Origin of the sequence: Myxococcus sp. MISCRS1, from assembly GCF_026626605.1 — a bacterium.
Taxonomy (GTDB): Bacteria; Myxococcota; Myxococcia; order Myxococcales; family Myxococcaceae; genus Myxococcus; species Myxococcus fulvus.
Map to the genome: position 1 here is coordinate 1 of NZ_JAPNKB010000002.1, position 83,134 is coordinate 83,134.

An 83,134-nucleotide genomic window follows, 5' to 3' on the forward strand; every position below is an offset into this window, starting at 1 on the left:
CCCGCCAGCAGCCCAGTAGATGCCGAAGAGTGCTAGCTCGATGCCCGAGAGCGTCGCCGCGACGTTGAAGATGAACGGCCTGATGCGCTCATGCGCGGAACCGAAGATGTCGACGAAACCGTTGAGGGTTTGCGTCAGAGCATTGAACTCCATGGTGGCTTACCTCATCCGCACTTCGGGCAGGCCCTTCCGGACCTCGGGCCGCGGCCCTCTTTCCTGGTAGCCGTCAAGCCGCCGCCGGCGCGTCTCCTCCGCCATCTGCTTCTCGGCCGCAGCATTCGCCGCCATCGTGCTCGTCACCCGCCCCGAGGCATCCAGGTGCTGAATGAGGGAACCGAGTTGGCTCTGCATCACAGCGAGCATCTGGAGAATCGACTGCAACTGGCGCACCTCGCCATCTGCGCTCGAGGAGCGCGCGAGAATTGACTGAGCAGACTGGCTGTTGGCCTGCTGAACATTCGTCACCTGCATCTGGAGCTGGCGCGCCGTGGTGACGGTCGAGTTAATCTGCTGCAACCACCCACCGTAGTGCGCTGCAAACTCGGAGAAGCGCACCTGCGACAGGTCGCGGTTGGCGGTGAGCGCCTCGAACTGTCGGTCGACGGACCCAACCGTGGTCTGAATCGCCTGGAGACTCTGGTTCGTCTGAAGCAGGAGCTGCTGCACCTGGCCGAAGTCAGCCTCCGAGAGCATCTTCGCTGAGTTGAGCGTTGCCTCCAGCTGCGCCTTCGTCGCCAGGAGCTGCTGCGTCAACGTGTAACCCTGCGTCAGCGATTCGAAGAGGATGCCGCTGAGCACCACCACGTCGCCGCCGAAGAGGTCCGCGCGAGCGCGCCAAGGGCTGACGAGGCTCAGGATGAGAACAACGGTCGTGACACGGCTGCGGAGAGAGGAGGGGGCGAAGCTCATGCCACGCTTCTTTCTTTGGAGGTGTGGTTGCGGAGCAGGTCCGCAGCCCAGTCGAGGTTTCGGTGGCGCAGCATCAGCTCGGCGCGCTCGGTCGACCGCGCCGGTTTATGAGCTGTGACGGTGTCGAGGAACTTCTGGTCACCCGCGCCCGACATGGCTGCAAACGTCAGGGCGACAGGCCCGAGGTCGAGCTGGAACAGCCGGCGGTTGTTCCCGCTCGTGGCGAAGTAGTCGCGCTTGGGCACAGCGCTCGCGAGCGTCTGGAGGTCCCGCTGCGCCAGGCCGCATTCGCGGTAGGTCTCCGAGCGCATCGGGTCGAGCGCCCGCGGGTCTGGGAGAAAGACCTTGGTGGCGCAGTTCGAGAGGATGGTGTTGACCAGGTCCGGGTTCTTCATCATGTCGTCGACCTCCTGCGTCGCGAACACGACGAAGACGTTCTTCTTGCGGAGCGTCTTCAGCCAGTCCTCGAGCTTCCGCGCCCAGTAGGGATGCCGGAACATGAGCCACGCCTCATCCAGCTCCACGAGCGTCGCTCGCCCGTCGAAGCGGGCCTCGATTCGATGAAACAGGTACTGGAGCGCCGGCACGACAACGGCATCTCCGAGCTTCATCAACTCGCCCATCTCGAACATCGTCCACGAGGTCTGCTGCAGGTCGTCGCGGTTCCCATCGAAGATTTGGCCGTAGTTCCCCTCACTGGTGTACGGCCGCAGAGCGGCTCTGAGGTCCTTGCGGTGCGTTCCCAGGGTGTCAGCAAACTGCGACAGCGTGCGGAGGCTCACCGGCAGCGTGGCGAGGCTGGTGAGTGTTGCGTCAACAGCGGCCTTCACCTCGGAGTTGACCGTCACGCCCTGGAGCTCGAGCATGGTCGCCATGAAGTCGGCCGCGAAGACTCGGTCCCCTCGGCTCTCCAGCGCGGCGAGCGGCTGCCACGCCATTGGCGCGTTGGGGTTGCCCGGCTCGTAGATGGATCCCCCCATCGCGAGGGTCGCCGCCCGTGCCGAACGGTCCTTGTCGAAGATGAAGACCTGGGCGCCAGGGTATTTCGTCCACTCCATCGCCAGCGTGGCGAGTAGGGTCGACTTGCCTGCGCCACTTGGCCCGATGACGCTCGAATGGCCCAAGTCCCGCGCGTTCAGGTTGAAGGAGAACGGGCTGGTGCCACCCGAGCAGAACACGTGGGGAGCCCCCACGCCGGTGACAGCGCGGAGATGCTCATTCACGACGGCACCAGTCCAGGGTGCGGAGAGCGGGATGAGGTGAGCAACGTTGAGCGTGTGCAGCAGCGGCCGGCGCACGTTGCGATAGACCTCGCCCGGGAGGCTGCCCAGCCAGGCGTCACGCGAGTTCAAGGCAGTCTCGTCGATGAGACTGAATCCAAGGGCCTGGACCACCTGGCGAAGAGTGGCGAGCTTCTCGCGCGCGACGGCGAGGTCCTTGTCCCAGCAGGTGATGGTTGCCGTGAAGAATCCGTATGCCACGGCACCGGAGCCGTGCAGACGTTGTGCCATTTTCGCATCATCGGCCGTATCAACGGCCGCATCATTCTGATGAGGCGATTCTTCCTTCGTGATGGCGCCCAGCGCGAGCGAGCGCAACCCCTGCCGCTTCTTGAACCAGCTCTTTTTGTAGCTGTCGAGTTCGGCATCAGCTGCTTCCTTATCGAGGCAGATGAACCGTGTGGCCCATCGGTACTCAATCTGGGCTGCATTGAGCGACTCCAGGAGCAGCGGCAACCCTTCCAGCGGAAACCCCACAAACGTTGCAGTTGGAATCCAGTGGTCACCGAGCATCGGGACATCCCCACTCGTGAACGAGGAGTCCGGCAACAGGGCATCCAGATACATCGGCGTCTCAGGAACCGCGACAGGGTGCCGATGCATCGAAATGGTGCTCTTGAGGTACGTCAGGGTCTTCGCGTCGTCGAGCTCCTCAATGTGCGCGACCGCAGTCGACAGAAGCCCAGCAATCTCACGAACGGTGTCGGTGAAGAACGCCAGGTCCTCATCGATGGAGAGGCCCGTTGCCGCCTCGTTGGCAGGGTCGTCGTAGAGGAGAGCCTCCAGCCACTTGGAGTGGCTCGCGGGCAGCTGGTAGGTGAACGTCAAGTAGTACCGGGAATCGAAGTGGGCGAAGTTCCGGTACGTCTCGCGCCGCTCGAAATCGAGGAGCACGCCGACAGGGCTGCTCCACCGCGGGGACGGCGGGACGCTGAGCTTCAGACGCTGGGCCTCGATGTGGTAGGCCCAGCCGGAGCCGAGACGCTTCAACGCGTTGTTGACCCGCGCGGCCGCCGTGATGCGGTCCGGGTGTCCGGCAGACTCCAGATCATTCCCACGGAAAGCGAATGTCTTCTGGAGCAAGCCGTCCTTCTGCAACACGACGCCGGGCGCGATGAGCGCAGCCCACGGCAGCATGTCCGGAAGTCGGTCGGTCGGCTGACGAAACTCGCGCAGATTGAACATGGACTGTCTCAGGGGTCGAGGCGGCGACGGCCGCGGAGGGCGCGCAGAGCGACGTCGAAGAAGTAGGGGTCGCGCCTCGCCAGCCAGGCGCATCCCGCATGCAGGAGGGTGCTGAGAATCAGCATCCACCAGACCCGAGCACCCAAGACAAAGGCCGCCGTCAACACCCACAGAGCCTTCGCGAAGTTCTCCGGAAGCCCAGCGAGAGTCCGCGGCAGGAGCAGGGACTGGTGGATGGGCGCTCGCCCATCGCTCTCTGCCGAGCTCACACCAAGGCCCCGCCCGAGTAGCCGAGCAACGGGAGGCCCCACGAGGCCCCAGTGAACGCAATCGACAAGCCAAAGCCGATCTGCGCCGCTCGCTTCATCCAGCTGCCGCCTTCGGACATCGCCATCGAGATTCCGAAGAAGGCGATGATTATCAGTCCGGCGACCTTCGCGACGGGGCCCGTGAGGGACCGTGACACCTGCTCGAGGGGCCCCTCCCACGGCATGCCTGCTGAGGCAGCGAATGCGACGGACGGAAGGAGCAAACCAGCCGCCAGCGCGACGGCGAACAGAAGATGCTTCGAATTCATGGCTGTCATTCTATAGAACCACAACACTGGACACACGTCCGCCTTGAGACATTCAAGTGGGGCGCCAGTTGTGCCGCTATAGCATGACAGCCAGAGACCTACAACCGCTCGAGGCCGGCTCGTTCTCAGAGGGCCGAGGACAGCGACCGGCCCATCACGAAGCAAGCCTCAGGCTTCAGGTCGCGCCAGCGGTGCCGTAGCAGATACACCAGGAGTGGACCTTCGGAGGTCCAGTCGGCGCCGGCGGAAAGCTCACCTTCCTCGAGCACTTCCCCATCATCGAGGACTCGGTAGAGCCCTCCCTCCACTGTGCGTGAAATCTCGGCCGTCAGCATTCGGGCCTCCTGTCTGCAATTCCATAGCATCGCAGACAGAAAACGACAAGGAGAACAGGCGGACTGAGTCAAGAAATTTCGGAACTTTTTTCCTACTGCCCCTTCCTCCGACGCGCCGCCTCCGCCAACTTCGGCCCGAAAACAGCAAGGGCTTCGCCCTTGGTCCGAGGAATGCCGCTTCGACCCATGCAGCTACAGCCCTCCTTCGGGCAGGGCGCGACTTCGCCCGGAGGCCGGGCCGCCTCCCACGCCGCGTAAAGGCTGCGGACTCGAGGACCGATGAAGAGTTCGAAGTTGGCTTCGATCTCCCTCCGGAGCTCGGGGCGAGCCACCTTCCACTCGTTCAAGTACGCCTCGGACGCCACAAGAGCCGGGCTCCACTTCTCCACTCGTCCTGGAAGGATGACTTCCACGAAGTCCCCGAGACTGTTCGGGGCGAAGAAGCGGCGGGGCTTGCCTCCCTCGAGAATGGCGTGCCGTTTCCAGCACCGCTCAACTTCTTTCTCCAGGGCGGTAGGGGGACGTGTTGACACCGGGGTGGGTGGTGTCTTGGCAGGGGGTGGCGAAAAGGCGCCCTTCCCGGATAGCCCTGCGTGCTGCGTGGTGCTGCGTTTCGTATCGCCGAGTGGAGGGGGAGGGGTGGTGCCTCTCGTGGGAAGGGCGGTGCTGAATTGGACTTTCGGTGCTGCCGAGGGTTTGGTGCTGCCTGAAGTGGAGGCTGCGGCCGGAGGCCGCTCCACTGGGCTGTTCGCCCGTGGGTTATCCACAGCTCCCGCAACTACAAAAGAAAACGTCCTTTGGGGATGAGGTTCCTCATCTGGTGTCGGGTGGCTTGGAATGAGCCGCTTGGCGGTGTTCCGGCAGACCTTCTTCGTCAGGTCGAACACCTCGCCGAGGATGCCGGTCAGCACCCGGGCTCGTGTCCCCCTGAGGCGTGCCTTCCGGCGTCCCAGGTCGTCCCAGGTGATGCCGCGGCCATCGAGCCAGGCCGCACCAGCTGGGGTGAGGTACGTGACGCCGTGCGTGTTGACCCGGACCCGCTCAATGCCGTCCCGCGTGACGACGGACGAGCAGCGTTGGTCTGCAGGCCTGTTGGCGGTGACGTCTGCGACCCGGCGGAGTGGCGCGTGGTGGCGGAGGAGCCCCAGCTTGTCGCCAAGCGCGAGCGCGTCACAGATGGTGGACTTGTCGCGGCCGATGGCCGCCGCCTTGAAGCGCAGGGGCGTTTGCACGCCCACCCCGCACTGCGCTCTGCGATCACCCACGGCGTAGCGCCGAGTCGCAGGGAGCCCGTGAAAAGGCCGCAGGAGGGCCAGCAGCGCGCCAAGAGTCGGGGTCACCCCCTCAGCTGCCTCCCATTGGTCCAGCTCGGCCACGTGGCGCTCCGCCAGGCCGTTCAGCCGGGAAAGGACCTTCGCGAAGTCCGCCTCGACGACGTAGCTGGAGGGGCTACAGAGTTCCTCGGGACGGAGTCCCGTCAGTCCTCCCTGTTCAGCGTGAGCCCGTGCCCTTGCCCTTCGGGCAGCCTCGGCGTCCGCCTTGGCCCGCGCGCTGTCGTCCGCTGTCCACGTCGCCGTGGAGGCGTCCCCGCCGAGCTCGAGCAACCTCGCGTACCGCTTGGCCACGGACACGCCCGTGTCCTGCGATGAGAGTTCGCCCTCTCTGACCTCCCCGCGGCGCCGCAGGCCGACCAGGTCCAGGTCGAGCTGGCGCGCCAGGTCACCGATGCTGCGCATCCCACCGTGCGTCGCCCCACCTCGACCGGCGGAGACGGCAGGGAAGGAAGCGCGACGTTGGTCAGAAGACGTTGGAAAATCAGGTGGTTGGCGAGTGTGCATGCGGCATGAGCGCGCAACTCGACAACCCGGGCCAACCACGCTAGCTTCAGCGTCGGTCGTCCAGGTTGTTGGGCGCACCAGTAGCGGCCGGGTTCAAACGGCGGCTACGACAAGGATGGCGAGGCCCCCCGGCGCGAAACCGATAGAGGGGCTTCTTAGGTTCGAGGGCTGTCAGCGTTGGCGCGCTGGCAGCCCTTCCTCTTTCTGCTGATCCAGTTCGAGCTACATGGCCTGCCTCATTCGAGAGGTTTGGAGTGTTGATCCACAGCAGGGGTGATCGGAAGTCCCATCAGCACCCCCTTGTCGGATTAGCCGAAGATGATCCCGACGGAGAGAGGCAGGCGGAACTCCACCTGGCCTAGATCCGCAGGGTTGGTGGTGATTCCCACCCCCACAGAGGTCGTCCACCAGTTTCGGAACCGGTACTCGAGCCCGAGTTGCAGTCCGGCAGCCGGGCTCACCTCGGAGACGTCCGGAAACGCGGCGCCCAGTGTCGTGTTGGCGACCCTGTGCAGTAGGTGCTGGTGGCGGCGGTACTGTCCTCCCAGCTCGAGCTGGGCGAACGGAGCCCACGCGGCGCCCGTGTCGTAGCGGTAGTGCGCCACCAGGGCGAAGGACAGGCCGAGCAGGTCCTGCTCGAGGTCGCCCAGGGGGCGACTTCCGCTGGGGAGCGTCACCCGCGTGTCCCCGTACGTCACGTTGCTCGCGCCCAGGATGCCGAAGGAGGCCCCGAGGTGGAGCTCGTCGGTGAGGCCGTAGTAGGCCGTGAGGCTGACGCCTCCTCCGATTTTCGATGCCGAGGATTCGCCCTCCAGCGGGTCCTCGAGCCGCATGAGGCCTGGCCCCCCACTGATGAGCAGGTAGAGCTCGCGGCTGTCAGCGCTGCTCGTAGCTGGGGCCAGGGCCATCAGCAGTAGGAAGGAACGGGGAAGGCGCATCGGAACATCTCCAGGTGAGGATCTACGGCAAGGAAGGGGTGAGGATTAGGGGGGCGGGGATTGCCAGCGGGTAGAGCTTCGGCGTGGACCCCGTCGGCTCAGCGTGGATGTAGTTCTGGGCCACGCGCGTGACGCGGAAGGGTTCCGTGCCCGTATAGGGCTCGCATTCGCCCGTCGTCCGAAGGACTGCGGCCGGCAGGAACCCGTCTACGTGCTCACCCCCAACGCGATAGGCAGTGTCGCCACCCGCGACGAGCCATCCGTCGGTGAACTCCCCCTCGCGAATGTACGAGCCCCTGCCCGTGCAGGGCGGCGTTGAGTCGAAGAAAACCTCGACGAGGGGAACGACTCGTCCCGAGCGAAGGTTCCGCGTCACCCAGAGCGCCTCGGACCGCGTTCCATCCTCGCTGACAGGGTACGTCTCCAACAGGGTGACGTTTCCTGCAGTGAGTCCGTAGGACGGCCCTAGAGCGTTCTCGCCGGGCCCTGTGACGGTGACGAGCGGACCGCCAGCCGGCCCTTGGGGGCCTGCGGCCCCCGGTGCTCCTGCAGGTCCCTGCGGGCCCTTCAGCCCCTGGGGACCTTGGGGCCCAGTCATCCCGGGCGAGCCTCTGTCGCCTGAGCATGCCAGGAGCGAGGAAATTGATGCAGTGACGAGGAGGGCCTGACGGATGCTCATTGAAATCACCTTTCGTATGACTCGGCTCTTCAGTTAGCCGAGAGGTCGACAACCTTCGTGATGACGCCCGTCGAGACAACCCGAGGGGCGCCTACAGCCGGAAACGAGCCGCCACCAGCTGCATGCGTGGCAACGGCATTGACGAAGAACGGCAGCGCAACATCCAGCTGCGAGCCGATGAGCTTGCGAACGATGAGCGTCCGGTCATGGGTGGCCATGTACTGGGTCACACCGTCGTAGCGGCAGGTGCTCGTCTTCTTCGTGGTGTAGCCAATCCCGTAGACGTACTCGTAGTGGTCCCCGACGGCCGTGAGCGTCGGAAGCGGCGCTGAGCGGCCACGCGGGACGACGACGTAGAGAACAATCTCGCCGGGGGTTGTCCCAACGGCAGCAGGTACACGCCACGCAGTCCTGCCGCTCAACGTGTACCCAGTCGGAGCGCGAGAGGATTCGTACTCTCCGCCCAAGGGCAGGGGTGAGCTATAGCCGACGCTGTCCCAGTGGCCGTAGTGGCCGACAATCGAGGCGTTTACAGGGACGTTGGCAACACAGGTCCACTGCGCCGTGGAACCCAGAGGATGGATTGGAAAGTCGTCCGGCTGCCCCTCCTGGGCCGAGCACGGGTAGCGCGGCCGAGCACCACCACCAGTCGCGGCGCAGAGATGGTAGCTCCCCGAGAGGTCCCAATCGTAAGTCCCCGCAAAGTTGAACCCATCGTAGGTGCGCGTACCGGAGGAGTCTGGCCGCGATTCCGTCGCCCACGTCTCGATGACCTTCCAGTCGCCCGGCTGCGTCTGCGTGATGTTGACCACCATCGGCACCTCGTACGGGTTTCGCACGTGGAACCGAGCGATGCGCATCACGTTCGTTCCCTCGAACGCAAGCGTCTCAGGAGCCCACAAGTCCGCGTACGGGAAGTGCCCCGACACCCGATACCCGTAGGGACTCTTCAAGTCGCGAGCTGAGGGGTAAGCCGTCTGCTCGACAACCGAGACGGTTGGCGTCACCAGGTGGAGCGTGAGGCTCACGGGCAGGGCGCTCCCGACATTGCCGGCTGCATCACGCGCGGTCACCTGAACGTTCAACGTGACGGGGGACGTCACTGCATTGCGAAGCCCCGGCACAGTGTCCGTGGTGATGGGAAGCGCGTACGTGCGGTCACCCTGGGACGCACGAGTCTTCCAAGGCAGGACGGCACCTGAGCTCGTCGAGGGCGCCCCGCAGCCCGTGCAGGTGATGAAGTAGGTCACGGAGGTGATGGCCGCCTCCGTTGCGGTTTCCAGCACCGAGAATCCAAGCCAGGGAGTGTTGCCTACGCGCGCTTCCAGACTGGCCGCCGTGAGTGGTCCGGGCGAGAGTCGGGTCACCGACTTGTAGAGGACGCTCCCGCTGCCAATCGCGTCCACACCGCTGCTGATGCCCGTGTACTGCACTGGCATGACGGGCGTACCCACGGAGGACTCGGCATGAGCGATGTTCTGCTCCGAGCTGTACCGGCCTCCCTCGGCACCAGTGAGGAGCTGCACGACAGGAGGCTTCGTGTCCCGCACAACCGTCGGCGTGAGGACGTAGGGGTTCACGCCCCGCGTTGCACCAGAGTTCCGCGGGAACGCCATGTCCTCGCCCCACAAGACGTAGCTCACCTTGCCCTCGCCCTCGGCAGGAAGGGTGACGCGGAAGGCGCCTGCGGCCCCGTCCCAGTACGCGGGAACACGCTCTGACGGCTTCGTGGCCAGGCGGCCATAGACACCGTCAACACCCGCGGCAACATCCACGGCCGTCACGAGGAATGAGACGGTGTTGGCGTTCGTCGCCCCGGGCGAGCCGTTGGGGAAGCTGAGCACCGGGGGCGTGCGGTCGACGTTGACGCTGACCTCCTGAGTCACGCAGTGGCCCACCAGGTCACAGGCGCGGAAGACGGCCTCGACAGCCCCATCGCCCCGCGCGGCGGGAGGGGACCACGAGCCCATGAGCTCGCTCAGTCCTGAGTAGGTCGCTCCGTCGAGCCCCTCCACCACGTGCAGGCCAACGCCCGAGCCTTCATCCGCGGCGTACGAGGCCAGCGGAAGGGCGGCGCTGTAGCAGGCGCTCTCAACAGGCGCGTCCACGACGATGGACGGGGCAGTGTTGTCCACCATCACGGTGTACTCGTACTCGGCCGTGTTGCCCGAGAAGTCCGTTGCCTTCGCGACGAACACCAAGGGGCCATCCTCCTCGGACTTCCACGTGCCCTCGTAGCGGTACGCCGAGTTGCCTTGCGCAACAGGAGGGAGTGGGGCGTTTGCAATCGTGACCTCGAGCGACTTCATTCCAGAGGAGTCGTTCGCCAGGGCCTGAATCTGCAGCACGCCGCCGACGAAGGTCTTTTCCCCTACTGCCACTGCAGGGACGGGGCCTTCACGTCCCTGGAGGGTGTAGCCGACACTCCAGGTCACGTTGGGGGGAGTGTTGTCGAAACCCGACTGGCCCGGCGTCCGGAAGATTCGAGGGTTGCTCCCGCGCGACAGGTCGTCCTGCAGCTGGCGAGCATCGGCGGGGGCGAAGGTGGCGGTGTTGCGGTCAGAGGTCAGCCACTCCTCAATCGCTCGTGCAAGGCGGACGCGCGGGATGCTGCTGTCCAACCGGGTTGCCGTCGTCCCTGCAGAGCGAATCTCCATTCCCAGCGGGAGCACGAGGGGATGTGCCTCGTCCCCGTCGAAATAGCCGTCGTACGACAGGTCATCGTAGAGAGCGGAGAGAAGGGTGAGCGACTGCACCCGAGCCGCAGGAGTCAGCCCGGCAGCGTCCGAGATTCCCCGGGCCTGAAGGGAGAGAGCCGACGTCATGAGGCCGGCCTTCGCTGCATCATCGAGCACCGGGACAGGCGTGCTGGTGAGGTCGGTCGGAACGACACGTGACCAGTCGAGCGCGCCGAAGTGGTTGTTGAGGTGACCTGCCGCTTCGCGGTGGGCCTGCACCAGGTCTTGCTGCTCGACGCGCGCGTAGTAGAGCGCCAAGCCTGCCGTGAGGTGGGTGACGATGTTCACGGAGACGTCGGTGAGCTGCGTCCCCGCGGTGAACGACGGCACCAGCGCTGTGAGTTCGCTGGCCCCGAGCGACACCGGGGTGCCCGAAGCCTCATCGACGAACGTGCCACCGGCGACCACCACGAGGAATGGCCCCTCCTCGATGCCGACGTCCACGAGATAGGCCCCGCGCTCATCAGTCGAGCCACTGCCCACCACTGTCCCGCGCTCCGTGCCGCGGAGGCGGAAGACCCTCACGCTGGCATTCGCCACGGGGCCTTTGACGACGACGCCGGAGAGCGTTCCGCCGGAACCGGAAGGGAGTTCAGTGCCCGTGCATGCGGCGGCCAGCGCCGCGCCCAGGAGAAGAAGTGAAACCCGCTGCAGCAGACTCATCGCGAACACCCCCGGGGGCCAAGACCTGTGATGTCATAGCATGACAACCAGGGGCCTCAACAGTGAAGTGCGAAGATGAGGCTGGGCACCCGCTCCTGACGTCTTGAGCAATCAAGGTGCCACAGCGACTACAACTTTCAGTCGTAGTAGAAATCACTCGGGAGCTTGATCGCTTGGAGCTCCCGGTTCTTCTTATCGATTTGCTGTCGCCTCGCGATGAACCGCATGGTGCTGCCGACGAGGAACAGCACGAGTGGCACTGGAGTCCCGTCCGCCATCTTCACGGACTTCGCGGCCTGCTGAATGGTGCGGAGGTACAGCGGGTGAATCGAAACCGTGGTGGTTCCGTGAAGGCTTCCACTGTCCCTCGAGCGCTCAGGGACGTAGGGCCACACCTTGGTCGCGCGAATGGTCTGGTCCGCCTTGAAGGTTGAGGGCGAGAACCCCAGTTCCATCGCCTGTTCCATTGCCGCCACGTACACCAGCTGGCTCACGTCGACCTTCAGCATCTTGTCGTCAGGTGAGCCAGCCACCTCATGCCCGAGGGCCGCCGCCGCAGCCTTCATTACGTCGAGCTCGACCTTGCGAATCCGCATGGACAAGCCCTTGTAGTTGCGCGGCGGCTGCTTGCTGTCCTTAGTCTCGCTCAAGCGACGTCTCCGTCTCCGGTCATGGACGCTCCGGGCGTGAGATAGCGCGAATCACCCTCAGAACGCCACGCGGACATGCGCAAGAAAGCAGCTTCCCTTAGGGATCCGCACAAGCGCGTCGGGCAAGGGGCCCTTGATACCGGGCCGACGGTCCTTCCGGTCGACGGCGAATCCATCAAAGCTCTTCGGCCCCGCAGCCAGGGCGAGCGTTCCGCACTTGGCCACGACGCGCATCGCCTCCCCCCCCGTGACGGAACACGTCAACTCAGTCCCCCGCGGAATCACCACGGCACCAGCGACTGCGACGGGCTCGGACACTTCAGCTGTGAAGTCACCCGGTGCGTTCGGGTCCGCATGGCTCGTAGTGCAGGCAGGGATGAGCGTCCCACTCGCCACGCCCATGCCACTCGGCACCGGCTGAGGAGGCTCAACAACCTTCGACGGAGGAGGCGGCTCTGCTGCCGGTGGTGCAGCACCTTCCGCAACTTGGACTGCTGGTTTCTCCGCCGGCCGAGACTTCCCGTCCGCCGGCTGGGACCTCGTTGTCGACTTCGGAGCCACCGCCGGCCGGTCCCCAGCGGCAACAGCATCTCGTCGTTCAGGTGCACTTTGGGGCGTTGTCTCCTTCACCGGAGCCACGACCTCATCTCCAACGGTGCTTACCACCGCGGCGCTCCCCTCAGGCAGAGTTGGAACGGCCGAAGGTTGGGTGTCACGTACAGGGACGCCGGCCGCAGGGTCTGCAGCCTTCACGGCCACGGGTGCTGGCACCACGGGCGCGGACTCCTCTAGCCTCCCAACTGCGTCACCACTCGGCAGCGCTGCGACCGGGGCTTGTCCTCCACCCGCCGACTTGCTCGACAGGAAGAGTCCCGCCAGCCCCATCACGGCTACCGCGAGCACAGCTGCGGCCACGAGCACGAGCGGCCGACGCCGCGGCGGGGCCTCTGCTTGAGGCGCGGCTGCTGGCTCGATTGCGAGACCCTCACTCGTGGGGGGGAGCTCCAGTGGCGGTAGGGAGAAGGAGGGGGCCGACTTCGAGGCACGCCCGACCTTCGTCGCCTCTCGCGCCTTGCTCGTGCCCTCCGTGCTCGGGGGAGGAGTCTCGGACTCAACCGCCTCGAGCTCGGCGGCAGCTTCATTCGCCCCGAAGACAGTTCCTGTCGCCGCGACGAAGCGCCGGAGAGCGTTACCGAACTCGGCACACGACGCGAATCGTCCGTCGACTTCGTGTGAGAGCGCCTTCAGGAGGATTTCGACGAGCGTGGGATGGACGCTCGCCAACCGGGTCCGCAGGAAGGGAGGGGTCGCCCGCGTGACGTTCTGGATGGTCTCGTAGTCGTTGGAGCCTTCGAAGATGCGACTTCCCGTCAGCATCTCCGCGAGGACAACGGCGAGGGCCCACTGGTCGACTCGTCCGTCGACTCTTTTCCCGCCGCCTATCAGCTGCTCGGGCGCGATGTACGCCAGCTTCCCCTTGACCATGCCCACGGAAGTGTTCTCGCGGTCATCGAAGTTGGTCTTCGCAATTCCGAAGTCGAGCAGCTTCACATCACCGCTTCGGGTGATCATCACGTTGCTTGCGCTGACGTCCCGGTGAACGAGCTCAATAAGCCGATTCTCCACCTTGAGCCGGTGAGCGTAGTGCAGCGCATCCGCCACCTCGGCCGCGCAGTAGCAGGCGAACGGCACAGAGAGGCGCGTGCCCTTCAGCTCAGCAAGCCGCACGAGACTCCGCAGCTCGACTCCGTCGACGTAGTCCATCACCAACGTGAGGGACTCGTCGTCGCCCTGGTGGAGCTGGAACGCGCTGACGATGTTCCGGTGCCGGAGGAGGGTGGACACCCGAGCCTCCTCCAAGAACATCTTCCGCCACTCAGCGTCCTCAGCGCCCTTCGGAAGGATGCGCTTGATGGCGACCAGGCGCTTGACGCCCAATGCCCCCTCAAGCTCCGCCTTGTAGACCTCGGCCATGCCACCCTGTCCGAGGCGGCAGATGATGTTGTACCGCGCCGCTCCCGCGGCCAACGTGGTGAGGGGCGGAGAGACGACAGCGGGGCCAATCGAGGGGATGGGGGGCGGTGGCCCGGCGGCCATAATCTCCTCATCCGACACGAGGTCCTCGTCGCCATGGAGGTCGAGGTCCACGACATCCGAGTCAACATCCTCGGCGGCAACTTCATCGGCGCCCGCTTTGCTCATCAGAAGCTCACGTCAGGAACAACGAGTGCGCGGTTCGCACCGCGGATTTCGTTCCATCTCACTTCGAAGTGACGCGACTTCTCTTCGTCGTCGACCTCGAAAGAGACCACGCCGCGGACGCTCTCCTTGTGGAGGAGGCCCGACTCTTCCGCGCCCTCCTTCGCGAAGAAGGGAAGGCTGAGGTAGTCGACGGGCATGGCGCTGCGCCCAGTGCCGAGGGTCACGAGGACGGTGCCAGGAAACAACGTGGAGCTGCCGCGGTTCGTGAGCGAGAACGTCAGGAAGTGCTTCCGTCCGAAGTGGCAGATTTCCTCCACTTCGAAGATGGCGTCGGCCTCGCGCTTGCGGGCTCCCACCCGGCTGCACTGGTGGGGCTGGAGTACCTGCTCATGCAGGGCACGCTCGGAAGCGGCCTTGAGCCGCTTCTCGAACTCATTGGCATCAGCGCCCCTGAGCTCGGCCACGCGCTTTTCGATTTGGACTTCAGCCGGGACAGCATCCGCGGAGCTGAATGACACCTGGGTGTCCGCGTCCTCGGGGCGAACGAGGCGCAGCTCGATGGACAGTGGCTGTCGCCCAGCAACGGGAACGGACAACAGGGCGGTAGCGCGCTCGACGGTGGGCCCGCTCCATCCCACCACCACCGTCGCCACGCCAGGGGTGACCACGCTCCGGAAGCGGAAGCGGCCTCCCTTCGTCGACGTGGACTTCGACTCCTCAGTGCAGGTGTCCGTGCAAAGAGGCTCGCCGGCGAGTCCTCCTGAGCCAGGGAACAGCAGGTGTACGGCGCTGCCAGGAGCCACATGCACCCTGTAGATGTCCCCGGACGATTGGGCGTAGGTGTACCACCTGACACCAGCACTCAACGGTCGCTGCGCAGCCTCCACGGAGGCGCCCACCAAACACGCGACGACAAACAGCACGAATCTCACGAGATGCCTCTCGGGGAGGGGAGGGGAATTAGGCAAAACCGCCTACCACGAATTGTAACGCGATACCATCACAGCTCCAGAACACACCCTTCCACACAGACACCCGGCAACTAGCAACGGGCTGCGGGGGTTGGCTGCACCGTAGTTGCTGCAAGGCGCTCAACCTCCGCGCGCGCCAGCTGCAACCGGTGGCGGGCGCTCTGGCTGGAAGGCGCCAGGTGGACAGCATGCTCCGCGCGCCGCAGCTCGTCGCGCGCCACAATCAGCTCTGCACGGTGCCCACTCACCTGAATCGTCGCGTAGGCCCCTTCAAAAGCACTCTTCATCGCGAACCCTCCTGCAGCAGCGTTGTCATCCCTTCGAGCACCTGGAGGACAGCCTGAAGCCTCCGTGTGCGCTCCTGCGCCGCCTCAATCCCCCTGCCGCGGCGGTGGCCTACCAGGGCTTTCTGCAGGCCCTGGAGCACATCCTCGACCTTCCACTGCCGCACCACCTCGTCGACAGCCACGACCCGCATGTCCGCGTGCCATTCCGCGGCCACCTCCCCAGCCTTGGACCAGGTCCCCCGGTACTGGAGGATGCAGTACCTCCCGTCCTCGAGGAGATACGCTCCTCGGCCCACGTACTCACCGTCGGGAGCACCTGGCAGCAGCTGACGTGGGGTGGAATCCCCTGCGAGCAGCACCCCTCGGACAGGAGCACCTTGGTGGGTTGGGACATCCCATCGCTCATCGGTGCCGTCGAGCGCATCAGCAGCACGGCGCCGAGTCAGTCCGACCTTGAGGTCCATTACGAGTGCAGGGAGGGCCGGTTTCGCTATCTCGACCACCTGCTCGAGGACTCGTCGCTTGGCCGCTACTTCCTCGGCTCGCACTGCCTCGTGCCTCTGGTACTCGGTGATGACCCCTGCGACAAGCTGCTTCCAATCGACCTCGACGTGGCGGTCACCCCTCATTGGCGGCCGCCTTTCGCTTCGACTTCGGCCCGAGGCCGAATGCCTCCTCTACAGTGGAGGCGATGAGTTCACTCTCGGAGATGCCCCTCTCCTTGGCGATGGCCGTAACCGCCATGGCGGCCTTCTTCGAGGTCCACACCAGCCCATGGGCCCGGAAGCTGTTCGCCGGCATCTCTGCCCGCGGCCGAGGCGCGGTGAGGTCTCCCTGCCACCGAGCCTGGCTGTAGTGGGTCGGGCAGAGCCCTTTCGCCACCAGGTTCAAATTCCCGCAGCGCGGCGTCTGGAGGCCCGGTGCATAGCAGCCCTCCTCCGGCTTGAACCACGCCGGAGGCTTGGGGATAGGGTGACTCTTCTTCTCCGCCATCACACCCTCAACCGAATAGTCGTGGAATGAGGAGGCAGACGCCTCCAAGCGCAACTGCATCTTGCACCTCGTACTGGGAGTCGCCCCAGCAGAACCCCTGGGAGTCGCCCCAGCGGGACCTCCGCGACGGAACGCGCGGAAGCCAGGAAAACATAGAGGCCATTCCACTCCATGTCAACTTCGGATAGGACAAATCCCCGTTCCTGAACCGGACGGGCGACCGAAGGCCCACGAGCCTGTTGTGAGTCTCTGTGGACCTGCCGCCAGCCCGGAACAGCCCCCTGTCACCTCACCCTACAGCCCCATCCGTCAGGTGCTGCAGCACCCGCAGCACGAGCTCCTCGGTTGCGGCGTACTCAGCTCGCGCCGCACAGATGCGGCGGCGAGCCTTCTCACTGCCGTCAGAGACGCGCTGAGCTTCGCAGAGCTCGACCTCCACTTGCGCAAGGCGCGTTGCAAGGGCAATTCGCTCCTCGAGCGTCATGACGCTCAACCTCCTGCAGCGGCTAGAAACCGCACGTGTGGTAGTTCCCGGCGCTGCTGTACCGACAGTCCGAGGGGCGAGAGCAGAGCGAGCTGCACGTTCCGGTTTGCCAGGGGAAGCTGCACTGGGAACAGAAGCAGGTCGTCTGATGGCCGAACGCCGTGACGAGGGTTGAGCAGAAGCCCGCGGCGCTGCCCGTCGCCTCCGCGCAGTTGTTCGCCACGAGGATTCCGAGTGAGGGGGCGCAGAAGAAGTGGGTGCGCGGCATGGTCGTGCTCGTGCCGTTGGGTGCGGCGCAGACTCCGTTCTCGTCAATGGAGCCACAGGAACAGGCACCAGTCCCCTGAGCGTCGACCGTCCGGCATTGGCCGCTTCCGCAGGGGACAGTGGCAACACGCCCAGCATCACAACGAACCCACGTGTCGCCCGCGCAGTGGCCGAACTTCGAGACGCCAGCACATGCTCCACCGATGGCGACGCAGGCAGTCCGCGCCTGGTTTGGCACCGTGCCCGGATTGCACTCACACGCGCTGCCGGATGTGCTGCAGGTGGAGTTCGCAGGACACGTCCCGCAGCTGCCGCCGCATCCATCCGGGCCGCAGCTCTTGCCCGAGCAGCTCGGCGTACAGGTGGGCGCGCTGCAGGTGCCTGAGCTCGAGCACGTGCTCCCACCGGGGCACGTCCCGCAGTTGCCGCCGCATCCATCCGGGCCGCAGCTTCTGCCCGAGCAGCTCGGCGTGCAGGTGGGCGCGCTGCAGGTGCCTGAGCTCGAGCACGTGCTCCCACCGGGGCACGTCCCGCAGCTGCCGCCGCATCCATCCGGGCCGCAGCTTCTGCCCGAGCAGCTCAACGTGCAGGTGGGCGCGCTGCAGGTGCCTGAGCTCGAGCACGTGCTCCCACCGGGGCACGTCCCGCAGCTGCCGCCGCATCCATCCGGGCCGCAGCTCTTGCCCGAGCAGCTCAACGTGCAGGTGGGCGTGGTGCAGGTACCTGAGGTCGAGCACGTGCTGCCGCCAGGGCACGTCCCACAGGTGCCGCCGCATCCATCCGGGCCGCAGCTCTTGCCCGAGCAGCTCGGCGTACAGGTGGGCGCGCTGCAGGTGCCTGAGCTCGAGCACGTGCTCCCACCAGGGCACGTCCCGCAGCTGCCGCCGCACCTGTCCGGACCGCAGGTTCGACCCGAGCAGCGGGGGGTGCACGTTGGCGGCCCCTGGCCGGCGTCGGGCGACGTAACACCAGGTTCGTTTCCCTCATGGTCGTCCTCGACACCACAGGCCGAGACGACGAGCGAAAGGACGAACATGACGGGGACGAGAGAACGCAACACGTGGAGAGTCATGCTCAGCGCTTGAGCATGGGCCGTGCCGCACCAGGTGGAGGGGATGGCCCTCGGCTGCCGTCTCGCCCGTAGACGACGCGTCCGTCAGATGGACGGGAGGGGGCTCTCCACTTCGAGCGACCAGCGCAAGAAAAACGAAGGGGCTACAACCTCCAGCGAAGGAGGTGTAGCCCCGCGTACGTCATGAGGAGCAACTCGTCGGTCTATGCGCCGACTTCGCGACCCTTGTAGTTGTTGCAGGACGCGCACGCGCGGTGGGGCATCACCGGCTCCTTGCAGTTGGAGCACTTGGTCACCTGCACCGCAGAGCGCAGGTTGTTGTTCGCCGCGCGCCGACGGTCACGACGCATCTTGGAAGTACGCTTCTTGGGAACACCCATAATCCACCTCAGACGAAAATGGCGGCGGACGATGCCGGAGATCACGGGTCGGGTCAACCTTGTGTGCGGGCGCGGATCACCCTCCAGAACGGCGGCGGCGCAGACGATGCCGTTGGGCTGTCCTTCGCTCCGCACCTCAAGGCGAGCCTGGGTGCTTCAGGTCAACTAATATACACAGCGCGTCGTCCTCATAGGTCCCGACCTCAAGGTAGGTGTCGGCGGGGGAGGGGGCGCAGCCTGCAGCGAGCCGCCACTCCCCCAGCGTCACCTCCTTCTCAACGACCATCCGGGCGGAGGGGGTCGTTGCAGGAGTCGCCACGACAAGCAGGACTCCTGCGTTGGTGCGCTCCACGACACGTCCGGGAAACCACTCGCGGAGCCCAAAGCCCTTGAGGTTCGTGGGAGGGAGTAGGCGTGGAGCGACCCAGCGCTGGGCGAGTGGCACTGCCTGCGGATAGACGGACTCCCCGAGCAGCATCGCCTCTTCAGCGTCGCCGAGCCGATGAGCGAACATCCGTGCCGCGTGGCCCAGTTCGCTCGTTCCATCAGGCGGCGGCAGCTCAGAGAAGACGCTGCGGGCCCGTGCCACTTCGCTTCGTGCAAGCCATGCCTCAGCTACTGCCAAGCACATCGCCGCGTCGTGGTGCCCGAGAGCGCGTGCTCGACGAATCCGGGCGAGAGCCGCTCTCCACTCGGCGTCGGCAGCTCGATAGCGGCTGGAGGCAATTAGGTGGACCACCAAGGCTGTATTCGCCTCCTCGTCCGCCGGCACTGCTGCGATACGAAGGCGCAGAGCCTCTTCCACGTCACGAGACATGTGCCGACATTAGCAGCACCTGTTCCTCAGAGCGTCTCCCACTGGAGTCCAGCCCACGAGGCTGGTCCGCTGGTGGAACACCGTGAGCGTGTTCCTATCGAACGTGGTGCGTTGACATCCCTGGCGCTGTCCCATCGTCCGGACCGCGCCAGTAGGGCTGCACCCAGATTTTCTTCCGCTCGCCGCGCCCGGGACCGTGAGGTTGGCGCCGCCAATGACCAGACACTCGCACGCGGACGAGGAGGGGGGCGGCCGTGCTCGTGGGAGCACCAGGCGTGTCGAGTAGCGGGACGCTGCGGCCGAGGATGACTCGCCGCTGAGGATCCATCTCGCGCAGCTTCCCCCGAAGCTTGTCCCGCTTCTCTCCCTTGGGCAGCTTCTCCAAGCGGTCGCGGAGTTGCCGTGCTTCCCGATTGCCCCACACCTCCTCGCGCAAGCCATCGTTGGTCGAGTAGAGGACGACGTTCATCGCCCAGTCCCAGAGGGAACGCCATTCACCACGTGTGCTTTCACCCGTCTTAGCAGTGTGCTCGGAGAGGGCTTCCTCCAGAGTTCGTCCCTCGGCAAGCCCGACGGAGAACAGGTTGAGCGTCCGAATGCCGTCGGGTCGGCGCGCCTCGACGCAGATGCGCCAGCATCGCGCAGGCTCAGGTTCTTCCGCGAGCAGCATCCCGGTCACAGGCAGCAACGAGCCGTCGCCATCGGGCAGCGTCAGCTCAGCCTCCAGGGGAACCCGAAGCAGCAAGCACAGGTGCGGCAAGTGCAGGTCGTCGGTGGTGAGGCCGCGCAGTTCCGTGTGCCGAAGGCGCTGGGCGAGGCCGGGAGCCACCTCGTAGTCGTGCCGACCGGCGCGCTCGTACGAGAGCCGAAACCACAGCTCCTGGGCGTGGACCTTGTACCTGAGTCGCGCCTCGGTGCCTGCGGCCACCCTGTCGAGAGTCGCGATAAATCGCGGGTTGGTCAGCGCATCGTTGAGGCGGGGCGTCTCCAATGGGCCGAACGCATCTTCGAATGCCAGGAAGGGGAGCGAGCCAAAAGCGAGGTCGTAGAGAGGGGCTGAAAGGCGCCCGGCGGCGAAGTCCTGGCGCATGCTGGCCACGGCTTCGTCGACGCTTCCTCGCTTCCAATACCCGCGCGCTGCCACAGGGGGACCAGGCCAGTTGAGGATTTCCATGGTGTGCCCTTCAGCGTAGGGAGGATGGCGGCGTGTGCATCAGGACAGCTGCGAGAGTCCAGGTCCAGATAGCGCGCCAGCGAGCCCCAGCGACAACGGTCGCGTCGAACCCTCGAACCACGGTGTCGAGGTCCACTCCCGCGGGGAGGTCCACGCTCATCACGTGGCGGGCAGGGGCATCCGTCAACGCGCCGGCCTCCACGCAGAGGCGCCACCGTCGCCGCGGAGCTGGCTCTTCGACAAGGAGGATGTGGGCAGCAAGCCACGTCCTCCCAAGTCCGTCGGGTACCTCCAGAGCCGCCGAGGGCGGCACGATGATGTGGACTGCCCGGTGGCCGACGGGGAGTCGTACCTGGTCCGTGGTGTAGCCGTGGAGCGCAATGTTGCACAGGCGCGGCGCGGCACCGGCTGTAACCGCCAGCTCGTGACGCCCAGTACCGTGCCAGACGCTGCGCATCCAGACCTCGGGGAACTGCCGCCGAAGCTGTGCAACGCGGTCCGGGTCTCTCCCCGTAGTGGCAGATATGGCGTCCCACGTCTCGTCGGCAACGAGGGCATCCTGGAGGCGTAGGTAACCTGTCCGACGCGCCGACTCCTCCAGGGCGAGCAGGGGCAGGGTTGAGGCGATGTGAGCGGCATTAGCTTCGTCGAGGCGTCCGGCCGCGACGTCGCGGCGGAGTGCAGCAAGAGCTTCGCGGGGGGTGGTGAGCGCCGCGTACCTCAGAGTCTCATAGGGATACACCGGAGCGGTGAGGACGAACATGGTCGTCATGTCGCGGCCCTCCTGATGCGGACATGCTCGGCGCTTCCTCCGGAGCCGGCCATACCACTGCAGGAGTAGAGACAGCCGCGCACAGCGGCGCTGCGCATCACTCCGGCGATTCCGAGGGTTCTCCCTTCTACCGCCCAGTTCACGTCCACGTGGCCATCCCATGAAGAGCAAGACGCCATCGGAATGAAAACCCCTCGCGGCCCCGGTTCGTTCAACCAGGTCAGCCTCGTCGTCGAACGCTCTCCTGTCCGCGGCCGCCTGGGCGTCGAGCCGCGCTGAGAGCGCTGAGGGCATGTTGTCGAGCGCGCTCCCGCCCGTAGCCGAGCGCGAACAGAGCCTTAGATTGGGTGTCGAGCCGCGCAGGGAGCGGTGACGGTACGTCGGCAACGAGGTCGGCCAGCTCCTGCCCGCTCCTCGCCCGTGCGCGCCGGAGCAACTCGGGAAAAGCAGCCGCTGGGCTGGTTGAGCACCGGGCGAAGTTGCGCGCCCGGAACTCCGTCCGGCCGTCGACCTGCTCAAGCACAGCGAGGAGCCGCCCTAGCCGAAATGGTGCTGGAGATTCACCGCCGGGCGTTTCGGCGAGAGCAACTTGAACGGCGTCTCCAGTGCGGAGGAGGCCTGCACGGAGGAGTCCGGCGCGCGTCGCCAGTTGGAGCGCGTCATCGTCCGACACCGCGTGCTCGACGGCCATCCGCTCGAGCGCAACACTGAGAATCTGCAAGGGGAAGGCCGCTCCGGTGAGGATGCACCGGGCAAGGCGCGCGGCCATGTCCGGCTGCAGCTCGCTCCCCCCGCGCCCCTCCAGCGCACGGAGGAGCGCCCACACGGGCACGGGCCAATCAGGTGCCCCGCCCAGGCGCACCTCACGGTGAAAGCGGTGGACGCTGGCGGCGACGTCGCCGAGCGGTGCCTCAAGCACGTCCCGGACGACGGCGCGGCCCTCGGTGCCGGAGAGGGTCGCGGCGTAGAGGCGCGCACCCGACCGTGCTGGTGGCTCCAGGGGACAGGACAGCGCCCGGCGCGTCAACTCAGGCCGCGTCGCGTCCACCAGGGAGAGCATCTGCGCGGCCTCCTCGGGGGGCCCGTCCGTCCACAGCACCATCACCGTGTCCGAGCCGAGGCGAATGCCCTGGCGGTGGTGGCGCGTCTCCGACGGCGCCAGCATATGGTTGAGCGCGAGCACGTAGCCGAGGGCTGCGCGTGTCCCGATGGGCGCGTTGGCCCCCTGCGCCAGCCCGTGGGACTCGAAGGACGGCGCGCGGAACGAGACGAGGCGCGCACCCATGCCGCTCGTGCCGGGGAGTCCCTTGACCGGCTCGTGCACCCGCGCCAGCGGGCCGACCTCTCCCGTCACGCAGCACCTGCCGACGGGGCATTCTTCGTCGACCTGGCTGGTGTGCCGCTCCCACCATGCACGTAGCGCCGGCACCTCGTGGACGAGAGGCCCGTCGCCCAGCGCGAAAGCGAGCACCTCCTGGCCCGTCCACGTCGCCTCCACGAGCAACTGCTCCCGGGCCGGAGAGTCCAGGAAGCGGACGACGGCGAGCGCCTCTGGCGCGCGCGTCTCCTCAGCTGCGGCCCGGGCGAGGGCGGAGAAGGCGGCGACGCGCGAAGCAGCCTTGTCCGGTGCCCCCTCGTCGAGCCCCAGCACGTACTTGACGTTGTCCACGAAGAAGGCCGCAGCGAAGCGGCCGCCCGAGCGGAGAGGCGGGCGGGGGACGCAAAGCTCCACGCCCCCTGGCCCCGTCGACTCGAGCGCACGGACGCGCCCGTCGTGCGAGAGGCGCACGACGTGGTGGACGCGCCGGGTTGTGTGGGCGGCGTCGGCGAGTAGTCCGCGGGCCTCGGCGTAGCGGTAGAGGTGGGCGAGGAGCATGAGCGCGAGCGTTGCGCCAGCATGCCCCCCGCGCCACTACCCCGCGGAGCCGGTGTCGTCCTCCTCACGGAGGGGGATGAGGCGAGCCGTCTCCTGGGGCAGGTCTCCCGGGCGCCCCTCCCAGGTGGTGTCCTCCCACTGCTCGATGCGGACGCCCAGCGCGGCGAGCCGCCCGGCCAGCTGCTTGGTCCACTCGTAGGGGACGCCGTCCTCGTCCGCGTACTCGACGCAGGCTTTCGTCGGGCGCCCGTCCACGACGTATAGCGACACGGACGCGATTGCCGCCGGCCAGTCGCCATCGAGGTCGAGCCATCCGTCAGGGCTCATAGCTGACTCCCCTGTGGCTGAGCCCCGAGGATGACGGCGGGGCAGTGGACGACGCCAGGACGAGAAGGTGCCCGTGCCAGTCAGGCGCCGCCCGGCGGAGTTGGAGGTCAGGTGTCATTGGCTGGCTCCTTCGGCGGCTGCCACCCGAGGAGGGTGGCGACCAACTCGACGCTGAGGCACAGCGCGCCCGCGTCGGACGCGCCATACTCTCGGACGCGCCCCTCCGTCATCGCCTCGAGTGCAGGGTGTGGCTTCGGCTCCCGCATCCGCGCCCGGACAAACGCGAGGGCGCTGTCGGACCGCTCCGACAGGCCCACCGGGAGGCGGCGCTTCACCGAACCCCACTTCGTTCGCTGCCGCGGTGGGCTCACGCGTGGGCCTTCACGGCGTCCGGGTGGTTGAGACGTGCCGTCACCGTCCACCTCCCAGACCATTCGTCCTGGTGCGTCTCGAGGATGTCCACCACCAAACCCGACGCCTGGACGGCCGCCTTCCACACCTCCCACTCCGGCAAGGACTTGAGCGATGGCAGGTCCTGGCACCTCTCGACGCTGTTGGGGCGCGAATCCCCAACGACGAATTTGATGACGCGGGTCGCGACGCGGTCCCCGGGCTCGAACAGCTTCCGGAGCCGCGCCTCAACCTCCACTTCCGTGCAGAGGAGATTCGGCCCCATGGACCGCACCTCGACGAGCAACCCGTGCAGCGTGACGGGCTTCGTGAGATTGCGCCACCGAGCGCCAGCGAAGGGGACGAGCCGTCCACCAGGGAGGCCGACCGTTGGAATCGGGTCCGACGACCCATCCGTCCCGACGTACTCGAGGACCTCTCCACCTCCAGGGTGGGCAGCAACCGTCGCACGGACGGTCGCGCCAGGAGCAAGCCTCACCTCCCGATACTCGATGTCAACGAAGCCGCTCCTGCCATCAAGGAAGAGGGGCTCTCCGCGCCACTCGACTTCGCCACTCGTGGACACGGCGACGTGGATGCTTCCGCTCCCGAAGGAGTGGATGCTGCCAACGGGAACCAGAACCGACTGCTGAGCGCTGACCTTCATTGTGGTGCTCCTGCCGCCCCAAGGAGGGCGCATGGGTGAATCGCCCGAAGGCGTCGCCCCCCGTCACCAGGGGCCGCGAAGGTGCTCCACCTACTGAGCCGCCAACCCGCGAGAAATCCCTCGCGGGCAGAGGCGATTCTTCAGCCCAGCACGAGGTTGCTCTTCGCCAGCTCCAGGTAGCGAGCGAGGAACTCGACATTGGTGCACGGCGCCAGCTCGCCATGGACGCGCTCCCGAACGTCGTCATCCATCATCTCGACGAGCGCGTCCCAGCACGTAGCGAGTTCCGACGCCACCGCGTCCGCGTCGTGGAACGTGTTGCCGTTGTCCAGACTGACCTGAGCCATGACTGCCCCCGTGTGCAGCGCGGAAGGAGCGCCGCGTTGATGTTATGAATCTAGTGATATCACTAGTTGATGTCAATCTAGTGATATCACTACTTCACGCTTCCCTCTGGTGAGGGGTGACTTTCACCCAACGGCCACCAGGGCGCCGTACCACCTAGGTGGTATGGCTACGCCTCGCGCAGGCCTGGGTGCGAGGCCTTGGAGACCGGGGTCAGTCGGCCACCCCGGACTGGGCCGCGCAGCCGGTCCCTCCGGGTGTCGGCGCGCGACCCCGGGCGCGCCAGGACGCCCGCGCGGACACCAGGTCCTCGACGAGTTGCCCGGCGCCGTTCGGGGTGTCACCGAGGACTACACCCCAGGACCAGCGCGGGGCCGGCGCCACGCGCTCGAGTGCCACTGCAACCCGCACGAGCCCACCTGGAACAGTGACCACTCTCCCTACTGCCGCTGCACCCAACAAAGGGCAGTGGGGGAGGAAAGACATCCCCGCTAGCAGCAGGTCGTCCACGAGCTGTCGCGGCCCACAGCGGCCATTGACCGCCCCTACCACGGTCGAACGAAGGCCCGCGTGTGTTCACCAGGTCCTCCATGAGGTCCTAGGCGACAGACTCAGAATCGGAACAACCTTCAAAATGAGAAAATAGAGATTATCCTGCACTTGACACGCAACCACAGCCACCGCTGCAGCGGGGCAGGGGGCCTCACGATGACGCGCACGTGGAGGGCTTTGCTTCTCCTGTTCTGGGCGGGCTGCGCCGGAGCGCCGGAACATGTTGGCACGAGCGACTTGCCGACTGCGGGCGTGGATGACACCTCGGAGGCCTGCGCGGAGTCTGCCGGGGTGTCGGAGGAGGGTTGCTACGCCCCGTCCTGCAACGAGGACGAGTGCGGCCTTTTCCGCTGCGAGGACCTCGCCTCGCCGCCTTATGCCCTGCGATTTGCACCTGCCCGGGGCGCGGACGCCGCGACAGCACGCATCCAACGGTACTGGGGCGGTGCAGTTCCCCTTCCAGGCCGAGAAGCTGTGTTCATCATCCCTTGGTACCGAAAGGAGGAACTGCCGAGCGTCAAGGCTGCACGGAAGGCCATCGCGGAGTGGAAGCGCCGTGAGAAGGAGCGCCACCACATCTTTCCGCGCGCCTTCGAGGCGTACTTCCGCAGGAACGGCATCGACATCCATCAGTACACCTTGCTCGTAGACATTGCTGACCATCGGAGGGTTCACGCAGGAAGTGATGGCGGACCATGGAATCGTGACTGGCGTACGTGGATTGAGCGTCAGCGAACGCCGCCGTCACGCGCGGCGCACTTCCGGCATGGCGGTGTGATGGTCGAGCGCTATGGTCTCATCGGTGTTCCGATGACGTACTGGCAGAAGCTGGCGGTGACCGCTGCCGCAGGAGAGTGAATGCGCTACTACGCTCTGAGGGAACGACGCGGTGTGGAGCGGTCGAAGTGGAGCGGCAGCTTCCACCTCGACCGGCAGTGGGGGTTGCCCGGAGTAAAGTGCCCAACCTGCCGGGAGACCTGGGCTGGTGTTGGCTACGACTATCCGAGCGTGGACCTTTCCTCTCTGACGGAGAGGCGCGAGTTGGAACGGGCGCAGTGCGTGCCCTGGGAGCAATTCGTAAAGCTGAGGGAGCGGGTGTTGCCGCTGGTGCCCCCCGGTGCCGTCGTTGAGCCGGGCACTGGATTTGGCGCATTGACCGGGAGGGCCAAGGGGAAGTTTCCGCCGGTGGTCATTCACATGCCGTGGCTACTCCTCATCCAGCCGGCAGTGCTGGCACGACTCAAGGGGCTAACCGGCGCCATCCCGGTCCCGACACGCTTCAAGGCACGGCCGGGAGTTGCCGACCTGGTGGAACTTGAGGTGCAGCCTGGGGGGAGCATTCGGGGAGTGGATGCCGGCAACCCCTGCAGGACCTGCGGCCGCGGGGACTCCGAAATGCCCCTGCCCCCGGTTGACGAGATGAGCCTGGAGAAGGTGCCAACGGTCGATTTTGCGAGAGTCTTCCGGACGATCGTAGTCGTAAGCGAGCGCGTTCTCGAACGGTTGGGACGGGACCTGGAGGAGTCGGAGATTCAAGCGGTGGATGTCACCAGCGACCGCTCGAAGACGACGGTTGCACAGCGCTCCAGCGTTCGCGTTTCGTCGTGAGCAGTGGGTGAGGACTGGCAAGGACGCCCCCGCGCGACCCAGCGCCAGCAGGGGGCCTGCGCCACGTGCTCGAGCTCCACCGTGGCCGACGCGCGACGCGACGCCCGCGCGCCCACCAGGTACTCCACGAGCTGCTCCTCAGCCCCGGGCGCCAGCGCGGCCCCCGCGCGCGCCCCTGCGCCAACACCAGGGCCTGCCCACGTGCTCGAGCTCCACCGCGGCCAACGCGCGCCCCGGGCGCGCCAGGACGCCCGCGCCGCGTCCACCAGGTCCTCCACGAGCTGCTCCTCAGCCCCGGGCGCCAGCGCGGCCCCCGCGCGCCCCTGCGCCAGCCCGGGGCCTGCGCCAGGTGCTCAAGCTCCACCGCGGCCAACGCGCGCCCCGGGCGCGCCAGGACGCACGCGCGCCCACCAGGTCCTCCACGAGTTCCTCGTCAGCCACCGGGCGCCGGCAAGGCCTCCGCTTCCACCTCAGCCGCCGCGCGCCCCCGGGCGCGCTAGGACGCACGCGCGCGCCCACCAGGTCCTCCACGAGCTCCTCGTCAGCCACCGGGCGCCGGCGAGGCCTCCGCGCGTGCCCCTGCGCCAGCACCAGGGCCTGCCCACGTGCTCGAGCTCCACCGCGGCCGCCGCGCCCCCGGGCGCGCCAGGACGCACGCGCGCGCCCACCAGGTCCTCCATGAGTTCCTCGTCAGCCACCGGGCGCCAGCGCGGCCCCCCGCGCGCGCCCCTGCGCCAGCCTGCGGACTGCGGTACGCGCCGGAGCTTCTCCGCGGCCGACGCGCGCCCCCCGGCGCGCCAGGACGCCCGCGCCGCGTCCACCAGGCCCTCCACGAGCTCCTCGTCGGCCAACGGGCGCCAGGACGCCCGCGTCGCGTCCACCAGGTCCTCCACGAGGTCCTCCAGAGCTGCTCGTCGCCCACGGGGCGCCGGCGAGGTCTCCGCGCGCGCCACCCGGCACGCCAGGACGCCCGCGCGCGCCCACCAGGTCCTCCACGAGTTGCTCGTCACCCGCCGCGCCGGCGGGGTGCCAAGTACCAACGCCTCTGAGGCCCGTCCTGGGTCTCCTGCGGCGTCAGCTCCACGGCGAGGGGTGCCAAGTACCAACTCGACGAGTGCGAAGGGGCGGTCGCCAGCCGCTGACGAGCAGCGCGTCCCGGTTGAGCAGGACCAGCGCGGGGTCGGCGCCACGCGCTCTAGTGCCACTGCGGACCGCACGAGCCCACCTGGAACAGTGACCACTCTCCCTACTGCCGCTGCACCAACAGGGCAGTGGGGGGAGGAAAGACATCCATCGCGGCCGCCGCGCGTCCCCAACAGGTTCTCGATGAGCTGCTCTGCGCCCTCCAGCGCTGGCGAGGGCTCCGCGCGAGCCCGCCCGGGGAGGGGGCCTGCACCACATGGTTCAGATACTGAGTGTCCGTTCAGCGATTCGCTTGACTACCCGGCTGCCCGTCTTACTCCTATTGGCGGTGACCATATGGGTCCCAGCGTCGACCGGCCCGTCGACGCGTGAAAGGTATGACAATGGCTGACAACAAGGGGAATCGTGGCACGCCGGACAACGACCTCATCAACCTGAACCAGCCGTACGAGGTCCGCGACTGGTGTGCTTCGCTCGGGTGCACTGAGGCGCAGCTGCGAGCGGCCGTCGCCGCGGTGGGTAACTCGGCGAAAGCAGTGAGGACGTACCTGGGCAAGTAGCGCCAGGACAGCAGTAGGCCTCATCGGTGCCACTCCGCAAAGGAACCCCTCCGCACGCGCATCTGGATGGGGTGGTGCCACAGGCATCGCAGCAAGCAACTCAGGGCCAGAACTGAGCCTCAACCTCCGCACGCGCCCCAGCGCCAGCGTGGGGCCGGCGCCACGTGCTCGAGTTCCACCGCAGCTGCCGCGCGCCACCCGGCGCACCAGGACGCCCAGCGCGACCCAGCGCGAGAGGGGGCCTCCGCCACGTGCTCGAGCTCCACCGTGACGCCCGCGCGCCACCAGGTCCTCGACGAGCTGCTCCTCACCCCCGGGCGCTGGCGCCGCCGCCGCGCGCGCCCCAGCGCCAGCCCGGGGACTGCGGCACGCGCCTGAGCTTCTCCGCGGCCGCCGCGCGCCCTGGGCATGCCAGGACGCCCGCGCGCGCTCACCAGGTCCTCCACGAGCTGCTCGTCACCCCCGGCGCCGGCGCGCCTCCGCGCGCGCACCTGCGCCTGCACGAGGGCCTGCACCACGCGCTCGAGCTCCACCGCGGCCGCCAAGCGCCACCCCACGCGCCAGGACGCGAGCGCGCGCCCACCTGGTCCTCGACGAGCTCCACCGCGGCCGCCGCTGAGGATGAGCGGCGGTAGGGGAGGGAGTTCCCACGCGGCTATGCCGTGGGCGTCGGCATCGGTGGCACGCACGCTATAGCGTCCCGCACGCGGCGGGGAGACTGCAGGTGGTGGCTTCGAGGGGGAGTGGAGGAACAGTGGCGCAACTCCGCCGGACCTCTCCCAAGTGGCAGCCGAGACAGCACCGGTAGCCGGTGATGTAGCCGGTGGGGTACGAGACTGGGACGGGTACCGGCCTCCCGTCGCAATAGGACCAGTGCGAAACCTCGCATGTGCTGCAGCGAGCGAAGGACGTGTCGGTCAGCCGGCATGTGGTCAGCACCGGATCGACCTCATAGTGGACAGAGGCTGAGAACGACTCACAGCCCGCCATCGCCGTGACGACGTACTTCGAGCCACATGTCAGTCGCTTGTTTCCGTCGGCGCACCGAGAGCAATCAGCTGCGGGGTCACCACCACCGAACCCGCCGAGCGTGCAGCTGCTGCAGTATCGGGAGCAAGACCAGACCTGGTCAGTCCCATTGTCGTCCTCGTCGTGCTCGAGGCCGGCGCTCCAGTGAAGAAGCTCGTGAAGGATGGTGCGGGCGAGCCCCACCGAGTCATCTAAAACGTACGGCGCAATGTTGATGCGGTAGGGGCCAAACCGGAGTTGGTCCAGCACGGTGGGGGGCCCCAGGTCGGATGAAGCGCGAATTCCAGGGCATTGCCCACCACACGCGATGTGCGTCGGGATGTCCCCATTGGTGATGGCAGCCTTCAGCATGGTGGCGAGCTTCGTGTTCACTGCCGCCAGACACTCCGCCTTTGACGGGAGCTGCTCAAGTGCAGCAACGAGCTTCCTCGTCTGCTCGACGCTGCAGGCCCCAGGTCCCGCTCCATCGACAATGCGAACGCCGGGGAGCGCAGCAACGGTTGTCGTGGAACGCAGGTCAGAAGGGAAGCCGGCCATTCTGTCGCACTGGGAGTCAGCATTCCACGTCGCGGCCTTCTCTTCGGGATGCGGCCGATTAGCCGGCAGAACAACATCCGATTCGACGCGCCAAGCAGGAGAGCCGCCGTCGAACGCAGTCAGCCTCTCGCGGATGACTCTCAGCTCCCCACGGGCCCCTCGTTGAGTACGGCGGCGGTCGTACTCGCCATCCAGATCCGTGTCTTCAAGCCAGACTTGCAGCAGGACACCGGCATCATCAACCGAGCGATCGTAGCGGTAGTCCGGTCGAGAGTCTTCGTCGTAATCACCCCAATGAGTGGTGTCGTCTCCGACGCTTCGTGTTGTGAGGACAGGAAGAGAACTCTGGTTGTTGTAGTACTGGACGATGCGGACACCGTCGTCCAGCCGGGAGACGATTCGAGTAGTTGACCCGTCCCGGTTGGGGACCGTGATGCTGCCACCGTTGCGTTCAACTTCCGCGACAGCGTGCAGCCTCTGCGCTGCTTCGCCCCAGCCAGCGTCCAAGATGACGTGCCGGCCAGGAGCTGCTGCGCCTCCGTCGGGTTGGTCGGATTGTTGGCTATCAGGGCAGGCCAGCAGTCCGCCTGTCAGCATCACTGCGGCCGCTCGCAAGATTACGTGCATTCTCGCAGTGCTCCTCGGGTCGAGTTGGGTTCGGTACCTCCCGGATACAACGGGTTGCTCAAGCACTCTCTTGCCCTCAAGGGCAACGTCGCCTTTCGGCAGGTCGGCCACGCTCTCGTCCGTCAAGCTATCGACGTAGGGGAGGGGAGGGGGCAGGTTCAACGTCCCCCACGTGGTCGATCTCCATCGGAGCCTCGCGCGCCCACCAGGTCCTCCACGAGCCAGGATGCTGGCGCGCACCCACTAGGTCCTCGACGAGCTGCTCCTCAGCTCCGGGCGCCGGCGCGGCCTCCGCGCGCGCCCCTGCGCCAGCACCAGGGCCTGCCCACGTGCTCGAGCTCCACCGCGGCCGCCGCGCGCCCCTGGGCGCGCCAGGACGCCCGCGCCGCGCCCACCAGGTCCTCCACGAGCTGCTCGTCAGCCCCGGGCGCCAGCGCGGCCCCCGCGCGCGCCCCTGCGCCAGCACCAGGGCCTGCCCACGTGCTCGAGCTCCACCGCGGCCGCCGCGCGCCCCCGGGCGCGCCAGGACGCCCGCGCCGCGCCCACCAGGTCCTTCACGAGCTGCTCGTCAGCCCCGGGCGCCAGCGCGGCCCCCGCGCGCGCCCCTGCGCCAGCACCAGGGCCTGCGGCACGTGCTCGAGCTCCACCGCGGCCGACGCGCGCCCCCGGGCGCGCCAGGACGCCCGCGCGCGCCCACCAGGTCCTCCACGAGCTGCTCGTCAGCCCCGGGCGCCAGCGCGGCCCCCGCGCGCGCCCCTGCGCCAGCACCAGGGCCTGCCCACGTGCTCGAGCTCCACCGCGGCCGACGCGCGCCCCTGGGCGCGCCAGGACGCCCGCGCCGCGCCCACCAGGTCCTCCACGAGCTCCTCGTCAGCCGCGGGCGCCAGCGCGGCCCCCGCGCGCGCCCCTGCACCAGCACCAGGGCCTGCACCACGCCGCGGCCGCCGCGCGCCACCCGGCACGCCAGGACGCCCGCGCGCACCCACGAGGTCCTCCACGAGCGGCTCCTCAGCCCCGGGCGCCGGCGAGGCCCCCGCGCCACCGCGAGGGGCTGCGCGACGCGCTCGAGCTGTACCGCGGCCGCCGCGCGCCACCCGGCGCGCCAGGACGCCCGCGCGCGCCCACCAGGTCCTCTAGGAACTGCTCGTCACTATCCGCGCCAGCGAGCCAGACGCGCGCACGAACGCCAAGGACATGGCGTCACGGCAAGACGACACCGCCTCGCGGCATGGACCTCGCTGGGGCCGGATAATGCTGCCGCCTACGCTTCCCGGAGCGTTGCAGCGGCTTCCTCTTCAGTCCAGCCGAGCGGCTCCCAGTGGTTGAGCGGATGACCGTCGCGCCCAGTGATGAAGAAGAGACCTGCCTTGTTCCCAGGGGACTCGACGATGCCGACCTCCGAGCCCTGAGTCTTGGCGATGTCCTGCAGTCGCTGCGTTGCCTCGGAAGAATAGTAGGTCATGCCGTCCTCTCATTCGTCGTTGACGCCAAGTGTCGCGTGCCTTCTGGGAGTGTCCGCAGGCTCGCCCGCCCAGAGGCGGGCTGCCATACTCCTGGGGTGGTACGCGGAGCCTCTTGCCATCGCGCGGTTCTTTCAGCGTCCATGAAGAGCAAGACGCCAAATCCCACCGATTCCCTCGCGACTACCTCGACGCCCGCCACCGGAGCCGGAGTCGAGACCGAAGAGGACCGCAACCCCGGCCGAAGTCCCGGCAGCTAGGCGTTCGACATCTTCTGGCGTGGCGCAGCGACTTCCTCGGCGTGAAGAAGGTAGCCGACGAGGATGAGGGAGCCGACCTTCTCGACGATCTCATCGCGAATCTCGGCCGGGACAAGGGCGGCGACCTCGGCGACGAGGCTCCGCGTTGACTCCTCGAAGACCTCGGCCAGCTCCATGGTGGCGTGGCGGTGAAGCAGAGCAACCACCTGGGCGGCAGGGAGGGTGCGGAAGCGGGCCAGGAACTGCGCGGCGTGAACGGAACGCGGGTCGAGCATGACGCGCACGCTATAGCGTCCAGCAGGCGGCGGGGTGATGACGCCCTCACCCCACCAGGTCCTCGACGAGCTGCCCGTCACCCGCGGCGCCAGCGAGGCCTCCGCGCGCCCTAGCGTCAGCGCAGGGGCTAGGCACGTGCTCGAACTCCACCGCGGCCGCCGCGCGCCCCCGGGCGCGCCAGGACGCCCGCGCCGCGCCCACCAGGTCCTCGACGAGCTGCCCGTCACCGCCCGGCGGCAGCAGAGTCAGGTCGTCAGATCGCCGGGAACTGCAGTGGTATCCAGCTCGCGTGAGGCATCCCAGCCGCGAGCCTCCAGGTTCGGACGGGAGGGGGCTTCGGGGAGGTGTCCATGATGAGGAGGACGCCAACCCCGGGCAGCCGGGTCAGGTCGCCAGCACTTGGCGTGCGACGGAACCTGCGTCGGTGAGGGCGTAGCAGATGCGGGGCCTGCCGCCGCGGAGTGCAGCGATCTCGGGAGACGAGACCTCGCGAGATACGAGCCACCCACGTGCCTCCATGTCCCGGAGGACGTCGTAGAGGTAGGCCATCGGGTCGGTCGATGCGGAGACGAGCTCGCGCTTGACCAGACCCTCGTGGATGCTGAGGCCGTAGCCATCGCCGTCGTGGGCGATGACGCCCAGGATGCCGCACCAGAGCTGTGTGACCTGGCGGCCAGCGGTGACGAAGTTCATTGGGTCAGCACCTGGCGCGCGAGCCGGCCGGCGTCGGTGAGGGAGTAGAAGGTAAGCGTCGGGCCGCCGGGAAGTGGGCTGGTCTCCAGCTCGCGTGAGGCAACCCAGCCTCGAGCCTCCAGGTCACGAAGAACGCCATAGAGGTACTCGCGGGGATCGGTCGCCACATCAACCAGCTTGCGGCCGACTAGACCCTCGTGGATGACGTGGGCGGCGGTCTCACCGTTCAGGGCGAGGACGCCGAGAATGCCACTCCACGTGGAAGTGATGTTCTGCGCCAGCAGGTTTCTGAAGTCGTCCAAATCCGACTGGCCGTCCTTCGCGGAGCGAAAGGCGCTGGAGGCTGTCGCCTCCCGGGCTTCTATCGTCCTTTGGCGGCCCCAGAGACCAACGCGGGCGTGCCACCAGCCGATGAACGGTGCAAAGAGGAGCAGCCCGCCCGTGAGGGAGAAGGCGAGCACTCCTAGATGGAGGAAGTGAGAGTGGTCAGGATAGGCGCAGTGGCCCCGTGCAGCGGCCGCGAGCCGGGTCGCAGTGATGATGGAAAGAGTCGCGAGAAGAACAGCCCCAGCGGACAATTTCGGTCGAGTTGACATAATCCCTATTATGGGACACAAGTAAATTCGGGCACTTAGGAGACTATTGCTGTTATCAGAACCGCTGGGACCGGGAGTCCGGTCAGCGGTTCGCGGGTCAGGCCTCCTTCACGAATTGTTAGTTCTGGGCCGTGGCTGTCGGCTTGCGCTCAACTGCTTTCGCCGCTGCTTCAACGGCCTTCTGCTCATACTCGTTTGCACGCCGTCTCGCAGCGTTGACGCGCTCCCTCAACTCCATGGCCTGAGGGTCATGGGAGTTGTAGTTGGCGAGGGCTGCCTCATTGATGTCGGCATCGAGTCGTTCATCTGCGGCCTTGTCCAAGTAGCACTGCGATGTGGCATCGGACAGCCACTGGTCGACGCCGTCACCCCCACCGGAGGCATAGGCAAGCATGAGGCGCGCGACGGATTGTGCGGAGGGGCCTTCCAACCCCCTGATGACGTCTGTCCCCGATGTCCGCACGTCTTCAACAGGTTCACCCCAGAGCTCCCAAACAATCCGGAAGATGAGCCACTCCCGTTTGTCGAGCTTCCGAATCCCAAATCCTTTGAGAATTCTAGCTTCCTCCGTTGGACCTTCATCGGTCCAAATGTGGCCGAGATCCACGGTGTCTAGGAGGGCACGACAGACGGCCGCCTCTTGTTTCTTGTCCCTGAAAATCAAGCAGGAGCTCCCTTGATAAAGAATGACCCCAACAACCGCGGTAAGCCGGACAGCGACGTCATCAACCTGAACCAGAAAGAGGATGTTCGCCAGGTCCAGAAGATCTCAGGGCCAGAACTGAGCCTCGACCCAGGCCCTCACGGGCTTGGCATCGGCTGTCCCCCACACCTGGAGCGCATCGAACAGGTCGAAGCGCGAGGCTCGCCCTGGAACCGGAAGACCCATCTCGCCAGCAGCCTCGCGCCACTCGGTTCGGCTGTTCCATAACGTAAGGAGAAACCGAGCGGCGTGCGCAACATCCCCACTGGGACCTTCCGCCGAACAAAGCCACGTCAGCACGGCCTCCTGGTCCCACGGCGTGACACCGGTGAGCCCGGCGAGCGCCGGCAAGCTGCTTGCCAGCGCGGCCATCGCTTCACGACCATCCGAAGGCCACCGAGCACGACGCCTTCTCTGGTCCTCTTCCTCATCAGACCCCATCGCCGGGGGAGCCGTGGGAGGTGTCTGGCGTGGCGCCTCTAGCCAGCGCGAGATACACGCGACGTGTTCGCGGTCCCATGTGCCGCAGGCGGCGACCAGATCGAAACGCCCTGCACGGTCTACTCCCACGTAGGTGAACGCGCGGGCAACGAGGCTCCAGTCGATATTAGGACGCCAGACGCCGAGAACGAAACGAGCGGCATGAGCTCCCCCCGAGGACGGAGCGGGTCCACAGAGCCACTGCAGAAGAGCCTCGGCATCCCAAGGACTCGTTCCGGGAACATCCTGCAGGGTTGGCAGCTGAGCCGTCAGGCGGCCCATGCTGGCGGCATCGAGAAAACCGGTGGATGGCAGCAACGGCATCACGGACCCTTCCTGCGAGCAAGGAGCGCTCGGCGGTTCTCAGCGGCTGCCAGTTGGTCAGGAGACCGCCAAGTCGCGCACCGAGGTCTGTCGGACTGAATGATGCGGCGGGCCAGGATTTTGGCCGCCGTGTGCTGGCAAGCGTCGCAGAAGTCTCCGCGCTTCCGCCCGCACGTCGAACAGGACCGCTGTCCGCACTGCGAGCAGGCCCACGGCCCCAGGACGTGACAGCGCATGCCGAGGTGAAGCGGGTGCGCACACGCCTCTTCCTCGGAAACCCAAACTCGCACCGGCTCAAGGGCGGTTGCCGCAAGGCTGTGGGTGAGCAACTCCAGGACCTGGAGGCGATGTCGCCCTTCCGGGTCATCCCACGGGAGGCCTTCAACCAAGGGGGTGGTTGCCGTGAGCTGAAGCTGACGCCAGTCCGTCACCTCTTGAGGCTCGTGCTGGCGAGGAGGCGGACACTCGCCCGTGATTCGCAGCGCCTCAGAGGACCACAGTTCCTCCACCCACAGAACCACAGCAGAGCGCTCCGCTTCGTCGGACACATGAAGGCGAGCAGCGTCGTTCAATCCGGGAGCGCCATGGGCCACCGCTGCCCGAATCGCCTCGAAGCGTTTGATGCGCTTGAACCGCTGCCCCACAGACGATGAGGTCATCCCTTCCCTCCTGCCCAGCCACACGATGCGTCGTCAGTAGTCCTCAACCGAAGAGACCAGCCGCCCACCACAGTTCTTCTCGCAGACCGATCTATCGCATCCCACAGCGTGAATGAAGTGAGGGCCGTTCCGCTCGAGCACCTGACCAAAGTCCGCCTTCACCGCGTCGAGGCGCCGCTGCAGGCTCTCTCCGGGAAGGCTCGTCCGCTCCAAGTCGTGCCCGGTCTTTGAAACGTGCTCCTCCGCCACCTTCTCCGTCAACGCGCCGAAGTCACAGTTCCGGCAGAACCAAACTCCATCATACTTGCGAGCGAGATCAGCGTACGTCATGAGTCACACTCCCTCGCCGTCATCGTGGCGAGCATCCGTTGCAGGGACCATCACCCCGTAGTGGTATTCCGTCCGCCAGCACTACTGCTACTTGCACGCCCGCCAGCCTCGCTCGCGAAGGTAGGCCCAGGCCTTGGCCTCATCATCGCCGGCGCCAGCTACGGCGTAGCCGAACATCCATCGCCCGTCGATGAAGTGCCCATTGACGCCAAAGACGCACTCAGTCTTCGGGAGAGGAGGCGGGCCTTGGCGGCAGGCGACGAAGTGGCAGTAGGTGGTGTCGGCAGGCTCGTAGCTACGGGAGCAGCCCGCCACCAGCAGTAGGAGGACTGCTCCGCGCATAGGCCTAGTTCCTCAGGTTAGAGACGTCCTCCGAGTTCGCCACGGACCCGGAGATCCTTGCCAACCGTGCTGCAGGTCGCGTCGATGGTCACACGCCAGTTGGGCACGTCGGAATGCCACGTCACCGTGCCCGAGAAGGCGAAGCAGCTCACTCCTGCTGCGTCAAAGGCACTGAGCGACACGGCAGGGGAAGGGAGCGTGATTGTCTGGCCGGGTGACGCGCTCGCGCGCACGATTCCTACGTTCACGGTCGCAGCCTGGCGCGCCGGGCACACCCCCGCAGCCGGGTAAATAGTGAGGGAAGCATTGAACACGGGGTCGAGCGAGCAGGTCTGGCCAACCGGACTCGCGTTCACGTGGCCGTCGTAGACGTGGAAGTCACCCTTCGCGACGAACGGCGCGAGAAAGTCGTAGTAGATCGGCGCGCGCGTCCACCGACAGCAAGCTGCAGCACTCCCACAGTTTGAAGTGAAGCAGCCCACCGGATTTGAGGCGGACCCGCCCGTGCAGGGCACGGCGTTCACCGCATCGCGTCCCGTCTTCGTGCACTGCCACAGCGTCCCCTCGTCGCAGAATGCCTTGCCGGGCATGCAGATTTGCTCGCCCGCGCCGCCAGCCGGGCCCGGCTCACCACGGGCGCCTTGAGGGCCTGGCTCACCACGGGGCCCTTGAGGGCCGGCTGGCCCTCCTGCGGGCCCTGGCGGCCCCTGGGGACCGCGTTCACCCTGGGGGCCTGGCTCACCCGAGGAGCACCCGACAACGGCAACAAGGGCTGCCAACAGCACGATGACCTTCCGCATTCGATTCCCCCAGTCGGTGGAGTTGAAGGGCGGGTTCGCTCCCCTGCCCTTTCCGGAGTCTAGGCTGCGCCGTCGCCGGCGTCCCGTCTGCGGCTAGGAGGTACGCCAGCCCCACCATCGCTCCAGGCGGTCCAGACTGTGCCCTGAGCGGTCGCACCACTCAGCATATCGAGGGGAGGAGTCCAGTCGTCCTTCACGAGCCGGCACGTGCGCCTCCCGTAACGAGGAATCCACTCTCTCCTCAGGTGGAGCTCGACGATGAGGCCCACCACGCTGCGCCCGGCAACCCACTGCGCTGTTGCAACTTCCCAATCGCTCTGCACGAGCGACATGGCGATAGGGACGAAGGTCACGAGCCTCGCAAGAAGCCCCACGACCTGCGCGCAATTCCGAAACGCTGCGTAGTCGCTTGCCCGCACAGGCTGGGCCGTCGAATCGGTCCACTCGGGGACCACGGAAGGTCGGAGGTACAGGCTAACCACCAACTCGATCGCCACCCCCAGCAGGACAACCACCCAGAGGTTCTCCTCACCCCCAGGCCGAAGCGGGGCCGTCAGCACGATGCACGCACAAAGCACTGCTGCACTCGAGAATGTCGCCCGGTGGAGGTGGCTTGCGTCGACGAAGAAGCACACGTGGCAGAGCCCCATGGTCACGATGAAGGCGATGCCAGGTAAGGCACTGAGGCAAGTCAGAATGTCCATCTTCCAGCCGCTCGATTCTGAGGCGCATGAGTCTGCACGCCACGGGAAAAGAAACCGGCAGGGGCAAGGGAGGGGGAAATCCTCACCCCTGCCGGTTGGGCACCACGGTGGTGCCACATCGTGTGCAGCTCGCGCGGGAGCTGGCTCTAGTCGTTGATGCGCGTCCGTCGGCGCGGCCGGGGTGGCCGTACAGCCCGGTGCTCCGGCGCGCACTCCGAGCATCGGCAGTGCACCTTGTGGCCGCGGACGAGGACCCGCGCAAGGCTGTCCGCAAGCTTGCGGCGTGCGTAGACGAGTCGGTCCGCAGCGTGGCGGTGCTGAGCAGAGGCCGTTCGAAAGGCGCGGGACTGCATGTCCTGCCGGGTATCTACGGCTCGCCGGGCGAGCGCGGCTTCGGATTGGACCGCTCTGCTGTACCGCTCCGCCAGAACGGCGAGTGCTGGTCGCGCCTCCACCAGCGCATCGTCAGCAGGCGAGTGCATGCGCCGCCGCCCCATACCTATGAGAGCCTCTCGACCGGCTTCTGGGGACGCACGCCAGCGCCAAGGGCGTAGTCCCGCATCAGCGCCACGGCACTTCGACGGGTTGTTCGCGCCTGCAGGGCCAGCTGACGCAGTTGCTGCCGTTCCTGGCGCGGAAGCGCGGACACGTTCGCCACTTGCTCGAGCAGCACCGCCGAAATTCCGAGGTGCCCGTCAGCCTCGAGGAGAATCGTCGCGGCCTCCTTGTTCAGCATGTCACGGGCCACTGTCGACAGAGGTGGACCGGACGTCTCCTCATCGGCCGCGCATCCAATGAGATGGCCGGTGCTCTGACCGTGGCCATGCGCCTCCTCATCGTCATGGAACGAGCTGGTGCACGCACTGCAGATCCAAAGCCGCCGACTCATCACAGCCCCTTTCTTCTAGGAACCTTCAGGACGAAACCGCACGCGGCCGGTAGGCCAGCCACAAATCCGGAATCTCGTTGACAGCAAACTCCTTCGCCGGAAGGAGCGCTGCGGCGTGCACAAGGGCCACCGTCCGGAGTGCATCGCCGACAGCGGAGTGCGCTGGTGGAAGACCCGTGACATCCGCATTGGCGAAGACGACAGCTCGTGCGAGCGACGGGAGCTTGAAGTCGTTGTACTTCGAGTCCCACTCCCCCATGAGAGGCGCCATCGCCCCCATGACGCAGTGCCAGTCCTCAGCCGCCTTCCGAGCCAGGCGCCCCTTCTCTGAACCGCACGACACCTCAGTGCTCCGGGCAATCGTCAGCCCGTCGAAAGTCGCATTGAAGGCAAGGACGTTGCGGCCCCGGGTGACGGCCTCGAACTCGTCCACCACGCCGTCCCACGCCGGTTGGCCCGCCAAGTCCGCTTGGGTCAGGCCGTGAATCGCCTGGGCTCCGGGATGAATCTCGCAACCAGGGTTGATGCGGCGCTGCAGGAGCACGGTGCCGGCCAGGTCGACGACCGCTACCTCGATGACTCGGCCATTGAGGTCAGTTGATTCAACGTCGACCACCACAGTGCGGGCGTCGGCGGTCCAGCTCTTGAGTGCCGCCAGTGCGCTTGTGCGGAGGCTGTTCATCGCAGCGGCCACCTGCTTCCGTAGTACCTCCTGCCGCGCTGCCGCAGCATCACTGCGCTTCCGAGCGCGCTCGGCATTGCGCTCGGCACGCACGCTGTTCGCCTTCTCCAGCGCGGACAGCTGGGCGGGAGTCGCAGGGTCACGCGGAGCGGCTTCAGCGCGGTGGAAGAGGTCGACCATGTTCCTCGAGATGCGAACACGAGCGCGGAGTGGGCCTGGCGTCAGGCCCGCCTTTCGAAGGGCGGTTCTACTCATGAGGTCCTCGGGGACGTCTCGCCGCCTCTCGAAAATTTGCACGCTGCCCGAAGCAACGATGGTGATTGGCACCTCCTGCTCCGGAGTGCCTTGACCAGTCTCGAGTAGAGAGGAGTGTTCGACCATGATGTGCGGGCGCATGCGGCGGGACGAAAGGTCCCGCACGCAGTCAGCGTCTGCGATTCAATAGCATCACAGCGACTCGTAATGCAATAGCATGACAACCTGACTTCCTTCCCCTACTGTCGCCTACCTGCCCGGTGCGCGCCGCGCCCTGCCCTTCCCTCCCTGCTGCGGTGGGGGCGGGCGCCGCCATCGGGTTGGGCGCCAGCAGGCGGGACAGGGGCTGTGCTCAGGAGCGTCGGATGGGAGCCGTACGGCCGCGCCACACCAGCCACAGCGGCTGCGGATTCCCTCAGCACCGTCTTGCTCCTCGTGGCTGACGGACATCTCCAGCGACGGGAAGAGCAGGAGCTGGAGAGGGCGCGCTCGCGTCACGCGCGCTCGAGGGGTGCGAGGTCCCAGGCCCCCGCAGGTGTGAGGCCCTTCACGCGGCAGATTCCGGTGACGCTTCGGCCAGCCTTGGCTGCTGGGTCTCTCTTCAGGTGGACGCAGACTTCGACGGTTCGAGCTACCAGATCCCGGGCATCGAGATTTGGCACCGCTTCGCGGATGAGCTCACAGAGCCGGTCCAGCATGCTTCGGGTGTCATTCGCATGGATGGTGCTGATGCCGCCTGGGTGGCCGGTGTTCCACGCCTTCAGTAGGTCCAGCGCCGCACCATCGCGAACTTCACCCACAACGATGCGGTCCGGCCTCATGCGCATCGCGTCCATGACCGCCCGCTGGTAGCTGTAGTCGGGGTTGATGATGCAGCCGAGTTTGTTCGGCGCGTCGCAGCGGAGTTCCGCAGTGTCCTCGATGACGTACACACGGTCCGCCGTCGAGGCCAGCACCTGGAGCAAGGCATTGCAGAAGGACGTCTTGCCGGAGCCCGTCCCTCCGCCCACGAGGACATTCAGGCGGGCTTTGACGGACCGCGAGAGTGCGTCAGCTTGGTCGGGAGTAAGGACGCCGGACTCAACGAAGTCCGGAAGGGTGAAAATCTTCGTGCCGGGCAGTCGGATGGAGAAGACCGGTGCGGGAAAAGCCGGCGGGATTACGCCGTGGAAGCGAGCACCCCAGCCCGGCAAGGTCGCCGGCAGGGACTGATTCTGGGCGTTCACTTCACGGTCCATGCAGTGGGCAACCTGGCGCACCATCAGCATCGCGGCCGCAGGCGAGAGGCGCTCGCCGGTTGCCCGCATCGGCTCTCCGCGGCGTTCGACCCAGAGAGCTCCGTCTGGGTTGAGGCTGATTTCCTGCACGCCGGGGTCATCAAGGTACGGAACGAGAGGACTCAGGATAGTCCGCAGGGTGCGCATCTTCGCTTCGACGTCGGGGCTCATGGCTTCACCGCCGCGGCACGGGCAGCAGCCGCGAGCTCATCCTGGTCCGCGAGGACCGGCAGCACCTCGGACGCAAAGCGGTTGGTGGTCGACATGCGTTGAGCGAGGGCGTCGATGAAGTCTGCGAACCGCGCCGCTGAGGCGCTCCTGGCCGTAGCCTTCGCGTCCTCGCCGTGAATGGTGGGAGTGTGGGCGAAGTAGATCTCCACATAGAGGGCAAAGCTCTCGCTCAGGAGGTTCATGAGTGCTTCGATGGCCGTCAGCTTGTTCTGGAGACGGTTCAGACGCTTCAGCAAGAGCGTCGCGTCGCTCGTCCCTGCCAGATACTGGGCCAACGCCGCACTCACGACGCTCGACTCCGAGACCCTCTTCAGCGCCGCGTACGTCTTGACCGCCATCGCCTGCTCGGCCGGAACATACGGGTGAATCTTCTTGCGCTTCAGCTTTCCAGGCGTCGGCTTCCGTTCAGTAGTCACAGCGGCACATCTCCACGGCGGCGGATACGAGGTGAACTAGCGGGAGCTGGGGCGTCGTCGGAGGCGTCATCCCCATCCGCCTCATCAGCAGATTCGGGTTGGCTCGCGTCAGCGTCGAGGCCCCCAGCCCACAGGTCGTCGAAGGGGTCGGCGTCTTCGGCAGGTGCTGCGTGTTGCTCCTCCTCCTGCAGCCCGGCCTCGGCCACAGCCGTCGACGGCGGCAAAGGAGCGGGCCCTGACGAGGCATCGCTGAAGAGGTCTACCTGAGCGGGAGCTCGAGCCTTCTTGCGCTTCGGCGCGGGGGGCGTTGCAGTTGCAGGCGGAGCAGCGTGAGGCGCTGCCGGGTTGCCGGCCGGCGGTGGTGTCGACTCGAGGGGCACGGGCGCAGCGCCTGCCGAGGGCTCGGCTCTCTCATCCGCAAATGGCTCGCTCGGGGTGGACGCGACTGATGGGTCGGGCTGAGTTCCCGCCGATAGCACTGGCGTCGTTGCCGGCGGTGGAGGTGAGGCTGCCGATGATGCGGCGGTGGCCGACTGCTTTCGCTGCGCCCAGTCGTTGGGGACGACGCGCACCAGGAACTCTCGTGCCTGCTCGTGGGGGTCCTCTGGAGGCTGGAGATTCGCCCTCGCTGTGAATGCCGGGTCGGCGTAGTACAGCACCTTCTTCCCGCGGAAAGGCGGGATGCCGCCGACCATGACGAGCGCGTCGCTCGATGGCAGCGTCATCACCTCGCCCGGCGTGAGGAGGTCGCGGGCATGCTCCTGCTCGCTGCTCGATTTGTTCCCAAGCCACCCTGACAGCCGCTGCCCGCTGAAGCTGGTGCTCTCGGTGACCACGGTCGACTTACCGAGCATCTCCGAGATTCGGGCCGCGGTCTTCTCGTTGTTGGCCCCGTACGACACGCGCACGTGCGCGTTGTCGAGAATCGAGTTGTTCGCGCCGTACTTCTCCTCGAGCTGTCCCAAGGACTGCGCGATGAGCAGGCACTTGATGCGGTACCCGGCGAAGAACGCCAGAGACCGCTCAAAGAACGTAAGTCGGCCGAGAGTCGGAAACTCGTCCAGCAACATCAGGAGGCGATGCTTCGGCCCCGTGTCCGTGGCCGGTAGATGAACTTCGGCAGGCGGCTTCTTCCCGAAGAGCCGTGCTGCGAAGGCCGTGCGGCCCTGGTGAGCTGGGCGCTGTACCGTTCCCATCGACTCCGTGAGGCGAGTCCCGATCTGGTTCAGCACAAGGCGGAAGACGGGGGTGAGCCGCTCCCCGTCTGATGGAGGGAGCACCAGGTAGAGCGAGACCGGGCGCTTCGCGTGCATCAAGTCGGAGATCCGAAAGTCGCTGGCAGCCGTGTTCCGTGCGACCAGCGGGTCTCGGTAGATGCTCAAGAACGCAAGGGCGGTTGAGACGACTCCACTCAGCTCGTTCTCGCTCTTGTTGAGCGCCTCTCGCGTGGACGTCGCCACGACCGGGTGCGGCCCCGCGGCAGTATGCTGCGTGCTCAGCATCAACTCGAGCGTCTCGACGATGCTCCGCTCGGGATTCGAGAGGAAGGTCGCCACGCCCGCGAGCGTCTTGTCGTCTTCCGCGTAGAGGACGTGAAGAATAGCTGCGGTGAGGAGCGTCCCACCCGCCAGCTTCCAGTGGTCCTTCTCGCCGCGGGTCCCTCCCGGGTCAATCAGCATCTCAACGATGTTCTGGACGTCCTTCACCTCCTGAAGGCCCTTGCGGACTTCGAGGAGTGGGTTGAATCGCGCGGAGTACTCGGCCGCAGGCTCCCACCGGATGCAGTGCGAGAACTTCTTCCGCCAGCCCGACGTCTCGTTCCAAAGCTCCTTCTTCAAGTCGTAAACGAGGACGCTCCCGCGCCACGAGAGGAGCGTCGGCATGACGATGCCCGCCCCCTTTCCGGAGCGGGTGGGAGCAAAGACGAAGACATGCTCGGGTCCGTTGTGCCGCAGCAGGTGGCGTCCCGCGCGAATCTCCCGCAACCGACGCTCGCCCTTGGCGTCGACATACTCCTCCAGGACGGCATCCTCTGTCTGCGCAAGGACTACGCCGTCATCCACCAGCACCCCGCCTCGCTGCAGGTCCGCGGTGGTCGCCCAACGAGCCGTCCCGTACGTCGTGCGCTTGGACGGGGGAGCGCCACGGAGCATTGCGAGGGCGAAGAGGCAGAGGATGGTGAGCGTCACCCCCCCGAGCAGAATCCAGGTGGCCTGCGTGAGGAGAGCTTCGGCTGGGCGAAAGCTCCCGTAGCGCCACGTCCACACGAGAACGGAGTGTGGCGGGTAGAGCGCATGTCCTGCGACTCGGGCGAGTGGCTCACCGAGCCGCGGTTGATACGCGAAGCCCACAGCGAGGTACTGGGTAGCTGCCGTGAAACTCGCGGCAACCCCCAGCACCGAGACCAGGACGTGTGCTGGATGGAGGAATCGACGCATGCAGCCGGCAATAGCACGCCAAGAGTCTGCAATACAATAGAAGCACAGCCGCCAATCACGCCCCTCGCCGAGGGCCTGCTCGACGAACCACCAGCTCTCCATTCTCGCGACCGACTTCGACGCGCTGGCCGTCCAGCTTGCGCAGCTCGGCAGTCACCGGCAGCAGCACGAAGCGGCCTTCGCGGTACACCTGGGCAAAGCGTCGACCGCTGACGTCATTCGGCTTCGTCAGGACGACCCTCCCCTTCCAGAGCCCCTTCTTCGGAAGTGCCGGCACGTACTCCGCCCCCTGCTGCTGGGCCAGCCGCTCCCCGGTGTCCTTCATCTCCAGCTTGCGCAGCTCCTGGAGGAGCTTCTCACCAGGCGCCAACCCCAACGTCTTGAGGAAGGCCCGGCGCGAGCGAATCGCCGCCGCGAGCTCGGCGCCGAATCCATGGGGCGCGACGACGGGTGGCGCCGCGGTGTCGAGCCAGGTCGGCCCTCGGTAGGCGCGCTGCGTCGCAAGTGTTGAACTCTTCCGCTCAATCCTCAGCTTCTGGAGCTTCGGATATGCCGTACCGGCGTTCTCGAGCACGAGCGGCAACCCCGGAGTCACCTTCCAGCCGAGCTCGGTACGAACGGCCAGGCCCACCCCCTCAAGCGCGGCCAGTCGACGAACGCACGCCTTGACGACGTCCTGGTGCGAGTTGCGCGGCCCCTCCGGTTGAGCAGCTTGCACCCTCCCCTCCTCCAGGGCCTTGAGATGAACCTCCGGCGAGTAGATTCCCCGACTCAGCCGGGTGACGGCCTCGATGGCGCTGTCCTCCCGGGCCAGCACGCGAGCCGAGAACTGCGCCGAGACGACCTCCCCTTCTCGAATGTCCTCACCGAGCCCGCGGAGCGGGAGGTAGTACCCCTCCCCTGCGGCCGTCTCGATGCAGACGAAATGGGTCCCCCTGCCCTCATTGTGGAGGCCCCGAAACCGGACGACGCCCTCAATCGCCACGGGCAGGTCGCGCGCACCCTCAACGATGCGATAGCGCGACGGGTCGCCCTGCAACCCCTGATGCATCCGCTTGATGATGTCGTTTCGCTCCGCGTGGGCCTGGAGCCGCCGTGTCCACTCCGACTCCATCCTCCAGCGCCCAGGTCCTGCGGGACGCGCAAGCCCCAGGCGCTCAAGGGTCGCAAGTCGACCCATGAGCCGGGCGCGCTCCATCCGCTGGCCGGCATCCGCTGGCACGCCACTCAGCTCGACCACTCCAGGCGTCGCCCTCCCCTTCTTCTCCAGCTCCCGGTCGAGGGATGTCACCCGCTCTTGCCGCACCTCTCGATTCAGCTGCTGCTGCACCTCGAGGACGTTCCGCTGCCCCAGCTCCGCCGTCGCGATGGCCTGTGCTCTCCAGCGAATGCCGTTGCTCACATACGCCCGGTCCATCCGCAGCTCGTGCCCGTCGGCGCCGAGCCCGCGGATGACCACGTGGGCATGGGGATTGTCGGTGTTGTGGTGGTTCGACGCCACCCAGTCGAATCGGCGCCCGAGGTCCCGCTGCATTTGCTCCATGAGCCGGGGCACGAAGTCCCGTAGGTCGAGCGACGCACCATCTTCTGGCGAGACGATGAGGCGGAACTGGTGGGGTTCGCCCGCCAGGTCCGGAAGAGCCTCGTCGAGACTCAGCGGTCCACCTGGCCCGTACAACTGGCCGCGCCCACCATCCTTCTCGACGCCCTCCCGCTCGATGTAGCGGATGTGCATCCGTGCGGCCTTCCGGCCGTACTCGTTCTGCTGGACGACCGAGAGCTTCACCGCCACTCGTCGGTCCATCGGACCAGGCATGGGGACGTCGAGCGCCGCATGGCCCCGATTCGGGTGCCCACCGCGGACACCACTTCCCCTACTGCCGGATGAGCCGCCAGCTCCTGCCTGCTGGATGAGGCGCTGGCGCGCCAGCACCGCGTTCCGGAACGTCGGCACGCGCTCTTCGCGGACGCGCTTTGCGCGCCCCATTGCGGGACGGAACCTGCCGCCCCCATCCTCCTCTGAAGAAGACCCCATGGCGCCTTTTTGGTGACGTGATTTCCCCTGCGATTCCGCAATGGTATCATATCACAGGTCACCACAACACCCCCGCTGTCACCAAGAAACCTTCAACAGTATCAACCCCTTAACCACACCATGGAGACATTGCTTTATCTTGCCCTACCCCTACGGCTTTCGTGTTGCGTCGGTGTCGCGTCGGACGGCCGTGTGCGTTGAGGCCTCCGCAGCGTTCGTGTCACCTGCCTCCGTTGCCCCGATGCCTGGTGCGGTCTGCGGTTCACACGGGACACAGGCCCCAACGGACCGGCAGAGGAGGTCGCGAGGAACCTCGAAGCGTACGACGATGCCCGGCCGTAGGAGTCCCGATCGAGCGCCTCAGCGTTCACCAAAGGCCAAGAGCAGCGACCATCAGGGCCTGGTGAGCCGCTTCCCAAGGCCTCCGATTGTACTTCACAAGACCTTCAGGAGACCTTAGCCAGCAGGCACGTCACGCATGACAAAGGCCTGCAGAATGCATCGGGCATCGTTGCAGCACGCATGCCCGTCACCCCCTAGAGGCCGCAACGAAGCGTCGCCACGGCGTGATGAGGCACTTGCGGACGCGTCTGCAATACGTTAGTAGTGCAGCCCAGGAACGGCACGCCTCGCCTCAGCGAGGCTCTCCATACGTCTTTCGAAGGGATGACCCATGCCGAAGGCAGGAAGCCTGAAGCCTGAGGATATCGAAAAGCTCAGAGCGACTCTCAGCAATGAGGACACTCTTCCGCAGAAGAGAGACCTAACGAAGATTGAAGCGGTGACGCAGTTGCTCCCTCAGATTCAGCTGCTGCGCTCCAAGGGTTATCGCCTCGGCGATGTCGCAAAGGCGCTGACAGCTGGAGGCTTGCCCATCAACGAAGCGACGCTCAACTCGACGCTCACGGTCATAAAACAGCGAGCCAAAGCCAAGGAGAAGGACGTCGAGAAGGAACAGAAGAAGGGCCGCAAACCGGCAGAGGTACGCACAAGCGCCACTGTTCCCTCAGCGCCCGTGTCAGCACGACGTGGAGTCGATGTGCAACCGCAGGTGAAGCGACTCCAGAGTGACCAACGCCCTGGCTCATCAAGCAGCACCGAAGCAACTGCGAAAGCCGGCACCAGCGGGCACGAATCACCGAAGGCGGGACCCGAGACCAACAAGGGCGTCTTCAAGCCCGTCGCGGACAGCGAAGTCATCTAGGGCAGTAGGAGGAAAGCATGGACAGCAATATCTACTGGGTCGGTGGCAGCAAAGGCGGAGTCGGCAAGTCGATGGTGGCGATGGCGCTTATCGACTACCTGTGCAGGAGGGGGCACAAGCCATTCCTCATCGAGTGCGACACGAGCAACCCCGACTGCGTCAAGTCGTATGCGAAGGAGGTCGAGACCCAGGTCATCGGCGCACAGTCCGTCAACCTGGACGAGAAGGAAGGCTGGGAGGTCCTCACTGACATTTGTGCAAGCCACGCAGGACCTGTGGTCATCAACACGGCAGCACGAAACAACGACTCGGTAGCGCGCAATGGCTGGTACCTCACCCAAGGCGCAGCTGAGCTTGGGCGCCCGATTGTGACACTCTGGGTCGTGAACCGGCAGAGGGACAGCCTGGAGTTGCTGAAGCAGTTCCAGGAGGCGCTATCCCAATGGGGGGGCGAGTCGAAGGTGCACGTGCTGAGAAATCTCTACTTCGGTGATGAGAATAAGTTCGAGCTCTACGCCAATTCGGTGCTTCGAGCGTCAGTCGAGGCTGCCGGCGGACTGAGCCTCAACTTCCCTGAGATGTCGGACCGAATCTCGGACGCGGTCTACAGCCATCGCCTCTCTCTGTCGCGAGCGGAGAAAGAACTGTCGTTCGGTCTCAGAGTTGGCTTCAAGCACTGGCGCGAGCAGGCCGACCGCGTCTTTCAGTCGGCTGCGGTTGGGTGATGGAGATGGGGACCGGCGAGCAGCAACCAGCGTTCGAACAGCTCCTCGGAAGGGTCCCATCAGCGCGTGAGCGTGAGCGCCTCCTGCGGTTACAGAAGGCCCTGGAACTGCGGGATGACGATGCGATGTGGGCGGTCGCGGTCATCCTGCAGGACTACGACGCTGCGGTGCGCGAGGAACTCGAGCGGGTGCACGAGGTCCTGAAGGCCACGAGGGTAGAGCTCGCTCGAAACAACCACCTCGTCCGGGAGTTGGCGGCAAGAAGTTGTCATGCAGCAACTCCAGCGCCGCGACCACTGAGTTCGCGTGGAGTGCTGGTGGCGACGAGTGGAGTAGCGCTCGTCGCGTTCGGAGCGCTTTGCATTAACGTTGGGTACACCCTGGGCAGTCGTGGTGTCCCTGAGTGGCTGGGAGTCGAAGAGAGCAGAGGGGGCCAGGTGATGGCAGCCATCCTCAGGGCGCCGGCTGGGTGGCTTCTGCTCGTGCCGCTGATGGGAGTGGCGGCGTACCTGACGCATGAGGCGATTCGGACGATGCGCGAAAGGACAGGGGGACTTCGTGGGAGGCTGATTGCATGGAGCCTGCTGGTGCTCGCAGCGTTCGGCGCCGTCGCGGTAGGCGGAGTCCTCGCAAGCCTCATGTGATGGTGGCCGGGAGTGGATGACGGCTAGCTGTAGTAGTCGTCATCCTCTTCGCTGAGCTGGGTTAGCTCGCGAAGGCCGGCCTCTCGTGATTCCTTGCTCGTCGCTGGATCCCTGTGCGCCACAACGCTAACGGGGGTTCCATCGGAGAGGGCTGCGAAGAGAGACCAGAGGGTTTCCAGAGATGCTGATGGTACGGAGAGCCGCGAGCCATCCGCGAAGATGAACTCCGGCAACTGGGACTGGGGAGTCATCGTGGCGACGGTGAGCTCCAACTCACGCCGAATTTGAGCAGCGAGAGGCCGGTCAACGGGAGGGAGGATTACGGGGCTCGGACGATTAAGGGCCATAGTGAACTCAACGGCGAAGCTGTGCGCCGAGTCAATGCAGGAGCCCCGCCGACAGCAGGCTGGACGACGTTGGCGCCCGCCGGGGCGGCCAGGCTCGAGGGGGCGGAGAGGGGCCTGGACGTCGCCGGGGTGTTGCTCTAGTTCCAGGCACCGCCCCAAACGACGCCCTCACCGGCGTGGACGACGCCCGGGCCCGCCGGGCACCCGCGCCTGCGCGGGTCGAGCGGGGCCGTGGACGTCGCCCGCCGGGGAGTCTCCTCCCCTCCCTCGACAGCCGCCTGGACGACGCCGACCCCCTCCGGGGCCCCCGGCTTGCCCGGGGCCGAGAGGGGGCCTGGACGTCGCCGGCGTGCTGCTCGAGATCCGGGCGCCGCCCCGGACGTCGCCTGGGGCTCTCCGGGGCCCCCGGGCCTGCCCGGGGCCGAGAGAGGCCCTGGACGACGCCTGGGCGGCTCGGGGGACGCGACAGGGGGCCTCTTGGCCCCCCGACGCCTTCTGCGGCGCGGACGACGCCCGGGCCCGCTGGGCACCCGCGCCCCGGCGCGGGTCGAGCGGGGCCGTGGACGTCGCCCGCCGGCCTCTCTCTCCTCCCTCGACAGCCGCCTGGACGACGACGGCTCCCTCCGGGGCCCCCGGGCCTGCCCGGGGCCGAGAGGGGGCCTGGACGTCGCCGGCGCGCTGCTCGAGCTCCGGGCGCCGCCCTGGACGTCGCCTGGGACTCTCCGGGGCCCCCGGGCCCTGCCCGGGGCCGAGAGAGGCCCTGGACGACGCCTGGGCGGCTCGGGGGACGCGACAGGGGGGCCCCAGGCCCCCGACGCCTTCTGCGGCGTGGACGACGCCCGGGCCCGCCGGGCACCCGCGCTCCAGCGCGGGTCGAGCGGGGCCGTGGACGTCGCCCGCCGGCCTCTCTCCGCTCCCTCGACAGCCGCCTGGACGACGCCGGCCCCCTCCGGGGCCCCCGGGCCTGCCCGGGGCCGAGAGGGGGCCTGGACGTCGCCGGCGTGCTGCTCGAGCTCCAGGCGCCGCCCCGGACGTCGCCTGGGACTCTCCGGGGCCCCCGGGCCCTGCCCGGGGCCGAGAGAGGCCCTGGACGACGCCTGGGCGGCTCGGGGGACGCGACAGGGGGCCCCAGGCCCCCGACGCCTTCTCCACCGCCAGAAGCCCTCACGCGCACCTGCACGCCGCGGCCTCCTTGGCGGGGCGAGGTCTGCTCCCCGCCCCGCTCACCGCCTACTCCTCGTAGTCGAACTCCTCACGGGGGTGGATGTGCATCCGCAGCGGCGCGTCGGGCTTCCGAGCGAAGCACCCCAGGACCTGGGCACCGCGCAGGTGCTGCACCGCCGCCGAGCGCTCCTCCCTCCCGAGACTCTCGTCCGCACTCACCCGGGCCACCTCCTGGTTCACCTGCTCGTCGAACTCCGCCCACTCCTCCTCCGTCATGAGCTTGATGACCGCGAGTTCCACCAGCTCCTGCGCGCTCGGTTCCAGGTCCGTCATTGGGGTGTCCTGTCGTGGTGAGGGCGCCCCATGCGCCCCCTCACTGGGAGAGGGGGGGCGCGTGGGGTCCCTCAAGCGAGGTGGCGGCGGCCGGGCCAGGCGGGAGCATTTGGCTAAGGGCGTGACAGGGGGGGCCTCTTCCCCCTGGCGCGACCGTGCCGCTCCCGACTGGCGCTTCTAGGCCGACGTCACCTCGCGGCCTCGGCTGGACACCCCTTGCACGGCCTCCGACTGCAGGGGACTGCTCGGCCTCCGTGTCACCTCGCTCTCGCGTGGAGGTCGGACGCGGCACCAGCACGGACAGGCGCACTCGGGCAAGTCGCCAGTTCCTGCTCCGCGGACTCCACATCCAGCCTTGGGCGGTAGGAGAAGGAGTCACTGGAGCGGGGACCTCGACTGTCGGCCTCCACGAACGAAAAAGGCGCCCTCACTTGAGGACGCCCGTTGGTACCGCGGAGCGAAGCACTACTGGCCGCCCGCTGCCATCCAGTTATCGATCAGCTCGCGAACGATCTCAGAAAAGTCCTGCCGTCCGCCTCCCCGCTGCATCTTCCGGCGGAATGCAGCAGTCTGGAGGGCGTCGACCTGGTCCTTTCTGAGCTGCACGTTCGTGCCGAGGTAAATGATGTGCTCCGCGACAGCAGGCGCCGGAACTGAAGGCGTCGGGGGCTGCGGGGTACTAACGAGCTTTGCGCGCTGAGGCCGCTGAACAGGCTCCACCGGGGCGCCAACCGCCGGCACTCGCGCAACGGGCGCTGGTGGTGCTGGCGGCGCGCTGGCAGCCGGGGCGGTGCCTCCGACGAGAGAATCCAGGACATCCACACCCGACGCAGCCCGCAGGCCGGCCTCACCCAATCCCTTCCGCTTCGCACTCATACCGCCCTCCCCTTCCGAGCTGGCACCTTGGCCTTGCCCTTTCCGGTCGACTTCTGACTCGCCGGCTTCTTTGCGACGGCGCGCTTTGCAGATGCCTTCAGCCCCATTCGACTGAGCAGCTCCGGCATCAATGCAGTCCAGTCCTCAAGCCCACGCTCGTCGCCGGCAGACTTGTCCCAAGCAGTGAGGTGGTGTGCGGCTATGGAGGTTTGGACGTTGGAGGTTCGAACCTCCGCCTTCAGCAGCTTTTCCCCTGGCTGCGTCTGGAGAATCTCCCGCACTTCGCGGGAAATGGAATGACCCTGGTTCACCCCCAGGTGGAGATAGCCAAGAATCTGCAATCGGGGATTCGTTCTGCTCTTGACCAGCTCGAGGGTCTTCCGCAGCTCACCAAGCCCGTCGAGGCTGAGGAACGCACTTGTCACCGGCACCAAGACCCAGTCGGCGGCCGCAAGCGCGTTGTACGTGACCAACTCAACTGCCGGGGGCGTGTCAATGACGCAGAAGTCGAAGGAGTCTCCGACCCCAGCCAGTGCGGTCGCCAGGACTCGGTCCGCACCAGGGATATCCCGGAGCGTGATGTTCGACTTCCTCAGCGCCAGGCTCCCAGGAAGCACCCACAAACCGTCCCGCTCCGGAACCGGCAAGAGATCGTCCTCCGAGGGCGGCTGACCGGACTCAAGAACGCCGGCAGCACCGCGCGCATCCCTAGGGACAGAGGGCAAGAGCCACTTCGTGGCATGGGCCTGCGCATCCAGGTCGACAACCAGCACCCTATACCCCGCCCTACTGAGCCCCACTGCCAAATGCACCGACGAAGTCGTCTTCCCAGCGCCACCCTTCTGGGTACTCACGGTCACGACCATCACGACACACCACCTCCCAGCTATCCACCTGACCAGCCACAGACCCAACCCACCTCCCACAGGACCACGGGAACAGTCAAGTCTCCACACTCAAAAAACGACCCCCACCGTTCCACACAGCCACCACCATCAACGGTCACCCCTACGTCCATACGTCCATATACCCATGCGAACATTTGTCTTTACACACGAAACCAACAAGACACACGTAGGCACGTAGGCACGTAGGCACGTAGGCACGTAGGCACGTAGGCACGTAGGCACGTAGGCACGTAGGCACGTAGGCACGTAGGCACGTAGGCACGTAGGCACGTAGGCACGTAGGCACGTAGGCACGTAGGCACGTAGGCACGTAGGCACGTAGGCACGTAGGCACGTAGGCACGTAGGCACGTAGGCACGTAGGCACGTAGGCACGTAGGCACGTAGGCACGTAGGCACGTAGGCACGTAGGCACGTAGGCACTCGAACATGCAAGTAACAACATACGCAAACACGCGACAACACATTGCAACATCAGGATATCAAAACCGGCAGTCCTGTCCGCGCCCGGACATCAATAGTTCCAGCAGCCTACCCGTCTATATTGCGGCACGCCCGAACCTCAGTAAATGCGCCAACGCCAACGCACGTACAAGGGAAGGGATGGCCACTTCGCCATCCCTTCAGGCACACGCACTAAAATTCGTTCGGAAGCATGATGGTGACGACGGGTTCACCATCATCACCAGGGCCGACCCGACACACGAGAGTGACGAGCACGTGCTGTCGCGTCGACTTCAGGACGCGAACGTCGAAGGGCACAACGTCCCCAGCGGCTCCCGTCCTGCGGGCCTGACGCACTCGCAGAACGGCCATCCAGAGCACGTCCCACAACCGGCCTCGTTCGTCCTGGAGGCTACGAAGCTCCGCAGGAAGAGCGACGCACTCAGCCCAGGCCCCGGCCGTAACTGCCACGGGAAACCGGAAGCCGGCCTCTGCTGCCATCGGCGATACGTCGTGGAGAACCCCGTCACAGAGAGCCTCGGCGCGGCTGTATTTGTGAATGAGGTCAAAGTCATCATCACCCATGGTGCATCCTCCATGCTGGGACTCGACCCAGCAACGCGTACGGGATTCGCCCCGTGCGCTGCGACGAGTTGCATCGTCACAGTGCGAACCGTAGCTGCTTCATTCATAATTTGTCAACATCGAATAAGACAAGACAACCAACTCCGTGGTGCCGCGCGAGCTGCTCCACCACGAGGGGCCTCAGCACCTGGCCCTCCGGCGCCGGCGTCAGCCCCGGCGCCGTACCGCGCGAGCTCCGACGAGCGCGTGGGCGTGAGGGGAGGGCGGTGCCGGCCGTCAGGCCCCGGCACCACCCCGCCCCGAGGCGCCAGTCTCTCCCCCGCCGTGCCGCTCGAGCTGCGCCACCACGCGGGGCCCCAGCACCTGGCCCTCCGGCGCCGGCGTCAGCCTCGGCGCCGTACCGCGCGACCTCCGACGAGCGCGTGGGCGTGAGGGGAGGGCGGTGCCGGCCGTCAGGCCCCGGCACCACCCCGCCCCGAGGCGCCAGTCTCTCCCCGCCGTGCCGCTCGAGCTGCGTCGAGCGCGTGGGCGCGAGGGGAGGGCGGTGCCGGCCGTCAGGCCCCGGCACCACCCCGCCCCGAGGCGCCAGTCTCTCCCCCGCCGTGCCGCTCGATCTGCGCCACCACGCGGGGCCCCAGCACCTGGCCCTCCGGCGCCGGCGTCAGCCCCGGCGCCGTACCGCGCGAGCTCCGACGAGCGCGTGGGCGTGAGGGGAGGGCGGTGCCGGCCGTCAGGCCCCGGCACCACCCCGCCCCGAGGCGCCAGTCTCTCCCCCGCCGTGCCGCTCGAGCTGCGCCACCACGCGGGGCCCCAGCACCTGGCCCTCCGGCGCCGGCGTCAGCCCCGGCGCCGTACCGCGCGAGCTCCGACGAGCGCGTGGGCGTGAGGGGAGGGCGGTGCCGGCCGTCAGGCCCCGGCACCACCCCGCCCCGAGGCGCCAGTCTCTCCCCCGCCGTGCCGCTCGAGCTGCGCCACCACGCGGGGCCCCAGCACCTGGCCCTCCGGCGCCGGCGTCAGCCTCGGCGCCGTACCGCGCGAGCTCCGACGAGCGCGTGGGCGTGAGGGGAGGGCGGTGCCGGCCGTCAGGCCCCGGCACCACCCCGCCCCGAGGCGCCAGTCTCTCCCCGCCGTGCCGCTCGAGCTGCGTCGAGCGCGTGGGCGCGAGGGGAGGGCGGTGCCGGCCGTCAGGCCCCGGCACCACCCCGCCCCGAGGCGCCAGTCTCTCCCCCGCCGTGCCGCTCGAGCTGCGCCACCACGCGGGGCCCCAGCACCTGGCCCTCCGGCGCCGGCGTCAGCCCCGGCGCCGTACCGCGCGAGCTCCGACGAGCGCGTGGGCGTGAGGGGAGGGCGGTGCCGGCCGTCAGGCCCCGGCACCACCCCGCCCCGAGGCGCCAGTCTCTCCCCCGCCGTGCCGCTCGAGCTGCGCCACCACGCGGGGCCCCAGCACCTGGCCCTCCGGCGCCGGCGTCAGCCCCGGCGCCGTACCGCGCGAGCTCCGACGAGCGCGTGGGCGTGAGGGGAGGGCGGTGCCGGCCGTCAGGCCCCGGCACCACCCCGCCCCGAGGCGCCAGTCTCTCCCCGCCGTGCCGCTCGAGCTGCGTCGAGCGCGTGGGCGCGAGGGGAGGGCGGTGCCGGCCGTCAGGCCCCGGCACCACCCCGCCCCGAGGCGCCAGTCTCTCCCCCGCCGTGCCGCTCGAGCTGCGCCACCACGCGGGGCCCCAGCACCTGGCCCTCCGGCGCCGGCGTCAGCCCCGGCGCCGTACCGCGCGAGCTCCGACGAGCGCGTGGGCGTGAGGGGAGGGCGGTGCCGGCCGTCAGGCCCCGGCACCACCCCGCCCCGAGGCGCCAGTCTCTCCCCCGCCGTGCCGCTCGAGCTGCGCCACCACGCGGGGCCCCAGCACCTGGCCCTCCGGCGCCGGCGTCAGCCTCGGCGCCGTGCCGAACAAACGCCAAAGGCTCTCCATGGGGAGAGCCCTCAGCACAGCACCTAAGCCCCCTGTCTCTCGGCAGGGCGCACGCTCTTACGCCCTGGCCCTGATGGCGGGCGTCGCCATCTTCGGACGGCTCGAAAGCTCCGGTTCCCGAGACGACAGCGCTCGGAGCCGCGACATCAGAAGCGGCAGGTCCACCAACCCGAGAGCCTCGTCACCGACCAGGTCGCAGATCGTCGTGTCGATGCGGGACGCGAACCTGCGAGACACCCACGTCTGGGTCCTGACCAGCCGACCTTTGGAATCGAGGTAGAGGCCACTCCGCACCTCTGCAGGGAACGCGTCGTCGAAGCCGAGGAAAATCAGCCGCTCCGAATGCATGGCGACGCTGACGTCATTTCTTCTCTCCGACACCGCAGTCATCGAAACGACTGCCGGAACCTCTTCTGCGAGGTCCTGAAACAGCGGCAGCAGTGAGGACCGGCAGAGCGCAAGGGCAGCGTCAAGTCGCGTCGTCATCCTTGATTCCTATGCTGGGGCCCGCCCCAGCAGTGCCGGCGGGACTCGCCCCGCCGAGTCACCGGCGTGAGCGCCGTTGACGAGATGAATAGTACGTCCACCCCTCTTGGTTGTCAACTTCGGATAGCACAAATACCGCCACGATTTCCCTCTGGCATCCACACCCAGCCCCACCTCTTTCTCCTACTGCCCCTTCTCCTGCTTTCCTCAACGCCGCTCTCGTCACGCTCTCCTCTGCGCTCGATACGCCGTCTCTCCTCAACGGCCGCTCGCGGCCCTCCTCACCGCGCCGCGGGGAACCTCGCGGCGCGTCCGGCGCGGACGACGCCCGGGCCCGCCGGGCACCCGCGCCCCGGCGCGGGTCGAGCGGGGCCGTGGACGTCGCCCGCCGGCCTCTCTCCGCTCCCTCGACAGCCGCCTGGACGACGCCGGCCCCCTCCGGGGCCCCCGGGCCTGCCCGGGGCCGAGAGGGGGCCTGGACGTCGCCGGCGTGCTGCTCGAGCTCCGGGCGCCGCCCCGGACGTCGCCTGGGACTCTCCGGGGTGCCCGGGCCTGCCCGGGCCGAGAGAGGCCCTGGACGACGCCTGGGCGGCTCGGGGGACGCGACAGGGGGGCCCCAGGCCCCCGACGCCTTCTGCGGCGTGGACGACGCCCGGGCCCGCCGGGCACCCGCGCTCCAGCGCGGGTCGAGCAGGGCCGTGAAGGTCGTCCGCCGGCCTCTACGCGGTCGCTGCAACCGTCGCTGGTCGCCCCATTGGCCGGTGGCGCCGATACCATCGACGCCATGGTTTGTAGGCAAGGCGCCAGGTGAGTCCTACGGCTCCGATTGCCCCAAACGCGAATGCTAGGCCGCCCATGCCCAACCACGGAAGAAGTTGCCTCAGTTCGTCAGCCCGGGGCGAGCAGGGAACCGTAATTGGCACTCGACCTTCGAGCTCTGCCTTCTCACTTTCGCGTGCCGAAATGCTGTCGAGCTCGGCCCCGACGAGCAGCGCAATCAACGATATGGTGAGTCCGCCAATGTCAGTCAGCAGTCCGAGGAGGGACGAACCCGCGCCGAGGGTTTTCGAGTGCTGGCACCAAACCGCGAGGATGAGGGCAAGCGCGAACACTCCTCGCTCCACGTGCCATGTCCGAACGCCAGCACGCTCGGCCCTCGACTCCAGCGTGACCAAAGCGGAAGCGAACCCGGCCCCGATGGTGGCACGGGCGCGATGCACCCAGGGGCCCGGGTCGTCCTGCGTCTCAACAACACGCCACAACTCGGCCAACAGAGTGGTCATTGATGCCTTGTCCTTTCTGAGGAGTGGGGCCGCCGCAATGTCCGCGTCGATTAGGGCGGTCTCGGCCCCACGTTCCGACGGCAAGTGCGGACGGACGTCATCGCCTTTCGGCATCACGGAAGGAGGGCCCCAGATGCCCGGGGCCCTCGCCAGCTCGGATATACGTGCTTAGGGCTTCAGGAGCTTCGCAGCGCGCGCGCGCGCGTTGGCAGCCAACTCGCGACACGTCTGAGCATCGCCTTCGTACTGCGCCGGGTTCTTCGCCCAGGGAAGTTTTGCGATGGTGGCGAGGCGGGCAGCCTTCTCCTCGAGCTCAATGGCCGAAGCAATCTCCTGCGCTGCAGCGTCTTCTGCGTTGGAGTGAGTGCCCATTAGAAGGGGATGTCCTCTTCAGACGAGCCCTGGCCCAAGGTTCCGGCGTCATCAGGCGGCGGACGGTTCTCATCACGGGGCTGCCGGGTCGTGGAGGCATTCGGTGAAGCATCCCGACCATCCAGGAAGGTGCACTCGGTGGCGACGACCTCGGTGGTGTAGTTCTTGCGGTCCTCCTTGTCCGTCCACTCGCGGGTCTGCAGGCGCCCCTCCACCCAAACCTTCCGGCCCTTCTTCAGGTACTCGCCGCACAGCTCCGCGAGCTTCCCCCACACCACGATGCGGTGCCACTCGGTCCGCTCCTGCTTCTTGCCCTCCTTGTCCGTCCAGCTCTCACTCGTCGCGATGCGGAAGTTCGCCACCGCCAGGCCATTCGTGGTGAAGCGCACCTCGGGGTCCCCGCCCAGGTTGCCGATGAGCATCACCTTGTTCACTCCACCAGCCATGACCGCTCCTATGCGTATGCCGGCGGGACTCGCCCCGCCGAGTCACCGGCGTGAGCGCCGTTGACGAGATGAATAGTACGTCCACCCCTCTTGGTTGTCAACTTCGGATAGCACAAATACCGCCACGATTTCCCTCTGGCATCCACACCCAGCCCCACCTCTTTCTCCTACTGCCCCTTCTCCTGCTTTCCTCAACGCCGCTCTCGTCACGCTCTCCTCTGCGCTCGATACGCCGTCTCTCCTCAACGGCCGCTCGCGGCCCTCCTCACCGCGCCGCGGGGAACCTCGCGGCGCGTCCGGCGCGGACGACGCCCGGGCCCGCCGGGCACCCGCGCTCCAGCGCGGGTCGAGCGGGGCCGTGGACGTCGCCCGCCGGCCTCTCTCCGCTCCCTCGACAGCCGCCTGGACGACGCCGGCCCCCTCCGGGGCCCCCGGGCCTGCCCGGGGCCGAGAGGGGGCCTGGACGTCGCCGGCGTGCTGCTCGAGCTCCAGGCGCCGCCCCGGACGTCGCCTGGGACTCTCCGGGGCCCCCGGGCCCTGCCCGGGGCCGAGAGAGGCCCTGGACGACGCCTGGGCGGCTCGGGGGACGCGACAGGGGGCCCCAGGCCCCCGACGCCTTCTCCACCGCCAGAAGCCCTCACGCGCACCTGCACGCCGCGGCCTCCTTGGCGGGGCGAGGTCTGCTCCCCGCCCCGCTCACCGCCTACTCCTCGTAGTCGAACTCCTCACGGGGGTGGATGTGCATCCGCAGCGGCGCGTCGGGCTTCCGAGCGAAGCACCCCAGGACCTGGGCACCGCGCAGGTGCTGCACCGCCGCCGAGCGCTCCTCCCTCCCGAGACTCTCGTCCGCACTCACCCGGGCCACCTCCTGGTTCACCTGCTCGTCGAACTCCGCCCACTCCTCCTCCGTCATGAGCTTGATGACCGCGAGTTCCACCAGCTCCTGCGCGCTCGGTTCCAGGTCCGTCATTGGGGTGTCCTGTCGTGGTGAGGGCGCCCCATGCGCCCCCTCACTGGGAGAGGGGGGGCGCGTGGGGTCCCTCAAGCGAGGTGGCGGCGGCCGGGCCAGGCGGGAGCATTTGGCTAAGGGCGTGACAGGGGGGGCCTCTTCCCCCTGGCGCGACCGTGCCGCTCCCGACTGGCGCTTCTAGGCCGACGTCACCTCGCGGCCTCGGCTGGACACCCCTTGCACGGCCTCCGACTGCAGGGGACTGCTCGGCCTCCGTGTCACCTCGCTCTCGCGTGGAGGTCGGACGCGGCACCAGCACGGACAGGCGCACTCGGGCAAGTCGCCAGTTCCTGCTCCGCGGACTCCACATCCAGCCTTGGGCGGTAGGAGAAGGAGTCACTGGAGCGGGGACCTCGACTGTCGCGTTAGTTCCACGTCAGGCTCTTGTTCGGCATTTTCTCGTGAGATTGCGCCGCGCCGGCGGCCGTCCGGGCCCGTGCTGCGCTGTCGGCGATCCAACTCCTCCACCCGCGCTGCCGCCGCCCGCGCGTATCAGCGAGCGCGCGGCGCGAGGGGAGGGCGCCGGCCCAGGTTGCCGCTCCACACCTCCCCGCGCGCCAGTCTCTCCCGCGCGCCGCGCCTCAAGCTCGATGACCTGCGCCACCAGCACCTGGTGGGCGCCGGCGTCAGCCCCGGCGCCGTGCCGCGCGAGCCACGTCGAGCGCGCGGGCGCGAGGGGAGGGCGGTGCCGGCCGTCAGGCCCCGGCACCACCCCGCCCCGAGGCGCCAGTCTCTCCCCCGCCGTGCCGCTCGAGCTGCGCCACCACGCGGGGCCCCAGCACCTGGCCCTCCGGCGCCGGCGTCAGCCTCGGCGCCGTACCGCGCGAGCTCCGACGAGCGCGTGGGCGTGAGGGGAGGGCGGTGCCGGCCGTCAGGCCCCGGCACCACCCCGCCCCGAGGCGCCAGTCTCTCCCCGCCGTGCCGCTCGAGCTGCGTCGAGCGCGTGGGCGCGAGGGGAGGGCGGTGCCGGCCGTCAGGCCCCGGCACCACCCCGCCCCGAGGCGCCAGTCTCTCCCCCGCCGTGCCGCTCGAGCTGCGCCACCACGCGGGGCCCCAGCACCTGGCCCTCCGGCGCCGGCGTCAGCCCCGGCGCCGTACCGCGCGAGCTCCGACGAGCGCGTGGGCGTGAGGGGAGGGCGGTGCCGGCCGTCAGGCCCCGGCACCACCCCGCCCCGAGGCGCCAGTCTCTCCCCCGCCGTGCCGCTCGAGCTGCGCCACCACGCGGGGCCCCAGCACCTGGCCCTCCGGCGCCGGCGTCAGCCCCGGCGCCGTACCGCGCGAGCTCCGACGAGCGCGTGGGCGTGAGGGGAGGGCGGTGCCGGCCGTCAGGCCCCGGCACCACCCCGCCCCGAGGCGCCAGTCTCTCCCCCGCCGTGCCGCTCGAGCTGCGCCACCACGCGGGGCCCCAGCACCTGGCCCTCCGGCGCCGGCGTCAGCCCCGGCGCCGTACCGCGCGAGCTCCGACGAGCGCGTGGGCGTGAGGGGAGGGCGGTGCCGGCCGTCAGGCCCCGGCACCACCCCGCCCCGAGGCGCCAGTCTCTCCCCCGCCGTGCCGCTCGAGCTGCGCCACCACGCGGGGCCCCAGCACCTGGCCCTCCGGCGCCGGCGTCAGCCTCGGCGCCGTACCGCGCGACCTCCGACGAGCGCGTGGGCGTGAGGGGAGGGCGGTGCCGGCCGTCAGGCCCCGGCCCCCCCCCGCCCCGAGGCGCCAGTCTCTCCCCCGCCCGCCGTCCTCAACGCCCAGGGCCACATGCGCCAACGCAGCAAACTCTCGCTGGGTCAGTAGGAGGGAGAATTCATCGAGCCAGAGTCATTCCGATCGCTTTGGGGTAGGGATTGGATGGTGGCAGGTGGTGTCGATGGCGACGTCGGAGAGTCCATGCGTACTTGTGGCATCCCGGGTGCCGCACGGCAGTAGTGACGCGCGGCAACCACCACTCCAACCACGTGCGAGACTCTTCTGGAGAGGAAAGAGGAGCGGCCCCATGCGCCTCGAGGCTCGCCGCAACGTATCTCACCCCTGGTCCCCTGAGCGCAACTTCTGCAATGCCCGTGGTGAGAGAACCTGACCATCCGGCAGGAGCCGTAGAGTCCGCGGTGTCGAGCGCCCAAGATAACAAGCGTTGGTGGCTTGATAGATGGTGCCAACATGACCGCTCAGGACCACATCGCCTGATTGGCTGCGCCGGAACATGGGGTCGGAGAATGCGACGACACCGAGATGGCCGGCCGAACGCAGGACCTCGAAGGTTCGAGCAATGAACCAGCTCTCGCCGCAAGCTGGTACCTCGTCAAGGAGCACGAACCTTCCAAGCTCCAGATTGTCACGTGGGGTCCCAGGCAAGCACTGAAAGACTGCATCGTTGACGGGATGGCTGAAGACCGCCACCCCGGTTAGCAAGCCGTGCCGGTAGAGGCCGAAGCGAAGCCGAGCTGCAGGGTAGGTCCGACTGTAATGGTGGGTCGCGACAAACGAGCGCGCCGTCACATCAGTGATGGCGGCTACGTCGTAGTCGGATGGCCGGAACCGATTCTCCCGGACGCGGTACACGGTGCGACCAAAAAGCCAACGCTGCGCTGGAGCACTCACAGAGGCACCCCTGACTGAATGGCCTTCGTGAGGACGCGGTACCGCTGACCAAGAGCGAGGCCGGCAAGCGGGACGCGAAGAGTCCACGTGGTTGAATCGACCCGGGGAAGATAGGCCTGCCCAGCGAGAAAATGGGCTTCGACTGCGAGGCCCACGAACTTCTCGTCCAGCATGCTGCCAACTCGCCACGCCCACGCGGCGCGCTCATCTTTCGGGGCATCCGCCAACGAGCGCTCATAGGGCGCTATGACCTCGTCAAGGGCGACAAGCCCATGAAGTGCCGAAAGAATGAACACCTCATCAGCCAGCAGAACGTTACGGGCGTATAAGAGGGACGTTCGAAAGAAGCGGCCCTGGTAGAGGGATTCGGCAGGAGCTGGAGATGCGGCCTTCTTCGCTGAGCACCCGAGAAGGGCAAGCCTGACCGGTCGCTGGAGAGTGCTGAAGCGCTTGAAGCGCTCTAGCCGCCGCCGATCACCTTCCGCCTTTTCCTGCTGGCGGACTGCCCACCATTGGTTGAGTGCCTCGGTTTCGCCTTGCGTGACCGGAGTGAATAGCTTCCGGCGAAGCTCACACCGGGGACAAGTGCTACAAATGCCGCGTGACCCACAGAGGCTGCACGGTGCCAGCCGTGGCACTTCGGGGAATAGGTCGGCTGTCAGCATTACAGTGCATCCTCTAGCGCCAACCAGTAGTCCGTGCTGATTTCGTGGTCGACCTCTAGGAGGCCGACTCCGAACTCGCAGCGAAGGAAAAAGTTGACGTTCGAGTAGTCCTCATCCGGCCTGGAGTCACTGCGCTGATACTGTTGGGCGATCTCTTCGAGTTGCGCCCTGAGTCGGGTGGCAGCAGCCGTGTACCGCTCTGGTCGCGCATCCTGCCCGGGAGGGTCTATGACAAGGCTGCGCGAGTACGCGCTCGCCTGAATTTGAATCGGCGCATCCTGGATACGCACGTATACCGTCTGCCCCATCGAGTAGCGAGAAAGGATGACTGACACCTTGAGCAACTGCGAGAGGCGTCCCGCCTTCTGCTCAGCTTTGATATCGTCTCGAATTGCTTTCGTGATGGCAGCGCCATCGCGCGACGCCGCGTACTTCGTGCCAACGAACATGAGTCACCTCGACTGGTCCGCCGGGACTCGCCCCAGCGGACTCCCCTCCACCATTCGCCAGCTCTACTCAGTGCGCCGCGTGCTGCTCTGTCGTCCTTCCCGGCTGCTGAGTGCCGATCTTCTTCCCGAGGAAGGTCATCTCGGTAACAACCACCTCGGTGGTGTAGTTCTTACGGTTCTCCTTGTCCGTCCACTCACGCGTCTGCAGACGGCCCTCCACCCACACCTGCCGGCCCTTCTTCAGGTACTCGCCGCACAGCTCCGCGAGTTTCCCCCACACCACGATGCGGTGCCACTCGGTCCGCTCCTGCTTCTTGCCCTCCTTGTCCGTCCAGCTCTCGCTCGTCGCGATGCGGAAGTTCGCCACCGCCTGACCGTTGGGGGTGAAGCGCACCTCGGGGTCCCCGCCCAGGTTGCCGATGAGCATCACCTTGTTCACTCCACCAGCCATGACCGCTCCTATGCGTATGCCGGCGGGACTCGCCCCGCCGAGTCACCGGCGTGAGCGCCGTTGACGAGATGAATAGTACGTCCACCCCTCTTGGTTGTCAACTTCGGATAGCACAAATACCGCCACGATTTCCCTCTGGCATCCACACCCAGCCCCACCTCTTTCTCCTACTGCCCGACGACGCGGCCTGTGTCCCCATCACGTGCCGCACCAACGTCAGCTGCGTCGACTGCAACGACGATGAGCAATGCACTCAAATGGCGTGCGTGTAGTGCACTGGCGACGACCAATGCCCCATGCGTTTCGAAAGCGCCTTCTGCATTGTTAATAGTGTCGTATTCACTGGAGGCGGTGACATGGCCAAGGGCAAGGGGTCGAGGAAGATTGCTGCGAACAAGGCCCGCGAGGAGAAGGTTCCGAAGGATGCGGCGCGGGTCGAGGATGGCGCGCACGTCGTTGAAGAAACGGCCCACAGGGAGGTGGGGGTCAAGGTGGGGAAGCCCGCAGAGGGCGGAACCATCTGCGCCGTCTACTCCTCATCTGCGAAGCGACAGAAGGGCAGCTTCCCGCAACAGGCGAAGGCGGCCTGGTGGAGCGTTGGCTTGAAGTGGGCCGTCGGCCTCACGGCGACGATTCTCATCTGCATCACGCTCGTCGTCGTGATTTCGGTGGAGTTCAACATCGGGCTGGCCTGAACGGCCGGTGGGGCGACTTCGGCCGTCGTCCACGGGCCGCGGTCACCTCGTGGCGCGGACGACGCTGACGGCGCCCGGGCCCGCCGGGCACCCGCGCCTGCGCGGGTCGAGCGGGGCCGTGGACGTCGCTCGCCGGCCTCTCTCTCCTCCCTCGACAGCCGCCTGGACGACGCCGGCCCCCTCCGGGGCCCCCGGGCCTGCCCGGGGCCGAGAGGGGGCCTGGACGACGCCGGCGTGCTGCTCGAGCTCCGGGCGCCGCCCTGGACGTCGCCTGGGACTCTCCGGGGCCCCCGGGCCCTGCCCGGGGCCGAGAGAGGCCCTGGACGACGCCTGGGCGGCTCGGGGGACGCGACAGGGGGGCCCCAGGCCCCCGACGCCTTCTGCGGCGTGGACGACGCCCGGGCCCGCCGGGCACCCGCGCTCCAGCGCGGGTCGAGCGGGGCCGTGGACGTCGCCCGCCGGCCTCTCTCCGCTCCCTCGACAGCCGCCTGGACGACGCCGGCCCCCTCCGGGGCCCCCGGGCCTGCCCGGGGCCGAGAGGGGGCCTGGACGTCGCCGGCGCGCTGCTCGAGCTCCGGGCGCCGCCCTGGACGTCGCCTGGGTCTCACCGGGGCCCACGGACCTGCCCGGGGCCGAGAGAGGCCCTAGACGACGCCTGGGCGGCTCGGGGGACGCGACAGGGGGCCTCTCGGCCCCCGACGCCCTCACCGGCGTGGACGACGCCCGGGCCCGCCGGGCACCCGCGCCTGCGCGGGTCGAGCGGGGCCGTGGACGTCGCCCGCCGGGGAGTCTCCTCCCCTCCCTCGACAGCCGCCTGGACGACGCCGGCTCCCTCCGGGGCCCCCGGCTTGCCCGGGGTCGAGAGGGGGCCTGGACGTCGCCGGCGTGCTGCTCAAGCTCCGGGCGCCGCCCTGGACGTCGCCTGGGTCTCTCCGGGGCCCACGGGCCTGCCCGGGGCCGAGAGAGGCCCTGGACGACGCCTGGGCGGCTCGGGGGACGCGCGTTCGGATGGCGCACCTCATCGGCTTGGCAGTCGTCGAGCTGTCCGCGCTCGGGTAGCGCACCTCATCGGCTTGGCAGTCGTCGAGCTGTCCGAGGAAGGGCACTCGCGCAATTACTCTCCCTCGGACACGCTCATCCGTCAGGCGGCCTTCCGCAGGGCGGAGTGGGGCTGCTCCTCCTCCCGGCTGCATGCCGGGCACAGTCGGTCCTCGCTGTTCGGCACCGCCGACAGCCGCTTCGAGCGCTTGCTGCATCTCGAGCACGGTGCCCCTTCAGCCTTTTGCAGCACCTTCTCGGCCGCCTCAGCCTCCACCGCTTTCTCCACCGCCTCCAGGTCAACGCCGAGGACATGAGCCGACCCCGACAGCGCCGGCGGAAGCCTGTCCAGCGAAGGCGACGTCGCCCAACGGCTCGACAGAATTTGGACCAGGAGGCCGAATGCCTGGGCTCCTGTCATCGCACCGAGTTCCGCCATCAACCGCTGCCTCACGTCATAGGGCTTGCCCTCCATGCCCCTGACCTTTCCAACGACCCCCCACTCCAGGTAGCTCACGGCATCGACAGCTTGGGCAGCTAGATGGCGCCAGACGTCGTCACTACCACTCGGCGGAGCCTTCTCCGCTGCTGCGGCAACCGCAGCAAGTCCTCGGTGGATGACCTCACGCCTACGACGCAACTGCGCCCGCTCCTCCTTCTGCTTCGCCGCGACGTCACCAGGGACGCTCGACGGAGAAGGAGCGGCCGTGGCCTTGTCACCATAGAGGTACACCAGTGCCTCCCGCGCGTCCTCTTCGCGGCAGAGTTGGTGGGCACGCCCGAGTTTGTCACGAGCGTGAATCACCGGCGGCCGAACCTTTCCGAGAACCGCCCCCCAGGTGCGCAGCTTCGAGTCTTGGAGGCACTGCTGCCCAAGGTCAACGAACCCCGAGGAAGAGGGGAGATAGGTTCCATGGGTGAAGAGCTTTTTCGACTCCTCCTCATCCAACACCTCTTCTCCCTTCGCGAGCGCTTCCTCGCATGTCGCCGTCCAGCCGGCTTCCACCTTCAGGTCGAAGCACCGGCGGTCGGTGCAGAGGTCCTTATCCGACGACGCGCCGAAGAGGTCAGGCGTCGAGCCAGTTCGCCGAGGACAGGCATTGCATGATGGCACGCCGGCCACCAAGTCGTTTTGGTCGGTCGGGAATGGTGCGTCCTTGAGCCGCAGGCGGAAGTTGCGGTCGATGAGGGCTCGTGCCTCGTTGACACCCATCGGGTCTGCCCGCACCGTGAGGGCCGTGGCGGCCTGGTTCTGCGCTTCTCGGTCCGTGATGGTGGCAAGCATCGTCGCCACCTCAACCAGGATTTTGTTCTGCTGGAATGCCTTCCGAGCGGACTTCCCGAGCTTCAGCAGCTGAAGGCGTCGGAGGACGTAGGCCCGTGGCTTGCCGGTCACCCCGGCAATCGTGTCGACCGTATGTCCCTTTCCCAGCAGGGCATGGAAGGCATCCGCCTCATCCAACGGATGAGGGTCCACGCGGAAGAGGTTCTCCAGCAGGTTCGCATGCCTCGCGACCTCGTCGTTCATCTCCCGGCAGATTGCCGGGACATGGCTCAGGCCAGCACGGCGGCACGCACGCACTCGCCTGAAGCCCGCCACCACTTGGACCTTGCCGGTTCCGCCCTCGGTTGGGCGCACCAGAATCGGCGTCAGCACTCCGTTGGCCTTCACGCTCTCCGTCAACTCGGCCAGCGGCGCTTCCTCGAACGTCTTGCGGTAGTTGTCGTCGCCCTCCACCACATCCGCCAACGCCACCATCACGACTCGCTGCTCCACCTGACTCATCGTCACCCCTCTGCCGGGTTTCGTCCCGGCGTCTCGCTGGGACGCGCCCCAGCGGTCGCCTTCCCTCATGCGTCAGCGACAGGCCGAACAATAGGCGATGAGCCGGGCATTTGTCAAAGCAGAATTTGACAAATCATAGAGGCCGACTGTTACTCCTACTGCCCTGGTGAGTGACAGTCAGCATTCCCACCTTCAGCCGCGCAGCAGCGACTTGGGGCAGGGGCAGCCGCTACGCTTTTGCCGCGTCCGCCGCAGTGTGGCGGACGGCCCTCCCACTCGGGGAGCGGGGTGGGGTGGGGAGTTCCCGCGCGCGGCCATGCCGCGACGACGGGAATGGGAACCACAAGTGGTCCCGGTGAGATTGAAACTCCAGAACACAGAACACGCATCCTATGTTCTGCTCACGAATCGAATCGGCCTTCTGCTCGCACAGCGGGGTCCGAGGGTGCGCGGAGGCACGGGCATGGCGACGGTAGAACAGCTTCTCGCGGTGCTCGGCCGTCGCGGAGATGCGCAGGCGAGTGAGCTGGCCACGTGGCTCCAGGTCTCTCGTCCCACGGTGACACGCCTGCTCGCAGCCGCGGGAGACCAACTGTGCCGCATGGGGAAGGGACCCGCGACGCGCTATGCGCGGACACGCTCACTTCCATCGCTCGGCACGCGGCTGAGCCTCCATCGCATCGACGAGGCAGGCTCCGTCCATCGGGACGGCGAGCTCCACCTGCTAGCGGGAGGACGTCACTGGCTGGAACGCGTGAAGGGTGAATCCGAGCTGTTCGAGGGACTGCCACCGTTCGCCGCGGACATGAGTCCTCAGGGATACATCGGAAAGAACTTCTCCCTCCGCTACCCCGAACTCGCCCTGCCCCAGCGCGTGACGGACTGGACGGATGATGACTGTCTGGTCTCGCTCGCGCGGCGAGGCGAGGACTGCGTCGGAGATTTCATCCTCGGCGATGAGTCATTCGACCGGTATCTCGCGACGCCCGACACACACGCCACTGCCGACGACTACCCCCGGCTCGCTCGGGCCTCGGGACAGGGACATCCCGGCTCCTCCGTCGGAGGCGAGCACCCCAAGTTCGCGACGCGCGTGAAGGACCGGCACGTCATCGTGAAGTTCGCGGGCAATGACGAAGGCGCGGCCGCCTCTCGCTGGAAGGACCTCCTCGTCACCGAGCACCTCGCGCTCGAGGCCCTCCGTGACGCGGGGCACGCGGCGGCGTCGACTCGCTGGCTCGATGCGGAGGGCTATCGCTTCCTCGAGGTCGAGCGCTTCGACCGCGTCGGCCTCCGAGGAAGACGCGGCCTGCTCTCACTCGGTGCCAGCGACAATGAGTACCTCGGCGTGCGTGGCACCTGGACCCAGGCCACGCTGAAGCTGAACGAGGCCCGCTTCATCTCCGAGGAGGACGCGCGCCAGGCGCGGTGGCTCGACGTCTTCGGTCAGCTCATCGGCAACACCGACCGGCACTTCGGCAACCTCGCCTTCTTCACGGAAGGACCGAAGCGGTTCCGACTCGCGCCTGCGTACGACATGCTGCCGATGATGTTCGCGCCCGTGGGCACGAACCTCGTCGAGCGCGAGTACACACCTCAGCCCCCCAACGCGACCACGCTGGACGTCTGGCCCGACGCCGCTCGTCGCGCCCTCGCCTACTGGGAGCGGCTCACCCAGGAGCCCGCGCTCAGCGCCCCTTTCCGCGAGCGGTGCGCAACCTGCGCGGATGCATTGCGAGCGTTCATACAGACACAGCGCCTCTGGCGGGACTTACGACGTTCTGGGGCGAGAGAGTAGGCGAGGCCTCCGCGCGCCCACCAGCGCCGATACGAGGGCCTGCGCCACGCGCTCGAGCTCCACCGTGGCCGCTACGCGCCAGGACGCCCGCGCGCGCCCACCAGGTCCTCCACGAGCTCCTCGTCAGCCACCGGGCGCCGGCGAAGCCTTCGCGCGCGCCCCTGAGCGAGCGCGAGGGCCTGCGCGACGTGCTCGAACTCCACCGCGGCCGCCGCGCGCCCCCGGGCGCGCCAGGACGCGCCAGGACGCACGCGCGCCCACAAGGTCCTCCACGAGCTCCTCGTCAGCCACCGGGCGCCGGCGAGGCCTCCGCGCGCGCCCCTGCGCGAGCGCGAGGGCCTGCGCGACGTGCTCGAACTCCACCGCGGCCGCTACGAGCCAGGACGCACTCGCGCGCCCACTAGGTCCTCCACGAGCTCCTCGTCAGCCACCGGGCGCCAGCGAGGCCTTCGCGCGCCCCTGCGCGAGGGCCTGCGCCACGTGCCCGAGTTCCACCGCGGCCGCCGCGCGCCCCCGGCGCGCCAGGACGGACGCGCGCGCCCACCAGGTCCTCCACGAGCTGCTCCTGAGTCACCGGGCGCCGGCGAATGCAGCGCTGCCCCTCGCGCTCAAGCAGTTGCTCGTCAGCTACCGGAATCGTTTCGGACGCCCTTTCCGCTTGACGATCTGCTTTCCCATCCGCGCCAGTCTCTTTGACCGCTGCTCGAACACTTCGACGAGCACATGTTCTAACAGCTCAAGCCCGTCCAAAACCTCCTCTGTCCCAATCCCGCCTGCCCCTCCCTCGTGGCTCCCGATGTTCCCGATCCACTTAACTGCCATGAGCGGTTGAGCCAGGTCCGCATTTCGTTGCCCAAAAAGCCCAATCCGGTCGTGAAGGCTCAGCCTGTGCCGCGGATTCTTTTTTGTTCTTTTGAAGCGCTGAATCTTCAGATGTGTGAGCACGAGTTCCACACAGCTTCGAACCCGGTTGGCGCAGGAGGCGGAATCAGCCCAATACAGAGCCCAAGCCCGGTTGAGTTCCGCCTTAATCTCCGCTGTGCAGTTAGGAGGCACACGAAAGAGCGGCAGGGCTGGGTGGAAGAACTCAGGATGATAATAGGTCGCGAACTGGGGTCCCGTGTCTGGATCAACGTCGGCCACATCGACACTCGTGCGGCCACACACAACGACTGGGTCTGCGCATTCTTCTCGCCGACAGACGAACCGGCCCGCGAAACGACCCCTGTCCCAAGTCGGCTCCCACGCGTCATGCTTACGATCCATGCGCGCATCGGCAGTACGTTCCGAAGTGAACGACTTGCTCACAGGTACAACGGTGCCCTCTTCGCACCGGGGACAAGGCCACGAGGGCGCGTCGTCCAGGGTGAAGGGCTTAGTCCATTTGGTGCGGTCGAATGGCATGTTTCCGAGTCTGGCAGAAGACTCTTGCAGTTACAGCCATCCTCCCCCGCAACCCTTCGCTTAGCAGCAGGTACCGGCACCAGCGCCTGCACCACGCCCTCGAGCTGCAGCGCGGCCTCCGCGCACGCCCACCTGGTCCTCGACAAGTTGATCCTCAGCCCCGGGCGCCGGCGCGGCCCCAGCACCGGCACCAGCGCCTGCGCCACCCGATCCAACTGCACCGTGGCCGCCGCGCGCCACCTGGCGCGCCAGGACGCCCGCGCGCGCCCACCAGGCCCTCCACGAGCTGCTCCTCAGCCCTGGGCGCCGGCGAGGCCGCCGCGCGCGCCCCTGCGCCAGCCCGGGCGCCTGCGCCACGTGCTCGAGCTCCACCGCGGCCGCCGCGCGCCGCCCGGCGCGCCAGGACGCCGGCGCGCGCCCACCAGATCCTCCACGAGCTGCTTCCTCAGCCCCGGGCGCCCCCAGCGCCAGCGCGGGGCCAGCCCCACGTCATCGAGCGCCTCCGCGCGGCCGAAGCGCGCCCCCGCGGCCTGCCAGGACGCCCGGGCGCGCCCACCAGGTCCTCCACGAGCTGCTCCTCAGCCCTGGGCGCCGGCGAGGCCTCAGCGCGCTCCTCTGCGCCATCCCGGGGCCTGCAGCACGCGCCTGATGTGGCGGACGGCCCTCCCACTCGGGGAGCGGGGTGGGGTGGGGAGTTCCCGCGCGCGGCCACGCCGCGACGACGGGAATGGGAACAGCAATCCTCTACTTCTTCACGCCAGGAAGGTACGGGCCACGCTTCAGCGCATTTCTTCGAGCCCTCATTGCATCGAACGCCGGCTTCTTCTGGTTGTACCAGCGCTGCTGTGCCGACGACAGACAGGGCCACAGTTGCCGTACTTTGAAGTCGTCCATTTCCAAGAGGGAGTCCTGCTCAGCATCCTTCTTCAACTTGACCTTCAGATAGCTGAGTTGAAGGTCGATTTTGTTCGCGGTGAGGCGCCACACGATGAGGGATGCCTGCTTCGGAGAGAGGCCACGCTCGTGTGCGTCGTCTGCAATGCTAGCGAGCATTGTCGAGTCGACAGCGTCGTCGACCTTCGCGAGTTGAACGAGAGCTCGGCGAACAGCTCGGCGTCGCGAGTCGTCCTCCATCTTCCGGCGGTCCTTAGCCACAATCGTCGCTGCCGCAGCACCGCGCTGCCGCAGACCGTCCTCATCGATGACAGCGACGTCGAAGCGGGTGATGCACTCCGAACCGATTTGGAGCTGGTGAGTCGTGAAGCGGTTCACGATTTCGAACTGATATCGGATGGGGTAGTGGTCACAGAGTTGGCAGGTTTCCACGGCATCTTGGACGTCGTTTCCGTCACCGCGGTACTCCCACTCCCTCAGAGCCTCAGTCACGTTGTGCTGGTTCCGACTGAGGGGAAGGATGTTGTGAGCGACGCGCTGCAGATACGCCGGGGGTAGACTGGTGGTCATCGTCGGAACTCCATCGGAGGCGTGGCTCGAATTCTGACGGAGAAGTTCTGGGGGTCAATCCATGGGCCACTCCTCGTGGTGATGGGGAAGGCGCTGCGCGAGGGGAGGGGGGCGACGCCTGACGCCCGTGGAGGTCACGACGCCCCAGCGCCAGCCCGGGGCCTGCGCCACGTGCTCGAGCTCCACTGCGGCCGGCGCGCGCCCCTGGGCGCGCCAGGACGCCCGCGCCGCGCCCACCAGGTCCTCCACGAGCTCCTCGTCAGCCACCGGGCGCCGGCGAGGCCTCCGCGCGCGCCCCTGCGCGAGCGCGAGGGCCTGCGCCACGTGCTCGAGCTCCACTGCGGCCGCCGCGCGGCCCCGCGCGCGCCAGGACGCCCGCGCGCGCCTACCAGGTCCTCCACGAGCTCCTCCTCAGCCACCGGGCGCCGGCGCGGCCCCGCGCGCGCCCCTGCGCCAGCACCAGGGCCTGCACCACGCAGCGGCCGACGCGCGCCCCCGGGCGCGCCAGGACGCCCGCGCGCGCCCACCAGGTCCTCCACGAGCTCCTCCTCAGCCACCGGGCGCCGGCGAGGCCTCCGCGCGCGCCCCTGCGCGAGAGCGAGGGCCTGCGCCACCTGCTTGAGCTCCACCGCGGCCGACGCGCGCCCCCGGGCGCGCCAGGACGCACACGCGCGCCCACTAGGTCCTCCACAAGCTCCTCGTCAGCCCCGGGCGCCGGCCAGCACCAGGGCCTGCACCACGCCGCGGCCGACGCGCGCCCCCGGGCGCGCCAGGGCGCCCGCGCCGCGCCCACCAGGTCCTCCACGAGCTGCTCCTCAGCCCCGGGCGCCGGCGAGGCCTCCGCGCGCGCCCCTGCGCGAGAGCGAGGGCCTGCGCCACCTGCTTGAGCTCCACCGCGGCCGACGCGCGCCCCCGGGCGCGCCAGGACGCACGCGCGCGCCCACCAGGTCCTCCACGAGCTCCTCCTCAGCCACCGGGCGCCGGCGAGGCCTCCGCGCGCGCCCCTGCGCGAGAGCGAGGGCCTGCGCCACCTGCTTGAGCTCCACCGCGGCCGACGCGCGCCCCCGGGCGCGCCAGGACGCACGCGCGCGCCCACCAGGTCCTCCACAAGCTCCTCGTCAGCCCCGGGCGCCGGCCAGCACCAGGGCCTGCACCACGCCGCGGCCGACGCGCGCCCCCGGGCGCGCCAGGACGCCCGCGCCGCGCCCACCAGGTCCTCCACGAGCTCCTCGTCAGCCCCCGGCGCCGGCGCGGCCTCGCGCGCGCCCCTGCGCGAGAGCGAGGGCCTGCGCCAGCTGCTCCTCAGCTCCGCGCGCCACCCAGCACTGGGGCAGTAGGAGAAAGAGCCCCTCTCTACTCTCCCGCCGTAACGTCACTCAGCTCGAGGAAGAAGTCGCTAGCGGCCTCGTCCGGGTCGGCAGCTGTGCTCGTGCTCTTCGCGTGACCCGCTACCTTCGCCGACTTCCAGTACCGGATTGAGGTCGCCACCGCGTCCGACAGTTCCGGCACACCGATGGCCTGGCCGTAGAGGTCTGCGATGCACGACCGGAGGCTCTCCGGCGACGAGCCAGGTGACTCATCTCCACAGGCCTTCGCAAAGTGCGCAAGCTGCGCCGAGCCGATGCGAATGTTCTGGCATCCGTCGAAGAGGCTCTCCGGTGCCTCGCCAACTGTTCTCGCCCAAATGCTCGGCACCGAGAGAAGACCGATGACGGCTGTCCCACGAGCGGCAGTCAGCTTCGCAAGCGCGGCCTCGCCCGCTGCACGGCTGAGGGCATAGGTCGGCATGTTGCGGCGAGAAGTGTCCGCCACGAAGTGCGGCAGACCGCGACTGTGGACCCGGACGATGGCATGCACCAACGTGGGGTCAGGAGTGTAGAGGCTGCAAGACGCGATAAGGGCTAGTACGTCCAAAGCGGTACCACCTCTCCACGAACCTCAGCGGCTGCCACCAGCCCGAAGTAGCGCCCATCGAAGCTCTTGGGGTGTGTGCCGACGGGGAGAAAGAAACCGTGGGGGACGACACCGCAGAAGGCGGTGGAGGGCAGCGGCCGACCAGAGGAATCCAGGGGGAGAATCTCCCCACGGGTGACACCGTTGATGAGCAGTTGCCCGTTGAGGGTGCACACCTCGTCACCCTCGACGGCAGCAGCCGGCTTGACGAGGAAGGCGCCCGGACGCAGGTAGCGACGGTCCTCGACCATTCCACGAACCGCAGAAGGAACAGGGAAAGCGACGAGCATTCCTCGCTCAGGGCTCCGTGGGCTCGTTCGCCAGTAGATGCCCAAGGGCATGCTCGGCGTTTCGTTGACGATGAGGTGGCTGCAGATGAGGCAGGCCAACGCAACCGCACCGAGCGCGGCCGCCCAGAGGATGAAGAGAGTCCGCAGAGATTTCATGGGCGGGTGAGAAGCGAGGGGAGGACTTTGGCCGAAGGGATGCGACCGCCAAGGACGGTCGCCACACGAAGAAAGAAGGAGTCGGGCAACTGCTCGACGACAGTCCCGACGCGCTCAAGGTGCTCGAAGAGCGAGCGCAGCAGCCGGACACGGCCCCAGGTGCTGACCTCGATGAGCTTCGTCGCGTCCGGGTACACCCCCGGGATGTGGAGACGCCCCCCCTCGACGCCACTGAGCTGGGTCCGGAACACCCAGCACCGAGGCCGATTGTGCTGCACAACGAGGTACCCGACGACGGCGCCTGGCCCAAAGAGAGCGATGGGACCGCGAGCGCCCGCCTGCTGTGAAAGAGGTCTCCCGTGGAAGAGGCTGCACGAGAGGGCAGGCGCCTCCCTGAGCTGAACAGCCGTGGCATCGCTCCCCGACGTCATTTCTTCAGCACCTCACCGTGCGAGCTCGACGCCCCGGCTACGCCCTACAGCCCTCCGGCGATGCATCTCGACGGTTCGGATGTAGGCCTGCTCCCGGGCCTTGAGTTCATCGTTCCAGTCCTTGCCGATGCTCGGCACGGCCCGCTCGACCCGGATGCGAGGGTTCACCGCCGCAGCAATCTCCTTGCAGGTGGCAGCAAGCTTGTCGCCACCAGCATCCTTGTCGAACGCAGTGATGACGACGCCATCCTCCGGCATCTTCCGAATCATCCGCGCGATGAGGTCGTGCTGATGGGGACTGAGGGCGCCACCCGTCGACGCGTAGCGATGGTCAGGCCCGCCGCGGAGCTGGTGATAGCTGAAGGCATCAATCGTGGCCTCGGTGAGCACGAGGACCTTGTCCGTTGACTTCGCGATGCTGGCCCAGACCGCTTTGATGCCCCCCTTGGCAAACCCCGTATACCCGCGGTTCTTCACCTCGTAGCCAGAGACCCCCTCGACGTCGCGGTGGAGGAAGATGGCGTTGCCGCGCGAGTCCTCGCGCCACGTCCCAGCGAAACGAGGGTCCGTGAGCGTCTCCGGACGAATGCCCCTGCTGTTGAGGTACTGCGACGTCTCGGGCTGGTGCATCGCCCTCACCCTCTGCTGCACTCCTGGCCGATCTGCATCAGCCACCTCAAGGGCATGAACGTACTCAGGAAGCGGTGGCTTCGGCCGAACATCGCCCATGTAGCTCCGCAGCTCCTTGCGGACCTGACCGAGTGACCCCCGGTTGCGTCGCTGGCAGAAGTCGATGATGGTCCCGTTGTCGTTGTCGTCACGCACCGAGAAGTAGACGAAGTGCCCATCGCCGCTCCGCTTGATGATGACTTTGTCATCCGTGGCGGGGTGCCGCATCGTGACTGCAGCGCGACTCGACTCCTCCCGTGAAAATGTGTAGCCGAGCGTCGCCGCGTACTCCGGCAGACTGATCTCGGACTTGAAGCGCTGGAGTTCGTTGTCGTCCATGGGTCGTCCAATCAGCCAAGAGACTGCGAAGGGGGGCGGGGAGGGAACACGATGATGGTGGCGCGGCGAGCGTTGAGTCCGGCGTGAAGCGCCTGTACCAGCGTGGCCGCCTCCGAGAGGACTCCGACAGTGCTAGAGACATTCGAGCCGTCCGAAGCCCCATTTCGCGCCAGGAGGATCCCGGCACCTGCGGCAAGCTCCTCGAGGTCACGCCTGGCATGTGACGTCACCGAGCGAACGTCAGCGGCCCGTCCGCTGAGGTCGGGACACCGCTCTACAAGCTCCTCGATGCGAGCGAACGCGCCCATGAGGAGCTGGACCTGGGAGATGAGGACGAGAGGGGACATTCAGAGTTCCTCGCTCACATCAGAAGGGGACATCTTCGTCAGAGAACGGAGGCGGCTCGCCACCTCGCGCGGCCGCGTCCGGCCCCACGCCACTCGACCCGGTTGGCTTCGGCTCGGCGCGGTGACCAAGGAACCGCACCTGCGAGGCGACGATTTCGGTGGCGTAGTGCGTGTGGCCCTCCGTGTCCTTCCACTCCCGCGTCTGCAGTTCCCCCTCGACGTAGATTTGGCGCCCCTTCGTCAGGTGTTCATGGCAGAGCTCAGCCGTCCGCCCCCAAACGACGATGCGGTGCCATTCGGTTCGCTCCTTCCGCGTGCCGCCCTTCTCCCCGTACGTCGTCGTCGTAGCGAGTCGGATGTTCCCGACGGACTTGCCGCCATGAGTCTTCCGCAGTTCCGGGTCGGCGCCGAGGTTTCCAATCAGCATGACCTTGTTGATGCCTTCCATCTTGTTCTCCTGGTGGTTGCGTAGGTGCTTCAAGTGGAGGGGGAGGGCTTGCGCGCCCCAGCTTTGGCAGCGGGGGATCCGCGCATCCGCGGCCCTGTCTTCTTCGGACGCTTCCCTCCGGCGCGCGCGGCGCCGGGTGCTGCTGGCTTGCCCTTCGCGTCCTCAAGCGTCGAGCGGCAGACGCGGCAGCTCCAGAACGGCCCCTTGCTGCCCTTCAGTGCGCGGAGGCTCCCACTGCATCCCTGCTTCGGGCAGGGATGGGCTGCGGTGATGGTGAGTGGGCCCTGTTGGCGAGCCTTCTCCACCAAGGAGCGGAGCTGCGTGGTGACTCCCGCGATGAAGCGGTCGAGAGTCACCTTTCCGTCCCCTGATTGAACTCGCTGGAGGGCATCCTCCCAGAGGGCAGTCAGGTCAGGAGTCGTCACTACATCCGGCAGCGCCTTGATGAGGGCACGGCCAGTGTCCGTCGAGATGACCGACTTCCCCTTCCGCTCGACAAAGCTCCGCTCGAAGAGCGTCTCGATGATGTTGGCGCGTGTTGCTGGCGTACCGATGCCGCGGGCATCCCCCTCGACACCTGCCTGCACCTTCTGGAACAGCTCTCGTACCTTGGGGTTCGTTACATACTTGGCGATGTTGATCATCGCAGCCGTCAGTGTCGCCTCCGTGAACGGCTTCGGTGGCTTGGTCGTCCGCTCAAGAATGCTGACGGGCGCGGCCTTGACCATCTCCCCCTCGTTGAGGGGAGGAAGAGGAGTCGCAGCCGGCGCAGATTCCTCGCCCTCACCAGCCTCTTCCGCCTGGCTGTTGCTGGCAGGCTGGAGCTTCCGCCAACCAGGAAGGACAGGTTGGCGGCCCGTCGCACGGAAGTACTCGCCAGCAACCACAATCTCCAGCTCAGCCTGAAGAAACTCGTGGGCTGGATAGAACTGCTGGAGGTAGCGCCGCGCGATGAGGTCGTAGACGCGCAGTTCCTGCTCGGCCAGGCCGCTCGGTGCTGACTCCGTGGGGGTTGGGATGATGCCGAAGTGCGCGGTGACCTTCGCGTCGTTCCACGCCTTCGAGCGGAGGGAGTAGTCGGCTCCAGCCACGTGGCTACCCAGCGCCGGGAGGACCTTCGCGATTGCCCGTGCCACTTGAGGTCCCTGGGCGTGATGGCTCTCCGGAAGATACGAGCAGTCGCTGCGGGGGTACGTCGTGAGTCGATGCGTCTCGTAGAGACGCTGCGCGATGTCCAAGACCTCTTTCGTCGACAGGCCGAGTTGCCGGTTCGCCTCAATCTGCAAGTCGCCCAGGGAGTACGGCAGCGGAGGAGCCTCGAGCACCTTCTTCCGGGTTGCTCGCGTCACCTTGCCAAGCTGACCCTCGGTTCGTGCCTGGACCTTCTGGGCACGCTCGAGGCTACAGAGTCGACCATCTTCGTCGAGATGGGGTGCATCCTCGTCGCGTGGCCGCCACTGAGCGCTGAAGCTCCCGGCCGCAGCCGTCATCGTCCCCTGGACGACCCAGAAGGGGCGCGGCTTGAAGTCCGCAATCTCCAGGTCTCGACGAACGATGACACCCAAAAGTGGCGTCTGAACACGTCCGACACTGAGGGTTCCGTCGTATCCCCCCTGCTGCCCGAGAAGAGTGTAGAGGCGCGTGAGGTTGAGTCCGACGAGCCAGTCAGCTCGCTGGCGGCCAAGGGCTGCTTCGCTCTGGGACTTGAAGCGGGCGTTGGGCTGCAGCGCACCGAAGGCCGCGCGAATGGCCGGAGGGTTCAAATCCCGGAGGAGGACTCGGTCAACCGGCCCTCGAAAGCCGACGAAGTCGAGGACCTCATCCACCAGCAACTGCCCCTCACGGTCCGGGTCACCCGCGTGGACAACCCGCTGAGCTTTCCCGATGAGCGCGGTCAGCCCCTTGAGAAGTTCCTCCTCTTTGGGAACGAGGAGCCACTTCGTGGGGACAATGGGCAACGGAGCGAGGTCCCAGCGCTTCAAGTCTTCCGCGTACGCAGCGGGTGGCGCCATCTCCAGGATGTGGCCGACGCACCACGCCACCACATCACCATTCGACAACAGAATGGCGCTCCCCTGGCGGCGGTGGTTCGGGTCGAGAGCCTCGGCAATCGCGCGGGCGAGCGATGGTTTCTCGGCAATGATGAGGGCCATGTGGTCTCCAGCAACACAATGTCCGTACTTCCATAGCATCACAGTTTCTGCACTACAATGGTATGACAGACCTCCCAGGAAACGAGAAAGGGCCGACCCGCGTTTGCGGACCGGCCCTCTCCGTCGCTCGCCCCTCAATGCAGTTCGCTACTCGGTCGGGTAGGGCGTCAGGTAAAGGTCCTTGGAGACCAGGACGTTCACCTTGAAGCCCGGACGGATTGTGAGGGTGGGCTGCACGTCCATGTTCTTCTGCGTCAGCCGCTGGCCGGCTGAGTTTACGGCCTGCGCGCCCCCTGCAGCCCACTGCTGCGGCAAGGACGGATTGAGGCCGCCGACCCCCGTCGCAGCCTGAGTGGCGGCTGACAGCAGCGAGGAGAGCACCACGCCAGTCGCAATCCGGCCCCAGTGGTTGTCCACGTCGTCGGCCACTCCGGTGTAACCCTGGGTGTCGACTCCCGGCATGCACTCGAGGTCCACACTCGAACCATCGGGCCGAATCAGCCTGTCCCAGCAGAGCAGCACGCGCTCTTGGCCGTATGCCACCATCGAGTCGTACTTCGCCAGGACGGTCGAGCCCTGGGGAATCATCACCGACGTTCCGGTGACCGAGTCATAGACCTGAGACGTCACCTGGCCCTTGATGAGGCCCGGCAGGGAGGTGTTGATGCCGGAAATCAAGGTCACAGGAATCAAAGTGCCCGCATGCACAACCGGGCCAGCAGGCGCGCGTGTCATCGCCTTGCCGACGTTCCCGCTTCGACTCTCGACGAACGCAATCTTGCGCCCCTGGAGATTCGGGTCCTCCCCACTTCCAGCACCGTGGCCTCCCGCCCCCTGAGCACCTCCCTGCGGAGCCGCACCGGGAGCCGCCGCCAGCATGTTGGGCGAGGAGCCACCCATGGCGTCATCCCCACCTCCGCCCCCGAAGAACAAGTCGCTGGTGCGTGCCTGGAGTTCCTGTTCGAGCTCCATCTCCAACAACCGCTGCTGCTCAGGGCTGCCGGCCGGAGTGGCGCCAACGCCCCGGAGCGGCCCTGGAGTGGGCCCGGCCGGAAGCACCAGTGGCTCCTTGACCGCTACGGCAACCGGGAGACGGCGACCTGGTTGCTCCATGCTCTCCAGGTCGATGTCAGGCGGAGGCGTAGGGAGCGTTGGGACATCCGGCGCGGCCCGAATGACGTCCGGCAGCGCAGGAGCGGCCTCCGGCATCTCCGGCAACGGCTTCCCTGGAGACAGCCCCCCAGCGACCGTCACAACGGAAGGCTTCGTCTGCCGCTCCGCAGACTCCGCGGGAGCTGGCTCCTCGAGGACCGCCGAGACGGCGGCCAGCAGCGCCACGCCGGCGACTGCAGCACCGGCAATCAGCGGCCCCTTGCGCAGGGTACGGCCACGCTTGCGAGGAAGCCTCAGTCGCTCGTCGTCCGGCGACACCTTGCTCTTGTGAATGTCCGTGAGGTTCGTCACTCCACCATGCGCCTTGCCGCTGGCAGTAGGGAGGGGAAGAACCTTGCCACCCGAGGAACTCTGCGAGTCGGGAGGCGGAAGTTGGCGGTGCCCTGGGTTGGCCATTTCGTCCTCAGTTGTCAGTGGTCGTGCGGACGACGCGGACGACGTCCTGGTCGTTCTGCCCCAAGCGCAGCTCCGCAGCGTCGAAGAGGCGGTCAACCTCGTAGACGTTGCCTCGAATCCTGTAGTTCGCCATCTCAGGCTTGTTGTCGCGGCTCATCACGTAGAGCGCGGGCGCCTCGCGGTTCACGATGGACGTTGGGAACGAGATGTACGTCTTCCGCCCGTCGTCGAACGCCTTCACCGGCTTCCATGAGGGGCTGCCCCGGAGCACGTCAATCCGGTAGCCGAAGTTCGTGTTCGCCACATCGACAACCGGCATGGGGGGCGGCTTCGGAGCTGCCATTGCGATAGGGCCCTGAGACGGGTCCCCAATCATCTCCATCTCCTCGGGCGGATACATCCACTGGACGGCCACCATGTACGTCTCCGGGTAGGACTTCATCTGCAACCGATATGTCCGCCTGTTGGTGTTGATGGAGAGGGTGGTGTGCAGCCCATCCTTCAGCGGCCGGACGTAGACGTGCCACACCTCCTGTCCTCCTTCCGCGCCCTGCGCCACGCCTGCCTTCCATCGCACGGTGTCACCGGCAACAGGCTTCCCGACAATCTTCTCGCCGGGTTGGAGCTGGATGTCCGTGACGCAGCATGGGGCGGCGTAGACTTGGTACAAGGCGCCGGGCTCGTAGGTGTACTGCATGATTGCGTTGAAGTAGCCGTCGGCATCCGGTCCTTGGGTCGCTCGCCGAGTTGCCGCCTCCACGACAGCCTCGGGGCGCTGAGGAGCGGATGGTCTGCTCGAGCTCGGGTCCGGGAGCTTCCTGATGAACTGCTGTGGCGCAACCTGGGGAGAGGCCACCGGCGGCGCAGCGGCAGGCTCGACGATTGGCTTCGCGGGCACGTACGTCTCGGGCGCCGACCGCTGAGCAGGAGAGGAGGTGGTGCACGCAACGGTGGTTGCGAACAGGATGGAGTACAGCAGGCAGCGGGTGTTGTGCATGACGGTGTTGCTCCTCTTCATTTGAGACGGTCCCAATGAAACTCTTCGACAAGCAGCCCGAGCGGGTTTGCCGCGAGCTGCAACTCGGACTCGACGGGGTGCTGGGCCACGGTGAACATCCCGCGCCACAAGGACTCGTCGCGCGGGCTCCCGCGCTCGTCCCAGGTCGTCTCGAGCCAGTCGACCTGCCATGTGCCCTGGGACACCTGGACCATCGACTTCACCTCGACGGTCACTCGCTCCTTGGCTGACCGTGCGATGGGGTTGTTCTCACGCGCGTACTTCCCCAGCGCCACCTGTGCAGTGCGGGACGTCAACAGCCAGGCCTCCTCCCAGTTGCGCTTCACCACTGCTGTGTCCGCGGAGATGCTGCGGATTGCAGTGAGGAACCGGCGAAGGTGGAACCTGATGACGGCGTCGGTCGGTTTGTACTCCTCCGCCACCTTTCCCGCGGGCCCGCGGTAGGTGGCCGCTCCGACCTGGTCGACCTCGATGACATGCGGCACGTACCTCGGCCGTGAGCCAAGGAAGATGACGCCCATCACGGCGATGAGCGCGATGAGGCCGGCGCCGAAGGTCGCCAGTCGCCAGTTGGCGGCCTGGACACGCGAGCTCCCTATTCTGTCGTCCCACTCCTTCGCGGCGCGCCGGAACGGCGTGTCGATTGGTTTGCTGGGTCCATAGTTCGGTGAGGGTTGAGCCATGGCGTGTCACGCTCCGTACTTGCGCGTCGGGTTCACGGGGGGAGACTGAGGGAGGGCGTTGAGCTGCTTGGCGGCGTCCGCAGCCCATGCAGGAGCGTCCGGCGTTGCGGCCGGGCGACCGGCATCACCGCCATCCGGGCCATTCGGCGGGGTGGGGCTTCCAGCCGGAAGCGGGCCCTTCGCACCGGGCATCTCCGAAAGTGAGGTGGGCGGGGTGGATGGAGCCTCACCAGATTGGCCGCCTGGTGCCTCCGCCGACGGATTGAGCGCCTCAATCGCGGCGAGCTGCCCGCGCCGGAACTTCTCCATCATCGGCCCGGCTGCGCCATCGGCCGCACCTCCTACGCCGTTCACGAGTGCCCCCTGGGCAGCTTTGAACGCGCCGCCGAGGCCACCAGTGAGGCGAGCGCCAAGCCCTCCGCCCTCCGAAGCCGCGGCGCCCATCTTCGCGCCTTGAGCGAGGACTCCCGCAGTTGTCATTGCCCCACCACCGACGGCACCTGCGAGCGCTTTGACACCATCGACGATGCCAGTGCTCTCCGCCGCCTTCGCCGCGTTCTGGCCAGCTGCAGCCCCCGTGTGAGCAGTGTCACCGGCGCTCAGCGACGGGGCACCACCCAGCCACCCTGCAGCGACCTGCGGAGCCTTCCAGAACAGAAACGCCAGGGCGCCGACGGTCAACATCATGGCGCAGAGCTCGTTGTAGGTAATCACGTCCTTCGAGAATCGGAGGTTCCGAAGGAGGGGCTCTACAACGCCAACGACCAGGGCCAGCGTCATCATTTTGAAGGCACTTGAGACGACACCGCCGATAGCTTTCTCCGCGATGAATGCCAGCGGCTTGAAGATGCCAAAGGGCATCGCAACGCCGGCAAGGCACATCCACAGGTAGTGCTCAATCACCGCGAAGAAGACCTGAATCGCCATCACGAAGAAGCACGCGATGATGACCAGGTACGCGAGGCCAAATACTATTGACTCCGCCAGTGGGTCTCCGAAGGACTTGTCACCCAGTTGCGTGACAAGGACTGCAGTCGCGTCGAGGCCGTAGGCCGCAATCGTCGAGGGGTCGAACATCAGCGACTCATCACCGCCCCTCCCAACGGCGACGAACCCGAGACGTATCAGCGACGACACGAACACATGGACCAGGGTCGGGTAGCTCTGAATCACCCAGGCCCAGCCGCCAAGGAAGAACGCCTTCTTGAAGCCATCGGGAACCCCCTT

At 67.2% G+C, this 83,134-nt stretch carries 76 protein-coding genes and 1 pseudogene; 9 read left to right on the forward strand and 68 right to left on the reverse strand.

What is annotated here, in order from left to right:
• Positions 1-159: 159 nt before the first annotated feature.
• The 23 genes from OWM54_RS42830 to OWM54_RS42935 form a co-directional block, all read right to left on the reverse strand.
• Entirely contained in the window at positions 160-909 is a 750-nt protein-coding gene (locus tag OWM54_RS42830) for a hypothetical protein (protein ID WP_267701233.1), read from the reverse strand.
• Positions 906-3,374 (reverse strand): conjugal transfer protein TrbE, encoded by a 2,469-nt coding sequence (locus tag OWM54_RS42835; protein WP_267701234.1) that lies wholly within the window; start codon positions 3,372-3,374, stop codon positions 906-908. The genes OWM54_RS42830 and OWM54_RS42835 overlap by 4 nt, the downstream gene beginning before the upstream one ends.
• Positions 3,375-3,382: 8 nt before the next feature.
• Positions 3,383-3,685 (reverse strand): VirB3 family type IV secretion system protein, encoded by a 303-nt coding sequence (locus OWM54_RS43490; RefSeq protein ID WP_420715398.1) that lies wholly within the window; start codon positions 3,683-3,685, stop codon positions 3,383-3,385.
• A complete protein-coding gene (locus tag OWM54_RS42840; RefSeq protein ID WP_267701235.1) occupies positions 3,640-3,951 on the reverse strand; it encodes a TrbC/VirB2 family protein in 312 nt (103 codons plus the stop codon). Before OWM54_RS42840 ends, OWM54_RS43490 begins: the two co-directional genes overlap by 46 nt.
• A 125-nt stretch (positions 3,952-4,076) precedes the next feature.
• Positions 4,077-4,286, reverse strand: a complete 210-nt coding sequence (locus OWM54_RS42845; protein WP_267701236.1) for a hypothetical protein — start codon at positions 4,284-4,286, stop codon at positions 4,077-4,079.
• 92 nt (positions 4,287-4,378) lie between these two features.
• Positions 4,379-6,022 (reverse strand): hypothetical protein, encoded by a 1,644-nt coding sequence (locus OWM54_RS42850; protein ID WP_267701237.1) that lies wholly within the window; start codon positions 6,020-6,022, stop codon positions 4,379-4,381.
• 410 nt (positions 6,023-6,432) lie between these two features.
• Positions 6,433-7,062, reverse strand: a complete 630-nt coding sequence (locus OWM54_RS42855) for an outer membrane beta-barrel protein (RefSeq protein WP_267701238.1) — start codon at positions 7,060-7,062, stop codon at positions 6,433-6,435.
• Positions 7,063-7,770: 708 nt separating this feature from the next.
• A complete protein-coding gene (locus OWM54_RS42860; RefSeq protein WP_267701239.1) occupies positions 7,771-11,142 on the reverse strand; it encodes a hypothetical protein in 3,372 nt (1,123 codons plus the stop codon).
• A gap of 137 nt (positions 11,143-11,279) precedes the next feature.
• The gene (locus OWM54_RS42865; RefSeq protein ID WP_267701240.1) at positions 11,280-11,792 is read right to left on the reverse strand and encodes a hypothetical protein; all 513 of its coding nucleotides are present in this window, start codon (positions 11,790-11,792) and stop codon (positions 11,280-11,282) included.
• Positions 11,793-11,849: 57 nt separating this feature from the next.
• The gene (locus OWM54_RS42870) at positions 11,850-13,994 is read right to left on the reverse strand and encodes a serine/threonine protein kinase (RefSeq protein ID WP_267701241.1); all 2,145 of its coding nucleotides are present in this window, start codon (positions 13,992-13,994) and stop codon (positions 11,850-11,852) included.
• Positions 13,994-14,926, reverse strand: coding sequence for a hypothetical protein (locus OWM54_RS42875; protein ID WP_267701242.1), 933 nt, complete (start codon positions 14,924-14,926; stop codon positions 13,994-13,996). The genes OWM54_RS42870 and OWM54_RS42875 overlap by 1 nt, the downstream gene beginning before the upstream one ends.
• 322 nt (positions 14,927-15,248) lie before the next feature.
• A complete protein-coding gene (locus tag OWM54_RS42880; protein ID WP_267701243.1) occupies positions 15,249-15,881 on the reverse strand; it encodes a hypothetical protein in 633 nt (210 codons plus the stop codon).
• Entirely contained in the window at positions 15,871-16,305 is a 435-nt protein-coding gene (locus tag OWM54_RS42885; protein ID WP_267701244.1) for a hypothetical protein, read from the reverse strand. Before OWM54_RS42885 ends, OWM54_RS42880 begins: the two co-directional genes overlap by 11 nt.
• Before the next feature lie 229 nt (positions 16,306-16,534).
• Positions 16,535-16,729 (reverse strand): hypothetical protein, encoded by a 195-nt coding sequence (locus OWM54_RS42890; RefSeq protein ID WP_267701245.1) that lies wholly within the window; start codon positions 16,727-16,729, stop codon positions 16,535-16,537.
• A 521-nt stretch (positions 16,730-17,250) separates the two neighbouring features.
• A complete protein-coding gene (locus OWM54_RS42895) occupies positions 17,251-17,928 on the reverse strand; it encodes a hypothetical protein (protein ID WP_267701246.1) in 678 nt (225 codons plus the stop codon).
• Between the two features lie 343 nt (positions 17,929-18,271).
• Positions 18,272-18,448 (reverse strand): 50S ribosomal protein L32, encoded by a 177-nt coding sequence (gene rpmF / locus OWM54_RS42900; protein WP_267701247.1) that lies wholly within the window; start codon positions 18,446-18,448, stop codon positions 18,272-18,274.
• A 136-nt stretch (positions 18,449-18,584) separates the two neighbouring features.
• Positions 18,585-19,265, reverse strand: coding sequence for a hypothetical protein (locus OWM54_RS42905; protein ID WP_267701248.1), 681 nt, complete (start codon positions 19,263-19,265; stop codon positions 18,585-18,587).
• A 94-nt stretch (positions 19,266-19,359) separates the two neighbouring features.
• On the reverse strand, positions 19,360-20,439 hold the full coding sequence (locus OWM54_RS42910; protein WP_267701249.1) for a hypothetical protein: 1,080 nt from the start codon (positions 20,437-20,439) through the stop codon (positions 19,360-19,362).
• A 10-nt stretch (positions 20,440-20,449) separates the two neighbouring features.
• Positions 20,450-21,211: a hypothetical protein gene (locus tag OWM54_RS42915; protein ID WP_267701250.1), complete on the reverse strand. Its 762-nt coding sequence runs from the start codon at positions 21,209-21,211 to the stop codon at positions 20,450-20,452.
• Positions 21,212-21,431: 220 nt separating this feature from the next.
• Positions 21,432-23,087, reverse strand: coding sequence for a type I-C CRISPR-associated protein Cas8c/Csd1 (gene cas8c / locus OWM54_RS42920; protein ID WP_267701251.1), 1,656 nt, complete (start codon positions 23,085-23,087; stop codon positions 21,432-21,434).
• Positions 23,088-23,123: 36 nt separating this feature from the next.
• Complete coding sequence (locus OWM54_RS42925) at positions 23,124-23,414, reverse strand: hypothetical protein (RefSeq protein WP_267701252.1); 291 nt, start codon at positions 23,412-23,414, stop codon at positions 23,124-23,126.
• Positions 23,415-23,781: 367 nt separating this feature from the next.
• Positions 23,782-24,471, reverse strand: coding sequence for a hypothetical protein (locus OWM54_RS42930; RefSeq protein ID WP_267701253.1), 690 nt, complete (start codon positions 24,469-24,471; stop codon positions 23,782-23,784).
• 140 nt (positions 24,472-24,611) lie between these two features.
• Positions 24,612-24,818 carry a hypothetical protein gene (locus OWM54_RS42935; protein WP_267701254.1) on the reverse strand — a complete coding sequence of 69 codons (207 nt, stop codon included), beginning with the start codon at positions 24,816-24,818 and terminating at the stop codon, positions 24,612-24,614.
• 706 nt (positions 24,819-25,524) lie between these two features.
• Between OWM54_RS42935 and OWM54_RS42940 the strand changes: the two genes are divergently transcribed.
• Both OWM54_RS42940 and OWM54_RS42945 read left to right on the forward strand, forming a co-directional pair.
• Positions 25,525-26,226 carry a TIGR02269 family lipoprotein gene (locus OWM54_RS42940; RefSeq protein ID WP_267701255.1) on the forward strand — a complete coding sequence of 234 codons (702 nt, stop codon included), beginning with the start codon at positions 25,525-25,527 and terminating at the stop codon, positions 26,224-26,226.
• Entirely contained in the window at positions 26,227-26,976 is a 750-nt protein-coding gene (locus OWM54_RS42945) for a double-CXXCG motif protein (protein WP_267701256.1), read from the forward strand. It abuts the gene before it with no gap.
• A 470-nt stretch (positions 26,977-27,446) separates the two neighbouring features.
• Here OWM54_RS42945 and OWM54_RS42950 read toward each other — a convergent pair whose 3' ends face one another.
• Complete coding sequence (locus OWM54_RS42950; RefSeq protein ID WP_267701257.1) at positions 27,447-27,986, reverse strand: hypothetical protein; 540 nt, start codon at positions 27,984-27,986, stop codon at positions 27,447-27,449.
• 516 nt (positions 27,987-28,502) lie between these two features.
• Between OWM54_RS42950 and OWM54_RS42955 the strand changes: the two genes are divergently transcribed.
• Positions 28,503-28,679 (forward strand): DUF3606 domain-containing protein, encoded by a 177-nt coding sequence (locus OWM54_RS42955; RefSeq protein ID WP_267701259.1) that lies wholly within the window; start codon positions 28,503-28,505, stop codon positions 28,677-28,679.
• A gap of 251 nt (positions 28,680-28,930) precedes the next feature.
• Entirely contained in the window at positions 28,931-29,314 is a 384-nt protein-coding gene (locus tag OWM54_RS42960) for a hypothetical protein (protein WP_267701260.1), read from the forward strand.
• A gap of 55 nt (positions 29,315-29,369) precedes the next feature.
• On the opposite strand, the gene OWM54_RS42965 is transcribed toward OWM54_RS42960, so the two are convergent.
• The 17 genes from OWM54_RS42965 to OWM54_RS43045 form a co-directional block, all read right to left on the reverse strand.
• A complete protein-coding gene (locus tag OWM54_RS42965; RefSeq protein WP_267701261.1) occupies positions 29,370-30,983 on the reverse strand; it encodes a hypothetical protein in 1,614 nt (537 codons plus the stop codon).
• A 155-nt stretch (positions 30,984-31,138) separates the two neighbouring features.
• The gene (locus OWM54_RS42970; protein WP_267701262.1) at positions 31,139-31,279 is read right to left on the reverse strand and encodes a hypothetical protein; all 141 of its coding nucleotides are present in this window, start codon (positions 31,277-31,279) and stop codon (positions 31,139-31,141) included.
• A gap of 10 nt (positions 31,280-31,289) precedes the next feature.
• Positions 31,290-31,430 carry a hypothetical protein gene (locus OWM54_RS42975; RefSeq protein ID WP_267701263.1) on the reverse strand — a complete coding sequence of 47 codons (141 nt, stop codon included), beginning with the start codon at positions 31,428-31,430 and terminating at the stop codon, positions 31,290-31,292.
• A gap of 161 nt (positions 31,431-31,591) precedes the next feature.
• Positions 31,592-31,870 (reverse strand): hypothetical protein, encoded by a 279-nt coding sequence (locus OWM54_RS42980; RefSeq protein ID WP_267701265.1) that lies wholly within the window; start codon positions 31,868-31,870, stop codon positions 31,592-31,594.
• A gap of 263 nt (positions 31,871-32,133) precedes the next feature.
• Positions 32,134-32,334, reverse strand: coding sequence for a hypothetical protein (locus tag OWM54_RS42985; RefSeq protein ID WP_267701266.1), 201 nt, complete (start codon positions 32,332-32,334; stop codon positions 32,134-32,136).
• A gap of 254 nt (positions 32,335-32,588) precedes the next feature.
• Entirely contained in the window at positions 32,589-32,876 is a 288-nt protein-coding gene (locus tag OWM54_RS42990; RefSeq protein ID WP_267701267.1) for a hypothetical protein, read from the reverse strand.
• A gap of 376 nt (positions 32,877-33,252) precedes the next feature.
• Positions 33,253-33,561 carry a PadR family transcriptional regulator gene (locus tag OWM54_RS42995; RefSeq protein ID WP_267701268.1) on the reverse strand — a complete coding sequence of 103 codons (309 nt, stop codon included), beginning with the start codon at positions 33,559-33,561 and terminating at the stop codon, positions 33,253-33,255.
• A complete protein-coding gene (locus OWM54_RS43000) occupies positions 33,558-34,022 on the reverse strand; it encodes a PadR family transcriptional regulator (protein WP_267701270.1) in 465 nt (154 codons plus the stop codon). Before OWM54_RS43000 ends, OWM54_RS42995 begins: the two co-directional genes overlap by 4 nt.
• Positions 34,023-34,275: 253 nt before the next feature.
• Complete coding sequence (locus tag OWM54_RS43005) at positions 34,276-34,821, reverse strand: hypothetical protein (protein ID WP_267701271.1); 546 nt, start codon at positions 34,819-34,821, stop codon at positions 34,276-34,278.
• A 1,535-nt stretch (positions 34,822-36,356) separates the two neighbouring features.
• Positions 36,357-36,653 (reverse strand): hypothetical protein, encoded by a 297-nt coding sequence (locus tag OWM54_RS43010; protein WP_267701272.1) that lies wholly within the window; start codon positions 36,651-36,653, stop codon positions 36,357-36,359.
• A gap of 359 nt (positions 36,654-37,012) precedes the next feature.
• The gene (locus OWM54_RS43015; protein WP_267701273.1) at positions 37,013-37,585 is read right to left on the reverse strand and encodes a hypothetical protein; all 573 of its coding nucleotides are present in this window, start codon (positions 37,583-37,585) and stop codon (positions 37,013-37,015) included.
• Between the two features lie 1,413 nt (positions 37,586-38,998).
• Positions 38,999-39,235, reverse strand: coding sequence for a hypothetical protein (locus tag OWM54_RS43020; protein ID WP_267701274.1), 237 nt, complete (start codon positions 39,233-39,235; stop codon positions 38,999-39,001).
• 178 nt (positions 39,236-39,413) lie between these two features.
• Positions 39,414-40,250: a 3'-5' exonuclease gene (locus OWM54_RS43025; RefSeq protein ID WP_267701275.1), complete on the reverse strand. Its 837-nt coding sequence runs from the start codon at positions 40,248-40,250 to the stop codon at positions 39,414-39,416.
• Between the two features lie 569 nt (positions 40,251-40,819).
• Positions 40,820-41,773, reverse strand: a complete 954-nt coding sequence (gene trbB / locus OWM54_RS43030; RefSeq protein WP_267701276.1) for a P-type conjugative transfer ATPase TrbB — start codon at positions 41,771-41,773, stop codon at positions 40,820-40,822.
• Positions 41,770-42,249, reverse strand: a complete 480-nt coding sequence (locus OWM54_RS43035) for a hypothetical protein (protein WP_267701277.1) — start codon at positions 42,247-42,249, stop codon at positions 41,770-41,772. The genes trbB and OWM54_RS43035 overlap by 4 nt, the downstream gene beginning before the upstream one ends.
• Positions 42,246-44,789 carry an IncP-type conjugal transfer protein TraG gene (gene traG / locus OWM54_RS43040; protein ID WP_324289198.1) on the reverse strand — a complete coding sequence of 848 codons (2,544 nt, stop codon included), beginning with the start codon at positions 44,787-44,789 and terminating at the stop codon, positions 42,246-42,248. The genes OWM54_RS43035 and traG overlap by 4 nt, the downstream gene beginning before the upstream one ends.
• On the reverse strand, positions 44,743-46,473 hold the full coding sequence (locus OWM54_RS43045; RefSeq protein WP_267701278.1) for a DUF3363 domain-containing protein: 1,731 nt from the start codon (positions 46,471-46,473) through the stop codon (positions 44,743-44,745). The genes traG and OWM54_RS43045 overlap by 47 nt, the downstream gene beginning before the upstream one ends.
• A 922-nt stretch (positions 46,474-47,395) precedes the next feature.
• Between OWM54_RS43045 and OWM54_RS43050 the strand changes: the two genes are divergently transcribed.
• The 3 genes from OWM54_RS43050 to OWM54_RS43060 are packed head-to-tail and all read left to right on the forward strand — an operon-like array spanning position 47,396 to position 49,295.
• Positions 47,396-47,926 (forward strand): hypothetical protein, encoded by a 531-nt coding sequence (locus OWM54_RS43050; RefSeq protein ID WP_267701280.1) that lies wholly within the window; start codon positions 47,396-47,398, stop codon positions 47,924-47,926.
• A gap of 17 nt (positions 47,927-47,943) precedes the next feature.
• The gene (locus OWM54_RS43055; protein WP_267701281.1) at positions 47,944-48,651 is read left to right on the forward strand and encodes a protein mobD; all 708 of its coding nucleotides are present in this window, start codon (positions 47,944-47,946) and stop codon (positions 48,649-48,651) included.
• Complete coding sequence (locus tag OWM54_RS43060) at positions 48,651-49,295, forward strand: hypothetical protein (RefSeq protein ID WP_267701282.1); 645 nt, start codon at positions 48,651-48,653, stop codon at positions 49,293-49,295. The genes OWM54_RS43055 and OWM54_RS43060 overlap by 1 nt, the downstream gene beginning before the upstream one ends.
• A 23-nt stretch (positions 49,296-49,318) precedes the next feature.
• Here OWM54_RS43060 and OWM54_RS43065 read toward each other — a convergent pair whose 3' ends face one another.
• The 12 genes and pseudogenes from OWM54_RS43065 to ssb form a co-directional block, all read right to left on the reverse strand.
• A complete protein-coding gene (locus OWM54_RS43065) occupies positions 49,319-49,546 on the reverse strand; it encodes a hypothetical protein (protein WP_267701283.1) in 228 nt (75 codons plus the stop codon).
• Between the two features lie 1,326 nt (positions 49,547-50,872).
• Positions 50,873-51,139 (reverse strand): hypothetical protein, encoded by a 267-nt coding sequence (locus tag OWM54_RS43070; RefSeq protein WP_267701284.1) that lies wholly within the window; start codon positions 51,137-51,139, stop codon positions 50,873-50,875.
• Between the two features lie 872 nt (positions 51,140-52,011).
• Positions 52,012-52,881 carry a ParA family protein gene (locus tag OWM54_RS43075; RefSeq protein WP_267701309.1) on the reverse strand — a complete coding sequence of 290 codons (870 nt, stop codon included), beginning with the start codon at positions 52,879-52,881 and terminating at the stop codon, positions 52,012-52,014.
• A gap of 677 nt (positions 52,882-53,558) precedes the next feature.
• On the reverse strand, positions 53,559-53,951 hold the full coding sequence (locus tag OWM54_RS43495; RefSeq protein ID WP_420715399.1) for a DUF6573 family protein: 393 nt from the start codon (positions 53,949-53,951) through the stop codon (positions 53,559-53,561).
• Positions 53,952-55,765: 1,814 nt separating this feature from the next.
• The gene (locus OWM54_RS43080) at positions 55,766-55,915 is read right to left on the reverse strand and encodes a hypothetical protein (protein WP_267701285.1); all 150 of its coding nucleotides are present in this window, start codon (positions 55,913-55,915) and stop codon (positions 55,766-55,768) included.
• 57 nt (positions 55,916-55,972) lie between these two features.
• Entirely contained in the window at positions 55,973-56,401 is a 429-nt protein-coding gene (locus OWM54_RS43085) for a hypothetical protein (RefSeq protein ID WP_267701286.1), read from the reverse strand.
• Between the two features lie 1,451 nt (positions 56,402-57,852).
• The gene (locus OWM54_RS43090; protein ID WP_267701287.1) at positions 57,853-58,056 is read right to left on the reverse strand and encodes a hypothetical protein; all 204 of its coding nucleotides are present in this window, start codon (positions 58,054-58,056) and stop codon (positions 57,853-57,855) included.
• The gene (locus tag OWM54_RS43095) at positions 58,056-58,502 is read right to left on the reverse strand and encodes a single-stranded DNA-binding protein (protein ID WP_267701288.1); all 447 of its coding nucleotides are present in this window, start codon (positions 58,500-58,502) and stop codon (positions 58,056-58,058) included. The genes OWM54_RS43090 and OWM54_RS43095 overlap by 1 nt, the downstream gene beginning before the upstream one ends.
• Positions 58,503-59,205: 703 nt before the next feature.
• The gene (locus tag OWM54_RS43100) at positions 59,206-59,472 is read right to left on the reverse strand and encodes a hypothetical protein (protein ID WP_267701284.1); all 267 of its coding nucleotides are present in this window, start codon (positions 59,470-59,472) and stop codon (positions 59,206-59,208) included.
• Between the two features lie 2,625 nt (positions 59,473-62,097).
• A complete protein-coding gene (locus OWM54_RS43500; RefSeq protein WP_420715400.1) occupies positions 62,098-62,766 on the reverse strand; it encodes a DUF6884 domain-containing protein in 669 nt (222 codons plus the stop codon).
• A complete protein-coding gene (locus tag OWM54_RS43105) occupies positions 62,766-63,215 on the reverse strand; it encodes a hypothetical protein (protein WP_267701289.1) in 450 nt (149 codons plus the stop codon). Before OWM54_RS43105 ends, OWM54_RS43500 begins: the two co-directional genes overlap by 1 nt.
• 124 nt (positions 63,216-63,339) lie before the next feature.
• Positions 63,340-63,666, reverse strand: a pseudogene (gene ssb / locus OWM54_RS43110) (single-stranded DNA-binding protein); the annotation flags it as partial.
• Between the two features lie 356 nt (positions 63,667-64,022).
• On the opposite strand from ssb, the gene OWM54_RS43115 reads away from it, so the two are divergent.
• The gene (locus OWM54_RS43115; protein ID WP_267701291.1) at positions 64,023-64,361 is read left to right on the forward strand and encodes a hypothetical protein; all 339 of its coding nucleotides are present in this window, start codon (positions 64,023-64,025) and stop codon (positions 64,359-64,361) included.
• Between the two features lie 1,141 nt (positions 64,362-65,502).
• Here OWM54_RS43115 and OWM54_RS43120 read toward each other — a convergent pair.
• Complete coding sequence (locus tag OWM54_RS43120) at positions 65,503-67,185, reverse strand: ParB/RepB/Spo0J family partition protein (protein ID WP_267701292.1); 1,683 nt, start codon at positions 67,183-67,185, stop codon at positions 65,503-65,505.
• A 463-nt stretch (positions 67,186-67,648) separates the two neighbouring features.
• Between OWM54_RS43120 and yjjJ the strand changes: the two genes are divergently transcribed.
• Positions 67,649-68,983 carry a type II toxin-antitoxin system HipA family toxin YjjJ gene (yjjJ, locus tag OWM54_RS43125; protein WP_267701293.1) on the forward strand — a complete coding sequence of 445 codons (1,335 nt, stop codon included), beginning with the start codon at positions 67,649-67,651 and terminating at the stop codon, positions 68,981-68,983.
• Positions 68,984-69,054: 71 nt separating this feature from the next.
• On the opposite strand, the gene OWM54_RS43130 is transcribed toward yjjJ, so the two are convergent.
• The 14 genes from OWM54_RS43130 to OWM54_RS43195 form a co-directional block, all read right to left on the reverse strand.
• Positions 69,055-69,234: a hypothetical protein gene (locus tag OWM54_RS43130; RefSeq protein WP_267701294.1), complete on the reverse strand. Its 180-nt coding sequence runs from the start codon at positions 69,232-69,234 to the stop codon at positions 69,055-69,057.
• A 376-nt stretch (positions 69,235-69,610) separates the two neighbouring features.
• Positions 69,611-70,126 (reverse strand): DUF4145 domain-containing protein, encoded by a 516-nt coding sequence (locus OWM54_RS43135; RefSeq protein WP_267701295.1) that lies wholly within the window; start codon positions 70,124-70,126, stop codon positions 69,611-69,613.
• 1,005 nt (positions 70,127-71,131) lie between these two features.
• A complete protein-coding gene (locus OWM54_RS43140; protein ID WP_267701296.1) occupies positions 71,132-71,851 on the reverse strand; it encodes a hypothetical protein in 720 nt (239 codons plus the stop codon).
• Between the two features lie 54 nt (positions 71,852-71,905).
• A complete protein-coding gene (locus OWM54_RS43145; RefSeq protein ID WP_267701297.1) occupies positions 71,906-72,175 on the reverse strand; it encodes a hypothetical protein in 270 nt (89 codons plus the stop codon).
• 1,029 nt (positions 72,176-73,204) lie between these two features.
• Positions 73,205-73,639 (reverse strand): hypothetical protein, encoded by a 435-nt coding sequence (locus OWM54_RS43150; RefSeq protein WP_267701298.1) that lies wholly within the window; start codon positions 73,637-73,639, stop codon positions 73,205-73,207.
• Between the two features lie 113 nt (positions 73,640-73,752).
• Positions 73,753-74,250 (reverse strand): conjugative transfer signal peptidase TraF, encoded by a 498-nt coding sequence (gene traF / locus OWM54_RS43155; protein WP_267701299.1) that lies wholly within the window; start codon positions 74,248-74,250, stop codon positions 73,753-73,755.
• A 443-nt stretch (positions 74,251-74,693) separates the two neighbouring features.
• A complete protein-coding gene (locus OWM54_RS43160; RefSeq protein WP_267701300.1) occupies positions 74,694-75,689 on the reverse strand; it encodes a toprim domain-containing protein in 996 nt (331 codons plus the stop codon).
• A gap of 11 nt (positions 75,690-75,700) precedes the next feature.
• Positions 75,701-76,036: a hypothetical protein gene (locus tag OWM54_RS43165; RefSeq protein WP_267701301.1), complete on the reverse strand. Its 336-nt coding sequence runs from the start codon at positions 76,034-76,036 to the stop codon at positions 75,701-75,703.
• 19 nt (positions 76,037-76,055) lie between these two features.
• Positions 76,056-76,484, reverse strand: a complete 429-nt coding sequence (locus OWM54_RS43170) for a single-stranded DNA-binding protein (RefSeq protein ID WP_267701302.1) — start codon at positions 76,482-76,484, stop codon at positions 76,056-76,058.
• Positions 76,485-76,513: 29 nt separating this feature from the next.
• On the reverse strand, positions 76,514-78,637 hold the full coding sequence (locus OWM54_RS43175; RefSeq protein ID WP_267701303.1) for a DNA topoisomerase III: 2,124 nt from the start codon (positions 78,635-78,637) through the stop codon (positions 76,514-76,516).
• 147 nt (positions 78,638-78,784) lie between these two features.
• The gene (locus tag OWM54_RS43180) at positions 78,785-80,101 is read right to left on the reverse strand and encodes a TrbI/VirB10 family protein (RefSeq protein WP_267701304.1); all 1,317 of its coding nucleotides are present in this window, start codon (positions 80,099-80,101) and stop codon (positions 78,785-78,787) included.
• 112 nt (positions 80,102-80,213) lie between these two features.
• A complete protein-coding gene (trbG, locus tag OWM54_RS43185) occupies positions 80,214-81,224 on the reverse strand; it encodes a P-type conjugative transfer protein TrbG (RefSeq protein ID WP_267701305.1) in 1,011 nt (336 codons plus the stop codon).
• Positions 81,221-81,907 (reverse strand): conjugal transfer protein TrbF, encoded by a 687-nt coding sequence (trbF, locus tag OWM54_RS43190; RefSeq protein ID WP_267701306.1) that lies wholly within the window; start codon positions 81,905-81,907, stop codon positions 81,221-81,223. Before trbF ends, trbG begins: the two co-directional genes overlap by 4 nt.
• Positions 81,908-81,913: 6 nt before the next feature.
• The coding region (locus tag OWM54_RS43195) for a type IV secretion system protein (RefSeq protein ID WP_267701307.1) at positions 81,914-83,134 on the reverse strand (1,221 nt) is incomplete at its 5' end.

What these genes read in the sequence shown, in the direction of transcription:
- OWM54_RS42830 (WP_267701233.1), bottom strand. Translation starts at nt 909, where the DNA reads ATGAGCTTCGCCCCCTCCTCTCTCCGCAGCCGTGTCACGACCGTTGTT.
- OWM54_RS42835 (WP_267701234.1), bottom strand. Translation starts at nt 3,374, where the DNA reads ATGTTCAATCTGCGCGAGTTTCGTCAGCCGACCGACCGACTTCCGGAC.
- OWM54_RS42840 (WP_267701235.1), bottom strand. Translation starts at nt 3,951, where the DNA reads ATGAATTCGAAGCATCTTCTGTTCGCCGTCGCGCTGGCGGCTGGTTTG.
- OWM54_RS42845 (WP_267701236.1), bottom strand. Translation starts at nt 4,286, where the DNA reads ATGCTGACGGCCGAGATTTCACGCACAGTGGAGGGAGGGCTCTACCGA.
- OWM54_RS42850 (WP_267701237.1), bottom strand. Translation starts at nt 6,022, where the DNA reads ATGCGCAGCATCGGTGACCTGGCGCGCCAGCTCGACCTGGACCTGGTC.
- OWM54_RS42855 (WP_267701238.1), bottom strand. Translation starts at nt 7,062, where the DNA reads ATGCGCCTTCCCCGTTCCTTCCTACTGCTGATGGCCCTGGCCCCAGCT.
- OWM54_RS42860 (WP_267701239.1), bottom strand. Translation starts at nt 11,142, where the DNA reads ATGAGTCTGCTGCAGCGGGTTTCACTTCTTCTCCTGGGCGCGGCGCTG.
- OWM54_RS42870 (WP_267701241.1), bottom strand. Translation starts at nt 13,994, where the DNA reads ATGAGCAAAGCGGGCGCCGATGAAGTTGCCGCCGAGGATGTTGACTCG.
- OWM54_RS42880 (WP_267701243.1), bottom strand. Translation starts at nt 15,881, where the DNA reads ATGAGGGGTGACCGCCACGTCGAGGTCGATTGGAAGCAGCTTGTCGCA.
- OWM54_RS42885 (WP_267701244.1), bottom strand. Translation starts at nt 16,305, where the DNA reads ATGCAGTTGCGCTTGGAGGCGTCTGCCTCCTCATTCCACGACTATTCG.
- OWM54_RS42890 (WP_267701245.1), bottom strand. Translation starts at nt 16,729, where the DNA reads ATGACGCTCGAGGAGCGAATTGCCCTTGCAACGCGCCTTGCGCAAGTG.
- rpmF (WP_267701247.1), bottom strand. Translation starts at nt 18,448, where the DNA reads ATGGGTGTTCCCAAGAAGCGTACTTCCAAGATGCGTCGTGACCGTCGG.
- OWM54_RS42905 (WP_267701248.1), bottom strand. Translation starts at nt 19,265, where the DNA reads ATGTCTCGTGACGTGGAAGAGGCTCTGCGCCTTCGTATCGCAGCAGTG.
- OWM54_RS42910 (WP_267701249.1), bottom strand. Translation starts at nt 20,439, where the DNA reads ATGGAAATCCTCAACTGGCCTGGTCCCCCTGTGGCAGCGCGCGGGTAT.
- OWM54_RS42915 (WP_267701250.1), bottom strand. Translation starts at nt 21,211, where the DNA reads ATGACGACCATGTTCGTCCTCACCGCTCCGGTGTATCCCTATGAGACT.
- cas8c (WP_267701251.1), bottom strand. Translation starts at nt 23,087, where the DNA reads ATGCTCCTCGCCCACCTCTACCGCTACGCCGAGGCCCGCGGACTACTC.
- OWM54_RS42925 (WP_267701252.1), bottom strand. Translation starts at nt 23,414, where the DNA reads ATGAGCCCTGACGGATGGCTCGACCTCGATGGCGACTGGCCGGCGGCA.
- OWM54_RS42930 (WP_267701253.1), bottom strand. Translation starts at nt 24,471, where the DNA reads ATGAAGGTCAGCGCTCAGCAGTCGGTTCTGGTTCCCGTTGGCAGCATC.
- OWM54_RS42935 (WP_267701254.1), bottom strand. Translation starts at nt 24,818, where the DNA reads ATGGCTCAGGTCAGTCTGGACAACGGCAACACGTTCCACGACGCGGAC.
- OWM54_RS42940 (WP_267701255.1), top strand. Translation starts at nt 25,525, where the DNA reads ATGACGCGCACGTGGAGGGCTTTGCTTCTCCTGTTCTGGGCGGGCTGC.
- OWM54_RS42945 (WP_267701256.1), top strand. Translation starts at nt 26,227, where the DNA reads ATGCGCTACTACGCTCTGAGGGAACGACGCGGTGTGGAGCGGTCGAAG.
- OWM54_RS42955 (WP_267701259.1), top strand. Translation starts at nt 28,503, where the DNA reads ATGGCTGACAACAAGGGGAATCGTGGCACGCCGGACAACGACCTCATC.
- OWM54_RS42985 (WP_267701266.1), bottom strand. Translation starts at nt 32,334, where the DNA reads ATGACCTACTATTCTTCCGAGGCAACGCAGCGACTGCAGGACATCGCC.
- OWM54_RS42995 (WP_267701268.1), bottom strand. Translation starts at nt 33,561, where the DNA reads ATGAACTTCGTCACCGCTGGCCGCCAGGTCACACAGCTCTGGTGCGGC.
- OWM54_RS43010 (WP_267701272.1), bottom strand. Translation starts at nt 36,653, where the DNA reads ATGACGTACGCTGATCTCGCTCGCAAGTATGATGGAGTTTGGTTCTGC.
- OWM54_RS43015 (WP_267701273.1), bottom strand. Translation starts at nt 37,585, where the DNA reads ATGCCCGGCAAGGCATTCTGCGACGAGGGGACGCTGTGGCAGTGCACG.
- OWM54_RS43020 (WP_267701274.1), bottom strand. Translation starts at nt 39,235, where the DNA reads ATGCTGAACAAGGAGGCCGCGACGATTCTCCTCGAGGCTGACGGGCAC.
- OWM54_RS43025 (WP_267701275.1), bottom strand. Translation starts at nt 40,250, where the DNA reads ATGGTCGACCTCTTCCACCGCGCTGAAGCCGCTCCGCGTGACCCTGCG.
- trbB (WP_267701276.1), bottom strand. Translation starts at nt 41,773, where the DNA reads ATGAGCCCCGACGTCGAAGCGAAGATGCGCACCCTGCGGACTATCCTG.
- traG (WP_324289198.1), bottom strand. Translation starts at nt 44,789, where the DNA reads ATGGAGAGCTGGTGGTTCGTCGAGCAGGCCCTCGGCGAGGGGCGTGAT.
- OWM54_RS43050 (WP_267701280.1), top strand. Translation starts at nt 47,396, where the DNA reads ATGCCGAAGGCAGGAAGCCTGAAGCCTGAGGATATCGAAAAGCTCAGA.
- OWM54_RS43055 (WP_267701281.1), top strand. Translation starts at nt 47,944, where the DNA reads ATGGACAGCAATATCTACTGGGTCGGTGGCAGCAAAGGCGGAGTCGGC.
- OWM54_RS43060 (WP_267701282.1), top strand. Translation starts at nt 48,651, where the DNA reads ATGGAGATGGGGACCGGCGAGCAGCAACCAGCGTTCGAACAGCTCCTC.
- OWM54_RS43065 (WP_267701283.1), bottom strand. Translation starts at nt 49,546, where the DNA reads ATGACTCCCCAGTCCCAGTTGCCGGAGTTCATCTTCGCGGATGGCTCG.
- OWM54_RS43070 (WP_267701284.1), bottom strand. Translation starts at nt 51,139, where the DNA reads ATGACGGACCTGGAACCGAGCGCGCAGGAGCTGGTGGAACTCGCGGTC.
- OWM54_RS43075 (WP_267701309.1), bottom strand. Translation starts at nt 52,881, where the DNA reads ATGGTCGTGACCGTGAGTACCCAGAAGGGTGGCGCTGGGAAGACGACT.
- OWM54_RS43495 (WP_420715399.1), bottom strand. Translation starts at nt 53,951, where the DNA reads ATGGGTGATGATGACTTTGACCTCATTCACAAATACAGCCGCGCCGAG.
- OWM54_RS43080 (WP_267701285.1), bottom strand. Translation starts at nt 55,915, where the DNA reads ATGGAGAGCCTTTGGCGTTTGTTCGGCACGGCGCCGAGGCTGACGCCG.
- OWM54_RS43085 (WP_267701286.1), bottom strand. Translation starts at nt 56,401, where the DNA reads ATGACGACGCGACTTGACGCTGCCCTTGCGCTCTGCCGGTCCTCACTG.
- OWM54_RS43090 (WP_267701287.1), bottom strand. Translation starts at nt 58,056, where the DNA reads ATGGGCACTCACTCCAACGCAGAAGACGCTGCAGCGCAGGAGATTGCT.
- OWM54_RS43095 (WP_267701288.1), bottom strand. Translation starts at nt 58,502, where the DNA reads ATGGCTGGTGGAGTGAACAAGGTGATGCTCATCGGCAACCTGGGCGGG.
- OWM54_RS43100 (WP_267701284.1), bottom strand. Translation starts at nt 59,472, where the DNA reads ATGACGGACCTGGAACCGAGCGCGCAGGAGCTGGTGGAACTCGCGGTC.
- OWM54_RS43500 (WP_420715400.1), bottom strand. Translation starts at nt 62,766, where the DNA reads ATGCTGACAGCCGACCTATTCCCCGAAGTGCCACGGCTGGCACCGTGC.
- OWM54_RS43105 (WP_267701289.1), bottom strand. Translation starts at nt 63,215, where the DNA reads ATGTTCGTTGGCACGAAGTACGCGGCGTCGCGCGATGGCGCTGCCATC.
- OWM54_RS43115 (WP_267701291.1), top strand. Translation starts at nt 64,023, where the DNA reads ATGGCCAAGGGCAAGGGGTCGAGGAAGATTGCTGCGAACAAGGCCCGC.
- OWM54_RS43120 (WP_267701292.1), bottom strand. Translation starts at nt 67,185, where the DNA reads ATGAGTCAGGTGGAGCAGCGAGTCGTGATGGTGGCGTTGGCGGATGTG.
- yjjJ (WP_267701293.1), top strand. Translation starts at nt 67,649, where the DNA reads ATGGCGACGGTAGAACAGCTTCTCGCGGTGCTCGGCCGTCGCGGAGAT.
- OWM54_RS43140 (WP_267701296.1), bottom strand. Translation starts at nt 71,851, where the DNA reads ATGACCACCAGTCTACCCCCGGCGTATCTGCAGCGCGTCGCTCACAAC.
- OWM54_RS43150 (WP_267701298.1), bottom strand. Translation starts at nt 73,639, where the DNA reads ATGCCGACCTATGCCCTCAGCCGTGCAGCGGGCGAGGCCGCGCTTGCG.
- traF (WP_267701299.1), bottom strand. Translation starts at nt 74,250, where the DNA reads ATGAAATCTCTGCGGACTCTCTTCATCCTCTGGGCGGCCGCGCTCGGT.
- OWM54_RS43160 (WP_267701300.1), bottom strand. Translation starts at nt 75,689, where the DNA reads ATGGACGACAACGAACTCCAGCGCTTCAAGTCCGAGATCAGTCTGCCG.
- OWM54_RS43165 (WP_267701301.1), bottom strand. Translation starts at nt 76,036, where the DNA reads ATGTCCCCTCTCGTCCTCATCTCCCAGGTCCAGCTCCTCATGGGCGCG.
- OWM54_RS43170 (WP_267701302.1), bottom strand. Translation starts at nt 76,484, where the DNA reads ATGGAAGGCATCAACAAGGTCATGCTGATTGGAAACCTCGGCGCCGAC.
- OWM54_RS43175 (WP_267701303.1), bottom strand. Translation starts at nt 78,637, where the DNA reads ATGGCCCTCATCATTGCCGAGAAACCATCGCTCGCCCGCGCGATTGCC.
- trbG (WP_267701305.1), bottom strand. Translation starts at nt 81,224, where the DNA reads ATGAAGAGGAGCAACACCGTCATGCACAACACCCGCTGCCTGCTGTAC.
- trbF (WP_267701306.1), bottom strand. Translation starts at nt 81,907, where the DNA reads ATGGCTCAACCCTCACCGAACTATGGACCCAGCAAACCAATCGACACG.